The following is a 112,436-nucleotide window of genomic DNA, read 5'->3' as shown; positions in this document are numbered from 1 at the left end:
TTCGCGAAGAGATGAACAATGCTGGTGCCGTCGAAGTCTCCATGCCGGTGGTTCAGCCTGCCGAGCTGTGGCAGGAGTCCGGCCGCTGGGATGACTACGGTCCCGAGCTGTGCCGCCTGACCGACCGTCACAACCGCCCCTTCGTGCTGGGCCCGACCCACGAAGAGGTGATCACTGCGCTGGTGCGTTACGAAGTGAACAGTTACAAGCAGCTGCCGCTCAACCTCTACCAGATCCAGACCAAGTTCCGCGACGAAGTGCGCCCCCGTTTCGGCGTGATGCGCGGCCGCGAATTCCTGATGAAGGATGCCTACTCCTTCCACATCGACAAGGAATCTCTGGTAGATACCTACGAGAAGATGCATGCCGCCTACTGCAAGGCGTTCACCCGCATGGGTCTGAACTTCCGTCCGGTGCAGGCCGATACCGGCTCCATCGGTGGTACCGGTTCCCACGAATTCCAGGTGCTGGCCGAGAGCGGTGAAGACTTGATCGCCTTCTCCGACAGCTCCGATTACGCCGCCAACATCGAGATGGCCGAAGCGCTGGCACCGGCTGGTGAGCGCGCTGCTGCAACCGCAGCCCTGACCAAGGTTGCCACCCCGAACGTCCACACCATCGACGAAGTGGCCGCTTTCCTGAGCGTGGCACCGACCGCCATCGCCAAGACCCTGCTGGTACTGGCAGAGGAAGATGAGCACGGCAAGCAGGCCGTCATCGCGCTAGTACTGCGTGGCGACCACGAGCTGAACGAAATCAAAGCCGAGAAACTGGCTGGCGTAGCCAACCCGCTGACCTTCGCCAACGACGAGCAGATCAAAGCTGCCGCCGGTTGCGACGCAGGCTCCATCGGCCCGGTCGGCTTTGCCGGTCGCATCATCGTCGATCGCAGCGCCGCCCATCTGGCGGACTTCGTCTGCGGCGCCAACGAAACCGGCTTCCACCTGACCGGTGCCAACTGGGATCGCGACATCGCTACCTACGAAGTTGCCGACCTGCGCAACGTGGTGGAAGGCGACCCGAGCCCGTGCGGCCAGGGCAAGCTGCTGCTCAAGCGCGGTATCGAAGTGGGCCACATCTTCCAGCTGGGTACCAAATACTCCGAAGCGATGAAGGCGAGCGTGCTGAACGAAGCTGGCAAGTCCGTCACCATGGAGATGGGTTGCTACGGTATCGGGGTTTCCCGTCTGGTGGCTGCCGCCATCGAGCAGAACAACGACCAGTACGGCATCATCTGGCCGGACGCCATCGCTCCGTTCGAAGTGGCCATCGTGCCGATGAACATGCACAAGTCCGAGCGCGTGGCCGAGCAGGCACAGCAGTTCTACGCCGAGCTGAAAGCCGCCGGTGTGGACGTGCTGTTCGACGACCGTAAAGAGCGCCCGGGCGTGATGTTCGCCGACATGGAGCTGCTGGGCATCCCGCACGCCATCGTCATCGGCGATCGCGGTCTGGACAACGGCGTGGTGGAGTACAAGTGCCGCCGCACCGGCGAGAAGCAGGAAGTGGCCATCAGCGACATCATCGCCATGCTCAAGGCCAAGCTGGGCCGTTAATTCCGCCCTCTTCCCGATATAAAAAAGCGCGCCGTTTGGCGCGCTTTTTGTTTCTGTATGTTCTGACGACGGCAACCGGATGGCGGGCTTCGCCTCAGGGATTGCGACCGATAAAGAGGTCGGTCACGTGGCAGCTGCTTCTGGCTTCCAGCGCGTCGAGCATATAGGCTGCCGCATCTTCCGGGGTCATGAAGCCACTCGGGTCCACGTGATCCGAGTTGTCCCAGAATTCGCTGCGGATCCCGCTCGGATAGAGATTGACCAGCCGCAGTGGCGAGCCTTTCAGCTCCGCGCGTAAGGATTCGAGAAAGCCGCGCATCCCCCATTTGGAGGCGCAGTAGAGGCTCTCGTTGGCCTTGCCCACCTGAGCGGCGGAGGAGAGCACATTGGCCAGCACTCCGCCTTTCTCCCCGATAAGCCGCACCGTCTGCTGGGCCACCAGAATGGTGGAGATGAGATTGCTCTCCACCACCCGGCGGATCTGCTCGGCGGTGTAGACACCAACCGGGCCAAACTCGCCCACCCCGGCGCAGTGGATCACCATGTCGGGCAGACCACCCCACTCCACCGCAGCGGCGAAGGCGACATCGACCTCTTCATGGTGCGCCAGATCGGCGGCGATGCCGATCACCGCGCTGCCGAGCAGTTGCTCCTGCTCCTGCAGTCGCTGATAACGGCGCCCCATCATGGAGACCTGATGGCCCCGCTCAACCAGACCTATGGTCAGCGCCCGGCCGAGACCAGAACCGGCACCTGTCACTATGATGTGGCCCATTATCGCTCCTCGTCGTCAGTCGACGGTCAGATTAGAAAGTGAATTCATCGCCCATGAACCATCCATCGACAGAATGCTCTGATAGATGTTGGCGAAGAATCTCACCCCCGTTGTCAGACAACGTCAGATTAGAAAGTGAATTCGCCGCCCATGAACCAGCCATCGACAGACTGATCGATATTGGCGAAGTCGACCTTGGCTTCACGCCAGCCGGCACGCAGCTTGATCGGCATGGAAGAGAACTTGTAGGAACCACCCAGACGGTAGTCATAGTTGTCCGCATCGTGGGTACGCAGATCGCCGAAGAAGGCGATGCCGGTGCCCGGGATCTTCACTTCACTGCCGGCATAGGCCATCAGGGTATCTTCGTCATAACCCTTGCGACCGGAGTAGACCTGCTCGCCATCGTAGTGACGACCGGTCATACCCAGATCGATCTTGAACAGATCGTTGTTGAACAGACGGTAGTAGAGGCTCAGATCGTAGGCGGTCAGATCGTTCTTGAAGTTGCCGCCGGAGGTGCTGAAATCGGAGACTTCAAACTTGGCGTTCGGCAGGAAGATGATGCCGTGTTCCAGTTGCAGATAGCCGTTCCAGTTGTAGCTGTCGTCATAGCTGCCATCAGCACTGGTGCCATAAGCCTGACCACTGCCCTTGGCGGCCCATACGTCGGCACCGGCGGCAAAACGCCAGTCGTCAGCGGCCATGGCACTCTGGCTGCACAGAGCCAGCACAAAACCGGCAATCAGCGTCTTTTTCATTACGTCACTTCCTCTTGCATACATGGAAAAGAGCACTATTTTACTCGGTGAAGCCAAAATACCCAGCGTCAATCCTGAACAAACGACGACAAATGTCAGTGCTTCATATGCTTCATCTCTGCCATCGGCTCAATCGGCTTCACCGGCAGTGACAGATCCAGCTTCTGACCATCGTCCATGGTGAGGGTGAGCGGGAAAGGGGTCTGCTCGGAGAGCGTGCCCACCTCGAACAGCATGATGTGCAGGCTGCCCGGTTTCAGCACCGCTTCGCCCTTGGCCGGGATCTCGATATTCTCGACCTGACGCATCTTCATCACGCCATTTTCGTGCAGGTGAGTGTGCAGCTCGGCACGCCCGGCCGCAGCAGAAGCCGCCGCCACCAGCTTGACCGGCTGGTCGGCGTCATTCTTGAGCACCATAAAGGCGGCAGTGTTGGGGGAGCCCGGCGGCAACAGGCGCACATAACCGTCGACAGCCTCGACCTTGGCCAGTGCAGGCGCCGTCATACCCAGAACCAGCAGAGAATAAAACGCACGTTTAAACATGGTTGAAATCCTTTTATGATGTTGTTAAACGGCGCCAAGGTTACTCCGGCAGTAACCTTTGTGCACCCTTCAATAACAAGGATTTAGACATGGCCCCCATTCTCGTCACCGAGCAGCAGGATGGCTTGCTCACCCTGACCCTCAACCGCCCCGACAAGCGCAACGCTCTCAATACCGAGCTCTATAAGCAACTGGTGGCAGCGCTGCGAGCGGCGGCGGCCGATGAGGAGGTGCATGTCCTGCTGTTGCAGGGGCAGCAAGATTGCTTTACCGCGGGCAATGATCTGGCCGACTTTATGGGCAAAAGCGCGCTGGAGCCCGACGACCCCATACTGCAGTTCCTCCACACCCTGGCCGATTTCCCCAAACCCGTGATCGCTGCCGTTGCAGGCCCGGCAGTGGGGATTGGCACCACCATTTTGCTGCACTGCGATCTGGTCTATCTGGCGGATAACGCCCGCTTGCAGCTCCCCTTTGTCGAGCTGGGGCTGGTGCCGGAGTTCGCCTCCAGCCTGCTGCTGCCGCGTCTGGTGGGGCACCTCAAGGCAGCCGAACTGTTGCTGCTGGCCGAGGCGATTGATGCCGAGGAGGCGCTGCGACTCGGGCTCGCCAACAAGGTGGTGGCGGCCGATGGAGTACTCTCCTTTGCCCGCGAGCAGGGACTGAAGCTGGCGGCCAAACCGCCCAGAGCGCTGCAAAAGAGCAAGGCACTGCTGAAACAGGAGCTTAAACAGGCGGTGCACTTTGTCATCGATCTGGAGGCGCGCGCCTTCGCCCAGGCACTGCAAGGGGAAGAGGCACAGCAGCGGATCGCCCAGAAACTCAAACGGCGGGGCTGAGCCGCGCCCACATCCGTTCAGTTGAGGCGAAAACGGCCGATCAGCTCGCAGCCCTGCACCTTGTCCTGCAGCTGGATCAGCCGGGCAATTTCCGGATTGGGGTGACGCTTGAGAAACGCGAGCAGGGCTCCACGGCAGCAACCCAGCTCGCTGATCAGTGCCTCGCACTCCCGATTGGGGCATTGTGGCACCAGCGCCGTGACCAGCTCGGAGGCGAGTTTCAGGTAGCGCAGCTCGTAAGTCGGCTCATCCATCGCCCGCCAGAAGTCGGCCAACCGGTGACAGGTGGCTACCCGCATGGTGGCCAGTTCGGTCAATTCGACCTGGGTCATCTCGTAAACATCCCCCAGCGCCTGCTGATAAAAGCAGATCGCCGCCCCCAGCGAACCGGCCTGCCAGGCACGCTCCGCCTCCAGCATGTATCGTTGCCAACTTTGCGGTGTCATCTCACTCTCCCGAGTCCGTCATGGTGGGAGTGTTATCATGGCTAATTGAGAATAAATATCAACCAGAGGGTTAGTGCAGGATCTCTGCGCAACCTTGGCAAACCCGGCGCCCGACCTTATGATCGTGCCCTTCCACCCTTCTTTGGAGCACACCACAATGCGACCACACCTCCCGCAGATGCTGGGCTGCTCCTTGCTCTGCGTGCCCCGCATGCTGGTCTGGATCTATTAGCTGCGCTCAAGCGAACGCAACCCATCCGATCCATTCAGCAAAGGAGTACCAACATGAACATCTGCCAACACTGGTCGCAGGTCGAATACCTGCACCTGACGGTGACCAACCCCAATATCTGCCTCAAAGGGCAGCACAGCTACTACTCGGGTGCCTGGGATGGCCCCTTCGAAGAGGTGGCGGTGCGCTACCTCCATGGCGATCCCTTCAGCCGCAGCCCGGAAACCGGCTGGGAGCCGCTCTGGCATATCGACCGTCTCCATATCGGCGACTATGTGCAGATTGCCGCTGGGGTAAAGATCATCATGGGCGGCAACCACACCCACAACACCGCCTTCATCAGCACCTATCCGTTCGCCGATCTGGAGGCGCTCAAGCGCAGCTACCACCCCGCAGGTGATACCCGCATCGGCAACGATGTCTGGATCGGCATGGAGGCGATGATCATGCCCGGTGTCACTATTGGCGATGGCGCCATCATCGCCGCCCGTTCGCTGGTCAATCAGGATGTGCCGCCCTATGCCATGGTCGCGGGCACCCCGGCCAGGGTGGTGCGGATGCGCTTTGGCGAGGAGGAGATTGCCCGGCTACAGGCCCTCGCCTGGTGGGATTGGCCGGATCAACAGGTCAACGATCTGCTACCGCTGATCCAGCAAGGTGACGTCGCCCAGCTTGAACAGGCGGCTGCCCGCTGGGCGGAGCGCCATGAGTGACCACCGCTAACCAGTAGCTGACAGCAGAAGGGCGACCCCGGGGTCGCCCTCTTTTATCTCCGGCATGATCAGGGTGCCGTCATCGCACATCCACTCACTGCGCGCTTTTGGACTGGTTGAGGCTGCACTGCTTGCCGGGATAACCGGGTAGCTCCTTGGCATCGCTGCCGCAGGCGAGCCGTTTGGCCTGTTGCAGGCGAGCCGCCAGATTGGCGCTGTCCACCGGCATCCACTGCATCTGCTTGCCGAGCCAGCTGGCCCAGGCAAACTCGACGAAATAGACCTGTTTGTCCTTGCGAAAGTAGCCCGCATTCTGCAGCAGTCCGGCGAGGGTGCGATAGGGATAATCAGGCAGCTTGTCGATACGGGTCGGCAACTGCTCCGGGGTCAGTGGTTGCCCCTTCTCATCCTTGAGCCAGGCCCAATGGTTGTTCTGCATCTGGCTCCAGAAGTTGGCTTTGTCCTGCAGGCGGCCAATCACCTTGACCCGGGCATCCTTGACGCCCTGCTGCCACAACGCCTTGGTGAGATGGTGGCGGTCCACCAGCCAGTAGCTGCCATCCGGCGCAATCACCACGGGGATCTCTTTCTTTTTCATCAACTTGTCGAGCTGCTTTGCGCTCATGCCCGCCAATGTGGCCTGGGTCTCATCGACCTGGATCTGGCCGACGCCCCCCTGAGTCGGGTGCAAGGCATCGATGCCGATCTCGCACCAGTTGCCCACCGCCGTGTCGCTCTGGCACGGGGCCAACGCCCAGGCACCCTGGCTCAACACACAGGCCAGCAATAACCATGCTTTCATCGTTTGACACTCCTCACCACATTGAACTGCACAGACGCCGGGAACGCTCTTCTACCCCGATTGGGAGTGAGAGTCGAATGCTGGCGGTCAGACCAGCAAACGGGATATCATGATTTCCCATCTGTCGGCGATATTTTCTCGCCGAGTTTTCTCCCCGCTTCACACTATTTGAAGGATCCGACCCATGAAAGGATGGACCCCCTTGCTGGCCCTGCTGGGCTGTGCTGCTGTCCAGGCTGCCGATATTCCCGCCGGAACACAACTCGCCGCCGAGCAGATTGTCGTTCGCCACCTCAAGGATGAACCTGCGAGCCTGAGCCCGCTCAAGCTGGTCGGCCTGCCGGAGTTGCAGGTACTGCGGGATCTGTTCGAGGGGCTGCTGACCCAGGGGCCGGATGGCAAACCGGTTGCCGGGGTGGCGGCCAGCTGGGAGAACAAGGGCAACCAGTTCTTTACCTTCCATCTGCGCCCGGATGCGCGCTGGTCCAACGGCGATCCGGTCAAGGCCGGCGACTTCGTCTACGGCTGGCGCAAGCTGGTCGACCCGAAAGAGGCGGCCACCTTCGCCTGGTTTGCCCAGTTGGCCCGTTTCGACAAGGTGGACGAGATAGTCGCTGGCAAATTGCCTGCCAGCGAGCTGGGGGTCAAGGCCCTCGATGACCACACCCTGCAGGTGACCCTCTCCCAGCCGGTGCCCTACTTCCTGAACCTGCTGAGCCATCCCAGCCTGTCGCCGCTCCATCAAGCCAGCATCGAGCAGTACGGCAACCTGTGGACCCAACCCGGCAAACTGGTGGGCAACGGTGCCTTTGTGCTGAATAACCGGGTGGTCAACGAGAAGCTGGAGCTGACCCCCAACCCTTATTACTGGGATCGGGCCCATACCGTATTGACCAAGGTGATCTTCATGCCTATCAATCAGGAGAGCGCGGCCACCAACCGCTACCTGGCGGGCGATCTGCATATCACCGAATCCTTCCCCAAGGAGCAGTACGACAAGCTGAAGCAGCAGATCCCGAATGAGGTCTACACCCCGGACCAGCTCGGCACCTACTACTACGCTTTCAATACCCGTCAGGCACCACTGAACGATGTGCGGGTGCGCAAGGCGCTCTCCTACACCATCGACCGCGCCCTGATCGCCGACAAAGTGCTCGGCACTGGCGAGAAACCGGCTTATCACTTCACTCCGGATGTGACCGCCAGCTTTACCCCGGCCGCCAACTTGCTCTCCACCAGCAGCCAGCCGGCGCTGGACAGCAAGGCCAAGGCCCTGCTCAAGGAGGCCGGTTACGGCCCGGACAAGCCGCTCAAGCTGACCCTGCTCTACAACACCGCGGAAATTCACAAGAAGATGGCACTGGCGATTGCCAGCATGTGGAAGCAGAAGCTGGGCGCCGAGGTCGAGCTGACCAATCAGGAGTGGAAAACCTATCTCGACAGTCGCCAGAGCGGTCAGTTCGAGGTGATCCGCTCATCCTGGGTCGCCGACTACAACGACCCGTCAGCGTTCCTCGGCCTGTGGGGCTCCCGTCACAACGGCAATATGGCAGGCTTTGCCAATGCCCGTTATGACCAGCTGCTGGCAGAGGCGGCCAGCACTCAGGATGTCGCCAGCCGCAGCAAGCTGTTTGGCGAGGCGGAGGCGATCCTGCTGGATCAAGCCCCCATCGCCCCCATCTACCAGTACACCAATGCCCGCCTCATCAAGCCATGGCTCAAGGGCTACCCCATCAACAACCCGGAAGATGTGGCCTACAGCCGCCAGCTGTACCTCGTCAAACACTGACACCGGCCACAACGATGCGAGGCCCCGCGGGGCCTCGCTATTGATACTGTTCACACCACGATTTCCAGCCTAAAATGCCGCCCCTTCTGTTCAATTAATCTCCAATACCCAGTCAGACATGCGTTATTTGATACTGCTCTCGTTGTTGTGGACCCTGCCTGCGCAGGCCAATAGCGAATCCCAATGCCAGCAAGAGTTTGTCGGCTGGATGCTGCATCAGCAGCAACAGTTCAGCGATCGCAAGTCTGACAAGATGGAGCGGCGCCGGGCCGAACGGGCCATCGAGTTGGCTCGTCAGGAGTACGACAAGCAGGCCAGCTTCTGCAAAACCATGCAGCTTGTACATGAGTACAAAGATGATGATCCTCGCCTCGCCCCAAGAAAGGGGGAAGTTCACGATTTCACACCGGCCAGCTGACCCTCACTTCATCAATTCATTGTGTTGATTAATTGACCCAAGCCAAGTTCGGGTCACTGAAGAGCCTTAGAATGATTAACTGAGAACGACAATAAAAAATATATTTATCAGTTATTTGGCTTTTCAGGAACGACACATGACCAAACTCCATCAGGAGGGGGAGATACACTTCCCCGACAACATCGCACTCATCTCGACCACGGATCCCGCCAGTCATATTACCTATGCCAACCAGCACTTCTGTGATGTGGCCGGGTATGGTGCGGCCGAAATGGAAGGGGTACCCCACAATCTGGTGCGACACCCCGACATGCCCAAGGCGGCCTTCGCCGACATGTGGCAGCGGCTGCGACAGGGCAAAAGCTGGATGGGGCTGGTCAAGAACCGCGCCAAAAGCGGTCAGTTCTATTGGGTAAACGCTTACGTCACCCCGATCCTCAATGCACAGAAGGAGATCGTCGAGTTCCAGTCGGTGCGCACCAAACCCGCCGCCAGCGATGTAGCCTGGGCCGAGCAGCTCTATGGCCTGTTGCGCAGCGGCAAGGCGCTTCCCTGGCTGAGCCGCTTTCACTTTGAGCCGGGTCAGCTGACCCTCTGGCTCTCCGCTTCTGCCTTGCTCACCACCCTTGCTAACTTTGCCACCGGCAACCTGTTATGGCTGCTGCCCACCGCCTTGTTGCTGTTGGCACAGGCAATCCACGGCTGGCGATTGCAGCAACGGCTGGCTCATCTGCTCACCCTTGCCGATCAAGACAAGGGAACCCGCCTCTGTCAGGTGCTCTACACCCGACGGCGCGACACCCTGGCGGCCGTCGAACTGGCCCTGCGGATGAAGCAGGCCGAGCTCAAGGCCGTGGTCGGGCGCAGCGCCGACACCAACCAGCAGATCCTGCAGGCAGCCGAAGATGACCGGGGCAATATCCAGACCATTGATACTCATCTGCAGCAGCAGCGCGCCCACAGCGAGCAGCTGGCGACCGCCATCACCGAGCTGAGCCACTCCATTCGGGATGTGGCCCACAGTGCCCATGAGGCGAGCAATCTGGTTATAGAGGTACAGCAGGTTTCCGACGAGGGGCTGCAAGCATTGGCGACCACCCGATCTGCCGTCAACCAACTCCATCAGGAGCTGGATGCCAACCACGCAGTGCTGGCCCAGCTCACCAGCGACAGCCAGAAGATCAGTGGTATTCTGGAGGTGATCAGTCAAATCGCCGACCAGACCAACCTGCTCGCACTCAATGCAGCCATCGAGGCAGCCCGTGCTGGCGAACAGGGGCGCGGTTTTGCCGTGGTGGCGGATGAAGTGAGGGCGCTGGCCCAGAAGACCCGTGCCTCGACCAGCGAGATCCACGAGATGATCCAGGCGCTGCAACAAACTACACGACAGCTGTCGGACGGGATGACACAAGGGGCGCAGACCTCGGTGCGCTGCCAGCAGCACGCGGGCACCACCGCCGACGTGCTCACCCAGATAAACCAAATGTTGGGGCAGGTGACCCGCACCAGTGACGAGATCGCCCAGGCGGTGAGTCAGCAGGCCGATGTGACGGCGACCCTCGATGAAGGGGTGCACCAGATCCACCAACTTGCCAGCCACACCGCCGACAACAGCAGGCAGGCCCTCGATGGCATCACCCTGCTGGTAGAGCGGCTGCAGGATCTCTCGCGGCTGATCAACCAGTTCAGATATTGAAGCGACAGCGATCAAAAAAGCGCGTCACAAGACGCGCTTTTTTCGCTTTGCCTGACAGGAGAGTTATTCGCCCTGCTCGCTGGCGGCAAACTCCGGCACCTTGGCCATGGCATCCAGCACCACCTGAATATCCGCTCCCGGTTTGCAGGCGTTCTCGCTCAGGTGACGACGCCAGGCGCGGGCCCCCTGCATATTCTGGAACAACCCCAGCATGTGGCGGGTCATGTGAGAGAGATAGTTGCCCTTGGCCAGCTCCTGCTCGATATAGGGCAGCATCATCCGCACCACTTCATGGCGGCTAGGCACGGCGTTATTCTGGCCGAACACCAGATTATCCACCTGCGCCAGAATGTAGGGGTTCTGATAGGCTTCACGCCCCATCATGACGCCATCGACGTGTTGCAGGTGCTCCAGAGTCTGCTCCAGGGAGGTGACGCCGCCGTTGAGGGCGATGGTGAGATCCGGGTAATCCTGCTTGACCCGATAGACGCGGGGATAATCGAGGGGCGGGATCTCGCGGTTCTCCTTGGGGCTCAGGCCACTCAGCCACGCCTTGCGGGCATGGACGATGAAGGTGTCGCAACCGGCATCGCGCACCTGTTCGATAAAGGTCTGCAGAAATTCGTAGGAGTCCTGATCGTCGATACCGATACGGGTCTTCACCGTCACCGGAATATCGACCACATCGCGCATCGCCTTGACGCAGTCTGCCACCAGCGCCGGTTCACCCATCAGGCAGGCACCAAAGCGGCCGTTTTGCACCCGATCGGAGGGGCAGCCGACGTTGATGTTCACCTCGTCATAGCCGCGCTCCTCGGCCAGCTTGGCACAGCACGCCAGATCGGCCGGATTGCAGCCACCCAGCTGCAGGGAAATGGGATGCTCCTGCTCGCTGTAACCCAGATAATCACCCTTGCCGTGGATGATGGCACCGGTGGTCACCATTTCGGTATAGAGCAAGGTCTGGCGGCTCATCAGTCGATGAAAGTAACGGCAATGCCGATCAGTCCAGTCCAGCATGGGGGCGATGGAAAAACGCTGCGCCTGCATAAAAATCATCCGGGTTGGCTAAAGAAAGGGGCGGATTTTATCACAACGTGAAGCAGCCCCAGAAAATGAATTTTGTCGCCGCGCCATGCGAGGCCCTGTGATAGTATCCGGCTAATAGAAAGGGTATCTGCGCGATCATGAATCAAGACCAACTTTTACAACGAGCCGAGCGACTCTGTATACAGCGAGGGATCCGCTTCACCCCGACCCGACGTCAGGTATTTCGCCTGCTGGCGGCACACGGCAACGCCATCAGCGCCTATGATTTGTTGGCCCAGCTGCAACAAACCGAAGCCAATGCCAAGCCGCCAACCGTCTACCGGGCACTCGATTTTTTGCTCGAACAGGGCTTTGCTCACAAGGTGGAATCTCTCAACGCGTTTATCTTCTGCTGCCACTTCGATCACGCTCACCCGATGCAGTTGTTGATCTGCGACGAGTGCGGGGATGTGGTCGAGCTTCACGATACGGCGATCGATAGCGCGTTTTCCGAGCAGGCCCACTTGCATGGTTTTACTATTACCAATAAGACGATAGAGGCACATGGCCAATGTGCCCGTTGTACGCCCACTGTAGGAAGTCATCATGAAGGCTGATTTTGTAAATCCGTTCCTGCTATCCCTGCTCAATGTGCTCTCGACCATGGCACAGCTGGAACTCAAACCGGGCAAACCGAAACGCAAGATGGATGAGCTGGCGCGCGGCGACGTCTCCGGCCTTATTGGCATGGTCGGCCCGCAGACCCGTGGTTCCCTCTCCATCAGCTTCGAGAAGGGGCTGGCACTGGAGATCATGCGCCGCATGCTGGGGGAAGCTCCCGCCAACATCAACGAAGAGGTGACCGACATGGTCGGTGAAATCACCAACATGGTGACCGGCGGTGCCAAGCGGATGCTGGGCGAGAAGGGCTACGAGTTTGACATGGCGACCCCCATCATCGTCTCCGGTCCCAACCACACCATTACCCACCGTGCCGATGGCACCAAGATCATGATGCCGTTCGAATCGGATTTCGGTCGCGCCACTATCGAAATCTGCTTCGAGTAACCCTATGTGGAAAGCATTGAAATGGATTTTCATCTGCTGGGCCCTGCTGTTGATCCTGTCGGACATTCAGATCAGCACCTCCCTCTACAAGTACGAAGATAACCGGGTGCTCATCAACTTCCCGCGCTGGGAAGCCAAGCAGCCCTGGGGCACCTTCGAGTGGCATGCCGGACGGGTAGAAACCCACTGGTATGGTCTGGAGGGCAAACCCAAGCCGAAAGGCCCGCAAATCTGATCCGGTAACGGATCCGGCAGAAACAGAAGAGGCCAGCAGTTGCTGGCCTCTTTGCTATCTCGTTGTTTCTGAATCAAGCCGCCTCGGCAGCCAGCTTCTCGGGCGGGCGAACCACCATCCCTACCACGCAAGCCAGCAGGGTCGGCATCAGCCAGGCAAGGCCATTGTCGAACAGCGGCAGGAAAGCAAACGCATCCATCTTCATACCGGCAGCTCGCAGCCCATCCAGACAGCCAAACAGAAAGGCGACCGCCAGCACGCCGCGAAACACCCGCCGTGGATGGGCAAACCACCCCTTGAGGAAGGTGAGCAGCACCAGCGCGATGGCGACCGGATAAATGGCCACCAGCACCGGAATCGAGAGGCCAATCAGCTCGCTCAACCCCACATTGGCCACCACTGCACAGAGCGCCCCCAGCAGGATCACCCAGTTGCGATAGGCCCAACCTGTCAGGCCATGGAAGTAGTCTGCACCGGCACAAAGCAGGCCGACAGCACTGGTAAAACAGGCCAGGGTGATGATGGCAGCCAGAATAAACTGACCCGGTTGGCCAAACAGGCTCAGGACGTAGGCATTGACGATGGCGCCGCCATTACTGATATCGCTTGCGACCCCACCGGCGCTGTTGCCCAGCTGAAAGAGCGAGACATACACCGCCGACAGCCCGACCGCCGAGATCAAGCCTGCGATGGTCAGATATTTGAACTGGCTGCGATAATCCTCGATCCCCTTCTGGCGCAGCAACCCGATGATCAGGGCTCCAAACATCAGGGAGGCAAGGGTGTCCATGGTGTTGTACCCCTCCAGCATTCCTTTGGTCAGGGCTGCATCTATGTACTCACCGCTGGCATCAGGCATGATGCCCTGCGGCGTCATAAAGACCCCGACCGCCAGAATGAGCAGCATCGCCATCAGGGCTGGGGTCAGATACTTGCCGACCGCATCAAGGAGCTTGCCCCGATCGAGCGCCACCAGGATCACCAGCGTAAAGAAACTCAGGGTATAGATCCGCAGCCCCGCATGACCGGCATCGCCAAGCCAGGGCTTGAGCCCCATCTCGTAGGCGACCAGACCGGTGCGGGGAATGGCAAAGGCGGGCCCCATGATGATATAGATGGCGATGGCCAGCGCCGTCGCCGCCCCGGCGGGCAGATAGCGAGTCATTCCGGTCCAGCCACTCGCGCCGCCCCCCGAGCTCCCCTTGGCCACCGCAATCAGGGTGATCAGCGGCAAGCCCACTGCCGTTAGCAAAAAGCCGCACATGGCGGCCAGCAGATGCTCACCAGCCATAAAACCGGCCAGCGGCGGAAAAATGATATTGCCTGCCCCCAGATAGAAGGCAAACGTCATAAACCCCAATCCGAATACGTCGGACAACTTCAATGATTTCGTCAAACTCAACCTCATCTGCCTTATCAGCTTGTTATTGATTGCACCCACTGCCTGGCAGATAACCGGTAACAATACCTCTCGCCCCCACACGGCCCGCGGACCGGATGAGGCGCACCACCTTTAGCATAAAGAAGAGGAGTTCGATCTCAATCACCAATTAATATCTTGAAACAATTTACTGCTGAGGAATTAATCGCCGAACAACTCGGCGCTCCATAAACAGGTGTCACACCTGGCGTATGGGAGGCAAGAAGAGGGGAACGGGTTATAGCGGCAAGATACGGCTGCTCAGATGCTATCTGAGCACGGGGACAACTACGGCAGTGTAAAGCGAGGCGAGAAGCGAGGCTCACAGAAAACAAAAGAGCCTGCACGGGGCAGGCTCTTGGCAATATCAGATCGAGAGTGATCAGGCTGCTTCGGCAGCCATCTCGGTCGGACGCACCATCACGCCAACTACGCAGGCCAGCAGGGTCGGCATCAGCCAGGCGAGGCCCTTGTCGAACAGTGGCAGGAAGGCAAACGCATCCATCTTCATACCGGCAGCACCCAGACCATCCAGGCAACCGAACAGGAAGGCAACCATCAACACGCCACGGAACACCAGACGGGGACGGCCGAAGTAACCCTTCAGGAAGGTGACCAGTACCAGCGCCACGGCAACGGGATAGATGGCAACCAGCACCGGAATGGAGAGGCTGATCAGCTGGCTCAGGCCCACGTTGGCCACCACGGCACAGATAACGCCCAGCAACACCACCAGCTTCTTGTAAGCCATACCGGTCAGATTGTGGAAGAAATCGGAACAGGCGGAGATCAGACCGACTGCAGTGGTAAAGCACGCCAGAGTGATGATGGCCGCCAGAATGAACTGACCCGGCTGACCAAACAGGCTCAGTACGTAGGCGTTGACGATGGCGCCACCGTTGCTGACATCGGTCGCCACACCGGCGGCAGTGTTACCCAGCTGGAACAGGGAGACGTACACCACGCTCAGACCAACGGCAGAGATAAGGCCAGCAATGGCCAGATACTTGAACTGGCTCTTGTAATCGTTGATGCCTTTCTGGCGCAGCAGATCGACGATCAGGGCGCCAAACATCAGGGACGCCAGGGTGTCCATGGTGTTGTAGCCTTCCAGGATCCCTTTCACGAAGGGGCTGTTCTGATAGTCACCGGACGCATCAGGCATGGAGCCTTGCGGTGCTACGAATACACCGATCGCCAGAGTCAGCAGCAGCAGCATCAGTACCGGAGTCAGGTATTTGCCGATGGCGTCCATCAGCTTGCCCTGGTTCATGGAGACCAGAATGGCCACACCAAAGAAGATCACGGTATAGGCCGCCAGACCCGCCTGCCCCATGTCACCGATGAACGGCTTGAGGCCCATCTCGTAGGCAACCAGACCGGTACGGGGCGCGGCAAAGGCCGGGCCTATGATGATATAGATGGCAACGGCCAGCGCAGTCGCGACACCGGCAGGCAGCAGCTTGGTCATGCCAGCCCAGCCGTTACCGGCTTTCGCCACGGCCAGAATGGTCACCAGAGGCAGGCCCACGGCAGTGACCAGGAAGCCAAACATCGCCAGGGAGAGGTGCTCACCAGCCATGTAACCGGCCAACGGCGGGAAAATGATGTTACCGGCGCCCAGGTAGAAGGCGAAGGTCATAAACCCTAATCCGAGTACATCGGACAATGTGAGTGATTTCGTCAAGTTCAACCTCGTCTGTCTTGTAAATTATTGCTTGTTATAGTTTTTATCGGTCGCTGACCGGGTGTGTTCAGGGGGTATAAAAAAAGAGCCCCGCATGTTTTTTCATCGCAACCAGTGGTTTTAGCTGGTCTGGAGCGGGCGCTCGATCTGGAACCAGCATAATGGCGTGAAAAAATAGTTCAAGACGAAATTTACATCTTCAAATAGAAGGGATTGGTCAGTTGGATATATCTGTCGGAATAGGCCCCATCAGCAGAATGGATCACAATTTCACCCCTCTCACACCTGTTTAATCCTCTGCCAAGTAGCAATAAAACACGATTTGCCTCTTTACCCTCTCTGGTGATAACAGCTGTATAACAAATGCCATGCAGATCATAATTCGCCGAAATGCATAAAATTTCATCGGCCATCGCCGTTGGCAGCACCAGCGCTACCTGCCCGTTCGGGCTCAGCAAACGATTGCAGGCCGCCAGTAATGCGTGGCTGTCGAGGGCGCCGGTATGGCGGGCCAACGCCCGCGCCGGATCGCTAAATGACTGGCCTGCCACGAAATAGGGAGGGTTGGAGACGACAAGATCGTAAGGGGCGGCCTGATAATCCTGAATGGCACTCTCTATGACGGTCACCCGATCGGCCCAGGGAGAAGCAGCCGCATTCTCCCGCGCCTGACTGGCCGCATTAATATCCAGCTCGACCGCATCAAGACGGCAGTCAGATCTGCTGCGTTGGGCCAGCATCAGGGCGATCAGGCCGCTGCCGGTGCCGATATCGAGCACTCGACGCGCCTGTTCGACCGGCGCCCAGGCTCCGAGCAAAATGCCATCGGTGCCCACCTTCATGGCGCAGCGATCGTGATTGATATGGAACTGTTTGAAGGTAAATCCGCGACTACGTCCCATCTGGCCCCCGTCATCTGCAAAAATGGTGGGCGATTATAGCGGCTAAGACACACTCACCAATAGGAGCCGACGAGATAATCGCCTATAATCTGCCGTTTCCTTAATGACCGAGTATTGCCATGAGCCAGTCCTTTGATGATTTCGACCTGCACCCAGCCCTCAACCGGGCCTTGGCCGAGATGGGATTCACCCGCCCCACCACCATCCAGCAGATGGTGCTGGAGCCAGCCCTGGACGGCCGCGATATTCTGGCATCCGCTCCGACCGGTACCGGCAAGACTGCCTCCTTCCTGCTGCCGGCACTCCAGCACCTGCTGGACTTCCCGCGCCGCAAGCCGGGCCCCTGCCGCATGCTGATCCTGACCCCGACCCGCGAGCTGGCGCTGCAGGTTACCGCCCATGCCAAGGCGCTGGCGGCTCACACCAACCTCAGCATCGAGACCATCATCGGCGGCGTCAGCCATGAAGAGCAGCTGCCTGCCCTGACCAAAACCACCGACATAGTGGTGGCCACCCCGGGCCGTCTGCTCGAGTACATCGAGAAAGAGGAGTTCGAGAGCCACGACATCGAGGTGCTGGTGCTGGACGAAGCGGATCGCATGCTGGACATGGGCTTCATCAAGGATGTGAACCGCATCGTGGCAGAGGCGCGCTACCGCAAGCACACCATGCTCTTCTCCGCCACCCTGGAAGGGGCCGGCCTTGAGAAGTTCGCCAACGAGATCCTCAAGGATCCGGTGGAGCTGCACGCCGAGCCGCCCCGCAGCGAGCGTCGCCCCATCACCCAGTGGATCCATCTGGCTGATGACGCCGCCCACAAGCTGGCGCTGCTGACCCATATCCTGAAAGATCCGGAAACCCAGAAAGCCATCATCTTCGTCAAGACTCGTGAGCGTCTGGCGGAGCTCTCCGGCCAGCTGCAGGCTGCGGGTATCTCCTGCGCCTGGATCCGTGGCGAAATGGAGCAGAGCAAGCGTATCGAGTCGATCCGCAAGTTCCACGAAGGGGAAGTACCCTTCCTCATCGCCACCGACGTCGCCGCCCGCGGCATCGACCTGCCGAACGTCAGCCATGTCATCAACTACGACATGCCCTACGGCGCCGATGTCTACGTCCACCGGATCGGCCGTACCGGCCGCGCCGGCAACCGTGGCTGTGCCATCAGCCTGGTGGAGGCCCACGACATGGCGATGGTCGCCAAGATCGAGCGCTACACCGAGGAGCGCCTCAAGCGCCGGGTGATCGACGAGCTGCGCCCTAAACACAAAGAAGCGCGGGTACCGGTGAAGAAGAAAAAGCCGGTCGACAAGAAGAAGTCCGCCAAGAAGAAAAAGAAGAAGTGATCGCCTGGCGATAAAGAGAAGGGCCATCCCGCGGGATGGCCCTTCTGCATTCTGAATCACTCTGACGAGTGGTTATGCCACCACTCTGCGCATCCCCATATGGGGGATATCATCTTCGAGATAGCCTTCCCCTTCCGCCACAAAACCGTGTTGGCCGTAGAAGCCTTGCAGATGGGCCTGTGCCCCCAGCCAGATGCTGTGGGTCGGCCAGTGTGCCTCGCACGCCTTGACCGCCTCGCTGATCAGCTGGTGACCGAGACCACCGCCACGCGCCTTGGGTGAGGTCACCACCCGGCCGATGGCGGCGCCGCTCTCATCGCCGATGCCGGGCGCCATGATCCGCGCATAGGCGGCCAGCAGCTCGCCCTGATACCCGAGCAGGTGCCAGACCCCATCGCGGCGATCCAGCCCGTCCAGATCCTGAAAGGGGCAGGTCTGCTCCACCACGAACACCTCGGCCCGCAGCGCCAGCAACTCATACAACTCGTCAGTGGTCAGTTCAGACCAGGGTTTCAGGATCCAGTTCATCGGCAACTCCTTATCAGTTCGGCCTGCCAGCATAATCGTGGCGCCAGTGCCCTGCATTAACCTTTGTTAAGTTCTTTCAGTCGCTTGCGAATGCGGCTCAGGCTGATGGGAGTAATGCCGAGATAGGCTGCGATCTGGTGGTCGGGCACTCTGGCATCGAGTGCGGGAAAGCTGTCGAGAAAGTGCTGATAACGCGCCTGCGGGCTACCGGTCAGCAGCAACTGCTCCTTCTCCTCCTTGATGCGCAGTTGCACCTCCAACAGATGCTGGTACCAGCGCGGCCAGCCGGGCAGCTGGCGCAGGTCGGCCAACTGGAACAGCTGCAGATGGCAGGGCTCCAGCGCCTCCACACTGTAGCGGGCCGGCTCGCCACTGAGCAGGTGGTGAAAGTCGAGAAACTCGTCCCCCTCCCAGTAGAACTCCTTGATGTACTCGCGGCCATCCTCCAGCACCAGCTTGGCCCGCAGCAGCCCCTGCTCCACCCTGACCAGCAGATCCGGGCTGTCGCCGGCGTGCCAGAGGCAGCTTTTCGGGCTGAGGGTCAGCGGGCGGGCAAAAGAGAGGAGGCGCGCGGCCTCCTCTTTATCTGCGACCTGCGCCCAATCGAAGGGGGGTCTGTCAGTCAGCATGATTAACCGCGACGCTGACGCACGGCTTCAAACAGGCAAACGCCGGTTGCCACCGAGACGTTGAGGCTGGATACCGCCCCCGCCATCGGGATGCTTACCAGCTCGTCGCAGTGCTCGCGGGTCAGACGACGCATGCCTTTGCCTTCGGCGCCCATCACCAGCGCCATCGGGCCGGTCAGCTTGGCCTGATAGAGGTCGTGATCGGCCTCGCCAGCGGTGCCGACAATCCAGACGCCGCGCTCCTGCAGCTCGCGCAGGGTGCGGGCCAGGTTGGTGACCTGAATGAGCGGCACCACTTCGGCCGCGCCACAGGCAACCTTGCGCACGATCGGGGTGAGACCCGTGGCCTTGTCGCGCGGCACGATCACCGCATGAGCCCCGGCAGCATCGGCACTGCGCAGGCAGGCGCCGAGGTTATGCGGGTCAGTAACGCCATCCAGCACCAGCAGGAAGGGCTGGCTCTGTTGTGCCGCTAGCTCGTCCAGCAGACTGGCCAGATCGTGCTCGGCCAACTTCGGTGCTTCGATCACCTTGGCCATGATGCCCTGGTGATTGTTGCCTTCCGCTTTGTCATCAAGGGTCTTGCGGTTCACGCTCTGCACCTTGAGGCCGAGGGATTCCAGCTCGGCCAGCAGGGGTTGCAGCCGGTCGTCATCCCGCCCCTTGAGGGCCCACACTTCGATGAAGCGCTCCGGGGTGCGCTCCAGCAGCGCGGTGACAGCGTGAATGCCGTAGATCAGTTCAGTACTCATTTAGTGCTCTTGGCCTTATCGCGAGCCTTTTTGCTCGGTCGTCTGTTGCTCGGTTTGGCGCGGCCACCCTTGTCGGATTTGCCGTGATCCTTGCCCTCTTTACGTTTTTCGTGGCGCTGGGCGCTCTTGGCCTTCTCTTTCTTGATCTCGGCCTGCTTGCGCGCCATCTCTTTGGCATTCTTGCCGGTGGCCTTGAGCGGCTCTTCCACCATCACGAAGTCGATCTTGCGATCGTCCAGGTTCACGCCCATCACCTTGACCCGCACCTTGTCACCCAGACGGTAGCGACGGCGGAAGTTCTCGCCGATCAGCTGCATGTGCAGGGGATCAAACTGGTAGTAGTCGTTGGTGAGGGTGCTGACGTGCACCAGACCATCGATGTGGACCTCCGCCAGACGCACGAAGAAGCCAAAGCCGGTGACGCTGGCGATGACGCCGTCGAACTCGTCACCCACGTGATCCAGCATGTACTCGCACTTGAGCCAGTCGGCCACATCGCGGGTCGCATCGTCGGCACGGCGCTCGGTCATGGAGCAGTGCTCGCCCATCGGGTCCACTTCTTCCAGCTGGTAGTGATAACCACCGCTCGGGGTCCACTTGTGGCGCAGGTTGCCCTGTTGCTCCTTGGCGGTCTGATACTTGATCGCCCGGTGCAGGATGAGGTCGGGATAGCGACGGATTGGCGAGGTGAAGTGCGCGTAGGACTTCAACGCCAGACCGAAGTGACCGATGTTGTCGGCCTGATAGATAGCCTGACGCATGGAGCGCAGCAGCATGGTGGAGAGCAGCTCCGCATCCGGGCGCCCCTCAAACTTGGCAGCCAGCTCGGCGAAATCTTTCGGCTCGGGCTCGAGGCCGCCTTTGAGCTCCAGACCCAGTTCGGCCAGGAAATCGCGGAAACCGGTCAGACGCTCTTCGCCCGGACGGTCGTGGACCCGGAATAGGGCGGCGGCTTCGTTCTTCTCGATATAACGAGCAGCAGCCACGTTCGCCTGGATCATGCACTCTTCGATGATCTTGTGGGCATCGTTGCGCACCAGCGGCACGATGCGGTCGATCTTACGCTGGGCGTTGAAGATGAAGCGGGTCTCCTCGCTCTCGAACTCCACCGCACCGCGCTGATGACGGGCATGCTTGAGCGCCTTGTAGAGGTTGTTGAGCTCCTCGATATGGCCCACCAGCGGATCATACTGCTGACGCAGCTTGGTATCGCCATCGAGGATCGCCGCCACCTTGGTGTAGGTCAGACGGGCGTGAGAGTTCATTACCGCTTCGTAGAACTTGTAACCGGACATGCGGCCAGCGGCGGAGATGGTCATCTCGCACACCATGCAGAGGCGGTCAACCTGCGGGTTCAGAGAACACAGACCGTTGGAGAGCACCTCCGGCAGCATGGGCACCACGAACTCGGGGAAGTAAACGGAGTTGCCACGCTGATACGCTTCGGTATCGAGAGCGGTGCCCGGCTTCACGTAGGCGGAAACGTCCGCAATGGCAACCCACAGACGCCAGCCGCCACCACGCTTGGCTTCACAGAAGACGGCGTCATCGAAGTCACGGGCGTCTTCTCCGTCGATGGTGACCAGCGGCAGGGCGCGCAGGTCTATGCGGCCCTCTTTGGCTTTCTCCGGCACCTGCTCGCCGAGACCGGCAACCTCTTTGGTCACCTCTTCCGGCCAGGTGTGCGGGATACCGTGGGTACGCAGGGCAATTTCGATCTCCATGCCCGGCGCCATGTTCTCGCCCAGCACTTCCAGTACGGTGCCGACGGCATTGATGCGGGAGGTGGCGCGCTGATTGATCCGCACAACCACGACCTGGCTCTGACGAGCCCCTTTGTTCTCCCCTTCCGGGATGATGATGTCCTGGCCGATACGGCTGTCATCCGGCACCACGAAACCAACACCATTCTCGACGAAGTAACGGCCGACAATGTCTGCCTCACGGGACTTGAGCAGGCGCACCAGACGCGCTTCCTGACGACCCTTGCGGTCAATCTCGGTCGGCTGCACCAGCACGTAATCGCCATGCATCAGGCGTTGCATCTCTCGGTTGTTCAGATACAGATCCGGACCACCACCTTCCGGACGCAGAAAACCGAAGCCATCCTTGTGGCCGATTACATAACCTTTGACCAGATTCAGGCGATCCGGCAGGGCATAACATTGGTTGCGAGTGAATACCAGTTGTCCATCACGCTCCATGGCGCGCAGACGACGACGCAAGGCTTCCAACGGCTCTTCATCTTTCAGCTTGAGGACCTTGGCCAACTCTTCACGGGACATGGGCTTTTCATGGCCCTTGATGAGTTCCAGGATCAACTCGCGACTGGCGATGGGGTTATCGTATTTTTCGGCCTCGCGTTCGAGGAAAGGATCTTTTTGAGACATAAGCAGGCCTTAGGGTAGGTGGTAACGGTGCCATTATATCGGAGGGGGGGGCGAATGGCATCCATCGGCTGCCTTTTGGCCAATCTCTCTGTCATACTATCTTCAGTTCGCTGGCATGATGAGACACAGAACTCATGAGTAAGGACACATTTGCCCAATCCGCCGCCTATCTCAAACAGGCGGTCCCTTTGATGATCAAGTACCAGATCCCCACGACGCCGGACAATTACCACCTGTGGTACAACTATGTCTCGGCCAGCATGCCCGAGCTCAACCAGGCGATTGATCAGGCAGTCAAAATGCAGGGAACCTGCTCGCTCACCACCTGCGAGCGGCTCTATCACCAGTATCTGGCCGCTCAGGACGAGAAGCAGATGGAGGCGATGAAACTGAGCCTCGCCGCCATGGCCAACGAGCTAGGCCACTCCATGCAGGACGCAATCTCCGATACCGGCATGTTTCAGGAGATGCTCGACAAGAGTTTTGACAAGCTCAGCCGCATTGATGACGAGGGCTTCAGCCTGGAAGATACCATGGGGATCCTGCGAGAGCTGGTGCGTGAATCGCGGGATGTGCGTATGTCCACCATGCACTTTCGCAACCAGCTCAGCAATGCGGAGAAAGAGATCAAGGAGCTGCGGGCGGCGCTCAACGAGACACGCAAGCTGGCCAACGAGGATGCCCTCACCAACCTGCTCAACCGCCGCGCCTTCGATCTGGAGCTGGAGGGGTTGATCCGCAGCCAGCACCCCTTCTCGCTGATCCTCGCCGATATCGATCGCTTCAAGAACTTCAACGACGAATATGGGCACCTGCTCGGCGATCAGGTGCTGCGCGCCTTCAGCAAACGGCTGCGCGATGCCTGCAAGGAGGGGGTCACCGCCTATCGGCTGGGTGGGGAGGAGTTCGCCATGCTGGTCCCCCATCGCTCGCTGGCGCTGGCCAGACAGATGGCGGAGAGCATGCGCCGCGCCATCGAGCGGATGTCCATTCTGGATCGCAAATCGGGCCGCCGCATCGACCACATCACAGCCTCGTTTGGCGTGGGCGAGTTCAACGGTCAGGAGAGCGCAGACTGTCTGGTCGAACGTACCGACAAGCTGCTCTACAAGGCCAAGGAGCTGGGGCGCAACCGGGTGATGCCACTCCCTTCCTGATGTAGTCCCTTGTCCGACCGCAATGCCAATGTAAAAAGCCAGTCAGATCAACTGACTGGCTTTTTGGTCTCTCTTGCTCCGACAGGGGATGTTCATTCCAGCCCCAGTGAAACTCTGCTCAGTGTGAAGGATTACTCCTGCACCTCGCTGACACCTTCGACTTTCACATCAACTCGGCGATCCGGAGCCAGGCAGACGATCAGCTCACGCTTGGACTTGCTGACGCAGCTGTCGCCGGTAACCGGTGAGGATTTACCACGCCCTTCCACATTGATCTTGGCGGCCGGGATCCCTTTACCAACCAGATAGTTGGCAACGGTCTGGGCACGCTGTTCGGAGAGCTTCTGGTTGTAGGCATTGGAACCGATACGGTCGGTGTGCCCAATTACGGTTGCTACGCCATCTTTGGGTCGTGCTTCTTCAATCTGGCTATAGAGGCTATCCAGAGCCTGACTGGCCTCTGGCTTGAGAGTCGCCTTGTTGAAGTCAAACAGCACATCGGAGCTCAGGGTGAACTGCTTCTCAACCATCACAGGTACAGGAGCAGGTTCCGGAGCTGGGGCGGGCGCCACAGGGGCAACCTGACCAAAGCGATAAACCGCAGCCAGCGAGAGCAGGCCGTTATCCATTCTCAGACCGGTATCATCGCGGCTGCCATACGGGGTGGTGTACTGGTACTCCAGGCGAGCGGCCCAGTCGAGGTTGAATGCATACTCGGCACCCAGTGCACCGACCATGACAAAGCGGCTGTCATCTTTGTAGACATCGCTCTTGGTATCAGCCCAACCATAACCGCCACCGACACGGCCATACAGATCCAGATTATCGGTAACCGGGAAGCCCAGTTTTAGGGTCAGTTGAGCCAGCTGCGCTTTTACTTCATCACTGAAAGCGCCTGCCGCCGTAGTGGCATCGTATTTGTAATTGCCCAGATAGTCGTAACCCAGCTCCAGTCCCAGATTCTTGTTGATCTGATAACCGCCAAACACGCCTGCACCCAAGGCATCGTTGGTCTCATTGCCAAGGGTCAGGGCATTGCTTTCATCAATGCCGTAGAAGTTGGACCAACCCAGTTTGGCACCGCCATACCAGGTGTTGTCCTGACCGGCAGCCTGGGCATTGGCTGCCAGCAAGCCGGTAACCAGCAAGGTAATCAATGATTTTTTCATGTTTGAGCCTCTGCAACTTTATGTAGGAGGAGGTTGATTGATATCACCTCGTCTTATAGGTGCAACCACCCAAAAGCGATCGCAGCATATCAACGTTAGCCTATTTTCAAGTCACTGATATCAATTAACAAAAAACACTCTAACGCAACCACGTTACAAAAACAGCAACAAACGTTTGTTATTTGAACTAGATGTGACGCAAAAAGACGCACAGATGAGGGCTGAAAGGGGAAAAAAGGCCAGCAACATGCTGGCCCGAAGCGATATCAGTGACGAACAAACTCGTAGTGCTGATCGATAAAGTCAGCAACACGCTGGCTCAGTACCTTGTGTACCGTCTTGGTCGGATGCACCTGATCCCAGAACATATGCTCATCGCAGTTGAGAGTCGCTGCTCGCCCTTTTGCCTGCCCGCTCACCACCGCCTGCGCCAGGATCGGGTTACCGGCAATAGCCACTCTTTCGGAGAAACTTAAAGCCGGGGTCGCAGCCACCTCGGCGGCGCTGCCGGAGAATGGCTTCCACGTATAGCCGCCACCGTAGCAAGCGTGTTCTGTGTCACTCAGCCCGAACAGCTGAGGATCGCGCATCATCTCATCAAACTGCTTGTCCACTTCGAACAGCTTCACGATGCCAAGGGGAGCCAGCTCTCGAATTAGGTTCTGCAACTTCTGGTTGTGGTAGCTGGCCACATGGCGCACCTTCTCCACCACCTTCATACTGCGGGCTGACGGGGTCTGCCCCAGATCAGGAATGTTGAATAGCAGGATCTGCTGCGCGCCGTTGAGCACCAACCGGTTGGATGCCAGCCGGATGGTATCGATCACCCGATCCGCATCCCGCTCGGTGTTCCAGCCATAGGCCAGATAGTCGTTGGCACCGACCCAGATCACCACCAGATCACCGGGGCGGAACTTGTCCTTTTTCAGGAACTGATCGATCTCGTAATCGAGGTTGTTGATCACCTGATATTTGGGATCCCAGGACCAGAAACCGAGCCAGCCGTTCAGGGCGCCCAGATGGTTATAGGCCACCGCGGTTGCACCGCCTTCCGCCTCGTTGGCCACGACCAGACCGGGGAAACGCTCGTCACCCAACTGCTCCAGCCACACCGGGCCGTTGCTGAAGCGCCCGTTGAAGTAAGGTGGGCTGGAGGGGAGATACCCCCGCATCTTTTTGTACATCTTGCCGGTGTCGGAGAGGCTGTCACCAAACATCACGACCCGGGAAAAAGGTTGGCGTCCCTCTGCCGCTTGCGCGGTCAATGCCATTAACCCCAATAAACAAACAAGCCATTTTTTCATATTGTTGTGCTCTTCGATTAAGCAGGTGAGACCTGCGGACTTCTCCTCGAGTGGCGACAGGCATGGGAAGAGTCTGCTGCCACTGACTTCTGGTGAAGGCGACAGATTACAGTTCCAGATGAAATCACACATGTTCCGCCACCGATGAAATCGCTTGCGCTCACAAAACAGACAATCACACCAGCCTATTTCTTTCACGCTTGTTTCACGCCCCCCCCGGCACAATGCACTCATACCAACGACAGGAGTATGAAATGAACAAGGCAAGCGCAAGCGTAATCGGACTGTTGACCCTGATGTCTGTCTCCTCTTTTGCCATGGCGGCCTATACCGGCCCGCAAGAGCAGAACAAGGTTTCCGTTGCTCAACTGAAAGATCTGGCAGATGACAGCTGGGCCACCCTGGAAGGGAAACTGGTCAAGTACCTGGGCGGCGAGAACTATCTGTTCCGTGATGCCAGCGGTGAAGTGGAGGTCGAAGTGGATCAGGATGTGTGGCGTGGCACCGAAGTGGGCCCGGATGATCAGATCCGTATCCGTGGTGAAGTGGACCACAGCTGGAACAAGACTGAAGTGGAAGTGAAAACCTTGGAGAAAGTAGGCGCGGCCCCGCAGACCAAGGGCGGCTTTATCGCCAAATAAGGCCACTTCAACGACGAACTGGCCAGACGTTAAAAGGGCGCTTGATATCAAGTGCCCTTTTGCATGGTTAACCCAGCGTCACCGCTTAACCGGCCCGACTGGCAAAGGCTCTCTTGAACCCCTTCTCGGCCTGATTGACCTTGTAGAGGTAACGGCGCGCCTCCTCTTTGGGATGCTGCTCGGTCAACACCTGATAGACCGCCTCGGGGGAGAGCCGGTTGATCCGGCCCGGCGCCGCCTTGCGATCGCTGGAGAAGGTATTGAGCACCCCGCCAGCGCCACCGTTATAGGCGGAGATCACCGCATAGCGACGGGAGCGCGGGTCCTGAATATCCGCCAGATAGACGGTCTGCAACAGGTGCAGATAGGCGGTACCAACATCGATGTTGTAGGCCGGGTTGAACAGCTCCTCCCGGGTCGGCTGGCCGTTCTTGCCCTTGACCCGAACATAGACGTCACGACCGGCGGTAGCCGGGATCACCTGCATCAGGCCATAAGCGTTGGCATGACTCACCGCATAGGGGTTGAAGCTGCTCTCGGTCTTGATCACCGCATAGATCAGGCTCTCCGGCACGCCGTATTTGCGCGACGCTTCCCGGATGATCCCCGCATACTTGTAGCCCCGTCGATCTTCATGGTTGGCCACCATGGGAATATCGACGAAGAAGATGGTGCGAATACCCAGAGTGCGCTTCTTCATCGCCGTGTTGAGCAGGTAATCGGCATAACGCTCGGCGCGCCAGGAGGCTCGGATTGGCTGGCGCTGATTGTCCAGCACCTGACCGTAGAGGAAGGGCTCGCCGCCGGTCAGAATTTCCCGGTCGGAGTAAAGATCCACTTCGGCCGGATCGTCCGGCGTCAGCAGGGTCTCGATGATGGCGCGACGCAGGTGAGCGCGGGGATCGATGCCCGAGACCGTCTCCACCATGATGTGACCGCTGGAGAAGTCGATGTGGGCCCGGCTCTTGTACTGATCCGTGTATTTTACGTAGTCAAACTTGCCCGCAAACAGCGCCTCCCGCCCCCATATCTCGTTCACGTTATGGGAGAGCGCGCTGATCATGTGTTCAAAACCGCGGATGTCCTTGCCGTTGACCAGATCGTCATCCTCACTCCCGCTGGGCTTGGGGGAGGATGAGCAGGCAGAGAGAAACAGCAGGGTGCACAGCAGCCAAAAAATTCGGCCCATAGGATCCTCAAACCGGGCAGCAGAGCTGCCCATCATTCATTTGCTGCGACTTCAGGAGCGGTCACGCCAGTGTGGCGCCATTCCCGCACCTGTTCACACGTACAACAGCCGGAGAGCTTACTGGGCAGGCGGGGTGTAACCTTCGATCTGCACTTCACCTGCATCAAACAGGTAGCTGACCATCTCTTTTTCCAGCAGTTGGCGATGCTCAAGATTCATCATGTTGAGCTTTTTCTCGTTGATCAGCATCACCTGCTTCTTCTGCCACTCGGCCCAGGCTTCCTTGCTGATGTTGTCAAAAATCCGCTTGCCGAGCTCACCGGGATAGAGTTGAAAATCCAGACCCGGGCCCTCTTTTTTCAGGCGTTGGCAAAATACAGTACGGCTCATGTTGACCTCTATGGTTGTAACTCTGGATAGGCGAGCAGACGGGCCGTGGCGGCCGCCAGCCCCACCTCGGCAGGATGGCGTAAGTTATACCAGAGTCGGTTATCTGCTTCCATGAGCCGCAGCGGCTGCGCCTCATCAATGTCAATCAGCAGCGGCTGAATATCGAGATGGAAGTGGCTGAAGGTATGGCGAAAACCGGCCAGTTCCCGATAACCGTGATGGCTCAGGCCGAGGGACGCCAGCAGACCATCCACCTCCGCCAGTGAGGCCACCTGCGGGAAGCAGTAGAGCCCGCCCCAGATCCCCTGTGGCGGCCGCTTCTCCAGCAATAACTCGTCACCATGGCGGATCAACAACATGACGCCATCGCGGGCCGGAATGCTCTTCTTGGGCTTGCTGTTGGGATAAGCGGTAGGCTTGCCTTGCGACAGCCCCTGGCAATCGGCCCGCACTGGACAGCGATCACAGGCAGGCTTGCTGCGGGTGCAGATCGTCGCCCCGATATCCATCATCGCCTGATTGTATTGCGCCACACCCAGCTTGGGAGTGAGCCGGATGGCGATCTCCCACAGCTCGTTCTCCACCTGTTTTTGACCGGGCCAGCCCGGCAGCGCCAGCCAGCGGGTGAGTACCCGCTTCACGTTGCCATCAAGGATGGCGTGGGGCTGACCCAGAGAGAGCGACAGCACGGCCCCGGCGGTAGAACGGCCAATGCCCGGCAGCGCCATCACCTCGTCAAAGCGCTCGGGAAAGAGGCCGTGGTGATGATCGCGGATCTGCTGGGCCGCCTTGTGCAGGTTGCGAGCCCGGGCGTAGTAGCCAAGCCCGGTCCAGTGGTGCAGCACCTCGTCGACAGGGGCATCGGCCAGCGCCACCACATCGGGGAAGCGCGCCATAAAACGCTGGTAATAGGGGATGACTGTAGCGACTTGGGTCTGCTGCAGCATGATCTCCGAGACCCAGACCCGGTAAGGGGTCTTCTCCTGCTGCCAGGGCAGGGTTTTGCGGCCATGAAGCTCATACCACTCCAGAACCCGGCTTGCGAAGGTTGATTGATTCACGTTGTTCTCATGTCGTTGATATATGGGGAACTCTGCGGTTCCTTCGGCTCATCTGGCCTGCACGGGTATAAAGTCATCCCGCAGCACAGCGCCAGCTGTCTGGTGCGGCAGCGTAAGGCCTCGTCACGCCCAAGTCAAAGCCGCGCTGACTGACGCTGCGGGCAGGTGGTGCTCAGGCAGCAAAGCGGTAACAAAGACGATATACTCGGCCCCACGATTGATGACGGGAGAGACGGTTTGCAGACTTATCTGGTTGGGGGCGCAGTGCGGGATCGCCTGCTGGGATTGCCGCAGGGCGACAGAGATTATCTGGTGGTCGGCGCCACCGTGGAACAGATGCTGGCGCTGGGTTTTACCCAGGTCGGCCGCGACTTTCCCGTGTTTCTTCACCCCAAAACCCAGCAGGAGTATGCCCTCGCCCGTACCGAACGCAAACAGGGTCAGGGCTACACCGGTTTTGTCTGCCACGCCGCCCCCGATGTGACGCTGGAACAGGATCTGCTGCGCCGGGATCTCACCATCAACGCCATCGCCGAGGATGATCAGGGCCAGCTCCACGATCCCTACGGCGGCATCAAGGATTTGGAAAAGCGGCTGCTGCGCCACGTCTCCCCCGCCTTTGCCGAAGACCCATTGCGCATCCTGCGGGTCGCCCGCTTCGCCGCCCGCTTCCACGCTCAGGGCTTTACCATAGCGCCGGAGACCCTCGCCCTGATGAGCGAGATGACGGCCGCTGGCGAGCTGGCCCACCTCACGCCGGAGCGAGTCTGGAAGGAGCTGGAGAAGGTGCTGCTGGGGCCGACCCCGCAGATCTTTATCGAGGTGCTGCGCCAGTGCGGCGCCCTGAAGGCGCTGTTCCCAGAGATTGATGCGCTGTTTGGCGTCCCCGCCCCGGCCAAGTGGCACCCGGAGATCGACACCGGCATCCACACCCTGATGGTGCTGGAGCAGGCGTGCCGGATCTCCCCCGAGCTGACGGTACGCTTTGCTGCCCTCTGCCACGACCTTGGCAAGGGAGTCACCCCCAAGGAGTTCTGGCCAAGCCATCACGGTCATGGCCAGAAGGGGCTGCCGCTTATTCGCGCCCTGTGCGAGCGGTTCCGGGTTCCCAACGAGTGCCGGGATCTGGCGCTGCTGGTGAGCGATCTGCATACCCACATCCACATCGCCTTTGAGCTCAAGCCAGCCACCCTGCTCAAGGTGTTCGACAAGGCCGATGCCTGGCGTCGCCCCGAGCGCTTTGCCCAGCTGCTGGATGCCTGCCGCGCCGACTTCCACGGCCGCACCGGTTTCGAGGAGCGGGTCTACGCCGAGCCGGACTATGTGGCCGAAGCGCTGGCTGCCGCCCAGGCGGTGCCGGTGAAAGAAATAGTGGCGGCCGGTTACAAGGGAGAAGAGATCAAGGAAGAGCTGGCAAGGAAACGGACTGATGCCATCAGCCGCATCAAGGATGAGTGGACCTTTATCGAAGAGTAACCTCGGCCCCATAACAGACGGCCGCCCTGATGATGAGCTCCGCAAGGAGAACATCGCCAGGGCGGCCGTTTTGCATTCAGATTGATATGTGAGGGAGCGCTAACCCCTGCTGGTGCCGTTATGCCGGACCAATTCGCTCCATCAGGCTCATATGGGATGAGCCATCGTGGCGCTTGAGGTTCTGACGATACTCGAACTGGCGCTGGCTCTCCTGCTTGAGCCCCAGCATCAGCGAATAGCACATCGCCAACATGATCACCGAGAAAGGCAGCGCCGCTATGATGCTGGCCGCCTGCAAGGCTGCCAGGCCGCCGGAAACCAGCAGGATAGCGGCAACTAGCCCCTGCCCCAGACCCCATACGGCGCGGTGCAGTACCGGCGGCTCCTGATCACCGATGGAGAGCAGGGTGGTGATGACCAGCGTGCCCGAGTCACTGGAGGTGATGAAGTAGGTGCAGATGAGCAGGGTCAACACGGCCTTGGCGATCCAGCCGAAGGTATCCCAATGCAGCAGTTCGACCGTCTTGTAAAGCGCCAGCGTCACATCCTGATTGACCGCAGCGACCACGCCACCACCGCCAAACAGCTCCAGATTCATCGCCGTGCCGCCAAAAACTGTGAGCCAGAACATGCCAAGCAGCGAGGGTACCAGCAACACACCGAGCACAAACTCGCGGATAGTACGCCCCTTGGAAATACGGGCGATAAACATGCCGACAAACGGCGCCCAGGCAATCCACCAGCCCCAGTAAAACGCCGTCCAGCTCGACTGCCAGGCCGAGGTACCGTTGGCTTCAGTGTTGGTCCAGAAGCTCAGTTTGACGATGTTCTGCAGGTAATCACCGATATTCTGCACATAGGCGTTGAGGATATAGGTGGTCGGCCCCAGCACCAGAAAGAGTGCGAGAACGAAGACGCTCAGCCAGATATTGAGCTCGGAGAGGATCTTCACTCCGCGCCCGACCCCGGAAACCGCCGACAGAGTGGCGATCAGGCTGATACCGCCAATCAGCCAGAGCTGGTTGGACTGCGACACCGCCATACCAAACATCTGGTTGAGGCCGGTATTCATCTGGGAGACCCCCAGTCCAAGGGAGGTCGCCACCCCGAACACTGTGCCGAACACCGCCAGCACATCGGCCGCATGGCCCCAAAAACCGTAAATCCGCTCGCCAAGGATGGGGTAAAGCACAGAGCGGATCGCCAGCGGCAACTTGCGCCGGTAGCTGAAAAAGGCCAGCGACAGGCCAACGATCACATAGATGGCCCAGGGGTGCAGGCCCCAGTGGAAAAAGGTGAGGCGCATGGCGATCTGGGCCGCTTCCGGGGTCATCCCTTCGGTAATGAACGGATTGCCCTGCAGATGGTTCATCGGCTCGGCGATGCTCCAGAACACCAGACCTATCCCCATGCCAGCGCTAAAGAGCATGGAGAACCAGGCGAAGTAGCCGAACTCCGGTACCTGGTCGTCGTCACCCAGCCGGATGCTGCCAAAACGGCTGAACATCAGGTAGACAGCGAAGAACAGGAACAGGGCGACCACAAGAATGTAGTACCACTTGAACCCGGCAATAATCTGATCCTTGGCACCGACAAACCAGGCGGCCGCGGTATCGGGAACAAATACGCCAAACAGCAAAAACAGGGTGATCACGGTGAGGGCCGTCATGGCCATAGTCGGGTTGAGGCCTTTCAATAGCCCTTTGCTTGCTCGCATCCAGCCTCCTTAGTCGTTGTTGAAAAAGTCTTCACCCACATGATCACCGGCACCGCCGATGGCGCGATAGACCAGTTTGCCGGCCGTCTGTTCGCGGTGATCCACCAGCGAAACCGAGGGCTGGCCATTCACGGCGTGACGCTTGCCAAGGAAGATGGCCATGGGGACGCCCAGATTGGAGATACCGCTGGTGATCCAGAGGCGGTTGAAGTCGTAAGAGCCACCGATGAACTCCAGCTGGGCCAGGCCGGTATCGAGGCCGGTCAGATAGAAGTTCATGGCACTTTCGTCAGGAAAGAGGTGCACCAGCACATAGGCGTAGCGCAATTCGTTCACCAACTCCTTTAGGTTGAAAGTACCTGTCTCACTGCAAGAGAGGGGTAACTCACCATCATAGTGGTGTACCTTGAGGTTGTTCGGGTCTTCATCATAAGCAGGCTGATAGCGCACAAAAGCCGAGGTATCCGGCAGTTCATAGCGCACTCTGACCACACGTAACTCGGCCACCAGAGACTTGATATCCAGCTCGTCATTCATCATTTAGCTCCTCAAATGTCAGGGTGAATTCCGTGAAATGTCCGTCAACCTAACACAAAATTGATTAGAGCAGAAATTATTACAACAAAAACCATATTGACCTTGTGCCGAATTAGGCGGAAAATTTTGCCCCTCTCCATAGCCCTCCAATGACGCACACCCCATGGAAAAACATGATGAAGTGCTGGTCGCCCTGCGCCAGATTATTCGTGCCATCGACATGCACTCCAGGCGCTTAATCAAAGAAGCCGGGCTCACCTCCCCACAACTCTTGCTGCTCAAAGGGATCGACGAGCTGGGACAGATCTCCATGCGTCAGCTGGCCGATCACACCAACATGAGCCAGGCCACCGCCACCACCATCATGGACCGATTGGAGAGCCGCCAACTGGTGCAGCGCGTTCGCAGCAATACCGACAAGCGCAAGGTTCACGCGACACTGACTGACGCAGGCCGCGCCCTGCTGGCCCAGGCCCCGACCCCGCTGCAAGAGCGCTTCATCCAGCGTTTTCAGGCACTGGAAGCGTGGGAGCAGACCCTGCTGCTCTCTTCCCTGCAACGCATCTCCTCCATGATGAATGCAGACGAAATCGACGCTGCCCCGGTGCTTAGCGTCAGACCCCTCACCGAAGAGCAGGCATAGCCCCCACGCTAAATAACCGGGATGTACCGGAAAGTGGACACTAGTTGTGGTGTAACCAATTGCTATAGCCAGTTCGCTCTGGCTAACTGAGTAGTCTCTATCAGACGGGTCTAATTGGCCTGACAGTATGTGGCACATATGGTCGGGGCATGCTGTCATGGCGGGCTTTCTGTTCAGGGCGTAGCTGGCGGGGTGGTCGCCGGTTCAGCCTTGGCGGTTGGGGAGGGTTGCCACTCCACATAGGGGCGGTGGATCTTCTCGTAGATCTCGGCCAGTTTGCCGGTGGCAGCCAGCTGATCGATGGCTTGCCGGAGAAATTCGTCCATCTCATCACCTGCTGCCCCTTTCTGGATGATGAAGACATCCTCGAAATCTCCGAAAAATTCTCGCCTGATATTGGTCAGCCCCAGCTGCTTGAGCATCAGGTCGGCCTCCTCTTGTGCCCAGACAAAGGCGTCGATACGGCCGCGTGAGAGCTTGCGCAGTGACTGCTCGATACTCATCGAGCGCTGCACCGGGAAGGGCATATAGTCGGGTATGGCCTCGATCAGCAGATCCCGTTTGGTGGGCACTATGCCATAGGCCATATCCGTGGTGACCGGATAGGCGGTATTGCTGTAAATCACATGGGCAACCTTGCCAAAACTGCGGGTGCTGAAGCGATAAGCCAGCATATCGATATCCTTGAGGTTGCGGATGGCGGGCAGCCCCAGATCAGCCTTGCCGGAGATCACCCCAGCCATGGCACGGGCGATGGGGTAGATGGTGATCTTGATGGTTACATCGGGGTAGAGGTCATCGATGGCGTGTACCAGATCGACAAAGGGGCCTGTCTTGTCGGCATTGATCAGCCCCGGCAGCTCGCCAAGGTGGGCATTGAGGATGCGCACCGGCTTCGGCGGCTCGGGGACGGCGTCGTTTTCCGGAGTCTGCGACAGGCCGAGGGTGGCGCTGCCGAGCAGGGTGACCACGAGCAGCAGAAGGGGGATGTGTCTGGTCATGGCGAGTCTCTCTTGGTGATGGGTCAGCTAAAGTGTAGTCAGCCCGTCGCCAGCCCCCTCGGCCAGGCCATCATGGATAGGGTTTTACTTCTCGGCCCCCGCTCACTAGACTTCGCCTCCCACTTCTTTGTTGACGTAGCGCCATGACCTTTAGCGAACTTGCCCTTCATCCTGCTCTGCTTGCCTCTTTGCCCGCCACCTTGCAGACGCCGACCCGCATCCAGCAGCTGGCCATTCCGGCGGCGCTGGCGGGGCAGGATCTGCTGGCGCTGGCCCAGACCGGCAGCGGCAAGACCCTGGCGTTTGGCTTGCCGCTGCTGCAACGGCTGGATCCTGCCTCCAGCCAGGTGCAGGGTCTGGTGCTGGTGCCAACTCGCGAGCTGGCGATTCAGGTCACTGCCGCGCTAAAAGAGGGTGCCGAGGCGCTGGGGCTGCGCATCGTGACGTTGTGTGGGGGCGTTGCGCAGGAGCGGCAACAGGCCGAACTGGCGCAGGGGCCACAGCTGCTGGTCGCCACGCCGGGGCGGTTGCGGGATCTGCTGACCCAACAGGTGCTGGGGCTGGATGGTTTGCAACTCTTGGTGCTGGATGAAGCGGATCGCCTGCTGGAGATGGGCTTTGCTCCCGACATTAAGGCGCTGCTCGGCTTTATTCCGGCGGATCGCCAGACCCTGCTCTTCTCCGCCACCTTGCCTGCCGAGCTGGAGGCGCTGGCCAACGGCCTGCTGCGCGAGCCTACCCGTATCGAGGCCAACCCCCTCAACAGCGTGGTAAACGAGATCGAAGAGCGGCTCTATCTGGTCAACAAGAGCAGCAAGGTACCGGCGCTCATCAGCCTGCTCAAGGAGCAGGCGTGGCCGCAGGTGCTGGTCTTTATCAGTGCGCGGGATGATGCCGACGGGGTTGCCAGAAAGCTGTCCAAGGCAGGTATCGCTGTGGCTGCCCTCCATGGCGAAAAAGAGCAGGCGGTGCGCGAGCAGGCGCTCGGCGATTTCAAAGAGGGCAAAATTCGGGTGCTGGTGGCCACCGACCTGATGGCGCGCGGCATCCATGTGGAGGCGCTGCCGGTAGTGATCAATCTGGACTTGCCCGCCAGCGCCCCCGTCTATGTACACCGCATCGGTCGTACCGCCCGGGCTGGCCGCGAGGGGCTGGCCATCTCGCTGGTTTGTCATGGCGAGAGTGACATGCTGCAAGCCATTCGTACCCTGACCGGCCGCGAGCTGCCGTTGGGCGATCTGGCGGGATTCCCGGTCACCGACCAGCCTGCCAGCGGGGAGGGCAAGCGCCCCCCTCGTGACAAGCAGGCCAATCGCCGTACTCAGGCCAAGCGCAGCGTCAAGCAGTTCAAGGGCAAGCGCTGACCTCAGGGTTTGCCTTGCTCCCGCGCGAAGAAGTCACGACGCCACTGGCTCAACACCTCTTCCTTGTGTTGTTGCCACAGCACAGGATCCATCTGCTGTTGGCTGGCCGCCAGTTGCTGCTCCAGCTCGGCCAGCTCTCGCTGGTAGCGGCTGCGTTGATCCAGCTGTTGCTGGCGCGCCCCGGCAAACGCCAGCGTGGCTTCAGCCTGCTCTGCGGGCAGGAAGTGGCGGGCCAGGGTGGCAAGCTCCTCATCTCCCCACAGCTGACGGGCTTGCTGCAGGCGGGCATCCGGGTTGAACAGCTCGCCTGCCAGATCCGGATGATCCGCCGCCCACCGGTCCTGCAAGCGGCTGAGGGCGTCCAGCCGCTCGGCCAGCGGTAACTGCTCGCTCTCTTGCGCCAACTGATCCAGCGCCAGGGCATAGCGCCCCTGTAGCCGGATCAGGCTCTCACCCTCGCTCAGCCACCCGGCCTCTGTTGCTTCCAGATTGCTCACACGCTGCGCCAGCGGCAACTCGCTGTCGCTGATCTCGCTGGCAAGCTGGTTGATCAGTTCATCCGGCATCGCCTGCCAGCTGCTGGGCACTTCTTTGCTTTTGCCATCCATCCCCTCAGCGTTTGGCATGCGGGGAGGCGGGCTCCCCGGTTCTGCTGGCAACTGCACATCGGCCGGAGAAGGCGTTGCCGACCGTTCTGGCGATATCGGGGACTGCTCTTCCTGCCAGCCCAGATTCACCAGCAAAAGGGTCAGGATAGCCAGCGCCAGTATCCCGTAACGGCGAGTCATCGGCTGATCTCTCCCTTGACCGGGAAGTGGTCTGAGAGGTTGCTGGCGGGCCAGAGGCTGCCATCGCTGCTGCGCGGGATCCAGACCGTGTTGAGGTTGTGGCTGGCGCTGCCGTACTCCCGGCTCACCACCAGATAGTCCAGATACTCGACGTTGGCGCCACCGGAGAGCGGGCCACCGGCATAGGGGTTGATCCTGGGATCGAAGGTGGCTTCGGTATAGCCGCCATAGGCGGGTTCATGAGCGTTCAGATTGGCCAGCATGTTGGCGTAGTCATCGGCAAACTTGCGTTTGTTGACGTTGAAGTCGCCGCCGTAGATGACGGTGTCCGTGGCAGGGATTTTGAGGCTGGCTGCCAGAGAGCGGATCTGACCGAACTGGATCTGGCGCAGCTTGCGGGCCTCGTCGGTGTCGAAGCTGGCGGTGTGGGTGGCGAACAGGTGCCACGCCTTGCCCCCCTTGATCACCTCGGCGTACATCACCCCCTTGTCGGCGAAGCAGTCGGTGCCGGTGCACTGGGGATAGACCAGCTGGGCCTCCCGCACTATGGGATAGTGGCTGACGATCACCACGCCGCCGTCATGAATATTGACCCCGGGCTTGTCGAGTACTTTGGTCTGGTAGGGGTACTCTTTCGCCAGCGCCTGTAAAAAGCCCTCGCGGCGGCCATCGAATACCTCTTGCAGCAGCAGGGCGTCATAACCCTTGAGATAATCAGGCAGCAAGGTCAACCGCTCGCCGATGCTGGAGGCGATCACCGGCAGCGCCCAGACGTTGTAGCTGGCCACCTTGAGCCTGTTTTCTGCCGGTTCCGGTTGCTCCCGTTTTTGGGGGGGCGTGATCATATAGTGCAGATCGTCGTAGCGGCCGGTGAACTTGGCGGCAAATGCCAGCTCTTGTGGCCCCGCAACACGGTGGATCGCCCGATCGTTTTGCCAGCCGGATGCGCCGGTCGGTGTCTCGCCACCGTGCTGCAAGGTGGTGTTCCACCAGGTTCCCTCCATCAGCTGGTTGAGCCGATAGACGTCGCCACCCGCTGTGGTCACGCGGGTTTCGAACAGATAGCTCTTGCCCGCTTTTACCCCCTCATAGCGATTGAAGCTGAGTACCATGGCGCTCTCCCACGGGCCCAGCTCGGTACGGTGCTGGCTCCACTGACTGCCGGGTTGCAGCTGGCCGCTGCCGCTTTGGCGGATGTCGATCTGGAGCGGTTCAGGACTGTTGTTGGTGAGATAGACATCGGTATCGGCCAGTGCCAGTTGCGGGAACTGGCTGACCAGCAGCAGGGCGGCATAACTGAGGGTTTTCTGCATCACAGGATCCTTTTGGTTGCAGGGCAATGGAAAGTGACTGTTATGGCGAATGCAGAGGTCAGTTTGTTTACATTTTGGTTACAAGTAAATGAATTGGTTTTGTTTGGAGCTTTTTGGAGGTGTAAAGCGAGCGAGGCAGCACGCTTAAAGAGAGAGGGGGGGGCGAGGGAAGGCGCCCGTGTCAGGCGCCTTCACTTCAGGAGTTAGCGGTGGGCCAGCGGGTAGGTGAAGAGCGCCAGATGGGCGAAGTTGAAGGCGAAGTGGATCAGGATGGCCACGGAGAGTCGCCCGCTGAGCTGGAATGCCAAGCCGTAGCAGCAGCCTGCCAGGGTCGCAAACAGCGCCAGCAGTGGGCCACCGGGCAGGTGGATGGCTCCGAACAGTAGTGCAGCCACGACGATGCCAATCCAGGGGCGGTAACGTTCGGTCAGCCCCTGCTGGATCGCGCCGCGAAACAGCGCCTCTTCTGCCACACAGGTGAACAGCAGATTGTTGAGTGCAAACAGCCACCACCAGTGGGGCAGACCCACTTCCGGTTTCAGTGCCCCCAACTGCCAGGCGATGACCAGCAGGGCTCCCAGCGGCAGCAGTAACAGGGCCAGCGGGCGCCAGCGGATGGTGCCCCCCTTGCCCAGCAGCATCGGGCAGGCCAGCAGCAAGCCAAAGAGCAGCAGCGGTTTGTCGAGGTTCAGATACATGTTGAACGGCACGCTGGCGGGGCCTGCCAGCGCCTGATCCAGCACCTTGAGATTGTTGAAGCCGGGGATCAGGTGCAGGGTCAGCGCAATCGCCCAGAGGATCAGCACCACTCTGGCCGCCATCGCCCAGCGGACGGGGAGGGTTGGCGTACGCCACGCCAACAGTAATCCTGCGATCGAGACCAGCAGGGCGGGTAGTGTCATTCGGTCAAGCCACAGGGCCAGCAGCAGGGAGAGTCCCAGCAGGGCAAAGGCAGGAAGACGTTGGCGGAAGAGGGCAAGCAGCACGGCCAGTGCCAGCGCGCCCCAGATAAATGAGTCGGGGAGGGGTAACATTGGATCTCCTTGATCGAGGCAGGCGGCAACCTTAACAAGTGGGCGTCAGCAGGACAACCGCGCAGGAGGTGGTCGGATCCCTTCTCTATACTCATCAGCAGGGTAAAAGGAGAGCAGCTGATGAAGCACTGTCTGTGGTTGTTGTGTTGTTGGTGTGTCTGGCTGCAGGCCGCACCCTTGCTGCTGGTGACCGGTGAGTTCACCCCTTATACCGGCAAGGCACTGCCTGAAGGCGGCGAGAGCACCCGGCTGGTGACGACCCTGCTGCAAGAGGCCGGGTATCGAGAGCTCCAGGTCGACTACCTGCCCTGGCCCCGCGGCTATCAGTTGACCCGCAATGGATTGGTCGCGGCCACCTTCCCCTACGCCTGGACTGCCGAGCGGGCCAAGCTCTTCCACTACAGCGCCCCCATTCATATAGATCGCCTCTCCTGGTTCACCTATCGGGGGAGTGAGGCCATTCAGGCTGGCCGTTGGCAAGGGCTGCGTGTCTGCATTCCGCTGGGATGGAGCACCAGCCATGCCGACGGGGTGATCAAGCGTTTCGGGCTGGATCTGCAGCGCCCCAAGACCCTGGCACAATGTCTGCAACTGCTGGATCGTAAACGGATCGATCTGCTGCCGATGAACGAGACGGTGACCCGGGATGCCAGCCGTCAGCTGTTTGGCGACCCCTGCCATCTGCAGGCATTGCCCCACTTTCGTCAGAGCGACACCTTTTACCTGATCATTTCACGGCAGTACCCGGAGGCCGCCAACCTGCTTGAGCGCTTCAATCATGCCCTGGCTGCCGCCCGTGCCGATGGTCGCTATGACCAACTGGTCTCCCGAGCCGGAAAGGGGATCGATTGCCGTTGAGAGTACCTAGGCGGAAAACAAAAAGCCGGAGCAGTGGCTCCGGCTTTCTTTATGCCTTCAGGGGCGATTAGCGGCCTGATTCTGCGATCACGCGGGCGATGATATCGGCGCGCTTGCCGGCTTCCAGTTCGCCCAGGGCGATCAGGCCAGCCTTGAAGATGACGTTCTTCGGCAAGCTGACGTCGTCCAGTGTGGCGATCGCTTCAACGTGCATGCCGTTCAGACGGCTGGCATCGCGCGGGCTCAGGTTGACCTGAGTGTTCATCACCTGCTTGCCTTTCTTCTTGGCTGGTGCAGCCGCTTTCTTGGTAGATTCCTGTTCTTCGTCTTCCGGCAGTTCGTCATCAAAATCGTAAATAGACATAGTCAATCCTGTTGAGTTAGGCAAAAGGGCACGTTTGCCCGACATAGTAATCCGACATTGGGTCAATCAGCCCATATCCTCGTTACGGATAAAGGCGCGCCAGGAGCCGAGCACCTGGGCAAAATCTTCCAGCCCGCACATGGCCAGCTGTTCATCATCGTAGTAGGCGAGATCGTCAAGATCCTCACCCAGCTCGATATTGAGGGCGTTGGCTTTCACCTCCGCCTCTTCATGGGTCAGCAGCAGGGAGTAGTCACCGCCGTTGAGCCGATATTCGACTCGGGTGCGGTTGGAGAGCTGATCAATGATGGAGAAGAGCTCGTCGAGCTTCTCCTCATCCTTGCCAACCTCGTCGATCAGCCACTGACCGATGGCTTCATGGCCCATGGAGAACCGGGCGCGATAGCCACCAAACGGGTCGCGGCGAAATTCATAATCCATAGCACAGTCCAGATCGGAGGGATGGGCCATCACGGGCAGGCGGGTGCAAGCACGCAATTCCTGCTCCATGGCGGGGCACACATCGGGTAAAGTGGCCTATTCTAGCGATCCCCCTCTCGCTTGTCTTGATGATGTGGCATCTTTGCGCCCATGTGCTCTGAATCGCCTCGTGGTGACGTAGCCAGATCAGCCCCTTGTCCGGAGATGTTATGCAGCTAAACGATAACCTTGCCCGCCAGATCGTCTCACGGGCGATGAAGATCCTGTCGTTCTCGGTCAACGTGATGGATGAACATGGCCTCATCATTGCGTCCGGCAATCCGGAGCGGATTCATCAGCGCCACGAAGGGGCCGTGCTGGCGCTGACCGAAAACAGGGTGGTGGAGATCAGCGAAGCGACAGCCCTGCAGCTCAAAGGGGTGCGACCCGGCATCAATTTGCCCATCTCCTATCAGGGGGAGCTGATCGGGGTGATCGGCATCTCCGGCGATCCGGAGGAAGTGCGTGCTTACGCTGAGCTGGTGCGAATGACGGCAGAACTGATCCTGGAGCAGGCGGCGCTCACCGAGCAGCTGCAGTGGGACAAGCGCCACAAGGAGGAGCTGGTGTTGCAGCTCATTCGTGGTGAGGGGCGAGTCGACCAATTGCAGCAGGCGGCCCGTTTTCTCGGACTGGAGTTGGCCCAGCCTCGGGTGGTGGCCGTGCTGGCGCTGGAGGAGGCGGATCCGGCTCGTCTGCGAGAGCTGGTCCATCAGCTGGAAAATCCGGAGCGGGACAATCTGGTCGCCATCAACGGGCTCGACGAGATAGTGGTGCTCAAACCGGCGCAGTTGAGTGAGGGCGTCTGGCAATCGGCGCAGGAGCGCAGCCGGATCAAGCAGTTGCTGGCCCGCATTCCCCACTTCAAGGTGCATATCGCGGTGGGCGATTACTTCGCCGGGATCGACGGGCTGGCGCGCTCTTACCAGACGGCGCGGGATACCCTGCGCCGTGGCATGCGGCAGGCGCCGCGCAAACAGGTCTACTTCTTTGAGGACTACCGTTTGCCGGTGCTGCTGGGGAGTCTGGCGGACTCCTGGCAGGCGGATCAGCTGCGCGCACCGCTGCAGAAACTGGCCCGGGAAGATGGCAAGGGGGCGCTGCAGAAGACCCTGCGCCACTATTTCTTGCAGGATTGTGATCTGCATCGCTGTGCCGAAGCGCTGTTCATTCACCCCAATACCCTGCGCTATCGGCTGGGGCGGATAGAGCAGATAACCGGGTTGAATTTCAACAAGTTAGACGACAAATTTTTGCTCTATCTCGGCCTTAATCTCGACTTGTGATTGTGAATTTAGACAAAAAAATACATTTATATGATGTGATTTTTGGTTAATCAGCCAAAGCATTCTGATTGCAGATCTCCATAATGGCGGCCATTCACTCCCATTGAAGGTGTCCGTCATGATCCCGGTTACAGCCCTTGGCGCCATCGCGGCGCTCTCCATCGCCATCATCCTCATTTTGAAGAAGGTGCCGCCCGCTTACGGCATGATCGTGGGTGCCCTGGCCGGTGGCCTGATTGGCGGTGCCGATCTGACCCAGACCGTCGCCCTGATGATCGGCGGCGCCCAGGGGATCACCACTGCGGTGATGCGGATCCTGGCGGCCGGTGTGCTGGCGGGTGTACTGATCGAATCGGGCGCTGCCACCACTATCGCCGAGACCATCGTCAAGAAACTTGGTGAAACCCGCGCCCTGCTGGCGCTGGCGCTGGCAACCCTGATCCTGACTGCGGTCGGCGTATTCGTGGATGTGGCCGTTATCACGGTCGCCCCCATCGCGCTGGCCATCGCCCGCCGTGCCGACCTCTCCAAGGCGGCCATCCTGCTGGCGATGATCGGCGGCGGCAAGGCGGGTAACGTCATGTCCCCCAACCCTAACGCTATTGCCGCGGCTGATGCCTTCCATCTGCCCCTCACCTCTGTGATGGCGGCGGGCATCATTCCGGGTCTGTTCGGTCTGGTGATGGCCTACTGGCTGGCCAAGCGTCTGAACAACAAGGGCAGCAAGGTTGCTGCTGATGAGGTGGTGAGCTTTGCCGGTGCCAAGTTGCCAGGCTTTGCCGCCGCCATCAGTGCACCGCTGGTCGCCATCCTGCTGCTGGCTCTGCGTCCTGTTGCCGGTATCGTGGTGGATCCGCTGATTGCGCTGCCCCTCGGTGGTCTGGTCGGCGCCCTGATGATGGGTAAATTCAGCAAGGTGAACCAGTTTGCGGTCTCCGGCCTCGCTCGTATGGCGCCGGTCGCCATCATGCTGCTGGGTACCGGTACCCTGGCGGGCATCATCGCCAACTCCGGCCTGAAAGATGTGCTGATCAGCGGCCTGACCGCCTCCGGTCTGCCTTCTTACCTGCTGGCGCCCATCTCCGGTGCCCTGATGTCGCTGGCGACTGCCTCGACCACCGCCGGTACCGTGGTGGCCTCCAACGTATTCAGCTCCACCCTGATTGAACTGGGGATCAGCGGTCTGGCCGGGGCGGCCATGATCCATGCCGGTGCCACCGTGTTTGACCACATGCCCCACGGCTCTTTTTTCCATGCCACCGGTGGCAGCGTCCACATGGGGGTAGGTGAGCGCCTGAAACTTATCCCTTACGAAACTGCAGTCGGTCTGACCATTGCCACTGTCTCCACCCTGATGTTTGGCGTGTTTGGCCTCGCCTAAGGAATTGATATGAAAATTGTTATTGCCCCCGATTCATTCAAGGAGAGTCTGAGCGCCATGGCGGTGGCTGATGCCATCGAGGCCGGTTTCAAGCAGGTACTGCCGAACGCCACCTACGTCAAATTGCCGATGGCCGATGGCGGTGAAGGCACGGTGCAATCGCTGGTGGATGCCACCGGTGGCCGCATCTTGCCGGTCGAAGTGACCGCGCCCCTAGGTAACAAGGTGCAGGGCTTCGTCGGCCTGCTGGGTGATGGCCAGCGCGCAGTCATCGAGATGGCTGCCGCCTCCGGTATCCATCTGGTGGCGCCCGAGCAGCGCAATCCGCTGCTCACCTCCAGCTTCGGCACCGGCGAGCTGATCCTGGCTGCGCTGGAGATGGGAGTGAAGCACCTCATCCTCGGTATCGGCGGTAGTGCTACCAATGACGGCGGTGCCGGTATGATCCTGGCGCTCGGCGGCAAGTTGCTCAAAGCGGATGGTGCGCCTATTGCTCTGGGTGGCGCAGGTCTCAGTGAGCTCGCGACCATCGATCTGAGCAGTCTGGATCCGCGTCTGAGCGATCTGGTTATCGAGGTAGCGTGCGATGTGAACAACCCGCTCTGCGGCCCGAAAGGCGCCTCTGCGGTGTTTGGCCCGCAAAAGGGGGCGACCCCCGAGATGGTGGCGCAGCTCGATGCCAACCTCTCCCGTTATGCCGACTGCATTGAGCAGGCCCTTGGCAAGCAGGTGAAGGATATTCCGGGGGCGGGTGCTGCCGGTGGCATGGGGGCCGCGCTGGTCGGTCTGCTCGGTGCCGAGCTCAAGCCCGGTATCCAGATCGTCATCGAAGCCCTGAAACTGGCCGATGAAGTGGCCGATGCGGATCTGGTCATCACCGGCGAAGGGCGCATCGACAGCCAGACCATCCATGGCAAGACGCCAATCGGTGTCGCACGCTGCGCCAAGCAGTTCGGCAAGCCGGTGATCGGTATCTCCGGTTGCCTGACCGACGATTGCGGTGTGGTGCACGATCACGGGCTGGACGCGGTATTCGCCGTGGTCAACCGCGCCATGTCTCTGCCGGAGGCGCTGGAGAGCGCCAGCACCAACATTCAACTCACTGCGCGCAACGTAGCGGCGCTCTATCAACTCAAGGGTTGATCCGGTTCGGCCGATGGGCGCCATCGGCCACCCAATCTTCCCGTATGGGGCATCTCTCATCCCGCGAGATGTCTGGCTGCCCTGGCACTTATTTGCCGATCCATCGTGATCGGCTCTTTTCTTTCCGTTCCTTTGTCTTGCCACACTTTTGACTCTATGGGTCAGCGCGGTTTTGATAGGCGCAAATCTCCCTTTACGGCATAGTGGTCGTACCAAGTACAAGGAGAGACTCATGTTCCTGCTGACCCTGGGGGTTGCGCTGTTTACCCTGATCCATCTTTACCCCTGTTTTGCGGTGGCCCATCGGGCGCGACTGAGAGAACGGCTGGGTGAGAATCGCTACAAGGGGCTCTTCTCCCTGCTGGTGTTTGTCGCCATCGCCTGCATCATCGCCGGTTGGCGCTCGGCCAGCTCGCTGCCGCTCTACTTCCTGCCGGAGTGGGGGCCGATGACCATGACGGTGATGATGCCCTTTGCGCTGATCCTCTTTTTCTCCGGCCAGGGGCCCAACCATCTGCGCCGCTGGCTGGTGCATCCCCAACTGCTCGGTACCCAGCTCTGGGCGGTGGCCCATCTGCTGGTCAACAGCGAGGCGCGATCTCTGGTGCTGTTTGGCGGCATCGGGCTGTGGGCGCTGGTGAGCATGGTCTGGATTTCGGTGCGGGACTGGCAGCGATATCCCCGCCCGGCGGCTAACTGGACGGGCACTGGCATCAGCGTCGGGGCAGGCCTGGCTGCCACTGCGCTGCTGGTATTCTGGGGCCACGGCTGGCTGACCGGCATTCCATTGCATTGAGAGTGAACTGCGGCTCTGGTAACCGCGTATGATGGACAAAACAAAAGGAGTCTTGGCGATGAAATGGTTCACTCTGTTGCTGTTATTGGGGGCTGGCGCGGCCTCTGCGGCGTGCCCCGATTATTTCAATGTAGAGATGCGGGAGCTCAACAATGCCCAGCGCCACAACCTCTGTCAGCTGACCGAGGGCAAGGTGGTGCTGGTGGTTAATACCGCCTCCTACTGCGGCTACAGCGGCCAGTTTCGCGATCTGGAGAAGCTCTACCAAAGCTACAAGGATAAGGGGCTGATTATTCTGGGTTTCCCCTCCAACGATTTCTGGCAGGAGGCGGGCAACGAGACCAAGACCGCCGAGGTGTGTCGCCGCGACTATGGCGTCACCTTCCCGATGTTCAATCGGGTAGCGGTGCGGGGCTCCGATGCTGTGCCACTGTTCAAGGGGCTGGCGGCGGCCGCTGATGGGGATGAGCCGAACTGGAACTTCCACAAGTATCTGGTGGGGCGCGATGGCAAGCTGATCGCCAGCTACGGCGCCAACCAGAATCCGGCTGACGACCCCCTCAAACTGCAGATCACCCGGGCGCTGGGGCTCTGACCCTATTCCTTGGCGGGCGGCTCTGGAATAATGGGCTCCCGCCACTCAATCCGGTTATCTTGTGCTGCAACGTCTTCCTCAAATGGTGATCTTCGATGCGCTGGTGCGCGAGCAGGGGATCTCTGCTGCCGCCCGTCGTCTCGGGGTCTCCAAATCCCATATCAGCAAGCAGTTGGCGCTGCTGGAGACCACTCTTGGCGCCCAGCTGGTACAGCGCACCACCCGCCGCTTCGTCCTGACCGAGCTGGGTCAGGAGTATGCCCGCCACTGCCATGCGCTGGTGGCGGTGGCGCAGGAGGCGGACTCCATGATCGCCGAGCGGCGCGGCAAGGTGAGCGGTGTGCTCCATCTCGGGGTAGGCCAATCCTTCGGCCGTCTGCACGTCATTCCCCATCTCAAGGCGTTTCAGGATCGCTATCCCGAGCTGGAGCTGGAAGTCTCGCTGTTCGACCATAGAACCAATCTGGTGGATGAGGGGCTGGATCTCTGGCTCACCACCTATGAGGACAAGCCGGAAGGGCTGGTGGGACAGCGGCTGGCCGACATTGGCTTCGTGGTGGCGGCTTCGCCGGATTACCTGCTGAGCCACGGCACGCCGCTTCATCCCAAGGATCTGGCCCAGCACAACTGCATCACTTACCAGAGTAGGGAGCGGCGCTATCACCAGTGGTCGTTTCGCCAGGGCAAGGAGCGCCAGACGGTGCAGGTCGCGGGCAACTATCGGGTGGATATGGCGGAGGCGGTGCGGGATGCGGCACTGGCTGGGCTTGGCATCGCCTATATCGCCAACTACTTGCTGGACAAGGAGTTACAGAGCGGCAAGCTAATCCCGGTGTTGCCAGGGTGGCGACCGAACCAGCAGATGGCGGTACACGCCGTTTATGCCCGGCGCGAACATCTGGATCCCAAGATCCGTCTCTTCATCGATTTCCTCAAGGCCCGCTTTGGCCCCGAACCCTATTGGGAACAGCGACTGGCCCCCTGGCTCGGGGGTAAATTGTCCGGTGGTGAGGAATGATTGTTTCCATTTAAGAATTCTCGATTTCTCCTGATACTAAAACCGAACCAAATCAGCCAGTTGGCGCAACCGATATCGTGCAAACGTTTTTTCTAACAGGGTTGTAACCAAGCGGACTTGCAGTGACGGGGGGAGAGGCGCAGAATCCGCGCCCATCTTTTGCCCCACCTGATGGAGTCCCTATGATTGCCCTGCTCGGCATCCTGAGTATCCTGGCGCTTGCCGTCATCTGCTCTGATAATCGTCGTCGTATCCCGTTGCGAACAGTTGGCCTTGCCCTCTGTCTGCAAATCATGTTTGCCGGTCTGGTGCTCTGGTTGCCTGCCGGTCAGCACGTGCTGAACGGGGTCAGCGAGAGCGTAAGCAGCGTGATCGGTTATGGTCAGGAGGGGATCGCCTTCCTGTTCGGTGATCTGGCCAAGTTCAAGCTGGGCTTCATCTTTGCCTTCAACGTGTTGCCGGTCATCATCTTCTTCTCAGCGGTGATCGCCATCCTCTACCACATCGGCATCATGCCGCGGGTGATCGCCCTGCTGGGTGGTGGCTTGCAGAAGCTGCTGGGTACCGGCCGTGCCGAGAGCCTCTCCGCGACCGCCAACATCTTCGTCGGCATGGTGGAAGCTCCACTGGTGGTCAAGCCCTACCTCTCCAAGATGTCCGATTCCCAGTTCTTCGCTGTGATGAGTTGTGGTCTCGCCTCCGTCGCCGGTGGCACCCTGGTGGGTTATGCCAGCCTCGGGGTTGAGTTGAAATACCTGATCGCTGCCGCCTTCATGTCGGCCCCTGCCGGTCTGGCGATGGCCAAGATCCTGGTGCCGCCGGGAGCTGAAGAGGTCGATCACCATCAGGATGTAGAGATCCCCCGTGCTACCAACGTGATCGAAGCGGCGGCCGATGGCGCCATGTCCGGCCTCAATATCGCGGTGGCGGTCGGTGCCACCCTGCTGGCTTTCGTTGGCGTGATCGCCATGCTGAATGGCCTGCTCGGCTGGGCTGGCGGTCTGGTAGGGCTGGACCTGAGCTTCCAGATCATTCTGGGTTGGCTGTTTGCCCCCGTCTCCTGGCTGATCGGTGTGCCCTGGGATCAGGCGCAAGCCGCTGGCGCCCTGATCGGCACCAAGATCGTGGTCAACGAGTTCGTCGCCTTTATCGGTCTGGTGCAGGATCAGACCCTGAGCGAGTCGAGCAAGGCCATCGTGACCTTTGCCCTGTGTGGCTTTGCCAACATCTCCTCCATGGCGATCCTGATCGGTGGTCTGGGCTCCATGGTGCCGGAGCGCAAATCCTTCATCGCCCGTTACGGCATGCGCGCCATTCTCTCCGGCGTGCTGGCGAACCTGATGAGCGCCTGTCTGGCCGGTCTGTTCCTCGCCATGTAACAGTCGCGGTACGGAATAGATGTAACAAGGGCGCCCTCATGGCGCCCTTGTCATATGGATAAAATGAAGCCCCGGCCTTGGTCGGGGCTTCTTGTTGCTGCTCAGTCGACGTAGAAGGTTTGCTGGAAGCTGAGGTTCTGTTGCTGCCCACCGCCCATGATCTTCAGGGTGAACTGATAGGTATCTTCGTTGCGGTAGGGGAGGGTCGCCAGATAGTAGATGGCATCCCCCTCTTTTACCTCCTGAAAGTTCAGGGTGCGGATGGTGCCGGTCAGGTTCTTGGCCTCACCGGTGATCCCCACGGCTTGCGCCACTTTCTGCTTGTCCTGTACCGCGATATTGATGATGGCGTTGTAGCGGCTGCGCTCCAGTCCATACGCCTTGGCGACCTCCGGTGTGAGGAAGCTGGAGTTGAAGGCGTTGTAGTGCACCAACCAGGGCCCCAGCTCCTTCATCTGTTCTGCCTTGAGCGGCAGGGTCATCAGCAGTGCCAGCAGGCCACTCATCCAGGCTGTTTTCATCTGTCATCCCTCTCATATCTACGGTTGGCGCAGGCCGATTCATTCAGCCTTGCGTGTCATTCAGCAGCGCACTCACTTCTTGCGGCAACTGTTTGGGGCTGTCGATGGCGACGGTTTTGTGTCGCCCCAGCTCGCCCCGCACTATGGTGATCTGTCCCTTGGCCACCTTGAACTGCTTGGCCAGAAACTTGATCAGATGGCTGTTGGCCTGGCCATCAACCGGCGGCGCCGTGATGGCCACTTTCAGCTCTTCGCCATGCAATCCGATGATCTGATCCCGACTCGCCTTGGGCTGGATCACCAGATGCAGTACCAGTTCATCCCCTTGTTGCAGGACGGCTGGCATCAAATCATCCACCACAGCTGGCCAAACAGGTCACCCAGCAGGTAGTTGATGGCTTGCAGGCCGATAAAGGCGACTAACACCGAGAGATCCAGTCCGCCCAGTGCCGGCAGTACGCGGCGGATAGGGGCGAGGAACGGCTCGGTCAGCTGATGCATCACGTATTCGATGGGGTTGCGGCCCTGGCTGACCCAGCTCAGGATGGCGCGGATCAGCAGTACCCAGAAGATCATTGAGCCCGCTTTCTTCAGCACAGTCAGCGCGGCAAACAGGCTGATGCTGAGCCAGTCCGCCAGCAGCACGTTCATGCTCTTGAGCAGGGCCAGCTTGAGGAAGGCGACAGCCAGCGCCAGCACCACGGAGGCGAGATCGATGCCGCCAAAGCCAGGGATAACTCGGCGCAGCGGGATCACCAGCGGATTGGTCAGCTTGACCACCATCTGGCTCATCGGGTTGTAGAAGTCGGCGCGGGCCCACTGCAGCCAGACGCGCAGCAGGATCACCATCAGGTAGAGATCGAAAACGGTGTTAATCAGAAAGTAAGCAGTGTTCATCTGGGCTCCTGTTAGAAGAGGGTTTCCATTTCGGTGGCACGAGCAACGGCCGCCTGCATGGCTTGCGCAGTCAGCGGCATCAGCCCCTGCTGCTGGAATGTCTTGATGGCTTCAGCTGTGGTGCCGCCCTTGCTGGTGACCTGCTCACGCAGGGTCTGCAGCGCCAGCTCAGGGTTCTGCTCCACCATGGCGGCTGCGCCCAGCGCGGTCTGCTGCACCAGCAGGCGTGCCTGATCGGGCGAGAAACCCATCGCTTCGGCCTCTTCGGCGATCGCCTGCATAAAGAGGAAGAAGTAGGCCGGGGCACTGCCCGCTGCGGCGATGATGCCGTTGATGCCGGACTCCTGCTCCACCCAGAGGGTCTTGCCGACCGCCTGCATCATCTGCTCGGCAAAGTCGCGATCCGCGGCGGCAATATGTTCGGGTGCATAGAGACCGGTCATGCCCAGACCCAGCAGGGCAGGGGTATTGGGCATAGTGCGGATGATGCGGTCATGGCCACCGGCCATCTCGCCAAGGCGCGCCACCTTGATACCGGCCGCGATGGAGATGAGCAGCTTGCCCTCAAGGGAGCCCAACTCGGCAACCAGGGCTGCCAGCATGCCGGCCATCAGCTGCGGTTTGACCGCCAGCACGATCACCTCGGCGTCGCGGGCCGCCTCGGCATTACTCTGGGTGATGCGAATGCCATGTTCCTTGGCCAGCGCCTCCAGCTTGGGCAGACTGGGGTTGGCAGCAGTGATCTGCCCGGCGGGATAACCCGCCTTGACCAGTCCGGCGATGATGCTTCGGCTCATGTTGCCCGCGCCGATAAAGGCCAGCGTTCTATGCTGCATCAGATGCTCCTGTTGCACATGGGGTCGCGGCGGGGTGGGTGCTGCCTGCACCAACTGACGCCAGAATTCGGTGTTCCATCAAACGCTCCTGTTGATGAAGTCGCGGCAAGAGGCGGACGTATGGGTTATCCGCTGGCCTTGCCTATGAGTAGTCACGGGCGCCGAAGATGGCGGTGCCGACCCGCACCATGGTGCTGCCATGGGCGATCGCCAGTTCGAGGTCTTCGGTCATGCCCATCGAGAGGGTATCCACCGTGGGGTATTGTCGCGCAAGCTCGGTGAACAGAGTCTGCATACGGGTCATTTGGGCGGCCAGTACGCTCTCGTCACTGGTGTGTTCGGGAATGGCCATCAGCCCCCGCAGCACCAGTCGCTCACTGTGGGAGACCAGCTCGGCAAGGCGGAAAATCTCTTGTTCCGACGTTCCGGATTTGCTGCTCTCTCCGCTAATATTGATTTGCAGACAAACATTTAGCGGTGCCATTGTAGTTGGGCGCTGGTTGTTGAGGCGGTCGATCAGCTTGTCCCGATCCACGCTCTGCACCCAGTCAAACCGTTCGGCGATCAGTTTGGATTTGTTCGATTGCAAAGGGCCGATAAAGTGCCACTCTATGTCGCTATATTCCGGCTGCTGGCGCAAGGTATCGATCTTGGCCGCTGCTTCCTGAGCGTATGATTCGCCAAAGCAGCGCTGACCTGCAGCATGGGCAGCCATGATGGCCTCGACCGGCTTGGTCTTGCTCACGGCCAGCAGGCGGATCTGCTGCAGGTTGCGGCTAGCCCGTTCGGCGGCCTGGGCAATACGTTCCTTTACCTGAAACAGGTGCTGGGCAATCTGGTTCATATTTCGTTAGTGATCTTGTGATGGGAGAATGACAAGTCTATGGATATCACAGAGTTATTGGCTTTCAGTGTAAAGCATAAAGCCTCGGATCTACACCTCTCGGCCGGGGTTCCCCCGATGATCAGGGTTGATGGTGAGGTTCGCAAGATCAATTTGCCCGCCCTGGAACACAGGGAAGTGCATGCCCTCATTTACGACATCATGAACGACCATCAGCGCAAGGAGCTGGAGGAGAACTTCGAGGTCGACTTCTCGTTCGAGGTACCCAATCTGGCCCGTTTCCGGGTCAACGCCTTCCAGCAGGCGCGCGGCTCTGGTGCGGTATTTCGTACCATCCCCAGCACGGTGCTGAGCCTCGAGGATCTCGATGCGCCGGAGATCTTCCGCAAGATCGCCGAGTTCCCGCGGGGTCTGGTGTTGGTGACCGGCCCGACCGGTTCCGGTAAGTCGACCACCCTGGCGGCCATGGTCAATTACATCAACGAGAACTTCCATCACCACATCCTCACCATCGAAGACCCCATCGAATTCGTCCACGAGAACAAGCGCTGTCTGGTGAACCAGCGGGAAGTTCACCGGGATACCAAGAGCTTCAGCAACGCCCTGCGCTCGGCACTGCGGGAAGACCCGGACATCATTCTGGTGGGCGAGATGCGCGACCTTGAGACCATTCGTTTGGCCATGACGGCCGCCGAAACCGGCCATCTGGTGTTTGGCACTCTGCACACTTCGTCGGCGGCCAAGACCATCGACCGTATCATCGACGTCTTCCCGGGCGCGGAGAAGGACATGGTGCGCTCCATGCTCTCAGAATCCCTGCGGGCGGTCATCTCCCAGACCCTGCTCAAGCGTATTGGCGGTGGCCGGGTGGCGGCTCACGAGATCATGATGGGCATTCCGGCGGTGCGTAACCTGATCCGGGAGGACAAGATTGCCCAGCTCTACTCGGTGATCCAGACCGGGATGACCCACGGCATGCAGACCATGGATCAGAGCCTCAAGCAGCTGGTGAGTCGTGGCGTGGTGGCATCCCTCGATGCCAAGGCCAAGGCTGTTGATCCCAACAGCATTTAAGCGACTCGCACCCAGGGAGGGATAGATGATGAATCTGGATGATCTGCTGAGCGAGCTGGTCGAGCGAAAGGGATCAGATCTGTTTGTGACGGTGGGCTCGCCGCCCACCCTCAAGGTGAATGGCCATCTGGTGTCGCTGGGGGGGGAAGCGCTCGACAAGAAGGGGGCGCTGACGCTGGTCAGGGATACCCTCAGCAGCGATCACTTCGAGCGCTATATCCGCACCAAGGAGGCCAACTACGCGATTTACCGCGAGGCGCTGGGTCGCTTTCGGGTCAGCGCCTTCTGGCAGCAGGAGCTGCCCGGTATGGTGATTCGTCGTATCGAGACCCGCATTCCCACCTTTGAAGATCTGCAGCTCCCCAGGATCCTGCAGGAGGTGGCGATGGCCAAGCGCGGGCTGGTGCTGTTTGTCGGTGCCACCGGGGCGGGTAAATCGACCACTCAGGCGGCGATGATCGGCTATCGCAACCAGCATGCCGATGGTCATATCCTGACGGTGGAAGACCCGGTGGAGTTCGTCCATCAGCATGGCCGTAGCCTGGTGACCCAGCGGGAGGTGGGGATCGACACCGAGTCGTTCGATGTAGCACTGAAAAGCTCGCTGCGTCAGGCACCGGACGTGATCCTGATCGGCGAGATCCGAAGTCAGGAGACCATGGAGTTTGCCCTTCAGTTCGCCGAGACTGGCCATCTCTGTCTCGCCACTTTGCATGCCAACAACGCCAACCAGGCGCTGGATCGCATCCTCCATCTGGTGCCGCAGGAGAAACATCGCCAGTTTCTGTTCGATCTCTCCTTCAACCTCAGAGCCATTGTCGCCCAGCAACTGGTGCCGAGTGTCGATGGTTTGCGGCGCAGTGCGGCATTCGAGATCCTGCTCAATACCCCGCTCATCACCGACATCATCCGCAAGGGAGAGATGCACCGTCTCAAGGAGGTGATGACCAAATCTGCCGAACTGGGCATGCAGACCTTCGATCAGGCGCTTTTCAGCCTGTTCTGCGCCGGCCAGATTGGCTACAGTGAGGCCCTCGCCCATGCCGACTCGGCCAACGACCTGCGGCTGCTGATCAAGCTCTCCGGTCGCGAGCAGCTGGGGTCCGGCACACTGGAAAATGTGACGCTGGATGAATGAAACATGGGGCCGATCCGCTGTTCGGCCCCTCGCCAGAAAGGAACGTTATGCTGATTGTGGTTTCCCCGGCCAAGACGCTGGATTACGAGTCACCGCTGGTGACCCCCCGTTTCACCCAACCCGAGCTGCTGGATCACTCCGCCGAACTGATTCGCCGGGCCCGCCAACTGAGCCCTGACCAGATCGCCACTCTGATGAAGATCAGCGACAAGCTGGCCGGTCTCAATGCCGCCCGTTTTGCCGAGTGGCAGCCAGATTTCACCCCCGCCAATGCCCGTCAGGCGCTGCTGGCTTTCAAGGGGGATGTCTACACCGGTTTGGCGGTGGAGGATTTTAGCGAGGCCGATTTTGACTTCGCTCAGGCACACCTGCGGATGCTCTCCGGCCTCTACGGCGTGCTTCGCCCCCTCGACCTGATGATGCCCTATCGACTGGAGATGGGGACCAGGCTCAACAATAGTCGCGGCAAGGATCTCTACCAGTTCTGGGGGGAGGTGATCACTCACCATCTCAATGACGCGCTGGCTGCGCAGGGGGATGAAGTGCTGATCAATCTGGCCTCCGACGAGTATTTCAAGTCGGTACGACCCAAGAGCCTGAAAGGGCGGATTGTCACACCGGTGTTCAAGGATGAGAAGAACGGCCAGTTCAAGATCATCAGCTTCTACGCCAAGAAGGCGCGCGGCATGATGGCTCGCCACATCATCAAGCACCGTCTGACCGAGGTGGAGCAGCTGACCGGTTTCAACGCCGAGGGCTACTACTTTGTGCCGGAAGAGTCGGACGCCAATACCCTGATGTTTAAACGCGCCGAAAATTAATTACAAAAAGAGGGAACCAATCTTTCGACCCGCGGGTCTGAATATTTGAATCCTCTGTTGTAAGCACTTTTTATTCGCCGACGTTTGATACGTCGGCTTTTTTATTGCCGTTTTTATTGTCCATCGATTGCCTTCGCCGGGACTATGTGGTTCAGATAGACTCAAGACAGGGAGCGAGTTGTCGTGAGGTGAATATGGAACAGAAAAATGCCATTCGGCAGGTTGCCGTCCCTTGGGCTCCGTCCCGCCAGCTCCCGCCCGGTCTGGTTGTGGCCGAGTTGCATCAGGAGCTCTGGAGCGACTCCCTGACCATCATGCTGGGGCGGGCGCGCAGCATCGATCTACCCCCGCAAATCCTCTGCAGGGTCTATTTTCGCCATATTTATGCCCTGCGGGTCATCGAGGATTGCGATCTGGCTGAGGGGAAGGATAGCCACGCCATCGAAGAGCAGATCCAGCTCATCACTCCATCCCGTTTTGCCAGCTGGTTCCATCAGGAGTCGGACGGCCTGCATCTGGATGAAGATCTGCAGCACTATCGCATCTCCACTTGGGATTACTGCGCCGATGTGCTGACCTCTTCTGCGCCAGAGCTGCAGTTCCTGCCCCAGAGCGAGTAGCCAGCGATAACGCCAGAGGCCAAGGGGGATCCTTCGCCTCTTGTCTTTGTGGAGGTGCAGAGCGTGCGATGCTCAGGTCACTCAGTCAGAGGGTGGCCTGTTGTGTTGCCACAAAAAAAGCGCCTCAGAGGAGGCGCGGGGAAAAAGACAGATTGGAAGCGTCACATGGGTGCTACTTGAATCAGCGAATGAGCCGTGCCATTCAAGTATGGAGCCATCATGCCAAGCTCAATCTGAAGTAGTTCTGAGGCGATTCTTCATCTTCTGTTCATCTTGTCAGCAAGGCGTGGCCACTGATTGAAAGCCTTTTCATTCTGGTCGCGATATTGTCCCGTTCCTCTCCGGGGACGCTCATTGTCTCATGGGGCCAGCTCGAATGTTGTGCCTGCCTGTTCCAGTGCCAGCAACCAGCGCTTGATGGGAATGCCGCCAGCATAGCCGGTTAGATCGCCGCTGCGTCCGATCACCCGATGGCAGGGTACTATGATGCTCAGCGGATTGCGGCCATTGGCAGCGCCTACTGCTCGCACTGCCTTGGGATTGCCGATAGCCTGGGCAATCTCGAGATAGCTCACGGTCTCGCCATAGGGGATATCACACAAAGCGTTCCACACCGTTTGCTGGAACGGGGTGCCCTTCGGTGCCATGGGCAGATCGAACTGCTGCAATTTTCCGGCAAAATAGGCGGTGAACTGCTCGACGAAAGGAGCAAGAGCCAGGTCATCACGCTGCCACTCATTGGTCGGAGTTACCGGCTGCTCCCCCCGCACGAACTCCACATAGCGCAGACCATCCTGATCGATGGCGACCAGCAGGGGGCCGCGGGCGCTGTCGCAAAAACTGTATCTCATCGGCTGACATCCTTTGGGGGCTGGCTCAGTCCAGAACCGGTTTGCCGCGGGCGGATTTGATATCCCCCTTGCGCTTTTTGGCATCGACCCGTTTGCGCTGGGAGCTGCGGGTCGGCTTGGTGGCATGGCGAGCCTTGGGGCGCCAGGCTGCTTTCTTCAGCAACTCCACCAGACGGTTCATCGCCTCCTTGCGGTTCATGTCCTGGCTGCGATGGCTCTCGACCCGGATCAGGATAAAGCCATCGTGTACCCGGCTGTCGCTCAGCTTGTCGAGACCCTCCTTGTAGAGGGGCGTCAGGCTGGGAGAGTTGCGGTAATCGAAGCGCAGCCAGACGGCGGAGTCGGTCTTGTTGACGTGCTGTCCACCGTTGCCCTGTGCCCGCATGGTCTGAAATTGCAGCTCATGCCAGGGAATCGTGACGCTGTTGGAGATAACTAACATGCTGTTTTGCTCTTGTTTGGTGCATACCCGCTGACCGCTGCAGCATGGTGCCTCATTATGGGGCGTGCTGGCCGGTTATGGGGATGTGCCTGACGAATGGCGCAGGCATTAAACTCTATCTATATGAAATAAAACAATAAAAATACTTGGCATAAGAATTGAAACCCGATTCATGACACACCATGGATTGGGAGCAACCAGATGAAGCTGATTAGTGCGATTATCAAACCGTTCAAGTTGGACGATGTCCGCGAGGCTATTGCCAACCTGGGGGTGGAAGGGCTGACCGTGTCCGAGGTCAAGGGATTTGGCCGCCAGAAGGGACACACCGAATTATACCGGGGAGCCGAGTATCAGGTCGACTTCCTGCCCAAGGTGAAGCTGGAGATTGCTACCGCCGATGATAACGTGGAAGGGGTGATCGAGGCGATCTGCAAGGCGGCCTATACCGGCAAGATCGGCGACGGCAAGATTTTTGTCTACGACTTGCTGCAAGCGGTGCGCATCCGCACCGGCGAGAGTGACGACGAGGCGCTGTGATGAACCGCATCAGTGACGTACAGATCTGTTGACCTCCCGATCTCGGGGAATCCCGATGGCGTGAGCGCTTATTGAAGTCTGATCAACATAACGTTTTGCTCAGAAGAGGCCGAATGGGATTCCATCCGGTCTTTCTTTGTTGCTTTTAGCTATGTATTTGCTCACGCAAGCGGCAATACCTCATGATGTGACTATCTTAGTTTGGTAACAGGGCTGGATGAATCTGCCTATCTGAGAACGTAGTATGCACAAGTGTTTTACACCCGTCTGATTCAGTGCGGCTGTCCGGTGATCTCATCCTGGGGCTTGTGTTGCCACACAGCACCGAGCAGCAGCTTGAGCAGTAGCCCGGGCGGGTTGTCCAGCAGCTTGCCGGACTCCAGCAGCTTGCCGGACTCCAGCAGCAACTGGCCATCGGCGCGAAACCCGAGGCTGGCATCTATGGTGCCATCCTCCGAGACCACCTGGATCAGGCCATTGAGGGCGGAGCGCTCGCCGGGCTGACAGCGTAGCCGCAGTTCGCGGGGTTCCCCCAGCAGGGTGAAGGCGCGGCTCAGCGGGGGGGAGTCTTCATAGTCGGGCCAGTTGAAGAAGTGATACTGCTCGGCCAGGGTGCCTGCCTGCTGGCAGAACTGGTCGAATAGCTGCCCGATCGCCTGATACTCCTGATCGAGTCGTCTTGCCTGCTCTTCAATCCGTTTCATTGTTTACTCCTTGTCTATCCACTTGATCAGACATTGCTTTTCTGACCCCGTGACTGCCGTTTTCCAGATATGAGGCCAAATGGCCACGAGGTCTGTGAGCCGGATCGAAGTTTCAGTCTGAAAACGTTATCTTGTTAAAACTGGATGGTTTTTTTGCCCTTCCGCTCACATTTGAATCGATTGCCGCTGATTAATATGGCACCGCCTGGCAATGACCGGGTGCTCGACTATCGAGACTAACTACAGCGGGAATTATAAAAATATGGATATGAAAAAGACCAAAGTGGCGCTGGTAACAGCCTCACTGCTCGCGCTTTTGTCTGGTTGTAATGACAACGGCTCCTCCCCCACACCTGAACCCACGGACGGCCCCGTTGCCCGTCTACCCAAGATGGATCCCCCTAAAGAGTTGCTGGAAGCCGATAAAAACCAGGTTGTTATCGCATTGGTGGATACCCAGTCGGCAGCCAAAGGGGCCAAGGCACCGTTTGACAGCCACAGCCTGCATCTGTGGAACAACGATGCCTGTAACGCTACCGCTGATAGTGGCCTGAATACCGGGTGGGATGACAAGAGCAAGACACCAGCTACCGCCGACAGCTTTGGTCCGGCCTGGGTCGTGCCGCTCAAAAATGTGGAAGGGTGCATCAACTTTATCGCTCGCAACGGCGATCTGGCCAACCTGACCGGCAGCGATATGAAGGTGATCTTCAGTGAGCACCCGGATCGCACCGTAGCTATCGTCGCGGGCAAGAAGGAGCTGTTTGGCAGCCGTGCCGAAGCCTTTACCGCGGCCTTTGGTGTGGCGGGGGCCAGCGCTCATCTTATCGATGGCAATACCCTGATTTGGCAAGGGGGCAAAGACAAGCCCCACGTTCGCCTCTATTACACCGACTCGGGCACCATCAAGGCCAATGCCGATGGGGTGTTCGATTTCCCCTATATCAGCCTGACCGCGACCAGCCTCACTGCCGAGCAGCAGGCCAAATATCCGCATCTCAAGGATGCCGCCGCCTTTGCCCTGCCTGCCGGTAAAGATCTCAAGCCCCTGCTCAAGGGGGAACTGGTGGCTATCGGCACCGATGCCGACGGTATCCTGCAAGGAGCGACCCTGGTGCAGAGCGCCGGCGCCCTCGATGCGCTCTATGCTCCCGAGGCGACCAAGCTGAGCTATGGCGCCGTGGTAGAGGGCAACCGGGTGACCTTCCGCCTCTGGGCGCCGACCGCCAAGTCGGTCAAGCTGGCCCTCTACAACGCCAGCCACCAGAAGAGTGGTGAAGTGGCCATGACTTTCGACAGCGCCAGCGGCAGCTGGAGTTACGAAGGGGGCAGCGAGCTGATCGGCCAGTTCTACCGCTACGACATGGAGGTTTACCACCCGCTGAGCCGCAAGGTCGAGCACTACGAGGTGACCGATCCCTACTCCTTGAGCCTGGCGATGAACTCCGAGTTCAGTCAGGTAGTGGATCTCGACGATCCGGCCCTGAAACCGGAAGGATGGGACAGCCTCAAGGCGCCACACAGCCAGCAGAACCCCGCCGATATCACCATCTATGAGGCCCATGTTCGCGACCTGACCGGCAACGATGCCTCCACCGATGAAGAGAAGCGCGGCAAATTTGTCGGCCTGACCCAGCCCGACTCTGTACCGGTCAACCATCTGAAATCCCTGGCAAAGAGCGGCGTCAGCCACCTGCACCTGCTGCCGGTGTTCGATATCGCCACCGTCAACGAGGATCCGGCCAAGGTGGCCAATCTCGGCGATGACTTCAGCAAGCTCTGTCAGGTCAATCCGGATGTGAAAACATCCAGATTTGGCGGCTATTGCGGTGGCGGTCAGACTGTGGGAGATGTGCTGGCCGACCTGCAAGGGGGCGACAGCAAGGATAATCCGCAGGTGCAGGAGCTCTCCGGCTATCTGCGCGGCGTCGACTCCTTCAACTGGGGTTATGATCCCTACCACTACACCACGCCGGAAGGCTCCTACGCCACCAACGCCGAGGGCACCAAACGTATTCTGGAGTTCCGCGAGATGGTCAAGGCCATCAAGCAGAACATCGGCATGAACGTGGTGATGGACGTGGTCTACAACCACACCAACGAATCCGGGCTCGGCCCCAAGTCGGTGCTCGACAAGATAGTGCCCTGGTACTATCAGCGCCTCAATCCGGAGACTGGCTCGGTGGAGAACTCCACCTGCTGTTCCAACACGGCGCCGGAACACGCCATGTTCGCCAAGCTGATGGATGACTCTCTGGTCACCTGGGCGCGCGACTACAAGATCGACGCCTTCCGCTTCGACCTGATGGGCCACCATCCGAAAGATCAGATGGTGCAGGCGCTGGCCGCGGTGAAGAAGGTCAATCCCGAGATGTACTTCTACGGTGAGGGGTGGAACTTCGGCGAAGTGCAGGATGACAAGCGCTTCGTGCAGGCGACCCAGAAGCATCTGGGCGGTACCGGTATCGGCTCTTTCTCGGACCGCTTGCGCGATGCGGTGCGCGGCGGCAGTCCGTTCGACGGCGGCGATACCATTCGCAAGACCCAGGGCTTTGGCAACGGTGCTTTCGTCGATCCTAACGAAATGAGCAAGGTGGATCTGGCTACGGCCTTGCACCAGTCCGATCTGGTGAGGCTCGGCATGGCGGGCAACCTCAAGGAGTTCGTGCTGACCGACAAGGATGGCATGCCGAAGAAAGGCGCCGAGATCGACTACAACGGTCAGAGCGCCGGTTATGCCCAGGATCCGGTGGAGGTGCAGAACTATGTCGACAAGCACGACAACCAGACCCTGTTCGACAACCTGATCTACAAGGCGCCTGCCGGAGCCGATCTGGTGCGGATGCAGGGGGTCTCGCTGGCGACTGCCATGCTGGGGCAGGGCATTCCCTTCACCCACGCCGGTGTCGAGCTGCTGCGATCCAAATCCATGGAGCGGGACAGCTATGACTCGGGCGACTGGTACAACAAGGTCGACTACACCCTGGGTGACAACAACTTCGACAAGGGGTTGCCGCGCAAGGATAAGGATGGCGACAACTATCCGCTGATCGAGCAGGTGCTCGGCAAGCATGCCAAGCCGGGCTCGGCCGAGATGGCGCAGATGGTGAGCTTCTATCGGGAGCTGGCGGAGCTGCGCAACTCCTCCCGCCTGCTGCGTCTGGGCAGTGGCGCCGAGGTGATCAAGCGGGTCGACTTCCGCAATACCGGCCCGGATCAGGTGCCCGGCCTTATCGTCATGACGGTGGATGATGGCGTCAGTGCCGGGGCGGATCTGGATCCGGCCATCGACGGCCTGGTGGTGATGATCAACGCCAGCAACCAGAGCCAGAGCATCGGTGACTTCCGTGACGGTAACGATCAGCCGATCGATCTGAGCGGTATGGTGCTAAGCAGCAAGCATCGCGCAGTCGACAGCATCGCCAGCGGCGCCGCCTATGATAACGGCCAGCTGACGCTGGGGGCCTGGTCTGCCGCTGTGTTCGTCAAGCCGCAGAATGGCGCTCAGGGCGCGGGCCTGCCGGTCAGCAAGAAGACCGACCTGAGCACCCTGCCACCGTTTGGCAACACCGATGTTTATCTGAAGGGGTTCCTCGATGAGTGGGGCAACACCAACCAGATGACCTTCAGCGGCAACTTCATGTACGAGTTCACTACCGAGGTGAGCACCGACAAGCTGGGTCCCACCAACGTCAAGATCGCTGACGCCAGCTGGGGGCCGGTCAACTACGGCAGTTGCAACGCTGGTGACAAGCTGGTGGTCGGCACCCCGCTGACCCTTTGCAAGGGGGGAGAAACCGGCAATATCGGTGTCGATCTGGCCAAGGCAGGCAGCTACAAGTTTGTCTTTACCGCCATGAACAAGGACAAGCCGACCCTGAGCGTCAGCTTCACCGAGCCGGTGCAGAGTTGCAAGGTGCTGGATACGGTGGCGGGCAATCCGCTCGGCTACAACCTGTTCGTCAAGGGTGAGCTCTCCGGCTGGGGAGCCCAGCCCCAGTACCAGCTGAGCTACAAGGGGATGGACGGCGATCTCGCCATCTATCAGGCGGCGTTCAACTACGCCGGTAGCACCGAGTTCAAGGTCGCCAACGAGGACTGGAGCAAGGAGTACCTGCTCAACGGTGGCGGCGCGGTGAACGCTGAAACCGGCTATTCGTTCGCCTTCTCCAAGGGTGGCAGTGCCAATAACAGCATCACCCTGCCGCAGGGGCTGTGGAGTGTGCTGGTGAAGGTTGACCAGGCTGGCGTCAAGGCGGGCACAGCCGTCATTCAGGAGTGCAGCGTCAAGTAAGCAAGCCATTGAGTCCGGGGGATGGCTCGGTGCCCCCGGGTTGAATTCCACCTTGCCAAGGTTGGGATAACTCCGAGAGAGTAAGCAAAGCGCGACTGCCGACCGGCAGGCGCGCTTTTTCTTTTACGGGGTGCCGTGAGAGAAATGAGAGGAAAAAGAAAAGCCGTCCCGGTTAGGGGACGGCTTTTGGCTGGGATGCCATTGGCTGGCTTAGCGCTTGCGCAGCAGCCGCAGGGCGTTGGCGGTCACCAGCGCGGTGGCGCCGGTATCGGCCAGCACCGCAATCCACAGGCCGGTGATGCCGAGCAGACTGGTGACCAGGAAGATGGCCTTCAGCCCCAGTGCCAGCGCGATATTCTGGTGAATATTGGCCAGTGCCGCCCGCGACAGCCGGATCATCGCGGCGATGCCACCGAGCTGGTTGTGGGTCAGCGCCGCATCGGCGGTCTCCAGCGCCACATCGGTGCCGCCCCCCATGGCGATGCCGATACTGGCCCGCTTCATGGCGGGGGCATCGTTGATACCATCGCCGATCATGGCAACCTTCCGGGTGCTGGCCAGCTTGGCGATCTCTTCTACCTTGTTCTCCGGCAGCAGACCGGCGCGCCAGCCCATGCCCAGCTCGGTGGCGATCGCCTCGGCAGCGTTGGGGTTATCCCCGGTCAGCATGATGCTGTTGAGCCCGAGCCGGTTGAGCTCTTGCAGCGCGGTGGCGGCTTCCGGCCGGATCTGATCCCGCAGCGCCAGCAGGGCGACCGGCAGCGCTTGGTCGCCGCTGCTCTGGCAGAGCACCACAACGGTCTTGCCCTGCCGCTCCAGCGACTCAATCCGGGTCTGCTGCTCCGCATTCAGGGTCGCCACCCGGCTCGGTGCCAGCAGTTGCCACAGTTCACCGTTGATGCGTCCCTCAACGCCCATGCCCGGCAGGGCACGCAGGTCGCGGGCCTCCGCCAGAGTCAGCCCCTGTTCGGTCGCGTTGGCGACCACGGCGCGGGCCAGCGGGTGGTGAGAGCCCTGCTCGATGGCAGCCGCCAGCGCCAGCAACTCGGTCTCCGGCTGGCCATTGAGGCTCACCAGTTCGGTCAGCTGCGGCTTGCCCAGCGTCAGGGTGCCGGTCTTGTCAAAGGCGACGGTATCGATATGGGCCAGTCGCTCCAGTGCGGCACCCCCTTTGATCAGCGCTCCCTGACGGGTGGCGGCGGCCAGCGCCGAGGTGACCGCTGCCGGGGTGGAGATGACCAGCGCGCAAGGGCAGCCAATGAGCAGCAGCGCCAGCCCGCGATAGATCCACTCGTCCCAGCTCTGGCCGAAGGCAAGGGGCGGCACCAGCACCACCAGCAGGGCGGCCAGCATCATGGCCGGGGTATACCAGCGGCTGAAGCGATCGATAAAGCGCTCGATGGGGGCGCGCTGGCTTTCGGCCTCCTCGATGAGGTGCAGAATGCGGTCGATGGCGTTGTTGCCAGGCTCGGAGACGACTTCAAGGCTCAGCACTCGATCGGCAGCCAGACTGCCGGCCGGCACCTTGTCACCCTGACGGCGTTCCACCGGAATGGATTCACCGGTCAGGGCGCTCTCGTCAAACGCACCGAGCTCATCGAGCAGGCGGGCGTCGGCAGGTAGACGGGCACCCGGGGCGATTTCGATGATATCGCCGGGACGCAGCTCATCGGCGCCGACCTCTTCGCGCACCTCGCCCTCGGCAGTGGTACGGATCCGCAGCGCCTTGTCAGGCACCAGCGCCATCAGGGCGGTCACTCCGGCCCGGGCGCGACCGGCGGCGTAGGCCTCCAGATGCTCACCCAGCATAAAGAGCAGCAGCACCATGGCCGCTTCGGCGGTTTCACCGAGGAACAGGGCGCCCAGGGCGGCCACCGTCATCAGGGTCTCGATGGCGAAGGGGGAGCCGCTTTTGGTCAGTGCCCACGCCTTGCGCGAGATGGGCCACAGACCCCAGAGGGTCGCCAGGGTAAAGAGCGGCTGACCGAACTCTTTCGGCAGCAGGGCGGCAACCAGCATCAGACCGGCCAGTGACAGGGGCTGCCAATATTTGCCCAAAAAGTTATCGAATAGATTGCCCTGCAGGGGCTGTTGTGAAGCTTGCTTGCGGCCAGCTGCCTGCTTGTCAGCGCTTTCCCCTTTGAGCTGGAAACCGGCGGCCAGCACAGCGGCGGTGACGGGATCGGGAGATAGGCCGGGGGCCAGATCCACCACCAGCTTCTCGGTGGCAAACAGCACGCGCGCCTGTTGCACGCCGCTCACCCGGCTGACGGCGGTCTCGATCTTGCGGGCGCAGCTGGGACAATCCATCCCCAACACCTGCCAGCTGTGGCGACTGTTACCTTGCTCCGGCGCAACTAGCGGGTCGGCAGGGGGCATATCGTGCTTATGCTTATGCTCATGCTTATGATCGTGAGCTGGCGATAAGGGGGCGCTGCAGCACGCTTGATCGTGACAGCTTCCTCGGGGAGGCTCTTCATCCCCAGGGGATTCATTGCCGTCACGGGATGCGTGCTCATGAGGCGTCTGGGTTGAACAGCAACTGACGGGCGTGGTGTTGTCGCAGCAGTGGCTATCGTGGTGATGTTCACTCTGGCCGGAGGCCGCCTTGCTGACGGCCTTGATGGGGGCGGCGTGCTGATGATTGCAGCAGGATTTGCTCATGATGAGTCCCTCTTGATGGATCCCGCCCCTGCGAGATCCCTGATTACTGAGAAGGAGTCTAAACCTTGGTGTTAAGTCCAAGGTCAACCCCTTTATATCCCTTGTCTTCGCGGGTGTTTGTCTGGTCCCGCCGCCCCTATACTGATCACCCGGATTTTTACTACACCAATAAAGGACATAACACATGAGCAACTCAGTCACTCTGCAAGGCAACCCGGTTTCTGTCGCTGGTCACTTCCCGGTCTCCGGTGAGCAAGCCAAGCCATTCTCTCTGGTGGCCAAGGATCTCTCCGACGTGACCCTGGCAAGCTTTGCCGGTCAGCGCAAAATCCTGAACATCTTCCCGAGCGTCGATACCCCGACCTGCGCGACCTCTGTGCGCAAGTTCAACGAGCAGGCCAGCGCGCTGGATAACACAGTTGTGCTGTGCATCTCCGCCGATCTGCCGTTCGCCCAGTCCCGCTTCTGCGGCGCCGAAGGTCTGGACAAGGTTGTGACCCTCTCCACCCTGCGCGGTGCGGCCTTCATGGAAGATTACGGCGTTGCCTTCTCTTCCGGTCCGCTGGTCGGTCTGACCGCTCGCGCCATCGTGGTGCTGGATGGTGACAACAAGGTGCTGCACAGCGAGCTGGTCGCCGAAGTTGCCGACGAGCCGAACTACGCTGCAGCGCTGGCCGTGCTGTAAGGCTGCAAGCCATGAAAAATCCCGCTTCGGCGGGATTTTTTATGGCTATGATTTGTGCCATCGAGCAACCGCGGGGCTATGTTTGTTTTGCATGTCATACAGAACAGGCCACCTAGATATGAGTTTTAATGCGTTACGTAATAAAGTCTCGTGACCTTATGGCCATTATCTAACGTTGTATTTTTATGCAGATAAATAATTGAAAATTCATTTTGTTGATTAATAAGACGGTAGCCAGAGACGAGGAAAAACCTGCTTCTTATAGCAGGTATGTTCTATTTTGCCTTCGGTTTTTTCGTTGTATTGAGCAGCAAGAAACGATTTTCCATTGGTTGTTGCAGGAGATAGACTCAAACCAAAGCAATACGGTGGAAAATTTAACCATGAGTGACGTAATCAAAAAGTTCCTGAAGCTGGAGGCCGCCTCCGGAATTATTCTGATCATGGCTGCCATGCTGGCAATGATTTTAGCCAATACCGCGCTGGCTGGCGGGTATCAGGCGTTTCTCGACACGCCGGTTCAGGTGCGCATCGCAGCTCTCGACATCAACAAGCCACTGCTGCTCTGGATCAACGATGGCTTTATGGCGATCTTCTTCCTGCTGGTTGGCCTGGAAGTGAAGCGAGAGATGCTGGAAGGGGCGCTCTCGACCCGGGTTCAGGCGACCTTCCCGGCTATCGCTGCGGTGGGCGGCATGCTGGCCCCAGCCTTGATCTACGCCTTTTTCAACTATTCGGATGAAGTGGCGCGCGCTGGCTGGGCGATCCCGGCTGCGACCGACATCGCCTTTGCCCTCGGGGTGATGGCGCTGCTCGGCAAGCGGGTGCCGGTGAGCCTCAAGGTATTTCTGTTGGCGCTGGCCATCATGGATGACCTCGGCGTCATCATCATCATCGCGCTCTTCTATACCCAGCAGCTGTCGCTGGAGGCGCTGGCCATCGGTATTCTGGCAACCCTCACCCTGCTTTGGATGAATCGTCGTGGTGAGGACAGGATCAGCCTCTACATGCTGGTTGGCCTAGTGCTCTGGGTTGCGGTGCTCAAGTCTGGCGTCCATGCGACCCTGGCCGGTGTGGTGGTCGGTTTTATGGTCCCGCTTAACGGCAAGCGTTACGCCTCGCCGCTCAAGTATCTGGAGCACAAGTTGCACCCCTGGAGTGCCTATCTGATCCTGCCGCTGTTTGCCTTTGCCAACGCCGGGGTATCGCTGGAGGGGATTGGTCTCTCCTCCCTGCTGAGTCCGGTACCTATGGGGATCATGCTGGGGCTGTTTATCGGCAAGCCGCTCGGGGTGTTCACCATCAGCTGGCTGTCGGTCAAGCTGGGCATCGCCCAGTTGCCGCCCGGGGTCAACTTCAAGCAAATTTTTGCGGTCAGCATCCTCTGTGGCATCGGGTTCACCATGTCGATGTTTATCGCGTCTCTCGCCTTCGAGCACGGTGGGCTGGATTACGGCAGCTACTCTCGCCTCGGGATCCTGGTGGGCTCCACCATGGCGGCGGTAGTCGGCTATCTGGCCTTGCGCATGGCCCTTCCCAAGGGTGAAGGGGAACAGAGTACGGAGGGACTATGAAGCTGCATACAGGGTTGTTGATGCTGTTGTTGAGCCCCGCGGCCTGGGCCGGCGGGCTGGAGGATTGCAAGCAGGACGCCACTTCGGCGAACTGCTCTGCCTATCTCAACGGGGTGGTAGACAGCGCCCTGCTGCTGGGGGACAAGCAGGCCAAGGCGCGCTTTGGCGAGACCTTCTCCGAGCGGGCGCTGAGCAGCCGGGCTGGCGAGATGGTAAAGCGTTCCAACAAGCGTTATTGCGCTGACCGGATGCCTGACAAGGCACGCCTCAAGGCCAGTCTGATGGAGCAGTTTGGCGCGAACAAGGTTGACTCGGTTAGCGACATGTATGACATTCTGGCGGTTGAACTCAGCTGCTACCGGAGTCCGCGTCAAGCGGGAACCCCATCGGATGTCACACCTTAACTACAACCATCTCTACTATTTCTGGATGACTCAGAAGAAGGGCTCCGTTACCCAGGCAGCGGAAGCCCTTTTTTTGACCCCGCAAACCGTCACCGGCCAGATCAAGCTGCTGGAGCAGCGCCTCGGTGGCAAGCTGCTCAAACGCAAGGGGCGCTCCCTTGAGGCGACCGAGCTGGGCCAGCTGGTATTTCGTTATGCCGACAAGATGTTCAGCCTCTCCTACGAGATGCTCGATATCGTCAACTACCGCAAGGAGAGCCAGATCCTGTTCGACGTCGGCATCGCAGATGCCCTCTCCAAGCGCCTTGCCAGCCGCGTGCTTCTCTCTGTCATCCCCAATGATGGTTCCATCCATCTGCGCTGTTTCGAATCGACCCACGAACTGCTGCTGGAGCAGCTGAGCGAACACAAGCTCGATATGATCCTCTCCGACTGTCCGGTGGACTCCAGCCAGCATGCGGGGCTGCTCTCCAAGCGGTTGGGCGGCTGTGGCGTCAGCTTCTTCTGCAAGGCGCCATTGCCCGAAAAGCCATTTCCCGCCTGTCTGGAGGAGCGCAAGCTGTTGATCCCCGGTCGCCGTACTGCCATGGGCCGTCAGCTGACCCAGTGGTTCGAGCAGCAGGGGGTTTCTCCCAGCATTCTTGGCGAGTTTGATGATGCCGCCTTGATGAAGGCGTTTGGCTTCTTCAATCAGGGCATCTTTATGGCTCCCACCATCTATCAGGAGGAGATCCTCGAGGGGGAGGGGGTGATGCTGATCGGGGAAACCCAGGATCTGATGGAGGAGTATTACGTCATCTTCGCCGAGCGGATGATCCAGCATCCGGCGGTGAAGCGGGTCTGCGAGAGCGATTTTACCTTTCTCTTTTCCGGCCAGGAGAATTTTTCCGCCATTCAGCCGGCCACCCTGTCGTTTTAAAACGACCCGTCACCACGTATCATCGGCGATCAGTGGCAGAGGAGAGATGTGATGCAACTTGAAGAGATGGAAGCCAATGCGAGTAAAGCGGTGGCCTTGCTCAAGGCGCTGGCCAACGAACGGCGGCTGTTTATTCTGTGCCAGTTGCTGGAGCGAGAGCTGTCGGTGGGGGAGCTCAACGAGCGATTGGGATTGAGTCAGTCGGCCTTGTCACAGCATCTGGCGCTATTGCGGCGGGATGAACTGGTGACGACGCGCAAAGAGGCCCAGACGGTCTACTATTCGCTGCGCAGCCATGAGGTGCGTGAAATGATCAGTTTGCTGCATCGACTTTATTGCAGCGCAGATAAATAAAAAACCGGCACTAAGGCCGGTTTTTTCAGCTTTGATCAGCAGACGCTGATTAAGCCATAGCTTTGATCTGGGCAGACAGGCGGCTCTTGTGACGAGCAGCTTTGTTCTTGTGGATCAGGCCTTTGGTCGCCATACGATCCATGATCGGCTGAGCAACAGCGAAAGCGGCAGTCGCAGCAGCTTTGTCGCCAGAGGCGATAGCAGCAATGACTTTCTTCAGGTAGGTACGGGTCATGGAACGACGGCTGGCGTTGTGCTGACGGCGTTTTTCTGACTGAAGAGCGCGCTTCTTAGCAGATTTGATGTTAGCCAAGGTAAAACTCCTAAAACTGTCTTAGCGAGTGTATTGAAAAGGCCCGGAAATATGCCCTTCCAACCACATATTGTCAAATGATTTGTGCAAATAAACACCGCCTCCCGGTGGTGTGTCAGTAGGGAGACGGTTAAACTGTCGGCCGATTCTAGCAGCATTCTTTTCATTCTGACAGTTCCAGAGGCCTCGTCTTGAGTAAGAAATTGATCAAATCCGGCATGATAGTGTCCGGAATGACGCTGGCATCCCGCGTAATGGGCTTGGTTCGCGATGTGGTCATCGCAAATCTGCTCGGTGCCGGGGTGGCCGCCGACGTCTTCTTTTTTGCCAATCGCATTCCCAACTTTCTGCGTCGTCTGTTCGCCGAAGGTGCCTTCAACCAGGCTTTTGTTCCCGTGATGACGGAGTACAAGAAAAATGGCGACGAGGGGGAAGTGCGTGAATTGCTGGCGGCGGTAGCGGGCACGCTGGGGGGGATAGTGACTGTGGTCACCCTGCTCGGGGTGCTGGGGTCGGGTGTGCTGACCGCGCTGTTTGGCTGGGGCTGGTTCTGGGATTGGCTGCACGGTGGCCCCGCGGCCGAGAAGTTCGAGCTCGCCAGTCTGATGCTCAAAATCACCTTCCCTTACCTCTGGTTCATCACCTTTACCGCCATGGCGGGGGCTATCCTCAACACCTTCGGCCGCTTTGCGGTCTCGTCGTTTACGCCGGTGTTTCTCAACATCACCATGATTGCGGCGGCCTGGTGGATTGCGCCACTGATGGACAAACCGGAGATCTCGCTGGCGATTGGTGTCTTTTTGGGCGGTTTGGTGCAGTTTTTGTTCCAGTACCCCTTTTTGCGCCAAATCAACATGCTGGTATGGCCCAAATGGGGATGGAATCACCCGGGGGTGGTGAAGATCCGCACCCTGATGATCCCGGCCCTGTTCGGGGTCTCGGTCAGCCAGATTAACCTGCTGGTCAACACCATGCTGGCTTCGTTCCTGGCGACCGGTGCCATCAGTTATCTCTACTACTCTGATCGCCTGCTGGAGTTCCCCCTCGGCCTGTTTGCGGTGGCCATCAGTACCGTGATTCTGCCGGCATTGGCCAAGAAGCATGTGGATGCCGATCCGGCGGACTTCTCCCGCACCATGGATTGGGGGGTGCGGATGGTGATGCTGCTCGGCCTGCCCGCCATGATAGGCATTGCGGTGATGCGCGAGCCTATTTTGCGGGTGCTGTTCATGCGCGGCGAATTTGGCCTGCATGAGGTGAGCATGTCGAGCGCCAGCCTGCTGGCCTCCACTACCGGTCTGCTCTCCCTGATGCTGATCAAGGTTCTGGCACCTGGTTACTATGCCCGTCAAGACACCAAAACACCGGTGCGGATCGGGGTGATGTCGATGATTGCCAACATGGTCTGCAACCTCATCTTCATCTACCCGCTCGGTTACGTGGGGTTGGCGCTCTCGACCGCCTGCTCGGGCACTCTGAATGCGGCCTTGCTGTTCAAGGGGTTGTACCAGCAGAGCGTCTATCGTCCCTCCCGCCATACTGGCGTGTTCTGCCTCAAGCTGCTGGTCGCCAGCGTGCTGATGGGGGGCGTGCTCGCCTATCTGTCGCCAGATTTGGCCCAGTGGGGCGCATGGAGCATGGGCAAGGCCAGTTTGCAGCTGACCATACTGCTGTCGCTGGGGGCTGCGGTCTATGCCGTGGTGTTGCTGCTGCTGGGCATTCGGCCGCGTCACCTTAAATCGGGGCAGCAGTAGCCGTGATCCTGCTGCGCCATGGGGATAGTGCCTCATGGCGCAGCAGGGGGCGTGATTGGGCCCGGATAGTTGAAATCAGGCTATGAGGGCTGACCCTGCCTGCTGCCTGATATATAATCCGCCGATTTCCATGGCAGCAACGCACAAGGCACTGATGGAGCTTATTCGCGGCATTCACAATCTCAAGCCCCGTCACCGGGGATGTGTATTAACCATTGGCAACTTTGATGGGGTTCATCAGGGTCACCATGCGGTATTGGCACGTCTCAAGGAGAAATCGGCCCAGCTGGGATTGCCCGCCTGCGTCATGCTGTTTGAGCCGCAGCCGCTGGAGCTGTTTGCCGGCACGGCAGCGCCCGCCCGGCTGAGCCGGTTGCGGGAGAAGTACGAAGCGCTGCAGGGGCTGCATATCGATCGCATGCTCTGCGTGCGCTTCAGCCACCGCTTTGCTGAACAAGCTGCTTCGACCTTCATCGAGCAGTTACTGGTGGAGAAGCTCGGAGTGCGCTATCTGGTGGTCGGCGATGATTTTCGCTTCGGCAAGGGGCGGGAAGGGGATTTCCACCTGCTGGAGGAGGCGGGCCATCGCTTCGGCTTCGAGGTGATCAGTACCCAGAGCTTCCAGCTCGAACGGCAGCGGGTCAGCAGCACCCTGGTGCGTGAAGCCCTCAAAGCGGGTCGGATGGCGGAAGTGGAGCTGATGCTTGGCCGTCCCTACACCATCAGCGGCCGGGTGGCCCACGGCGACAAGCTGGGGCGCACCATAGGTTTTCCCACTGCCAATCTGGCCCTCAAGCGTCAGGTGATCCCGGTCGGTGGCGTGTTTGCGGTGGAAGTGATATGTTCCGGCAAGACCTTCCCCGGTGTAGCCAATGTGGGTGTACGGCCGACCTTGAGCGGTACACAAGCCAGATTGGAAGTACATCTATTTGATTTTTCTGGTGACCTATATGGTCAGCAGGTCAAGGTGCTGCTTCGCCACAAGCTGCGCGAAGAGCAGAAGTTTGCCTCTTTCACTGCCTTGAAAGAGCAGATCGAACGAGATGCCCTGGCGGCCCGAGCCTGGTTCGGGCTGCCACAATTCAATTTACCCAGCACTCTTTTAGAAAAGAAGGGAACCCAGGACTGATGAGCGACTATAAACACACCCTGAATCTTCCGGAAACCGAGTTTCCGATGCGTGGCGATCTGGCCAAGCGCGAACCCAACATGCTGAAACGTTGGTACGATCAGGATCTCTACGGCGCTATTCGCCGCGCCAAAGCGGGCAAGCCTTCTTTCATTCTGCATGATGGCCCCCCCTATGCGAACGGCAACATTCACATCGGTCACTCGGTCAACAAGATCCTCAAAGACATCATCATCAAGTCCAAGGGCCTCTCCGGTTTCGATTCCCCCTATGTGCCGGGTTGGGATTGCCACGGTCTGCCTATCGAGCTGAAAGTGGAAGGCATGGTTGGCAAACCGGGCGAGAAGGTTTCTGCCGCTGAATTCCGCGCCGAGTGCCGCAAATATGCCAAGACCCAGATCGAAGCGCAGAAGACCGACTTCATCCGTCTGGGTGTGCTGGGCGACTGGGAACACCCCTATCTGACCATGGATTTTGGCACCGAAGCCAACATCATCCGCTCCATGGCCAAGATCGTTGAAAACGGCCACCTGCACAAAGGCTCCAAGCCGGTGCACTGGTGTACCGATTGTGGCTCTGCGCTGGCTGAGGCTGAAGTGGAGTACTACGACAAGAACTCTCCCTCCATCGATGTGCGCTTCAAGGCCGTTGACGAGGCGGGCGTTGCCGCCAAGTTTGACTGTGCCGAAGGCCACACAGGCAAGGGCCCGATCTCTGCGGTGATCTGGACCACCACTCCGTGGACCCTGCCAGCCAACCGCGCTATCGCCATGCACGCCGATCTGGATTACGCACTGGTGCAGGTTGAAGGTGAGCACCCCGAGCGTCTGATCCTGGCCGCCGAGCTGGTCAAGGACGTCATGGATCGCGCCGGTATCGAGAAGTTCCACAATCTGGGTTACGCCAAGGGCGCCGCGCTCGAGCTGCTGCGCTTCAACCACCCCTTCTACAGCTTCGATGTGCCTGTGGTACTGGGTGATCACGTTACCTTGGATGCAGGTACCGGTGCCGTTCACACCGCACCTGGCCACGGTCAGGAAGACTTCGTGGTCGGTCAGAAGTACGGTCTGGAAGTGGCCAACCCGGTTGGCAGCAACGGTGTTTACCTGCCGGATACCGAACTGTTTGCCGGCCAGCATGTGTTCAAGGCCAATGCCTCCGTGATCGAAGTGCTGACCGAACGCGGCGCCCTGCTGCATCACAAGGTGTTCAACCACTCCTATCCGCACTGCTGGCGTCACAAGACCCCGATCATCTTCCGTGCCACCCCGCAGTGGTTCATCAGCATGGAGCAGAAGGGTCTGCGCAAGCGCGCGCTGGAAGAGATCGAGCGCATCGAGAAGGACGGTATTGCCCAGCAAGGCCAGAGCGGCTGGGTACCGGCTTGGGGTAAAAACCGCATTCAGGCGATGGTCGAGAACCGTCCTGACTGGTGTATCTCCCGTCAGCGTACCTGGGGTGTGCCCATCTCCCTGTTCGTCCACAAAGAGACCCAGGAACTGCATCCGGAATCCGTGCGCCTGATGCACGAAGTAGCCAAGCGGGTCGAGCAGTCCGGCATCCAGGCCTGGTGGGATCTCGACAAGGCGGAGCTGCTGGGTGCCGATGCCGACATGTACGACAAGGTGCCTGACACTCTGGACGTCTGGTTTGACTCCGGTTCTACCCACGCCTCCGTGGTCGATGCCCGTCCCGAGTTCAACGGCAAGCCAGCCGACATGTATCTGGAAGGTTCTGACCAGCACCGTGGTTGGTTCATGTCCTCCCTGATGATCGGTGTGGCCATGAAAGACAAGGCTCCCTACAACCAGGTGCTGACTCACGGCTTCACCGTGGATGGTCAGGGTCGCAAGATGTCCAAGTCCATCGGCAACGTGGTGAGCCCGCAGGACGTGATGAACAAGCTGGGTGCCGACATCCTGCGTCTGTGGGTAGCGAGCACTGACTACACCGGCGAGATGACTGTCTCCGACGAGATCCTCAAGCGCTCTGCCGATGCTTATCGTCGTATTCGCAATACTGCCCGCTTCCTGCTGGCCAACCTGAACGGCTTCAATCCAGCGACCGACATGGTGGCGCCCGCCGACATGGTAGTGGTGGATCGTTGGGCTGTCGGTCGTGCCAAAGCGGTACAGGCCGAGATCATGGCGGCATTCGACGAGTACAACTTCCACGGCGTGACCCAGAAGCTGATGCAGTTCTGCTCCATCGAGATGGGCTCCTTCTATCTGGATGTCATCAAGGATCGCCAGTACACCGCCAAGGCTGACAGCCTGGCCCGTCGCTCCTGCCAGACCGCCCTCTATCACATTGCCGAGGCCATGGTGCGCTGGATGGCGCCGATCATGAGCTTCACCGCTGATGAAATCTGGGCCCTGCTGCCGGGTGAGCGCGGCGAGTTCGTCTTCACCGAAGAGTGGTACGACGGCCTGTTCGGTCTGGAAGTGGGTGAATCCCTCAATGACGAGTTCTGGGCCGAGATCCTCACCGTGCGTGGTGAAGTGAACAAGGCGCTGGAAGTGGCCCGTGGCGAGAAGCGCATCGGCGGTTCCCTGCAGGCCGAACTGACCCTGTTCGCCAAGCCGGAGCTGGCTGCACGCCTGAATGCCCTGGCTGATGAGCTGCGCTTCGTGCTGCTCACCTCCAAAGCCAAGGTTGTGGAGGCTGACACTGCGCCGGAAGGCTCTGTGGCGACCGAGCGTGATGACCTGTGGCTGAGCGTGGCCCAGTCTGCCGCCGCCAAGTGCGACCGCTGCTGGCACCATGTAGAAGATGTGGGCACTATCGCGGGTCACGAAGAGATCTGTGGTCGCTGTGTGACCAACGTTGAGGGTGACGGCGAAACTCGTCAATTTGCCTGATGAACATGACTCAACATAAAAGCGGCCTGCGTTGGCTGTGGTTGGCAGTGCTGGCCTTTGTACTGGACCAGGCGAGCAAGCTCGCCGTGGTCAAGTTGCTGCCATTTGGTTACCCGGGGGTGGAGATCACCCCCTTCTTCAATCTGGTTCACGTCTACAACAAGGGCGCCGCATTTAGCTTTCTGGCTGATCAGGGGGGCTGGCAGCGCTGGTTCTTCGCGGTGCTGGCTTTTGCCATCTGTGGATTGCTGATCCACTGGCTGCGCAAGCAGTCGGTGACCCAGCGTTGGAGCGGTATCGCCTATTCACTCATCATCGGCGGCGCCCTTGGCAACGTCTTTGATCGACTGGTGTTGGGCCATGTGGTCGATTTCCTCGACTTCTACTGGCAGCGTGCGCATTGGCCGGCATTCAACCTGGCCGACAGCTTTATCTTTATCGGGGCCGCCATGATCGTGCTGGACGGTTTCCGTGGTGAGAAAAAGGAGCAGGCATGAGCCAGCAGATCACCGCTAACAGCAGCGTGCTGTTCCACTTCTCCATCAAGCTGGAAGATGGCTCGGTTGCCGACAGTACTGCGCTGCACGGCAAACCTGCCCGCCTGCGGATGGGCGATGGCAGCCTGACTCCCACCTTCGAGCAGTGTCTGCTGGGGCTGAGCGAAGGGGAGAGCAAGAGCTTCACGCTGGCGCCGGAAGAGGCCTTTGGCCTCTCCAACCCCGACAACATCTACCATCTCGACCGTGCCAAGTTTGGCGCCGATGTGGAGCCAAAAGTCGGCACCATCATCCTGTTCGATCAGCCCAACGGCAGCGAGCTGCCGGGCATCATCCGGGCGGTAGCCGGGATGTCGGTCACGGTCGATTTCAACCACCCGCTGGCCGGTCATACCGTCACCTTCGAGGTGGAGATCCTGGGCGTTGATGATGAGGAGAAGGTGCATTAATGGATATTCTGCTCGCTAACCCTCGCGGTTTTTGCGCCGGTGTCGATCGCGCCATCAGCATTGTCGAGAGCGCGCTGGAGAAGTTCGGTGCCCCCATCTATGTCCGCCACGAAGTGGTGCATAACCGTTATGTGGTGAACAAGCTGAAAGAGGCTGGCGCAGTCTTCGTCGAGGAGCTGGACGAGGTGCCGGACGACAGCATCGTCATCTTTTCTGCTCACGGCGTGGCCAAAACAGTGCGCGAGATGGCCAAGTCCCGCGCCCTCAAGGTATTCGATGCCACCTGTCCGCTGGTGACCAAGGTTCATATGGAGGTGCATCGAGCCAGCCGCAAGGGCTCCGAGGCGGTGCTCATCGGCCACGCCGGTCACCCCGAGGTGATCGGGACCATGGGGCAGTACGAGAATCGCGAAGGCGGCATGTATCTGGTGGAGACGCCGGAAGATGTGGCCAAGCTCAGGGTGAAAAATCCGGATGACCTCTGCTTCGTCACCCAGACTACCCTGAGCGTGGATGAGACCTCTGACGTCATCGATGCGTTGCGTAAGTACTTCCCCAAGATCCAGGGGCCGCGCAAGGACGATATCTGCTACGCCACCCAAAACCGTCAGGATGCGGTGCGGGAGATGGCGGGGCTGGTGGACGCCATGCTGGTGGTGGGGTCTCGCAACTCCTCCAACTCCAACCGTCTGCGCGAGCTGGCCGAGAAGGTGGGCGCCAGAGCCTATCTTATCGACGATGCGTCGATGATCGAGGCGAGCTGGCTAGAGGGCGTGAAGGCGATCGGCGTCACTGCCGGTGCGTCCGCTCCCGAGGTGCTGGTGCAGTCCGTGATTGCACGCCTGCGGGAGTTGGGTGGCAATGTCGTCGCCGAGCATCCTGGCCGTGAAGAGAACGTGGTGTTTGAGGTACCACCCGAGCTGCGGATCCTCTGATCCCTGTCATCTCGCTAGATGTCGGTTTATTGCCAAAGCCACCTCGTTGAGGTGGCTTTTTTGGTCCCAACGAGTCCCTTGTGCATGTTCGCAACCAGATCGCAGCAAAAATTGATGATGTAGCTCGAACTTTTGCATTGCCGGGATTGAAACCCCAAGTGCCCGGCATAGACTGCCAGCAAGCCCTTATTCTGGCTTAGCACACATGGAGTGTGTCTGTCCTCCTGGAACAAATCAGAGCGAAACAGGATGTTTTTGCGTTCAGGTTTTAGCCTTATCGAGCTTATGGTCACCATAGCGCTCGTCTCTTTGTTACTCACGTTGGGGGTTCCTTCCTTCAACGCTTTGCTGCGCAATATTTCTCTCAATACTCAGGCTAACAACTTTGTTGCGGCCATCAACCTTGCCCGCTCAGAAGCCATTCGCCGCAACACGGTAGTGACCCTCTCCGCCTCTGCCGATAACCTGACCCAGCATCACTGGGAGGCTGGCTGGCAGATCTGGGTCGATGGCAACGGTAACGGCATACTGGATAATGGTGAGTTGTTGCGAGGCTTTCCCGACATGGGGGGCGGGGTATTGAGCAGCAATACCTCCCTGCTGCGTTTTAATAGCGAGGGTTTTCTTGATGGCCGCACTCCGTTGGCACGGGTATTTTCCCTGCGTCCTGATGAGTGTCGGAATGAGCCCTCCCGTGATATCAACATCACAGTGGCTGGTCGCCCTTCCATTACCGAGGCTAGCTGCCCATGATGCGAGAACGGGGTTTGTCACTGCTTGAAATCATGATCTCGGTACTGGTGCTCTCCATCGGTATTCTGGGCATGGCGACTCTGCAACTGCAGGCTCTCAAGAGTAACCAGTCGGCGCTGACGCGTACCGAGGCGACCCAGTATGCATACATGATCAACGACATGATGCGGGCTAATCGCAGCGCGGCTCTGAACGGGCAATACAATATCGACTTGGGCGAAACTGTCTCGGGTAGCTCTATGGCGGTTCAGGATCTGCAACACTGGAAGCGGGTCGTAGCCGAGCTACCAGGTGGCGATGGCGCCGTATCGGTCAGTGCCGGAAGGGCCACCATCACTATTCAGTGGGATAGCAGTCGGCTGTCGACTGATCCTGCGTCGCGCAGCATGATCCTGAGGACGGACCTATGAGTAGGAGCGGTTTGCCGCTACACCAGCACGGGATCGGCTTGGTCGAGGTGATGATCGCCTTGGTGCTCTCGCTGATAACGGTGGGGGTCATGATTCAGGTGTTTCTCGGCAATCACAAAACCTATCTCACTGGCGAGGCCATTGCCCGGGTGCGGGAAGATAGCGGATTTGCCACCAATCTGCTGCAAAAAGAGCTGCGTATGGTGGGCTATCAGGGGTGTCTCAGCAAACAGGGGGTTAATATCACCAATACCCTCAACAACAGCACAGCACTGCCCTACAACTTCACCACTTTTTTGCGTGGTTACGACAATGTAACGGCAACTTTACCAACTGCGCTGTCTGCTCTGTTCAGCGGCTCCGAGCCCAGACCCATGCCGGGTAGCGATATCCTGTTGGTTCAGGGGCCGGTTGGGGTTGGGGTTCCGCTCAGTCGTGATAATCATAACAGTGCCGCCCAGCTGTTTGTGCAGCAGCTATCCAGCAAGGCCGACTATTGTGGTTTCGGCGCACAGGGTTATAGCGATCTGTGCGAGGGAGATATCGTCATGGTCTCCGACTGTCAGAAGGCCAGAATATTTCAGGTCACCAAAGTACAGAGCGTGGCAGGGGGGCGTGAGGTCAATATCGTCCACTCCAATGACAACAAATATACGCCAGGCAATGCCAGCAGTTCCTGGGGGGGGGCCAGCAGCCCACCCGAGGAGCGATTCGGTCTTGGCTCGGTCGTGAACAGGGTGGAAACCCGTCTCTACTATATCGCCCGCCCCTCTGCCAGCAGCCCCTACGCGCTTTATCGCAAGAACGGGGGGGCTGCAGGTATGCCCCTTATCGAAGGGGTGGCCAATATGCAACTTACATTCGGCGAGGATCAGAACCGGGATCGGGCGGCAGATCGCTATGTGAGCGCCGCCAGCAATCCAAACTGGAACAATGTACTGGGGATTGGAGTACAGCTTCTTATGCGCAGTAACCAAGGCAATGTGGTGTCGTCTCCGCAGGCCCTTAGCTTTGCCGGAGCCACCTTCCGGGCGAACGATCGCAACTGGTACTGGGTCGCCGAAACCACAGTTGCGCTGCGCAACCGGCTACCTTGAGGAGCCCAGTCATGATGGATCGACAGCAGGGGATGGCGCTGGTGATCAGCCTGATTTTTCTGGTCATGGTGAGCCTGCTGGGGATGGCCAGTATGCGTGGGGCGCAGTTGCAAGAGAAGATGGCGGGTAACCAGAAAGAGGCGCTGCAGGCATTGCAGGCGGCAGAAGCGGGCCTGCGCGCTGCCGAGCGCTATATCGAGGCTGGCAACTCGGGTCCCTATGACAACAGCGCGGGCCTGTATGAATTTATCGACACCGCGGTGGATCCTGCCTCCCCTTCGACCGCCTGGCGTACCTATACCAACAGTGGTCTGGCGGGGCGCGCTCCCGAATACTTTATCGAACGGTTGCCCTATACCCAGGGGGGGAGCGAGGATCTGGCAGTCGATGAGCCCATCAGTGAGCGTCGTCTATATCGTATTACTGCAAGGGGATTTGGTCTCTCTGACGAGAGCCGGGTGCTGTTGCAATCGACCTATAGTCGCTAGGAGGCGGTGTATGGGCAAACTTGGTTTTGGCCTTTCGGTGATGCTCTGCTGTGCTTCGGCACAGGCGGCGCTCGATATTGCCCAGGTTCCCCTCTATCTCGGCACCCGGGCCGATCCCAATATCATGTTTACCCTGGATGATTCAGGCTCGATGCATTTCGAGATCATGCCCGAGTCCTTGATCGAGAACGAAGCACGCTATGTCTACCCACGAGCCAACAATGTTTATGGGAATGACGATTACGCCAACTATACGATCACCTTTGCTAGCGACAATGCCCGCAATGCCTACGTGCGCTCCAGCCATAACAACAAGCTCTATTACAACCCGCAGCTGACCTATCGTCCCTGGGCCAATGCGGATGGCTCCTTGATGGCAAATGCCAAAGTGACCTGTGCCCCTCACAACCCTATGAAGACGGCGGCCGGTTGTCGCAACCTGACTGAAACCAATCGAGCATGGTGGGCCATCTATTACACTGAGTTTTCTCCTTATTATTACAACCAAGACGAGAGTTTCTGGCCGGCTGTCTATTTTGACTACAAGGGAAGTGGCAATGTATTCAACGCCAAGAACTATACCCGGGTGGTGATAAACAAAGCGGTGGCCACCGTCTATGACGGTCGCCCCAATCGCAGTGACTGCAAAAACGCTCCCCTTTGTAGCTATGACGAAGAGATCCAGAACTTTGCCAACTGGTATACCTATTACCGCTCGCGGATTTTGGCTGCTCGTGCAGGCGTGGGACGAGCTTTTGCCAGTCAGGGGGAGGGAATTCGGGTCGGCTTTGCCACCATCAACGCCAAGGATAGTGTTATTCGTGGTGTCACCCCTTTTTCGGGTACCGACCGAAGCGCATTTTTCAATGAACTGTATGGCCGCGATATTTTGGCGAAGGGGACACCGCTGCGTACCGGCCTGAAAGAGGTAGGGGAGTATTTTTCCCGCAGTGACAATAATGGCCCCTGGTCTGCCCGTGCCGGCAGCACGCTTCCTCATCTGACTTGCCGCCAGAGCTACAACATCCTGATGACGGATGGATACTGGAACGGTGATTCCCCCTCGGTCGGCGATCAGGACCAGGATGGCATCAATAACACCCTGGCGGACGTGGCCTACAAATACTGGAAGACGGATCTGCGTAGCGACTTGGCCAACAAGGTGCCGACGAGCACGGCAGACCCTGCCAACTGGCAGCATCTGGTCAACTTTACCGTCGGGCTCGGGGTCAACGGTTCGCTCAATCCGGCCAACGGTATCCCGAGCCGCTGGCCGAATCCTTATGATTCCGATGAGTTCAAGATCGACGATCTGTGGCATGCTGCCGTCAACAGCAAGGGGAGTTTCTTCAGCGCGGCGGATCCGGATACTTTCGCCGAGGCCCTGAGCAGCACGCTGGCTCAGATTGCCGCCCGCAACAGCTCCGCCAGTTCGGTGACGGCCAACGCCACCCGCCTCGACAGCAACACCCACATTTACCAGGCTCGTTACAACAGTGGTGACTGGTCGGGGCAACTGGTCTCGATCCCGCTTAACAGTGATGGCTCTCTGGGGAATATCGCCTGGGATGCCGCTACCTTGATCCCCGAGCCTTCGGCACGCAATATCTTCACCCGGCAAGATGGTGTCGGCATCCCCTTTCGTTGGGATACGCTGAATGTGACCAACCGGGCTCTATTCAATGTCGCTGGTGACAACCAGGGAGAAAGCCGTGTCGCCTATCTGCGCGGTGATCGCAGTGGTGAGCAGCGTAATGGTGGTGCGTTTCGTAATCGTAGTGATCTGCTCGGCGACATCATCAATTCTGATCCCGTCTACGTGGGCAAGCGTGATTACGGTTACAGCAGTGCAGCCGGTCTGACCCAGACCGAGCGGGAGGGTTACCAAGCTTTTCTAAGCTCGACGGCGATTACCCGGCGCCCACCCATGCTCTATGTCGGTGCCAATGACGGTATGCTGCACGGATTTCGAGTCGCCGACGGTGTCGAGCGACTGGCCTATATCCCGTCCAGCCTGCTGGGCGAGCTGAATCAGTTGACCAGACCGAATTACAGCCATCGCTACTATGTGGATGGGACGCCCAGGGTAGGCGATGCCTATCTGGGCAGTCGCTGGAAGAGCATCTTGCTGGGATCCACCGGTGCCGGTGGCAAGGCGGTATTTGCCATCGATGTGACGGCCCCGGATAACTTCACCGCCGACAAGATGCTGTGGGAGTTCACCGATAGCGAAATGGGGGTTGCAGTGGCGGCACCCACTCTGGTGCGGGTCAAAGCCGACAACAAATGGGTTGCTCTGGTTGCGAATGGTTACAACAGCACCAGTCAGACTGCGAGGCTGTTTGTACTGGATCTGGCGACTGGCGCCATCATCAAAGAGATTGATACCGAGGTAGGGTCTTCCAGCGAGCCCAATGGTCTATCTTCCCCCTTGCCGGTAGATCAAGACGGGGACAGGGTTGTCGACTATGTCTATGCCGGTGACCTGCACGGCAATCTGTGGAAATTCGATCTGACTGACAAAAACAGTGCCCAGTGGGGAAGTGCTTTGAAAACGGGCAACAAGCCCAAGCCGCTGTTCCAGGCCTGTAATGGCAGCTGCAGTGCCGGTACGCGTCAGCCGATCACCATGCGTCCTTTAGCTATTCGGCACCCTAAAGGGGGGGTTATGGTGATGATGGGGACTGGCAGTTATTTTACCAATGATGACAAACTGGTTCCCGCTACGCCGAGGCTGGAAGCGGTGTACGGTATCTGGGATACGGGGGCTACCGTGCTCAGTAGCCAGCTGTTGCAGCAGAGCATCACCCATGAGTTTGTGGCCAACGGCACCACTATCAAGTTCAACGTGAGGGTTGTCTCCAACCGGAATGTCAATTACACCAGCCAAAAGGGTTGGTATCTGCTATTGAAATCGCCAGGCTTGAGCAAGGGGGTCGGTGAGCGTGCCGTCTCCGAGATGCTCTATCGGCATAAGCGACTGATCTTCAATACCTTGATCCCGTCGGCGGATGCCTGTGACTTTGGTGGCCGCTCCTGGCTGATGGAGCTGGATCCCATCTCGGGGGCCAGACTCACCTACTCGGTGTTTGACGTTAACGGCGACGGGGCCGTCAACGATGATGATTACGTCGCGATCGAGGATGAAGCCGGCAATGACATCAAGGTGCCGGTCAGCGGCAAGCAATTTGATGAGCTCACCACGACGCCAAGCGTAGTGGAAGATGCCGAGATGGAGCGCAAATATATCAGCGGCTCCAGCGGAAATATCTCGGTCACACTGGAAGAGGGGGCAGGCGATCTGGGTGGCCGCCAGTCCTGGTTGCAACTGGAGTAGAGGTTGGCATGGAACGTGGTTTTACCCTGATTGAGTTGATGATAGTGGTCGCAGTGGTCGCCATTCTGGCCGCGATCGCGTACCCCAGTTACAACAACTACATGGCGGCAGCCAAGCGGGCCGAAGCCAAGGCTGTGTTGCTGGAAGCGGCGCAATATCTGGAGCGGGAGTTTACTGCCAATGGCAATTACGACGCCGGTAACCTGGCTTCTGCCGGTTTGGCGACCCTGCCGAGGGATGGTGGTGCTGCTTATTACAATATGGCGCTCAATGTCAGCGGGGCCCGTTATACCCTGACGGCTATTCCGACCGGTGTGATGAATGGCGACCCCTGCGGCCTGCTAACTCTGGATCAGGGGGGGCTGCAGGGAGTGTCGATGGCCACTATGACGGCTGCCGAGTGCTGGTAGTCAGTTACCAGCAGGCGGCAGGAGTCTTGGTGTCGGCCTTGTTGATAGTCAGGGTATCACAGGCCGTATTGCCGGCCTTGTCGCCGACCTGGGCCCCCTTGCTGGTGGCTACCAGTGTGTAGGCGGTGGCGGTGGCGCCAGAAATGCTAAAGGTGTAGTGGTCGCTGGTTGGGTTGCCCACACTGGCTATCGCACTGCTGTAACTGGCATTGGAGATGCGAAATTCTTCCTGTTTGAGCTGCATGGTCAACAAGCCCTTGATGGCATCGGCTCGACGAGATTTACGCAGACCGTCGGTAAAGCTCGGGTAGGCGACAGCAGCAATAATGGCAACAATGGCAACGACCACCATCAATTCCAGCAGGGTGATTCCAGATTGTTTGATTCTCATGGGCGCGGCAGGGTTCGTTAAACAGGTAGATACTATAGGATAGCACTGACCTCATACTCTACTGGCATGTGCGAAAAGAAAGGAGTCTTTAGCCAATGGAATGCGCAGAAGGCCGCTCAGCCGGTTTTACCGTGATTGAATTGATGATCGCTGTCGCGTTGGTCGCGTTGCTGCTGACCGTGGCGATCCCCAGTTATCAGTCATTGCGCCAGGAGCAGATGGTCAAGGCGGCTACTCAGGCCGTATACACGGATATCATGCTGCTCAAGTCAGAGGCGATCAAACGTAATCGCACCTTGCAGTTTATTATCTTCAACAGCGGTACCAGTAACTGGTGCTATCGCATCAGTATTGATGGTGACAGCAGCTGTGCAAGCTGCAGCGATACTTGCTCCAGCTTGGAAGGGCGCAAAGGAGCTGACGCTAGTGAATTCCCCGGGATTATCCTGACGGGCTCATATGCCGAGAGTGCCAGCAACACTCGGCCCATCACCTTCTCACCCCGTCGCGGTACTTTGCCAAGCGGCAATATTACGGTCACCTCGTCTAATGCAAGCATGAAAGTGATCACCAGCAATCTGGGTCGAGTGAGAACCTGTGCAGTCAGCAGTGTGATCGGGGAGGTTGCATGCAATTGAAGATGCGGGGCTTTAGTCTGGTCGAGCTGATGGTGGCTATGGTGGCTGGTTTGCTGCTGGTTGCCGCAGTGACATCATTGTTTGCCACCATCCTCAAGGCTAACTATACCGCCATGCAGACCAGCCGTTTGAATCAGGAAGTACAGGCTCTGACCGACATGATCGCTCGGGACATTCAACGGGCCGGTTATGACGCCAACGCAACCCAGTTTCTTGCAGCCCCCTCTGGCAGCCGATCCAGTTTCTACTTTGATACCGTTACAGACTTGATGAATGAAACAGCTACCGGTTCCGGTTTGTATACCTGTGTCAGAGTGCGTTATGACAACGATGGGAACGGTGTGTTGGGCACAGATGACACCTTGGTATACAGCTATCTGAGTGCTGATAAAGGAATCAAACAGGGAACTGGTTCCACAACATGCGGTAATGGCACTTTTATTTCGACCGATGACACCATTGAGATCACCGGGATGACGCTGAAACTGTTGCCGAGCAGTCAGGGCAGCGGGGCACGAGCGCTGCAACTGATGGTGAGCGGTCGTTTCAAAGCGTCGCCTGCGCTGACCTTGACTCTGCAGCGCGATATCAAATTGCGTAACGACGGGTACTGAGATGAAGCGACAGTCCGGTTTTACAACCTTTACCATCACTCTATTGCTGGTGTTGATCCTGCTCGGTATCTCGCTGCTGGTTGGCAAGATGCTGGTTGCAGATCGGCGGGTAACGCTCAATGAGGTGCTCTATCGACAAGCGATGGCGATGGCTGAGGTGGGCCTGGCTGATGGACTTGGGCGGCTGGCTCTTGATCCCACTTGGCGTACCAGCGGGGCAACAACCACTTTAACGACTGGGAGCTACACATTGTCATCTGTTGACGATGCCGCTATTACGGTGGGATCTGTGGCGGTGACCCCCGTCATAGTGCGTTCCCAGGCGACGTTAAGCAATGATCAGGCCCAAGCGGTAGTAGAAACCAAAGTCGTTCGGTTCAGTGTGTTGGCCGGCACTCCTGCGGCTCCCTTGACTGTTGCTGGTGGTATGGCAGTGGGGGGTAATTTTACCATTGTGGCCAACCCAAATGGTGGCGGTCTTGGCGTTCCTCTGTCGGTCTGGACCAATGGTAATGTCGACCTCATAACTGGTACGGGGCAAACCTGTCATCAGGGGGATTATAACGGGGGGTGCTCTGCCAATATCAGCCAGAAAGGGGATAAACAGTCAGATATCAAGGACAACGATACGGCTTTCCCGACCGATTTGGTCTGGTATCTATTTAATGAAAAGGATGATGCGACAGGTTGGTCAAATCTGGAGGCTAGAGCGACCCAAAAGTTGACCGATTGCAGCAGCCTTGGCCCGACGTCAACGGGTCTTGTCATAGTGGATGGTGATTGCAAGCCTTCTGCGAATGTTGGCTCTGTGACCGCACCAGTCATTCTGATCGTGCGTAATGGCAATCTGGCAGTGAACGGTAATACCGTTCTGTATGGCCTCGTGTTCGCTTACTCATCAAATCCAGCTTCTGCAGCAACGGATGTGAAGTTGACGGGTGGCGCCATCGTAAACGGCGCTATGGTTGCCAACTATCAACTGGGTAATGCCAATGGTACCTATGATGCCAAGTACGATGCCGGTGTTTTGAGCAATATATCGAATGGCGCCTCTTTTCAGGTCGTTAATCAGGTGCCTGGTAGCTGGCGGGATTGGTAGAGGGAGATGGCGATGAATAGGCAAAAAGGATTTGGCCTGCTTGAGATCCTCATTACTCTGGTTGTGCTGGGGGTGGGGATAGTTGGACTGGTTGCAATGTCTAAGTCAGGGTTGATCATGTCGCAAGATGGTCGCCGTTATGAGACTGCTATGCGTCTGGCAGAGTCCAAGCTTGATGAGTTTCGCAATTTTAATAGTGTGGTTACCGCAACAGCACCACTGACGGCTTACAACCAAATCTCATCGGCAAGTGCTGCAGTGACCATGTCGGGGGATCCTTACTCCCTGACCTGGACGGTGACCAACCAGTATTTGAATGGCTCTAACTGGCAAAATACAGCGCCAGTTGGTTATCGTCTCAGCTATCCGGGACGCAAGGCAATTATCGTCAGCGTTGGCTGGACCGATAGCGAAGGACAGGCCCAAACATTACAACTGGCAGGCAATGTTTCACCAATAGAGTCTCTAAGCTCGGCGCAGCTTGATGGTGGATTGGATACAACCCGACAGGGGCCAAAAGTTAATTACACCCCTGGCGTGGCGCCAGATGTTATCTCTGTCGAATTGGGAGATGGCAACAAGCAGGAGACCAGCAAGCCCTTACCTACCGTCACCTCCAAAGATGGTCAGGTTGGAAAATTGGTGCAATTTGAAACCGTTACATACAAACCTGAAGCCGGTGGCAGTACCCAGCAAGTCTTGCAAGATATGGCATCCGTCTCTTGTTCCTGTAGCTTCGATGACAACCTGAGCTCTTATCTGCCTGGCCAGGTCTACAACTCGGCGAGCAACCAACTCTATTGGAAGGCAGGTGCGATGCAGAGTAAACCCACGGGGTCTCTGGATAACAGTATCAATGGCCAGCCGGCCCTATGCTCTAGCTGCTGTAAGGACCATTTCGATGGCAGCGGGTCGAGTTTTAGTAATTTCTATGCACCATTGAATACATCAAGAGTTCGTTACAACAGCTCTCTGAATGCGGTGACCAATGGTAAATATGTGGATGCGTGCCGCTTTGTCCGGTTGGATGGTTATTACCGTCCATTGCCGGACTGGAATCTGGTCAAAGTAGTCGTAACTACCGCTGATTTTTTGGCCAAGCCAGCAAATCAGGCCAGTTATCAGAAATACATCAAATATGTGGTCAAGACCTATATTGATTGGCAAAAATCGACGCTGAGGTGGGTGAAAGGGGCCTCTGCCACCTTGCCGACCATCACCGATTTTTCAACCTGGCTGGCTACCAATGCAGAAGCTGGAGGGAATACTACGACCGGGATCACAGTGAGTACCGGGACGGCGCAGCTTATTGCTCGAGGCATCTATGTGGATGTGCTTGACCCCGTCTATTTAGCCAATATTGATACCAGTTCAGTCGATTACCTAACCAAAGTACCCTTTCAGGATATCAACCTGACCATGCTGGCGGAGTGGTCAATGGGACCGTTGACTCAACTCACAGGTAATGCCACGGATTATGTTGCTGTGACCAATGAAGCGGTCAAAACCGTGGTTGATCTCAATAACTACTACTTCGGTAGTTATAGCCGAGGCTATATGACGGCGAAGAAGTCGACCAAAGATAGCAATCAGGTTCTGCGCGACGTGACCGTGCGAGTCACTGCATATCAGGGGAATTCGGGGATCACCGCATCCTTGATCTCCGCCAGAGACCAGTCACTGGCATTGACGGCAGATATGCTGGTCAAGGTCGATGCGGCGCAGCAGACCGTGCCAACCATCAAGGTGAGTGGGCGAATTCAATGTTTGGAACGTGGCAAGGGGAACAATAATCCTCCCCCCGAGGCATGTGGCAAAAATTCTTTCAGCAATTTGAGCATCAGCACACCAAACTCTGGTGCGACTTGCCGTATTGATTACCCACAGGCGAATAATCAACCGGCAGCATATCTGTGTGAAGCGTCTGAGAATTCAACGTTGGTTATCAATCTCTCATACACCAACCAGGGCAGCACCACCTTTATGTTGCAGCCATCTTCTTTCAGCGTACAGATGACCCCTCAGTCCAACAACCAAGTGCTGAGTGGCCCTTGCTCGCTGCTGGTGGACAACGGGGTGACCAATGCAACCAGTCTGACTTGCACCCGTTAAGCCTTGGGCGCTGGCACAGCCAGCGCCTTTTCTTTATCATTCCCCATCATTTTCGAATTCAAGATGCATCGCCATGGCAAAAGCCCTCTCTCTGATGCTTGCCCAGTTGAATCTGACGGTAGGCGCCATCGAAGATAACACTGACAAAGTGCTCGCTGCGGCAGCTCAAGCCGAACAGCAAGGTGCCGATCTGCTGGTCTGCTCCGAGCTGGCCCTCACCGGTTATCCACCGGAAGATCTGTTGCTGCGTGCCGACCTGATGATGCGGGTCGAAGCCGCGTTGGCTCGTGTTGCCGAATGGCAGGGCAACTGTGCCATTTTGGTGGGGCATCCCTGGCGTGAAGGGGAGGCACTCTATAACGCCGCCTCCCTCTATGAGCAGGGCAGGCTGATTGCTCGTTACTTCAAGCAGGACTTGCCCAACTACGGCGTGTTTGATGAGAAGCGCTACTTCACTGCGGCGACCGAGACCTGCGTGGTGCCGTTTCGTGGTCACCAGCTGGGCCTGCTCATCTGCGAAGATTTGTGGCAGCCGGGTCCGGCGCTGGCCGCCAAGGCGGCGGGGGCCGAGCTGCTGCTCACCATCAATGCGTCGCCATACGATCAGGATAAACCCTGGATCCGCCGCGAACTGATGGCCGAGCGCTGCGATCAAACCGGTCTGCCGCTGGTCTACCTCAATCAGGTCTGCGGTCAGGACGAGCTGATTTTCGACGGCTGCTCCAAGGTGTTCAGCAGCCAGGGTGAGTTGACCCACAAGCTGGCCCCGTTTGCCGAAGAGCTGGCGCTGGTACGTTTTGCTGATGGCCAGCCGGTGAAGGAGCGGGAACCCGCTGCGCCGCTGGAGCCGTTGGCCGAGACCTATCAGGCGCTGGTGCTGGCAGTGCGCGACTATGTTACCAAGAACGGTTTCCACGGTGCTGTGCTGGGTCTATCCGGCGGCATCGACTCGGCGCTGACGCTGGCCATTGCGGCCGATGCCATCGGTGCCGACAAGGTGCAGGCTGTGATGATGCCGTTCCGCTACACCGCCCAGATGAGCGTGGAGGATGCCAAGGAGCAGGCCGAGCGGATGGGGGTTGAGTTCAACATCATCTCCATCGAGCCGATGTTCGAAGGGTTTATGGCCCAGCTAGCGCCGCTGTTTGAAGGCACTGCCCGTGATACTACCGAAGAGAACCTGCAGGCCCGCTGCCGCGGTGTGTTGCTGATGGCGCTCTCCAACAAACGTCGTCGTATCGTGCTGACTACCGGCAACAAGAGCGAAATGGCGGTCGGTTATGCCACGCTGTACGGTGACATGGCGGGCGGCTTCGACGTGCTGAAAGATGTGCCCAAAACGCTGGTCTTCAAGCTGTGCGAATATCGCAACTCAGTTGACTACGTGATCCCGCAGCGGGTTATCGACCGCCCCCCTTCGGCAGAATTGGCGCCGGATCAGGTGGATCAGGACAGCCTGCCCCCTTACGACATCCTCGATGCGATCCTCAAGCGTTACGTGGAAGAGGATGCGTCCGTGGCCGACATGGTGGCCGAAGGCTTCGAGGAAGCGGTGGTGCGCAAGGTGATCCGGCTGGTGGATCTCAACGAATACAAGCGCCGTCAGGCGGCGGTCGGGCCCCGTATTACGGCTCGCAACTTTGGTAAGGATCGCCGTTACCCCATTACATCCGGGTTCGGCAAACAGAACTGGTAAGGAGTCACCATGAAGAAGATTGAAGCCATCATCAAACCGTTCAAGCTGGACGATGTGCGCGAGGCCCTGGCCGAGATCGGCATCAACGGCATGACCGTATCCGAAGTCAAAGGCTTCGGCCGCCAGAAGGGCCATACCGAGCTCTATCGCGGCGCCGAATATATGGTCGACTTCCTGCCGAAAGTGAAGGTGGAGCTGGTGGTGCAGGACGAGGATCTCGATGCCTGCCTGGAAGCGATCCAGAACACCGCCCGTACCGGCAAGATTGGTGATGGCAAGATCTTCGTCTGCGAGGTGGAGCGTGTCATTCGTATCCGTACCGGCGAAGAGAACGAAGACGCGATCTGACCTTGGCTATCTCTTTACCTGACCAGCGGCGTGAAGTGCGGCCTCATTTGATGGGGTGGATGCGTTTTGCTGTGGTCGCCAGCCTGTTGGCGGGCCTGACTGCCTGTAGTACCCGTCCACCGGCTCAGCCGGAGAGTCTGTGCCAGATCTTTCGCGAGAAGCCGGACTGGCACAAGGCCGCGCTCAAGATGAACGAGAAGTGGGGGACGCCGATCCATGTGGTGATGGCCATGATGTATCAGGAGTCCTCTTACGTACATGATGCCCAGCCGCCGATGCAGTATTTCCTCTTCATCCCGACCGGGCGGGCCAGTTCGGCTTATGGTTATGCTCAGGTCAAAGATGAAACCTGGGCGGATTACCAGCGGGAAACCGGCAACAGCTGGAGTGACCGCGATGACTTTGCCGACGCCATCGATTTTATGGGTTGGTACACTAACAAGGCCCAGCGGCTAAATGGCACCTCCAAGTGGGATGCCTATGGCCAGTACCTCAACTATCACGAAGGGTGGGGTGGCTACCGGCGTGGCAGCTATCGCAGCAAGGGGTGGTTGATGAAGACCTCTCGCAAAGTGGAAGCTCGCGCCCAGCGCTACGGCGCCCAGTACCGTCAATGCAAGGATCAGCTCTCCCGTGGGGGCTGGTTCTGGTAACCAAATCAGGAGTCAGAAATGCCGTTATTGGACAGTTTTACCGTTGACCACACCCGTATGGAAGCGCCAGCGGTGCGTGTGGCCAAGACCATGCAGACCCCGAACAAGGACACCATTACCGTGTTCGACCTGCGTTTCTGCGTACCGAATCAGGAGATCCTCTCCGAGCGCGGTATCCATACGCTGGAGCACCTGTTCGCCGGTTTTATGCGTGATCACCTGAACGGCAATGGCGTGGAGATCATCGATATCTCCCCCATGGGTTGTCGTACCGGTTTCTACATGAGCCTGATCGGCGCGCCGGACGAAGCCCGTGTTGGCGCAGCCTGGCAGGCGGCCATGAGCGACGTGCTGACCGTGCAGGATCAGGCCAAGATCCCCGAGCTGAACGAGTATCAGTGCGGCACCTACAGCATGCACTCGCTGGAAGAGGCGCACGCCATCGCCCGTCATGTGCTGGAGCGCGGTATCGGCGTCAACCATAACGACGAGCTGGCCCTGCCGGAAGAGAAGCTGAAGAGTCTGTGAGGCTGATGAGCTGTCGCTCATTAGGTAACCTCTTCAGGTAATGTTAAAAGAGCCGGTCAGCCATGCTGACCGGCTCTTTTTTATTCCGCCCGATCGCGGTTATGGGGATCACTTGCTCCCCTTGCCGACTCTGATTAGGATGGTTTTTAACCTGAACCTGTTGGCGGAGGTGTGACGATGAAGGGGGTATTGCTGCGTTGGCTGGCCCGTTATGACGCGTGGTGCGAGGAGTGGGGGCTCACTCAGGAGAACCGGCGCTGCTGCACGCCGGTTCGTTATGATGATGATTCAAGCAAAGAGCGAGCTTGCGCAGAAGAGGCTGAGCTCAATCAAAATTGCGGGTCACGGCACCGGTAACGCTGTTGTACTCGAAGCCGAGGCCATTTCGATAATCCGAGCTGGTCTGGAAGCGACCAATTGAGTCGCGCAGGATATAGCGGCAGTTGTTGTGATTTATATTGGGCTCATCTTCGTCTGCATAGCCTGTCGTAATTATGGTGGATAGGTAATCAACACCGTCTGGAATAACAACGTCAGTAGGGTCTATGCGGGCAGCGGTTTGGCCGCCATCAAGCAGATCGGTCAAGAGCAGTTTACAGTCTGACGGGTTGCTAACCGATATATGGTTACCAGAGCCAGGTTGATAAGGGGTGTCTACCGGTTTGTTGTAATCTTCTTCGGAACCCACCGGCCAACCATAGCGATTGATATCCAATTTGCCTTTACCAAAGCTGCTCAGATTGTAGAGCGCGATTGCTTGTCCCTGCATTTTCACCGCCCACCCAGCATGAGCCAGCTGAACTGCGCTGGCAAAGCTGCCTGCGGTCGCCGAGACCGTGCTTTTCAGGGCATCATCCTTGATATTGATAAAGCGGGGCAGGGCGGTGACGGCCAGGATCCCCAGCACTATGATCACCAACACCAGTTCAATCAGGGTAAAGCCGTTGTTTTTGTTGTTCATCATGTTCAATGACCCATTAAATACCGCAAACAGGTGTGAGTGATATGCAGCTGATAGATACCCATTGCCATCTCGACTTTCCGGTGTTTGACCAGGACAGGGAGGCACTGCTGGCCCGTTGTCGGGCATTGGGGGTGACGGAGTATATCATTCCTGCCATCGCAGAAGATAACTGGACTCGTGTGATGGCACTGGCAGAGCAACATGACGGCCTCTTTTATGGTCTGGGCGTTCATCCCTGGTATGCCGGTGAACAGCGTGAGGGGGTGATGGAGCGGCTGCGAACGCTGGTGATGAGCCAGCCTGTCGGGCTGGTGGCCATAGGCGAGTGTGGGCTGGACCTCCGTTCTCACGTGCCTCAGGAGGGGCAGCTTGCGCTGTTTGAGGCTCAGATCCGGCTGGCTGCCGATGTCGGGCTTCCCCTGATGATCCACTCGGTGCGTGCCAATGACACTGTGGCCAAGCTGTTGCGCCGTTTCAAGCCGCCTCGTGGCGGGGTGATCCATGCTTTCAGCGGTTCGTTGCAGCAGGCGGAGGCTTTCTGGCAACTAGGCTTTCGACTCGGGGTGGGCGGGGTAATCAGTTTTGAGCGGGCGAACAAGACGCGAGAGGTATTTCGGGCCATGCCGCTCGAGGCCCTGGTGCTGGAAACTGATTCGCCCGATATGCCCTTACAAGGTGAGCACGGCACCCGGAATACCCCGGAAGCGCTGCCGAAAATAGCGGAAATATTGATGACCTTGCGGGAGGAATTATCGGCAGATGTTGCCAAGGTGTTATTTGAAACTGCCCGGCATATTTTCCATCACGACCAATAGCTATGAAACAAATTCGCAACACCTGATTTAGTTGTCAGGAAAAAAAATGAGCGTAAAAATCGTTTGCTGTCTAATTTTGTGACACTTGGACATTTTGATAACGATAAAATGTGACCAGCATTCTATTTTATCGGACTTTAATTAGTATAATGCGCTCCCCTTGATTAGTTGGGTTTAATAACAACTCGCTAACAAGCCAGGTGCTACTAGAGGAAGATAATAATGAATTTGTTCATGGGTCTGGTAGGGATGGCGACGCTCGTCCTTATCGCGGTGCTGTTCTCCAGCAATCGCAAGGCAATCAACGTGCGTACCGTTGTCGGTGCGTTCGCAATTCAAGCCGGTCTGGGGGCGTTTGTACTCTATGTTCCGGTTGGTCGCGATATCCTGGTCGGCGTGTCCGACGCGGTATCCAGCGTGATCAGCTATGGCCAGAACGGGATCGACTTCCTGTTTGGCGGTCTGGTCAGCAACAAGATGTTTGAAGTGTTCGGTGGCGGCGGCTTTGTCTTTGCCTTCCGTGTTCTGCCGGTCATCATCTTCTTCTCTTCCCTGATAGCAGTGCTCTACTACCTGGGCATCATGCAGATGGTCATCAAGTTGCTGGGCGGCGGTCTGCAGAAAGTATTGGGTACTTCCCGCACCGAATCCCTCTCTGCAACCGCCAACATCTTCGTCGGTCAGACCGAAGCGCCGCTGGTGGTTCGTCCTTACATCGCCAAGATGACTGACTCCGAGCTGTTCGCCGTCATGTGTGGTGGTCTGGCTTCCGTTGCCGGTTCCGTACTGGCCGGTTACGCCTCCATGGGCGTGAAGATGGAGTACCTGATTGCTGCCTCCTTCATGGCTGCACCGGGTGGTCTGCTGTTCGCCAAGCTGCTGGTTCCCGAGACAGAGACCCCGAACTACGACGAAAGCTCTGCCGATGCCGAGCTGGATGACAAGCCTGCCAACGTCATTGACGCTGCTGCTGCTGGCGCTTCTGCCGGTATGCAACTGGCCCTGAACGTTGGCGCCATGCTGCTGGCCTTCATCGGTCTGATCGCCATGATCAACGGCATCTTCTCCGGTGTGGGTGGCTGGTTCGGTTATCCGCAACTCTCTCTGGAACTGCTGCTGGGCTGGATCTTCTCCCCGCTGGCCTTCCTGATCGGTGTGCCCTGGAATGAAGCAGTGGTTGCCGGTTCCTTCATCGGTCAGAAGCTGGTAGTGAACGAGTTCGTGGCTTACCTGAACTTCGCTCCGTACCTGAAAGACGAAGTGCTGATCAACGGTGTGGCCATGTCCGATCACACCAAGGCGATCATCTCCTTCGCGCTGTGTGGTTTTGCCAACCTCTCCTCTGTTGCCATCCTGCTGGGTGGTCTGGGGTCCATGGCGCCGAACCGCCGCGGCACCATTGCACGCTTTGGTCTGAAAGCCGTACTGGCTGGCTCTCTGTCCAACCTGATGTCTGCCACTATCGCAGGCTTCTTCCTGGCACTGTCCGGCATGTAATCGCCGCCTGACTGACAGGGTATAAACACGAACGCCACGGCATCTGCCGTGGCGTTCGCGTATGGAGCGGTGACAACCGTTTTCCTATCTAAACTAATAATAAAATGAGTCAAATCGGAGGTTATATGAATGAAGTGCTACTGGCGATGGTGGCCGGCTTTATAGTTGGTTTGTTGTTTTCTTTCCTCAAATTGCCGATCCCGGCGCCTCCCGTTTTGTCCGGGGTAATGGGGATCGTCGGGGTCTATCTGGGGGGATTGGCCTACTCCTGGATCCTGACCCGTTTCTTTTCGTAAGGCTTTTTTAGACCTGGATTTGCCAGATGTGAGGTACCTCTGAAATTGGCAAATCCGGCTTGCAAACAGGGGGTATCTCGGCTGAAATAGGCGTTGCCAGCAGGGTGCTGGCAATGACTAATACTCGATGAAATCGGGTGTTGGCGGTCAAATGGAATTGATTGGGAAGTCGGGTCAGATGTTGTCGGCCTTTCTCAAGTCTTCATGGAACCAAGTCCGCACTTTTGTAAGAAAGTGACAGGGCTCTTGCCTTATTTACAGTCGCAGTGCCTGCAGGGTGTTTTGAATAGCATCCCGATAGTGCCGGTGCCTTCGCACTGTAATTCCATTCCCGTATAGCTGGGGGATTACTGCCTGTGCATCCATCGCTGGATGGTATGGTGGTGCCCGGTTATCTGGATTAAATCGAGACTTTGGAGAACAGAATGACTGATCTGAAAGTGGCCGCTCAGCGCGCCCTGAACCTGATGGACCTGACCACCCTGAACGATGACGACACCGATCAGAAGGTGATCGACCTGTGCCACAAGGCCAAGTCACCGGCTGGCCTGACCGCCGCCGTCTGCATCTACCCCCGTTTTATCCCTATCGCTCGCAAGACCCTGCGTGAGATCGGCGCTGCCGACGTACGCATTGCGACCGTGACCAACTTCCCGCACGGCAACGACGACATCGAGATCGCCGTGGCCGAAACCCGTGCCGCAGTCGCCTACGGTGCTGACGAAGTGGACGTGGTGTTCCCGTATCGCGCCTTCATGGCTGGTAATGAACAGATCGGTTTTGATCTGGTCAAAGCCTGTAAAGAGGCCTGCGGTGCCAACGTGCTGCTGAAAGTGATCATCGAAACCGGCGAGCTGAAAGAAGAGGGGCTGATCCGTCGCGCTTCCGAAATCTGTATCGATGCCGGTGCCGACTTCATCAAGACCTCCACCGGCAAGGTGCCGGTCAATGCGACCCCAGAAGCGGCACGCATCATGATGGAAGTGATCAAGGCCAAGAATCCGAAAGTCGGCTTCAAGCCTGCTGGTGGCGTGAAAGATGCCGCCGTTGCCGGTCAGTACCTGGCCATGGCCGAAGAGATCCTCGGCAACGACTGGGTATCTGCCCGTACCTTCCGCTTTGGTGCATCCAGCCTGCTGGCCAGTCTGCTGGCCACTCTGGGGCATGGCGACAAGCCAGCCAACACCAGCGGTTACTAATAGGTTGATGAGAGGGCGGACTGCTGTCCGCCCTGTTAGCCCCCACCATGCGGTGTGCGGGCAAGGATTCAGGCTTGTGTAACGCCAGCAATGGCGGAGGGAATGAAAGATGTTTTTGCCTCAAGAAATTATTCGCAAGAAGCGCAACGGTGAAGCGCTCAGTACCCAAGAAATTCAATTCTTCGTTCAGGGCATTACCAACAACACCATCGGTGAGGGGCAGATTGCCGCCCTGGCGATGGCGGTCTACTTCAAAGACATGACCATGGATGAGCGGGTTGCCCTGACCTGCGCCATGCGCGACTCCGGCATGGTGCTGACCTGGGATCACCTCAATCTGGGTGGCCCGATTGTCGACAAGCACTCCACCGGCGGTGTGGGTGACGTTGTCTCCCTGATGCTTGGCCCGATGGTCGCCGCCTGCGGCGGTTTCGTGCCGATGATCTCCGGCCGTGGCTTGGGCCACACCGGCGGTACCCTCGATAAACTGGATGCTATTCCCGGCTACCAGACCTCGGTCGACAACGACCGTTTCCTGAAAGTGGTGAAAGAGGCGGGTGTCGCCATCATCGGCCAGACCGGCGATCTTGCCCCCGCTGACAAGCGTATCTATGCAGTACGTGACATTACTGCAACCGTCGAATCCATCGCCATGATCACCGGCTCCATCCTCTCCAAGAAGCTCGCCTCCGGGCTCGAAGCGCTGGTGATGGATGTGAAAGTGGGCTCCGGCGCCTTTATGCCGACCTTCGAAGCGTCCGAAGAGCTGGCCAAGAGCATAGTCGCCGTGGCCAACGGTGCCGGTTGCCGCACCTCTGCGCTCTTGACCGACATGAACCAGGTGCTGGCCTCCAGCGCCGGTAACGCGGTGGAAGTGCGTGAAGCGGTGCGTTACCTGACCGGCGAATACCGTAACCCGCGGATCCACGAAGTGACCATGGCGCTGTGCGCCGAGATGCTGATCTCCGCCGGTCTTGCCAGCGACGAGCGCGATGCCCGCACCAAGCTGCAGGCGGTGCTGGATAATGGCAAGGCGGCCGAGATCTTCGGTCGCATGGTGACAGGTCTCGGTGGCCCGGCCGATTTTATGGAGCGTTACGACGCTTACCTGCCCAAAGCCGCCATCGTGCGCCCGGTCTTTGCGGCCAACAGCGGCTTCGTGACCGCCATGGATACCCGCGAGCTGGGTCTGGCCGTGGTCGCTATGGGCGGTGGTCGCCGTGCTGCCGGTGACAAACTTGATTATGCGGTCGGTCTGACCGACTTTATCCGCCTGGGTCAAAGCGTCGATGCTGACAAGCCGATCGCGATGATCCACGCTCAGACTGAAGAGCAATATGCTCAGGCTGCCAGCATGGTGCAGGCGGCTGTCCGGATTGGTGGCGAGCGGCCGGAGGCACTGCCTGAAGTGTACCGCCGTATCACCCTGGCCGATTTGTAACAAGGGGAAGACCCATGAAACGTACCTTTATTCTGATGATGGACTCTTTCGGTATTGGCGCTGCTGCCGACGCCGACAAGTTCGGAGATGTGGGCGCCAACACCCTTGGCCATATCGCCAAGGCGTGTGCGGCAGGTGAAATTGAAGGCCGTGGCGCCCTCAATCTGCCGAACCTCAACAAGCTGGGTCTGGGCCACGCTTGCGAGCAGGCCTCCGGCTACTTCCCGGAAGGGCTGAAAAAAGATATCGAGGTGGTCGGTGCCTACGGCTTTGCTCAGGAGCTCTCCTCCGGCAAGGATACCCCGTCCGGTCACTGGGAGATCGCCGGCGTGCCCGTGCTGTTCGAGTGGGGCTACTTCAAGGATCACCACAACAGCTTCCCGCAGGAGCTGCTGGACGCCATCGTCGAGAAGGCTGGTCTGCCGGGCTATCTCGGTAACTGCCACGCTTCCGGTACCCAGGTGCTGGACGATCTGGGCGAAGAGCACATGAAGACCGGCAAGCCGATCCTCTACACCTCTGCCGACTCCGTGTTCCAGATTGCCTGCCACGAAGAGACCTACGGCCTCGAGAAGCTCTATGAGCTGTGCCACATCGTGCGCGAGTTGCTGGAGCCCTACAACATCGGCCGCGTGATTGCGCGTCCGTTCGTAGGTACTGGCAAGGGCAACTTCAAGCGCACCGGCAACCGTCACGACTACTCAGTGCTGCCGCCGGCGCCGACTGTGCTGGATTACATGAAAGAAGCGGGTGGCCAGGTGGTCTCCATCGGCAAGATCGCCGACATCTATGCCCAGCAGGGCATCACCAAGCAGGTGAAAGGGACCGGTCTGACCGAGCTGTGGGATCGCACGCTGGAAGAGGTGAAAGCGGCCGGTGACAACACCATCGTCTTCACCAACTTTGTGGACTTCGACTCCTCCTACGGCCACCGCCGTGATGTTGCCGGTTATGCCGGTGCGCTGGAGTATTTCGATTCCCGCCTGCCGGAGCTGTTTGAGCTGCTGCAGGATGGCGACGTGGTGGTGCTGACTGCCGACCACGGCTGCGACCCGACCTGGGGTGGTACCGACCACACCCGCGAATACATTCCGGTGCTGTTCTTCGGCAAGCCGGTCAAGGCCGGCTCCGTTGGTCGTCGCGAGACCTTTGCCGATATCGGCCAGAGCATCGCGGCTTACCACGGCCTGCCGAAACTGGCGTACGGTACCAGCTTCCTGTAATTTACCCGCCCGCCACTTCGGCGGCGGGCAATTTATAAAACAATAAAACTCAACCTAGTGTGAAGGAATCAAGAGAATGGCAACTCCTCATATCAATGCGAAAGATGGCGCCTTTGCTGATACCGTGCTGATGCCGGGCGACCCCCTGCGCGCCAAGTACATCGCTGAAACTTTCCTGGAGAACGTCGAGCAGATCTGCGACGTGCGCAACATGTTCGGTTTCACCGGTACCTACAAGGGCCGTCGTATCTCCGTCATGGGTCACGGCATGGGTATCCCGTCCTGCTCCATCTACGCAAAAGAGCTGATCACCGATTACGGTGTGAAGACCCTGATCCGCGTGGGCTCCTGTGGCGCTGTGCGTGAAGACGTGAAACTGCGTGACGTGGTGATCGGTATGGGTGCCTGCACCGATTCCAAAGTAAACCGTCTGCGCTTCAAAGATCACGACTTCGCAGCCATCGCCGACTTCGACCTGGTTGCCAATGCCGTGCAGGCCGCCAAGAACAAGGGCGTTGCCGTGCGCGTCGGTAACATCTTCTCCGCCGACCTGTTCTACACCCCGGACCCCTCCATGTTCGACGTCATGGAAAAATACGGCATCCTGGGTGTCGAGATGGAAGCCGCCGGTATCTACGGCGTGGCCGCAGAGTACGGTGCCAAGGCGCTGACCATCTGCACCGTCTCCGACCATATCCGTACCGGTGAGCAGACCACCTCTGAAGAGCGTCAGCTGACCTTCAACGACATGATCGAAATCGCACTTGATTCCGTCCTGCTGGGCGATAAGTAATTCTCTTGCGAATAAGAAACGGCGGCCTTCTGGCCGCCGTTTTTGTATCAGCTCATTGGTTGCGCCATCAGTTTTCCGGAGGTGGCGCGGGGGGCGTACTCTTTTTCTTGTGCTTGCGCACCCGCATGTAGTTACGGCGCACGCCGTAGGAGATGAGCACCCCGGCCAGCAGGGCGACCAGCAGCATCAGCCGCTGTTTCTCCTGCACCACCTTGAGCCGGGTGTCCTTGTCTGCCAGCATCTGCTGCTCTTCCAGGGTGATTCGCAGGAAGCCGATGGTCTGCTCGCCATCCCGGATCTCCTGTACGAACTGGATCCGCCCCTTGCCCTGCTCCGGCAGTGACTTGTTATCGCTGCCGATGGGCAGCAGGCTCTCCAGCGGCACCGCCTGCTCAGACTGGGCGAGGGGAATGCCGCGTCCGTCGTAGAGGGTGGCATCGAGGATCTCCGGCTCCGCCGCCAGATCCCGCGCCAGCCGCTCCAGCTCGCTGCTCTTCTCCTCCTTGATCCAGCGTTTCATGTCGCGGGCGGCATAGGCGACCAGCGCCTGTGCCCGGTTGCGCGCTTCGCTGTGCAGCGAGGCCTGGCTTTCACCCTGCATATGAATAAGCACACCGAGCACCCAGCATCCGAGCAGGATACCGGCACCCAGGCTGAGAACACGTTTGATGGGAAGATGACGCTGCAAGCGTGAGACCTCTGGTAACAAGGAGTGGCGGGATCTTGACGCTTGCCTGTACAAAAAGCAATACGCTACTCTGGGCCAGCACTGTTAACCCCCTGATCACCAAGGAAGGCGTATCCCTTATGTTGTTGTCCCGGCTCCCCCCTCTGTTATCCGATTGGCCCGCGTTGTTGTCCGGCTCACCCTGTTGGCAGCTCAACGCAGATGCGTTGCAACCGACAGAGGCTCCGCAGGCTGGCGGCTGGTTGGTGCTGTTTGGCAAGGGGCTGGGCGCCTCCCATCTGGCGCGTCTGTCGCCACTGTTGGCTGCACAGAAGTTGGCGGCCACCCTCTATCCTCCCACCGAGGTGGCAGGCGTGCCGTTGCTGCTGCTTGGCTGCGATCGCTTCTCTGCCGAGTTGGTGGCCGAGCTCAAGAGCGGTGAGTGGGAGATCGATCTCTGCCATCTGCCCGCGCTACCGACCCTGAAGGAGCCCGGCCTGCTGGTGATGGACATGGACTCCACCGCGATCCGCATCGAGTGTATAGACGAGATTGCCCGCCTTGCCGGGGTTGGCGAGCAGGTGGCGGCAGTGACGGCCGCGGCGATGCAGGGCAAGCTGGAGTTTTCCGACAGCCTGCGCAATCGGGTAGCCCTTCTGGCAGGCGCGCCGGTCACCATTCTCGACGAGGTGGCGGCATGGATGCCCTGGATGCCGGGCTTGCAGCTGATGGTCGATACCCTCAAACAGGCGGGGTGGCGTGTTGCTATCGCCTCCGGCGGTTTTACCCGTTTTGCTGGCCAGTTGCAGCGCGATCTGGGGCTCGACGCCATCTTCGCCAACGAGCTGGCGGTGGAAGGGGAGCAACTGAGCGGCAAGGTGAGCGGGCGCATTGTTGATGCCAGCGTCAAGGCCGAGGTGTTGCAGCAGCTGGCTGCCGAATATGCCATTGCACCCGCCCAGACCGTGGCCATCGGCGATGGTGCCAACGATCTCAAGATGATGGGGGTAGCTGGCCTTGGCATCGCCATTCACGCCAAGCCGCTGGTGCGGGCGCAGGCGGCGGCCACCCTCAATCATCACGATCTGGAGGGGGTGATCTGCCTGCTGGCGGCGCGGGCTTGCAGCGAGCAACGCTGGGACAAGCGCTGACAGTGTTTCAAGGAGGAAACCCATTAAAATGGAATTGTTGCAGCAGTCTCTGTTTATCCCCTGTGGTGGCCATCAATTGCATGTGCGCCACATCAAACCCCGGGTCGCCGTGCATGGAGAGCCGATCCTGATGGTGCACGGTGCCATCGAGAACGGGCGGATCTTCTATACCGAATCGGGCAAGGGGCTGGCCTGCTTTCTGGCCCGTCATGGCTATCAGGTCTATGTGGCTGATTTGCGGGGGCGGGGGCTCAGCACTCCTGCCATCGCCGAGCAGGCGGAGCACGGTCAGCATGAGCTGATCACCGAGGATCTGCCCGCCCTGCAGCGCTGGATTGCCGAGCGCCATCATGGCTTCAAGGTGCACTGGGTGGCCCACTCCTGGGGCGGTGTCATCATGGCCTCGACCCTGGTGCGCTTCCCTGAGCTGGCGGATCAGGTGGCCAGCCTGCTGTTTTTTGGCACCAAGCGCGGAGTGTCGGTGCACAATCCCGAGCGCTGGCTGAAGGTAGATCTGATCTGGAATCGGCTGGCCCCCTGGCTGGCTCGCCGCCGTGGTTTTCTGGCGGCTCGCAATCTGAAGATCGGTGCTGACGACGAGCCGCTGCGCTATCTGCAGGAGACCATCCCCTGGGTCAAGTGCGGCCCCTGGCAGGATCCTCACGACGGTTTTGCCTATGACGAGGCGGCGGCACGGGTCAACTGGCCACCGCTCTGGATGATTTCGGCCAAAGCGGACAAGGTGCTGGGTCACCCGACCGATGTGCGCCGTTTCAGCGACGAGATGGGGTCGGCCACTCGTCACACCCGATTGGGGCGGGACAATGGCAACCGCCTCGATTATGACCACATCAACATGCTGACCGCCCCGCAGGCCCAGGAGGATCACTTCCCCCAGATCCTCGACTGGCTGCTCAACCCGCAGGCGGCATGACAAAAAACAGGGCGCCTCGAGCGCACTGTTTCATTTTTGTCTGTTTCCGGATCATCAGTTCAGCGGCGGCGTGATGCCAAAGCGGAACAGGGTGGCCTGGGTGGTATCGGTCAGTTCGCCCACCCCCACCACGCTCCACAGCTCCTCTTCCAGCTTGCGCGCCTTGTGGATGGCGAACTTGGCAATGTAGTCCAGCTCGTTGGCGATGAAGTTGGTGTCGGGCCGTCCGGTACGGGAGATACCGACCAGCACCGAGTAGAACTCCCCCTGTTGCTGCGCCAGCTCGATGAACTGACGCTTCTCTTTGTGGTTGGCAAAGCTGCTGGCCAGCCGGCTGCTGAAAATGGGCAGACCAGCCTTGGTCTGGATGCTGGCGATATAGACCTCGTCTTCTCTCGGTTTGTCCTCCCGCTCGATGGCGCGCAGCGGGTTCATCAGTAGCTCCTTGAGCAACTCCCCCTGAAACAGCGGGTAGAGGTTCTCCTGCTCCGGCAGCTCGGCACAGGCTTGCAGCAGCCGCTGCAGACTGCGTGGTTGCAGAGACTTGCCGATGGAGGCCGGTTTGGGCGCGCCCTTCAGCTTGTTGACGTAGACCGGCGAGTTGAACAGGTGGTGGGTGTAGATGTTGCGCAGTGCCCGCGCCAGCCCACGATAGCGGCGCTGCTCCTGCGCCGCCTTGAGCTTGTTCTGGTTGCTCTCGATCAGCAGGCTGAAGAATTGGCGGCCGGTATGGCGATCCGAATCCCCTTCGATGCAGAGGTGCAGCACGGTGCGGGTCATGTTGAGGCTGACCAGTCGGTAGGAGAGGCGCTGCAGATCCATGCTCTTGGAGAGCTCCTGCAAGCGGGGCAGGGCTATGGTCACCACATCGTTCTTCTCGCCGATAAAAGCATCTTCCAGCTCGATTTGCAGGCCGTGTGTCGAGATATCGCGGGTCCAGCCGATCCAGGATTTGCCGTTGTGATGGATGGCGACCGCGGTCTTGTGGATGTAGCGCGACTCCTTGCGCAGCTGAACATAGTGCAGGGTCTCGATCTCGAACGGGGCAACCCCCTGTTCGTGACCAAAGCGTTGCAGCTCGTTGGCGTTGTTGCTGACCCCTTCCTGATGGAACTCTTCCCGCTGGGACTCCAGGCCGATCTCCTGCAGCAGGCCGCAATAGCCGATCTGCTTGAGCCGCTCGAGCAGCAGGATGTCTTGCAACTGCGGGTTGTCCTGCCCCTGCAGTTGCCCCACATCCGCCTCGACGAGATCGCATGCCTCCAGCGTGAACTTGTAGACACGCCAGCTGGGGCGGCGCGAGCCTACCTGGAAGAAGAGGGCGGTGAGGCCACTCTGGCGCAGCTCCTCGGCGGTGGCGGAGAAGAAGTAGATGTGGCTGCGCACCGTGTGGGTAAAGCAGTAGATGATGGTCTCGGTGGTGGTGCCGGGGGCCGGGCAGAGCCGTTTCATCCGCTCTGCGCTGAAAAGCCCCGCGAGGGCATCGCGGTTTTTCTCATCGCGCCAATACTCCAGCAGGTGTTGGTTGTTCTCGGTACGCAGGGCAATCTCGAGATTGGGGCTGTCGCCAGTGCCGAAGAAGAGCGGCATACCGGTCATCCGTGGCAGATAGAACTGCTCATACCCCTTGATGATGGCGGCGGAGAGCAGATAGTCGACACTGACCCGATAGCGGATCTTGTTGGCATCGATAAAGTCGCTGAGGAAGGCATCGAAGGCGGGCTGTTCGCCGGAGCGCACCAGCCGCAGCCAGTATTTCCCCTCTTTGCTCTCTTCGCCGAGGATCTGATAGCCGACTGGCTGGTGCAGCACCGGATTAGGGGTGTCCCGCTCCAGTCCGGTAAAGAAGACCTCCACCTGGGCGCCGGTGTGATAGTTCGGCAGATAGGGAACCGAGACCCGCATGCCACCCAGCGAGAGATCGGAACTCTTGGCGAACAGCTTCTCACCATCCTGGAACTTGATCAGCACCGGCGAGCTGAAGTGCATCCGCTCCTGACGGCGGCCGTAGTAGCTGGCAAAGGCAATGGTGTTGACATCATATTGCCGGAAGGGGCTGGCCGGCGGCGACAGCTGACCATCCACGCGGGCGTTGTGGTGCTGTTTTTGCCACTGTTGCAGCGCCTCGTAGACGCCGAGGGTATAGATATCGCGGTAGAGATAGCACTGGGACTGGAACAGGGCAATCGCATCGGCGGGCATGAAGTGAGTGATGCCGTCGAACTCATGCACCAGGCACTCATCCTCCAGCTCATCGCGCATGTCGATGACCCTGCGGCAGGGGGAGCACTTGCGCTTGAGCTCCATCTTGATCAGAAAACGGCTGTTGCTGTTTTCCTCCTGAGTCATGCGGTTGAAGATCTCCTCGAAATCTTTCTCCCGCAGCAAGGGGACGAGTTGTTCAATCAGATGTTGCTGGTGTTCTGAATCCATTTGTTCCTGCCACGGAAAGTCACTTTTCCGATTCTGGGTTTGATCTGTCGGTCGCAAACAAGTATATCAAGCAGGAATTCATCCTGTCCCCGAGTTATCAATGGCCAAAAATAAAACTGCTTATGTTTGTTCCGAATGTGGTGCCGACTTCACACGCTGGCAAGGTCAATGCAGCGAGTGCAAGGAGTGGAATACCATCACCGAGGTGCGCCTCGGCTCGGTGAGCCCCGCTGGCAAGAGTGCCCGTTACACCGGTTATGCCGGCGCGGTCGGCAGTCAGGTACAGACACTGGCAGAGATTGCCACCACCGAAATTCCCCGTTTTACCTCAGGTTTCAAGGAGCTGGATCGGGTGCTTGGTGGCGGTGTGGTGCCAGGTTCGGCCATTTTGATCGGCGGCAACCCGGGGGCGGGCAAGTCGACCCTGCTGCTGCAGACCATGTGTGGTCTCGCTGAGCGGATGAAAACCCTCTATGTCACCGGCGAGGAGTCGCTCCAGCAAGTCGCGATGCGGGCCAACCGCCTTGGGCTGCCCACCGACAAGCTGCGGATGCTTTCCGAGACCAGCGTCGAGCAGATCTGCCTGATTGCCCAGCAGGAGCAGCCGCAGATCATGGTGATTGACTCCATTCAGGTGATGCATGTGGCGGATGTGCAATCGTCCCCCGGTTCTGTCTCACAGGTGCGCGAAGCGGCAGCGCTGCTGACCCGCTATGCCAAACAGAACCATGTGGCCATCTTTATGGTGGGCCATGTGACCAAGGATGGCAGTCTGGCGGGCCCCAAGGTGCTGGAGCACTGCATCGACTGCTCTGTGCTGCTCGATGGCGGTCATGACTCCCGTTTTCGGACTCTGCGCTCCCACAAGAACCGCTTCGGTGCGGTCAACGAGCTGGGGGTCTTTGCCATGACCGAGCAGGGGATGCGCGAGGTGAGCAACCCCTCCGCCATCTTCCTCAGCCGGGGGCAGGAGCAGGCGCCCGGTTCCATCGTCATGGTGATCTGGGAGGGCACCCGGCCGCTGCTGGTGGAGTTGCAGGCGCTGGTGGATTACTCCCAGCTCTCCAACCCGCGCAGGGTGGCGGTGGGGATGGATCACAACCGGCTCGCCATGTTGCTGGCGGTGCTGCACCGTCACGGCGGGTTGCAGATGGCGGATCAGGATGTCTTCATCAACGTGGTTGGCGGGGTCAAGGTCGAGGAGACCAGTGCGGACTTGGCGCTGCTGCTGGCGATGGTCTCCAGCTTCCGGGACCAGGCGCTGCCCAAGGATCTGGTGGTGTTCGGCGAAGTGGGTCTTTCCGGTGAAATTCGCCCGGTGCCGTCTGGCCAGGAGCGGTTGCAGGAGGCGGCCAAGCACGGCTTCCGTCGCGCCATCGTGCCGAACGCCAATGCCCCCAAGCACCCCATCGAAGGGATGGAAGTGGTGCCGGTCAAGAAGCTGTCCGAGGCACTCGAGGCGCTGTAATCTCTCAGCATTGCAATCGAGACAACAGCACAACGGAAAAAGAGCGCCTCGGCGCTCTTTTTTATGGGCTGGAACCTGCCATCAGGGCTGGCTATGTTCCAGATGTTCGCTCAGCAGTTGTTCCAGCTCGCGGTGGAGCAGCTCTTCGTCGCCGACGTTGAGCTCGATCATTCGCTTGAGGTGGGTGGCGCTGTCGATATCGATGTGGTGGCAGTAGAACCCCAGTTTTTTGCTGGCTTCGTGGGTCAGCTCGACCTGCATTTTGATCTCGATATCGCTACCGCTCAGGATAAAGCTGAGCTGGTACTCCTTGTTGTCACGGCTCTCCCAGTCGTCGGGGCGGATCAGCAGGGCCCCCTGCAAGGAGACGTCGACAAGCTGGGTCTGCCACTTCTGTTCCCCTTGGGTGAGTTCTGCCATGGTCAAGTAGAGGATCCGTGCAAAACGGCGGCGCTCAGACATGCTCATCTCCTGTATACAATAAGTGTGGACGCTAGGGTCATTGCTCTGAGTGTAATCCACCTTGGTTGCCAGTATCTTGAACTTGCTCCGAAAATGGCATTCAGGCTTGCTGGGTACTCAAGGATTCCACCACATGAAGCGCCTTGACCAGGCGGTCTTCCTGTTTGAACCGCTCTTCCAGAACTGGGCCCAACTCGTTGAGATCATCATCCAGTAGCAGCAATTGGGCCTCGTCGGCATCACTGTATTTGTCGTTGAACTCGAGGGCGAATTCAGTGCTGTTACGAATATGGGGATAGATGCGCTTGGCCAGCTCCAGTGTTTCGCCGCTGGCTTGCTCGAAGGCGGTGACGACGTGGTGGTAGATCTCGAAATGGCCTGCACTGACATAGTCGACCAGGCGGTCGCAAAACTGATGCAGCTCTTCTGTTTTGGGCAGGCTGCGTTGCTTGGTCCGCGCCGGAGTGAGGCCTGCCAGCTGCATGTATCCAACCAGCAACGCTTGCCTTGCATCCAGCCAGTCGTCGATAGCCTTATGCTTGCCTGCCAGCGCCTGCTTGGTCTGTTCCAGTTTCGTCAACATAATCCCTATCCCTCCGTGGGGCAAAGGCTGGCCGATTGTTCGGTATTCCGAGCCGTTTGAGCAGTGACACAACCTATAACTAGGGAAAATCTGGGCAAGCGTCAATAGCCATGGGGGGATAATGTTAAGCGGCGAAGAAATAGTCAGTGGATTGTGTCTGCGTGCTAGCAGGTTTCAGGCCTGCTCACGGTTTTTCGCGTGTGGAATGTGACTATTTCCGCAGATCTTGATGAAAACCCCAGCGTTTGACGCGTTCGGCTCGATAAAGGCTTTGCCTGTGAGTTTTTTTTTGCATAGAGTGACCCAGCGCTAAATGCCCGATCATAAAGGAAATGTTATGAACAAAGCTCAACTTGTCGATGCGATTGCCGCCAAAGCAGATCTGAGCAAAGCTCAGGCCAAAGTGGCTCTGGAAGAGATCATCAATGGTATTACCCAGAGCTTGAAAGAAGGCGATGCTGTGCAACTGGTCGGTTTTGGCACCTTCAAGGTCACCCACCGCGCAGGCCGCACCGGTCGTAACCCGCAAACTGGTAAAGAGATCCAGATTGCTGCTGCCAACGTGCCTTCATTCGTGGCTGGCAAGGCTCTGAAAGACGCCGTCAAGTAAGTCCGAAAGTCTGTTTTGTCCAATGCCAGTCAGCTCGCTGACTGGCATTGTTTTTATGGGATTCTCCCATCCTTCCTATTAGTCCTTCCTGACTTTTCCTTCTGTCGGCCTCGTTGCGGCTGAGGCCTTATGCCGTCTGCGGGTTGGATGGCAGCGGCCAAATCCGCTCATAGGCCCAGGTAAAGACCATGATGTAGGCGAGGTAGAAGGCAACGAAGCCGAGATCCAGCATCAGGGCGTCCCACACTCCCAGATCGAGCCAGAACATGACGCAGGGGAGGGAGAGCATCATGAAGCTCGCCTCATAGCCAAATGCGTGCAGGAAGCGGTCCAGTGGTCGCTTGTTGGTACGCCCGCACAGTTTGAGCAACCCCTTGTCGAACAACAGATTCCAGCCGTAGGTCCAGGCAGTGGCGACGATGGAGAAGAAGATGGCCAGCGAACCGACCTCGGCGACGCCCTGACCGAACAGCTGGCTGATCAGCGGTGCTACCAGTGCCAGCCCGATGCCTTCGTAGAGAACCAGATAACGAAGTCGATCCGGGGTGGTGCGTAGTTGGGTACTACTCATGGGTGATGTGCCTCCTGTGGGAGGCGCATTCTAATCAGGGTATGGTTAAAAGAGAAGCATCGGCCCGTCATGACTGACGTTGAGGGGCATGATGATGCCCCCTCATTTGCGATACTTCTCTATTGCCAACTTAGGCGTTAGCCCTGAGTGGTCAAGTCTGCGACTCAGGCGCCGGTTGGCGTGACCCGGGTCAGCATGGCAAAGCCCTCTTCCACTTGGGTGAGCTCTACCTTGACCTCTCTCAACTCGGCGAGCGAGGCAACATGGGTGCCGCCACAGGGAATGGTCACCTCCTGGCCTTCCAGCATGCAGTGCCAGTAACGGGAATCGATGATCGCCTCGCCAGCGCGGCTGCGGCGGATTTCGCTCCCTGCTGCGATCCAGTCGGCCAGCTGCTGGTTGACCTTCTCTTCAATCAGCGCCAGATCTGCCAGCAGCGCCTCGCTGTTGACCCCTTTCTTGCGCAGGCTCTTGCCGATGCGGTACTGCTCCCGCGAACCGCAAGGCTCGACCCGCGAGCTTTGAATAGCAAGACGATCGAAGTCGGGCTGGCCCAGTGCATCGCGCTCGCTTACCTCCTTGCGCCAGTAGGGGATGAGTACCCTGTTGAGGGCTAGTGCCGCCAGATGGCAGCCACTATGGCCCAGACTCAACGCGTGGCGGGCAGCGCTATCTACTTGCAATTCGACCTGGCTGCCAACGGCTAGCGCGTGGTCACCGGTCAGCGGATGGACCACCACGAAACGCCACCCCTCAGCGCCCCGTTTGACCGGAATGGCAGTATCGACAAACAGCTCGCCATCCGGGCTGATGGCCCCCATCCGGCAAGGGCCAATGGCGGCTTCTCCCCCTTCCCAGCGAGCATGTCCCACATCCCCCGGCTGATCGGGCCAGAGGTGGCTCTGGGGATGAAAGGGGGTGAGGTCGGTGACCAGCAGTGTTGTGTCGCCACGCTGGCAGCAGACCACGCTGGCCTGCTCCTGATGATGGCCCAGCACGAAGCTGACTCGGGTATGTTCCATGGCAAGGCTCCCGCAACGATAAATGAGAAAAGAAAGCGGCAGCATACGCCAAAGTGCGAAGAGGCTCATTAACCAGAGTTAATGAGCCCCTCTTCTCGGTTTTACGGTTCGCTAGATCATGGCGACCAGCAGATAGGCGTTGAGCCCGATCACCAGCGCAACGATAAGGCGTCCTACCGCCTGGGTGACGGGGTGGTTGCGATGTTGCCCCATCAGTGCCCGATCGCCGGTCAGCATCAACAGCGGGATCAGGGCCAGCGCGATGCCAAAGCTCAGGATCACCTGACTCAACACCAGAATTTCGGTGGTGTTGAGCCCCATGGCGATCACCACGAAGGCGGGAGCCATGGTGATGGCGCGACGCAGCCAGAGCGGGATGGTAAAGCGGACAAAGCCCTGCATCACCACTTGCCCGGCCAGGGTGCCCACCACGGTAGAGCTGATACCGGAGGCAACCAGCGAGAGGCCAAACAGAGTGGCTGCCGCCTGACCCAGCAGTGGAGTGAGGGTCTGGTAGGCGGATTCCAGCTCCGCCACCTGCTGGTGGCCCGAGCTGTGGAACGCTGCAGCCGCCATCGCCATCATCGCCAGATTGACGAAGCCGGCGATGGTCATGGCAATCGCTACATCGACCCGGGTGGTGTGCAGCCGCTGGCTGACTGACCCCTGATCCTGAGTGTGCTGGGTCAGTGCCGAGTGCAGGTAGATAACGTGGGGCATCACGGTAGCACCGAGCACACCGGCGGCCAGATAGACGGCATCGCTGTTGGGCAAACCGGGGAAGAGGGCGCCCTCCAGCAGGCTGGGCAGATGGGGGCGGGAGAAGATCAGCTCGACGATGTAGGCCGCCGCGACAAACAGCAGCAGGCCACCGACCACGAACTCCAGCGGTTTCTGGCCGCGGGATTGCAGCATCAGGATCCCCCAGGTCACCACGGCGGTGATGCAGGCCCCTTCAAGCAAGGTCACGCCAAGCAGCAGCTTGAAGCCGACTGCGGCGCCGATAAATTCGGCGAGATCGGTGGCCATGGCGATGATCTCTGCCTGTACCCAGTAGGCCCAGACCGCCGGTTTTGGCAGTCGGTCGCGGATGTGTTCCGCCAGATTCTTGCCGGTGACGATGCCAAGTTTGGCCGAGAGGGTCTGCACCAGCATGGCCATCAGGTTGGCCCATACCACCACCCAGAGCAACTGGTAGCCAAAGGTAGAGCCCGCCTGAATATTGGTGGCGAAATTGCCCGGGTCGATATAGCCGATGGCAGCGATAAAGGCTGGCCCGAGCAGGGTCAGTTTGAATTTGCGGGCTGGAATCGTAGTCGTCAGTGCGGGTTGCATGGCATCACCCTCCATAAGGATATGGAGAGAGAATAGATCTAAGTGATAATCATTATCAATTGTTGTTTCTGATGATTTCCATCGGGAAAAACATTTAAAACGGTCAGTTGCAGTGAGGGATGTGATTTCGTACAATACGCCGCCCTAGAAAAGCAGCGACTAAACACCTTTATGTTCCTTGCCTCCGAGGTCTGGCTGCACCTGGGCGGAGGCTGAATTAATCCGTAAGGAGCTAAAATGCGTCATTACGAAATCGTCTTCATGGTTCATCCGGACCAGAGCGAGCAAGTTCCCGGCATGATCGAGCGTTACACCGGCGCCATCACCACCTCCGGTGGTACCATTCATCGCCTGGAAGATTGGGGCCGCCGTCAGCTGGCTTACCCGATCGACAAACTGCACAAAGCCCACTACGTTCTGATGAACGTAGAAGCAGAGCAAGCCGTTATCGATGAGCTGGAAACCAACTTCCGCTTCAACGATGCCGTTATCCGCAACATGATCATGCGCACCAAGCACGCCGTGACTGAAGTTTCTCCGATGGCCAAGGCCAAAGAAGAGCGCTTCACCCGTCGTGACGACGAGCGCCGCGAAGAAGCTACTGAAGCTGCTTCCGAAGAGTAATTCTGGATCACTGACTAGAGGATAAAGGCCATGGCACGTTATTTCCGTCGTCGTAAGTTCTGCCGCTTCACCGCCGAGAACGTTACCGAGATCGACTACAAAGATATCGTTACTCTGAAAAACTACATCACTGAATCTGGCAAGATCGTACCGAGCCGTATCACCGGTACCCGCGCCAAGTATCAGCGTCAGCTGGCACGCGCCATCAAGCGTGCTCGTTACCTGGCTCTGCTGCCGTACACCGATCTGCACAACAAGTAAGAATCGGCCCGGCACTTAAGCCTAACTCAACGAAATTTATAGAGGAAAGGTAATGCAAGTTATCCTGCTCGACAAAATCGCCAAACTGGGCGGTCTGGGTGACCAAGTTTCCGTGAAATCTGGTTATGCCCGTAACTACCTGATCCCGCAAGGCAAAGCTGTTATGGCCACCAAGGCCAACATCGAAGCTTTCGGTGCTCGTCGCGCTGAGCTGGAAGCCAAACTGGCTGCCAACAAAGCTGCTGCTGAAGAGCGTGCTGCCAAGCTGGCCGAACTGGCTACCGTGGTTATCGCTTCCAAGTCTGGCGACGAAGGCAAGCTGTTCGGTTCCATTGGTACCCGTGACGTGGCTGAAGCCATCACTGCTGCCGGCGTAGCCGTTGCCAAGAGCGAAGTCCGCATGGGCAACGTTCTGCGTAACACCGGTGACTACGAAGTTGCTGTTCAGCTGCACGCTGACGTTAAAGCAACCGTACAGATCCAGGTTGTTGCCCTGTAATAGCGATTCGCTTTTGCAGAGAAAACCCGCGCTCTTGCGCGGGTTTTTTATTTTCCGGCCCGGGGGTAGAGTGAAGGTCTGTTCCACTGGAGGAGATCCCTATGGCTTGGGTAGAAGGTCGCGTCATCGAACGCATCGAATGGACACCCACCTTGTTCTCCTTGCGGGTAGCGGCCGAGCTGGCCCCCTACAAGGCAGGCCAATTCACCAAGCTGGCCCTTGAGCAGGGCGAGCGGCGCATTCAGCGCGCCTACT

At 58.8% G+C, this 112,436-nt stretch carries 114 protein-coding genes (2 of these 114 cut by a window edge); 69 read left to right on the top strand and 45 right to left on the bottom strand.

What is annotated here, in order from left to right; all coding sequences use genetic code 11:
• On the top strand, positions 1–1,556 hold the 3' portion of the coding sequence (locus ACB042_RS12015; RefSeq protein ID WP_216952073.1) for a proline--tRNA ligase. 169 nt of this gene lie to the left of the window's left edge; 1,556 of the gene's 1,725 nt are visible here — the last part of the coding sequence; its start codon lies beyond the left edge, outside the window; the stop codon is at positions 1,554–1,556.
• 94 nt (positions 1,557–1,650) lie between these two features.
• Here ACB042_RS12015 and ACB042_RS12010 read toward each other — a convergent pair whose 3' ends face one another.
• The 3 genes from ACB042_RS12010 to ACB042_RS12000 form a co-directional block, all read right to left on the bottom strand.
• Positions 1,651–2,331, bottom strand: coding sequence for an SDR family oxidoreductase (locus ACB042_RS12010; RefSeq protein WP_005363016.1), 681 nt, complete (start codon positions 2,329–2,331; stop codon positions 1,651–1,653).
• A 128-nt stretch (positions 2,332–2,459) separates the two neighbouring features.
• Complete coding sequence (locus ACB042_RS12005) at positions 2,460–3,092, bottom strand: TIGR04219 family outer membrane beta-barrel protein (RefSeq protein WP_005335781.1); 633 nt, start codon at positions 3,090–3,092, stop codon at positions 2,460–2,462.
• 95 nt (positions 3,093–3,187) lie between these two features.
• A complete protein-coding gene (locus tag ACB042_RS12000; protein WP_005335782.1) occupies positions 3,188–3,637 on the bottom strand; it encodes a copper chaperone PCu(A)C in 450 nt (149 codons plus the stop codon).
• 89 nt (positions 3,638–3,726) lie between these two features.
• Between ACB042_RS12000 and ACB042_RS11995 the strand changes: the two genes are divergently transcribed.
• Positions 3,727–4,476: an enoyl-CoA hydratase-related protein gene (locus tag ACB042_RS11995; protein WP_371178476.1), complete on the top strand. Its 750-nt coding sequence runs from the start codon at positions 3,727–3,729 to the stop codon at positions 4,474–4,476.
• Between the two features lie 17 nt (positions 4,477–4,493).
• On the opposite strand, the gene ACB042_RS11990 is transcribed toward ACB042_RS11995, so the two are convergent.
• Positions 4,494–4,922 carry a DUF2753 family protein gene (locus ACB042_RS11990; protein WP_005335785.1) on the bottom strand — a complete coding sequence of 143 codons (429 nt, stop codon included), beginning with the start codon at positions 4,920–4,922 and terminating at the stop codon, positions 4,494–4,496.
• A 285-nt stretch (positions 4,923–5,207) separates the two neighbouring features.
• Here ACB042_RS11990 and ACB042_RS11985 point away from each other — a divergent pair, with 285 nt between their 5' ends.
• Entirely contained in the window at positions 5,208–5,867 is a 660-nt protein-coding gene (locus ACB042_RS11985; RefSeq protein WP_236381171.1) for a CatB-related O-acetyltransferase, read from the top strand.
• 94 nt (positions 5,868–5,961) lie between these two features.
• On the opposite strand, the gene ACB042_RS11980 is transcribed toward ACB042_RS11985, so the two are convergent.
• Positions 5,962–6,669 carry a ParB-like protein gene (locus tag ACB042_RS11980; RefSeq protein WP_371178475.1) on the bottom strand — a complete coding sequence of 236 codons (708 nt, stop codon included), beginning with the start codon at positions 6,667–6,669 and terminating at the stop codon, positions 5,962–5,964.
• Positions 6,670–6,853: 184 nt separating this feature from the next.
• Here ACB042_RS11980 and ACB042_RS11975 point away from each other — a divergent pair, with 184 nt between their 5' ends.
• The 3 genes from ACB042_RS11975 to ACB042_RS11965 all read left to right on the top strand — a co-directional run bounded on the left by ACB042_RS11975 (position 6,854) and on the right by ACB042_RS11965 (position 10,572).
• Positions 6,854–8,458: an ABC transporter substrate-binding protein gene (locus ACB042_RS11975; RefSeq protein WP_371178474.1), complete on the top strand. Its 1,605-nt coding sequence runs from the start codon at positions 6,854–6,856 to the stop codon at positions 8,456–8,458.
• A gap of 118 nt (positions 8,459–8,576) precedes the next feature.
• Entirely contained in the window at positions 8,577–8,876 is a 300-nt protein-coding gene (locus ACB042_RS11970; protein ID WP_013723462.1) for a hypothetical protein, read from the top strand.
• Positions 8,877–9,012: 136 nt separating this feature from the next.
• The gene (locus ACB042_RS11965) at positions 9,013–10,572 is read left to right on the top strand and encodes a methyl-accepting chemotaxis protein (RefSeq protein WP_371178473.1); all 1,560 of its coding nucleotides are present in this window, start codon (positions 9,013–9,015) and stop codon (positions 10,570–10,572) included.
• 63 nt (positions 10,573–10,635) lie between these two features.
• Here ACB042_RS11965 and dusA read toward each other — a convergent pair whose 3' ends face one another.
• On the bottom strand, positions 10,636–11,622 hold the full coding sequence (gene dusA, locus ACB042_RS11960; protein WP_371178472.1) for a tRNA dihydrouridine(20/20a) synthase DusA: 987 nt from the start codon (positions 11,620–11,622) through the stop codon (positions 10,636–10,638).
• A gap of 137 nt (positions 11,623–11,759) precedes the next feature.
• Between dusA and zur the strand changes: the two genes are divergently transcribed.
• Genes zur through ACB042_RS11945 form a run of 3 tightly spaced genes read left to right on the top strand, consistent with a single transcriptional unit; the run spans position 11,760 to position 12,904 of the window.
• On the top strand, positions 11,760–12,218 hold the full coding sequence (gene zur / locus ACB042_RS11955) for a zinc uptake transcriptional repressor Zur (protein WP_005335805.1): 459 nt from the start codon (positions 11,760–11,762) through the stop codon (positions 12,216–12,218).
• Positions 12,208–12,669 (top strand): chemotaxis protein CheX, encoded by a 462-nt coding sequence (locus ACB042_RS11950; protein ID WP_005335807.1) that lies wholly within the window; start codon positions 12,208–12,210, stop codon positions 12,667–12,669. The genes zur and ACB042_RS11950 overlap by 11 nt, the downstream gene beginning before the upstream one ends.
• Before the next feature lie 4 nt (positions 12,670–12,673).
• Positions 12,674–12,904: a hypothetical protein gene (locus ACB042_RS11945; RefSeq protein WP_005335809.1), complete on the top strand. Its 231-nt coding sequence runs from the start codon at positions 12,674–12,676 to the stop codon at positions 12,902–12,904.
• Between the two features lie 73 nt (positions 12,905–12,977).
• Here ACB042_RS11945 and brnQ (ACB042_RS11940) read toward each other — a convergent pair whose 3' ends face one another.
• The 3 genes from brnQ (ACB042_RS11940) to ACB042_RS11930 form a co-directional block, all read right to left on the bottom strand.
• Positions 12,978–14,255, bottom strand: a complete 1,278-nt coding sequence (gene brnQ / locus ACB042_RS11940; protein ID WP_371178479.1) for a branched-chain amino acid transport system II carrier protein — start codon at positions 14,253–14,255, stop codon at positions 12,978–12,980.
• 451 nt (positions 14,256–14,706) lie between these two features.
• Entirely contained in the window at positions 14,707–16,011 is a 1,305-nt protein-coding gene (brnQ, locus tag ACB042_RS11935) for a branched-chain amino acid transport system II carrier protein (protein WP_005335813.1), read from the bottom strand.
• Positions 16,012–16,202: 191 nt separating this feature from the next.
• On the bottom strand, positions 16,203–16,913 hold the full coding sequence (locus ACB042_RS11930) for a tRNA1(Val) (adenine(37)-N6)-methyltransferase (protein ID WP_005363026.1): 711 nt from the start codon (positions 16,911–16,913) through the stop codon (positions 16,203–16,205).
• A 119-nt stretch (positions 16,914–17,032) separates the two neighbouring features.
• On the opposite strand from ACB042_RS11930, the gene srmB reads away from it, so the two are divergent.
• Positions 17,033–18,256: an ATP-dependent RNA helicase SrmB gene (srmB, locus tag ACB042_RS11925; RefSeq protein ID WP_005343175.1), complete on the top strand. Its 1,224-nt coding sequence runs from the start codon at positions 17,033–17,035 to the stop codon at positions 18,254–18,256.
• A 72-nt stretch (positions 18,257–18,328) separates the two neighbouring features.
• Here srmB and ACB042_RS11920 read toward each other — a convergent pair whose 3' ends face one another.
• Genes ACB042_RS11920 through rnr form a run of 4 tightly spaced genes read right to left on the bottom strand, consistent with a single transcriptional unit; the run spans position 18,329 to position 22,555 of the window.
• Positions 18,329–18,784 (bottom strand): GNAT family N-acetyltransferase, encoded by a 456-nt coding sequence (locus ACB042_RS11920; RefSeq protein WP_371178471.1) that lies wholly within the window; start codon positions 18,782–18,784, stop codon positions 18,329–18,331.
• 56 nt (positions 18,785–18,840) lie between these two features.
• The gene (locus tag ACB042_RS11915) at positions 18,841–19,413 is read right to left on the bottom strand and encodes a Crp/Fnr family transcriptional regulator (protein ID WP_371178470.1); all 573 of its coding nucleotides are present in this window, start codon (positions 19,411–19,413) and stop codon (positions 18,841–18,843) included.
• 2 nt (positions 19,414–19,415) lie between these two features.
• Positions 19,416–20,165 carry a 23S rRNA (guanosine(2251)-2'-O)-methyltransferase RlmB gene (gene rlmB, locus ACB042_RS11910; RefSeq protein ID WP_216950144.1) on the bottom strand — a complete coding sequence of 250 codons (750 nt, stop codon included), beginning with the start codon at positions 20,163–20,165 and terminating at the stop codon, positions 19,416–19,418.
• Positions 20,162–22,555: a ribonuclease R gene (gene rnr / locus ACB042_RS11905; RefSeq protein WP_371178469.1), complete on the bottom strand. Its 2,394-nt coding sequence runs from the start codon at positions 22,553–22,555 to the stop codon at positions 20,162–20,164. Before rnr ends, rlmB begins: the two co-directional genes overlap by 4 nt.
• A gap of 134 nt (positions 22,556–22,689) precedes the next feature.
• Between rnr and ACB042_RS11900 the strand changes: the two genes are divergently transcribed.
• Positions 22,690–23,712 (top strand): GGDEF domain-containing protein, encoded by a 1,023-nt coding sequence (locus ACB042_RS11900; protein WP_019445736.1) that lies wholly within the window; start codon positions 22,690–22,692, stop codon positions 23,710–23,712.
• A gap of 131 nt (positions 23,713–23,843) precedes the next feature.
• Here ACB042_RS11900 and ompA read toward each other — a convergent pair whose 3' ends face one another.
• Together ompA and ACB042_RS11890 are read right to left on the bottom strand one after the other, a co-directional pair.
• Positions 23,844–24,881: a porin OmpA gene (gene ompA / locus ACB042_RS11895; protein ID WP_371178468.1), complete on the bottom strand. Its 1,038-nt coding sequence runs from the start codon at positions 24,879–24,881 to the stop codon at positions 23,844–23,846.
• Between the two features lie 266 nt (positions 24,882–25,147).
• Complete coding sequence (locus ACB042_RS11890) at positions 25,148–26,185, bottom strand: SGNH/GDSL hydrolase family protein (RefSeq protein ID WP_371178467.1); 1,038 nt, start codon at positions 26,183–26,185, stop codon at positions 25,148–25,150.
• A 254-nt stretch (positions 26,186–26,439) separates the two neighbouring features.
• Here ACB042_RS11890 and ACB042_RS11885 point away from each other — a divergent pair, with 254 nt between their 5' ends.
• On the top strand, positions 26,440–26,826 hold the full coding sequence (locus ACB042_RS11885) for a YgiW/YdeI family stress tolerance OB fold protein (RefSeq protein WP_371178466.1): 387 nt from the start codon (positions 26,440–26,442) through the stop codon (positions 26,824–26,826).
• Positions 26,827–26,911: 85 nt separating this feature from the next.
• On the opposite strand, the gene mltC is transcribed toward ACB042_RS11885, so the two are convergent.
• From mltC to mutY, 3 genes are all read right to left on the bottom strand, one after another.
• Positions 26,912–28,015 carry a membrane-bound lytic murein transglycosylase MltC gene (gene mltC / locus ACB042_RS11880; RefSeq protein ID WP_005354839.1) on the bottom strand — a complete coding sequence of 368 codons (1,104 nt, stop codon included), beginning with the start codon at positions 28,013–28,015 and terminating at the stop codon, positions 26,912–26,914.
• 117 nt (positions 28,016–28,132) lie between these two features.
• Positions 28,133–28,405, bottom strand: coding sequence for an oxidative damage protection protein (locus ACB042_RS11875; RefSeq protein ID WP_005335828.1), 273 nt, complete (start codon positions 28,403–28,405; stop codon positions 28,133–28,135).
• A gap of 8 nt (positions 28,406–28,413) precedes the next feature.
• Positions 28,414–29,466, bottom strand: a complete 1,053-nt coding sequence (mutY, locus tag ACB042_RS11870) for an A/G-specific adenine glycosylase (RefSeq protein ID WP_100652745.1) — start codon at positions 29,464–29,466, stop codon at positions 28,414–28,416.
• A gap of 237 nt (positions 29,467–29,703) precedes the next feature.
• On the opposite strand from mutY, the gene ACB042_RS11865 reads away from it, so the two are divergent.
• Positions 29,704–30,942, top strand: a complete 1,239-nt coding sequence (locus ACB042_RS11865; RefSeq protein WP_371178465.1) for a multifunctional CCA addition/repair protein — start codon at positions 29,704–29,706, stop codon at positions 30,940–30,942.
• 118 nt (positions 30,943–31,060) lie between these two features.
• Here ACB042_RS11865 and ACB042_RS11860 read toward each other — a convergent pair whose 3' ends face one another.
• Together ACB042_RS11860 and ACB042_RS11855 are read right to left on the bottom strand one after the other, a co-directional pair.
• Positions 31,061–32,659 (bottom strand): BCCT family transporter, encoded by a 1,599-nt coding sequence (locus tag ACB042_RS11860; RefSeq protein ID WP_005335834.1) that lies wholly within the window; start codon positions 32,657–32,659, stop codon positions 31,061–31,063.
• Positions 32,660–32,668: 9 nt separating this feature from the next.
• A complete protein-coding gene (locus tag ACB042_RS11855; RefSeq protein WP_123172329.1) occupies positions 32,669–33,196 on the bottom strand; it encodes a hypothetical protein in 528 nt (175 codons plus the stop codon).
• Between the two features lie 163 nt (positions 33,197–33,359).
• On the opposite strand from ACB042_RS11855, the gene ACB042_RS11850 reads away from it, so the two are divergent.
• Positions 33,360–33,839, top strand: a complete 480-nt coding sequence (locus ACB042_RS11850; RefSeq protein WP_013723454.1) for a MarR family winged helix-turn-helix transcriptional regulator — start codon at positions 33,360–33,362, stop codon at positions 33,837–33,839.
• A gap of 173 nt (positions 33,840–34,012) precedes the next feature.
• Here the strand turns inward: ACB042_RS11850 and ACB042_RS11845 are convergent, their stop codons facing one another.
• Positions 34,013–34,840: an ABC transporter substrate-binding protein gene (locus ACB042_RS11845; protein ID WP_371178464.1), complete on the bottom strand. Its 828-nt coding sequence runs from the start codon at positions 34,838–34,840 to the stop codon at positions 34,013–34,015.
• A 143-nt stretch (positions 34,841–34,983) separates the two neighbouring features.
• Between ACB042_RS11845 and ACB042_RS11840 the strand changes: the two genes are divergently transcribed.
• Positions 34,984–36,204 (top strand): DEAD/DEAH box helicase, encoded by a 1,221-nt coding sequence (locus ACB042_RS11840; RefSeq protein WP_371178463.1) that lies wholly within the window; start codon positions 34,984–34,986, stop codon positions 36,202–36,204.
• 2 nt (positions 36,205–36,206) lie between these two features.
• Here ACB042_RS11840 and ACB042_RS11835 read toward each other — a convergent pair whose 3' ends face one another.
• From ACB042_RS11835 to ACB042_RS11825, 3 genes are all read right to left on the bottom strand, one after another.
• Entirely contained in the window at positions 36,207–36,992 is a 786-nt protein-coding gene (locus ACB042_RS11835) for a hypothetical protein (RefSeq protein ID WP_371178462.1), read from the bottom strand.
• Positions 36,989–38,305, bottom strand: a complete 1,317-nt coding sequence (locus ACB042_RS11830; protein WP_371178461.1) for a sphingomyelin phosphodiesterase — start codon at positions 38,303–38,305, stop codon at positions 36,989–36,991. Before ACB042_RS11830 ends, ACB042_RS11835 begins: the two co-directional genes overlap by 4 nt.
• A 203-nt stretch (positions 38,306–38,508) precedes the next feature.
• A complete protein-coding gene (locus tag ACB042_RS11825) occupies positions 38,509–39,339 on the bottom strand; it encodes a lysostaphin resistance A-like protein (protein WP_371178460.1) in 831 nt (276 codons plus the stop codon).
• Positions 39,340–39,459: 120 nt separating this feature from the next.
• Between ACB042_RS11825 and ACB042_RS11820 the strand changes: the two genes are divergently transcribed.
• Positions 39,460–40,197, top strand: a complete 738-nt coding sequence (locus ACB042_RS11820; protein WP_005357922.1) for an ABC transporter substrate-binding protein — start codon at positions 39,460–39,462, stop codon at positions 40,195–40,197.
• 67 nt (positions 40,198–40,264) lie between these two features.
• On the opposite strand, the gene ACB042_RS11815 is transcribed toward ACB042_RS11820, so the two are convergent.
• Complete coding sequence (locus tag ACB042_RS11815; protein ID WP_005348860.1) at positions 40,265–40,561, bottom strand: hypothetical protein; 297 nt, start codon at positions 40,559–40,561, stop codon at positions 40,265–40,267.
• 66 nt (positions 40,562–40,627) lie between these two features.
• The gene (locus ACB042_RS11810) at positions 40,628–41,002 is read right to left on the bottom strand and encodes a YacL family protein (RefSeq protein WP_031227767.1); all 375 of its coding nucleotides are present in this window, start codon (positions 41,000–41,002) and stop codon (positions 40,628–40,630) included.
• Positions 41,003–41,211: 209 nt separating this feature from the next.
• On the opposite strand from ACB042_RS11810, the gene ACB042_RS11805 reads away from it, so the two are divergent.
• The 7 genes from ACB042_RS11805 to ACB042_RS11775 all read left to right on the top strand — a co-directional run bounded on the left by ACB042_RS11805 (position 41,212) and on the right by ACB042_RS11775 (position 48,639).
• A complete protein-coding gene (locus ACB042_RS11805; protein ID WP_371178459.1) occupies positions 41,212–42,327 on the top strand; it encodes a sugar diacid recognition domain-containing protein in 1,116 nt (371 codons plus the stop codon).
• Positions 42,328–42,445: 118 nt separating this feature from the next.
• The gene (locus ACB042_RS11800; RefSeq protein ID WP_139707427.1) at positions 42,446–43,708 is read left to right on the top strand and encodes a GntP family permease; all 1,263 of its coding nucleotides are present in this window, start codon (positions 42,446–42,448) and stop codon (positions 43,706–43,708) included.
• A gap of 9 nt (positions 43,709–43,717) precedes the next feature.
• Positions 43,718–44,851: a glycerate kinase gene (locus tag ACB042_RS11795; RefSeq protein WP_371178458.1), complete on the top strand. Its 1,134-nt coding sequence runs from the start codon at positions 43,718–43,720 to the stop codon at positions 44,849–44,851.
• Positions 44,852–45,083: 232 nt separating this feature from the next.
• A complete protein-coding gene (locus tag ACB042_RS11790) occupies positions 45,084–45,647 on the top strand; it encodes an NnrU family protein (protein WP_371178457.1) in 564 nt (187 codons plus the stop codon).
• A 58-nt stretch (positions 45,648–45,705) separates the two neighbouring features.
• Positions 45,706–46,242: a glutathione peroxidase gene (locus ACB042_RS11785; RefSeq protein WP_005341435.1), complete on the top strand. Its 537-nt coding sequence runs from the start codon at positions 45,706–45,708 to the stop codon at positions 46,240–46,242.
• Positions 46,243–46,324: 82 nt separating this feature from the next.
• Positions 46,325–47,260, top strand: a complete 936-nt coding sequence (locus ACB042_RS11780; RefSeq protein WP_005340335.1) for a LysR family transcriptional regulator — start codon at positions 46,325–46,327, stop codon at positions 47,258–47,260.
• 182 nt (positions 47,261–47,442) lie between these two features.
• Positions 47,443–48,639 (top strand): NupC/NupG family nucleoside CNT transporter, encoded by a 1,197-nt coding sequence (locus ACB042_RS11775; RefSeq protein ID WP_005341421.1) that lies wholly within the window; start codon positions 47,443–47,445, stop codon positions 48,637–48,639.
• A 101-nt stretch (positions 48,640–48,740) separates the two neighbouring features.
• On the opposite strand, the gene ACB042_RS11770 is transcribed toward ACB042_RS11775, so the two are convergent.
• The 5 genes from ACB042_RS11770 to ACB042_RS11750 form a co-directional block, all read right to left on the bottom strand.
• On the bottom strand, positions 48,741–49,160 hold the full coding sequence (locus ACB042_RS11770; protein ID WP_005340339.1) for a DUF4426 domain-containing protein: 420 nt from the start codon (positions 49,158–49,160) through the stop codon (positions 48,741–48,743).
• Between the two features lie 43 nt (positions 49,161–49,203).
• Entirely contained in the window at positions 49,204–49,506 is a 303-nt protein-coding gene (yggU, locus tag ACB042_RS11765; protein WP_005340341.1) for a DUF167 family protein YggU, read from the bottom strand.
• On the bottom strand, positions 49,506–50,057 hold the full coding sequence (locus ACB042_RS11760) for a YggT family protein (protein ID WP_005340343.1): 552 nt from the start codon (positions 50,055–50,057) through the stop codon (positions 49,506–49,508). The genes yggU and ACB042_RS11760 overlap by 1 nt, the downstream gene beginning before the upstream one ends.
• A gap of 11 nt (positions 50,058–50,068) precedes the next feature.
• Positions 50,069–50,893 carry a pyrroline-5-carboxylate reductase gene (proC, locus tag ACB042_RS11755; protein WP_371178456.1) on the bottom strand — a complete coding sequence of 275 codons (825 nt, stop codon included), beginning with the start codon at positions 50,891–50,893 and terminating at the stop codon, positions 50,069–50,071.
• A 142-nt stretch (positions 50,894–51,035) separates the two neighbouring features.
• Positions 51,036–51,737, bottom strand: coding sequence for a YggS family pyridoxal phosphate-dependent enzyme (locus ACB042_RS11750; RefSeq protein ID WP_323930107.1), 702 nt, complete (start codon positions 51,735–51,737; stop codon positions 51,036–51,038).
• A 39-nt stretch (positions 51,738–51,776) separates the two neighbouring features.
• On the opposite strand from ACB042_RS11750, the gene tapT reads away from it, so the two are divergent.
• From tapT to ACB042_RS11730, 4 genes are all read left to right on the top strand, one after another.
• Positions 51,777–52,811, top strand: coding sequence for a type IVa pilus ATPase TapT (tapT, locus tag ACB042_RS11745; RefSeq protein WP_005340354.1), 1,035 nt, complete (start codon positions 51,777–51,779; stop codon positions 52,809–52,811).
• A 28-nt stretch (positions 52,812–52,839) separates the two neighbouring features.
• Positions 52,840–53,949, top strand: a complete 1,110-nt coding sequence (gene tapU / locus ACB042_RS11740; RefSeq protein ID WP_371178478.1) for a type IVa pilus ATPase TapU — start codon at positions 52,840–52,842, stop codon at positions 53,947–53,949.
• 47 nt (positions 53,950–53,996) lie between these two features.
• Entirely contained in the window at positions 53,997–54,770 is a 774-nt protein-coding gene (gene yaaA / locus ACB042_RS11735; RefSeq protein WP_201937767.1) for a peroxide stress protein YaaA, read from the top strand.
• 194 nt (positions 54,771–54,964) lie between these two features.
• On the top strand, positions 54,965–55,390 hold the full coding sequence (locus ACB042_RS11730; RefSeq protein ID WP_371178455.1) for a hypothetical protein: 426 nt from the start codon (positions 54,965–54,967) through the stop codon (positions 55,388–55,390).
• Between the two features lie 359 nt (positions 55,391–55,749).
• Here ACB042_RS11730 and ACB042_RS11725 read toward each other — a convergent pair whose 3' ends face one another.
• Both ACB042_RS11725 and arfB read right to left on the bottom strand, forming a co-directional pair.
• Positions 55,750–56,241: a methylated-DNA--[protein]-cysteine S-methyltransferase gene (locus ACB042_RS11725; RefSeq protein ID WP_227341897.1), complete on the bottom strand. Its 492-nt coding sequence runs from the start codon at positions 56,239–56,241 to the stop codon at positions 55,750–55,752.
• A gap of 25 nt (positions 56,242–56,266) precedes the next feature.
• On the bottom strand, positions 56,267–56,683 hold the full coding sequence (gene arfB / locus ACB042_RS11720; RefSeq protein WP_139430011.1) for an alternative ribosome rescue aminoacyl-tRNA hydrolase ArfB: 417 nt from the start codon (positions 56,681–56,683) through the stop codon (positions 56,267–56,269).
• A gap of 201 nt (positions 56,684–56,884) precedes the next feature.
• Here arfB and glnK point away from each other — a divergent pair, with 201 nt between their 5' ends.
• Positions 56,885–57,223, top strand: a complete 339-nt coding sequence (gene glnK, locus ACB042_RS11715; protein WP_005341406.1) for a P-II family nitrogen regulator — start codon at positions 56,885–56,887, stop codon at positions 57,221–57,223.
• A 272-nt stretch (positions 57,224–57,495) separates the two neighbouring features.
• On the opposite strand, the gene ACB042_RS11710 is transcribed toward glnK, so the two are convergent.
• Complete coding sequence (locus tag ACB042_RS11710; protein ID WP_371178454.1) at positions 57,496–57,927, bottom strand: hypothetical protein; 432 nt, start codon at positions 57,925–57,927, stop codon at positions 57,496–57,498.
• Between the two features lie 262 nt (positions 57,928–58,189).
• Here ACB042_RS11710 and pulA point away from each other — a divergent pair, with 262 nt between their 5' ends.
• Positions 58,190–62,221 (top strand): pullulanase-type alpha-1,6-glucosidase, encoded by a 4,032-nt coding sequence (gene pulA, locus ACB042_RS11705; protein ID WP_371178453.1) that lies wholly within the window; start codon positions 58,190–58,192, stop codon positions 62,219–62,221.
• A gap of 210 nt (positions 62,222–62,431) precedes the next feature.
• On the opposite strand, the gene ACB042_RS11700 is transcribed toward pulA, so the two are convergent.
• Complete coding sequence (locus ACB042_RS11700) at positions 62,432–64,885, bottom strand: zinc/cadmium/mercury/lead-transporting ATPase (protein ID WP_371178452.1); 2,454 nt, start codon at positions 64,883–64,885, stop codon at positions 62,432–62,434.
• A gap of 184 nt (positions 64,886–65,069) precedes the next feature.
• On the opposite strand from ACB042_RS11700, the gene tpx reads away from it, so the two are divergent.
• The 5 genes from tpx (at position 65,070) to ACB042_RS11675 (ending at position 68,821) form a co-directional block, all read left to right on the top strand.
• Positions 65,070–65,570 carry a thiol peroxidase gene (gene tpx, locus ACB042_RS11695; protein WP_159142982.1) on the top strand — a complete coding sequence of 167 codons (501 nt, stop codon included), beginning with the start codon at positions 65,070–65,072 and terminating at the stop codon, positions 65,568–65,570.
• Positions 65,571–65,953: 383 nt separating this feature from the next.
• Positions 65,954–67,144 carry a Na+/H+ antiporter NhaA gene (gene nhaA / locus ACB042_RS11690; protein WP_151286214.1) on the top strand — a complete coding sequence of 397 codons (1,191 nt, stop codon included), beginning with the start codon at positions 65,954–65,956 and terminating at the stop codon, positions 67,142–67,144.
• The gene (locus ACB042_RS11685) at positions 67,141–67,548 is read left to right on the top strand and encodes a hypothetical protein (RefSeq protein WP_005348920.1); all 408 of its coding nucleotides are present in this window, start codon (positions 67,141–67,143) and stop codon (positions 67,546–67,548) included. Before nhaA ends, ACB042_RS11685 begins: the two co-directional genes overlap by 4 nt.
• Positions 67,535–68,467, top strand: coding sequence for a transcriptional activator NhaR (gene nhaR / locus ACB042_RS11680; protein ID WP_371178451.1), 933 nt, complete (start codon positions 67,535–67,537; stop codon positions 68,465–68,467). The genes ACB042_RS11685 and nhaR overlap by 14 nt, the downstream gene beginning before the upstream one ends.
• 51 nt (positions 68,468–68,518) lie before the next feature.
• On the top strand, positions 68,519–68,821 hold the full coding sequence (locus ACB042_RS11675; RefSeq protein ID WP_013724128.1) for a metalloregulator ArsR/SmtB family transcription factor: 303 nt from the start codon (positions 68,519–68,521) through the stop codon (positions 68,819–68,821).
• Between the two features lie 49 nt (positions 68,822–68,870).
• Here ACB042_RS11675 and rpsT read toward each other — a convergent pair whose 3' ends face one another.
• On the bottom strand, positions 68,871–69,134 hold the full coding sequence (gene rpsT, locus ACB042_RS11670; RefSeq protein WP_005308808.1) for a 30S ribosomal protein S20: 264 nt from the start codon (positions 69,132–69,134) through the stop codon (positions 68,871–68,873).
• A 191-nt stretch (positions 69,135–69,325) separates the two neighbouring features.
• On the opposite strand from rpsT, the gene murJ reads away from it, so the two are divergent.
• The 12 genes from murJ to tppA all read left to right on the top strand — a co-directional run bounded on the left by murJ (position 69,326) and on the right by tppA (position 83,254).
• Positions 69,326–70,888: a murein biosynthesis integral membrane protein MurJ gene (gene murJ / locus ACB042_RS11665; protein ID WP_371178450.1), complete on the top strand. Its 1,563-nt coding sequence runs from the start codon at positions 69,326–69,328 to the stop codon at positions 70,886–70,888.
• A 154-nt stretch (positions 70,889–71,042) separates the two neighbouring features.
• Positions 71,043–72,017 (top strand): bifunctional riboflavin kinase/FAD synthetase, encoded by a 975-nt coding sequence (gene ribF, locus ACB042_RS11660; RefSeq protein WP_157162399.1) that lies wholly within the window; start codon positions 71,043–71,045, stop codon positions 72,015–72,017.
• On the top strand, positions 72,017–74,878 hold the full coding sequence (ileS, locus tag ACB042_RS11655; RefSeq protein WP_371178449.1) for an isoleucine--tRNA ligase: 2,862 nt from the start codon (positions 72,017–72,019) through the stop codon (positions 74,876–74,878). Before ribF ends, ileS begins: the two co-directional genes overlap by 1 nt.
• The gene (gene lspA, locus ACB042_RS11650) at positions 74,878–75,375 is read left to right on the top strand and encodes a signal peptidase II (protein WP_005340447.1); all 498 of its coding nucleotides are present in this window, start codon (positions 74,878–74,880) and stop codon (positions 75,373–75,375) included. The genes ileS and lspA overlap by 1 nt, the downstream gene beginning before the upstream one ends.
• Positions 75,372–75,824 carry an FKBP-type peptidyl-prolyl cis-trans isomerase gene (gene fkpB / locus ACB042_RS11645; RefSeq protein WP_005341354.1) on the top strand — a complete coding sequence of 151 codons (453 nt, stop codon included), beginning with the start codon at positions 75,372–75,374 and terminating at the stop codon, positions 75,822–75,824. The genes lspA and fkpB overlap by 4 nt, the downstream gene beginning before the upstream one ends.
• A complete protein-coding gene (ispH, locus tag ACB042_RS11640; protein ID WP_371178448.1) occupies positions 75,824–76,759 on the top strand; it encodes a 4-hydroxy-3-methylbut-2-enyl diphosphate reductase in 936 nt (311 codons plus the stop codon). Before fkpB ends, ispH begins: the two co-directional genes overlap by 1 nt.
• Positions 76,760–77,008: 249 nt before the next feature.
• Positions 77,009–77,512 (top strand): type IVa pilus pseudopilin TppE, encoded by a 504-nt coding sequence (gene tppE, locus ACB042_RS11635; protein ID WP_144715014.1) that lies wholly within the window; start codon positions 77,009–77,011, stop codon positions 77,510–77,512.
• Between the two features lie 14 nt (positions 77,513–77,526).
• Positions 77,527–77,922 (top strand): type IV pilus modification protein PilV, encoded by a 396-nt coding sequence (pilV, locus tag ACB042_RS11630; protein WP_272950156.1) that lies wholly within the window; start codon positions 77,527–77,529, stop codon positions 77,920–77,922.
• Positions 77,919–79,019 carry a PilW family protein gene (locus tag ACB042_RS11625; protein ID WP_371178447.1) on the top strand — a complete coding sequence of 367 codons (1,101 nt, stop codon included), beginning with the start codon at positions 77,919–77,921 and terminating at the stop codon, positions 79,017–79,019. The genes pilV and ACB042_RS11625 overlap by 4 nt, the downstream gene beginning before the upstream one ends.
• An 11-nt stretch (positions 79,020–79,030) precedes the next feature.
• Positions 79,031–79,507: a PilX N-terminal domain-containing pilus assembly protein gene (locus ACB042_RS11620; RefSeq protein WP_123173790.1), complete on the top strand. Its 477-nt coding sequence runs from the start codon at positions 79,031–79,033 to the stop codon at positions 79,505–79,507.
• A 10-nt stretch (positions 79,508–79,517) separates the two neighbouring features.
• A complete protein-coding gene (locus tag ACB042_RS11615) occupies positions 79,518–82,844 on the top strand; it encodes a pilus assembly protein (protein WP_371178446.1) in 3,327 nt (1,108 codons plus the stop codon).
• Between the two features lie 8 nt (positions 82,845–82,852).
• Positions 82,853–83,254: a type IVa pilus pseudopilin TppA gene (gene tppA / locus ACB042_RS11610; protein ID WP_100646789.1), complete on the top strand. Its 402-nt coding sequence runs from the start codon at positions 82,853–82,855 to the stop codon at positions 83,252–83,254.
• A gap of 4 nt (positions 83,255–83,258) precedes the next feature.
• On the opposite strand, the gene ACB042_RS11605 is transcribed toward tppA, so the two are convergent.
• Positions 83,259–83,645 carry a type IV pilin protein gene (locus tag ACB042_RS11605; protein ID WP_100646788.1) on the bottom strand — a complete coding sequence of 129 codons (387 nt, stop codon included), beginning with the start codon at positions 83,643–83,645 and terminating at the stop codon, positions 83,259–83,261.
• A gap of 95 nt (positions 83,646–83,740) precedes the next feature.
• Here ACB042_RS11605 and ACB042_RS11600 point away from each other — a divergent pair, with 95 nt between their 5' ends.
• From ACB042_RS11600 to luxS, 8 genes are all read left to right on the top strand, one after another.
• Complete coding sequence (locus tag ACB042_RS11600) at positions 83,741–84,283, top strand: GspH/FimT family pseudopilin (RefSeq protein WP_100646787.1); 543 nt, start codon at positions 83,741–83,743, stop codon at positions 84,281–84,283.
• Complete coding sequence (locus tag ACB042_RS11595) at positions 84,274–84,897, top strand: PilW family protein (protein ID WP_123173786.1); 624 nt, start codon at positions 84,274–84,276, stop codon at positions 84,895–84,897. The genes ACB042_RS11600 and ACB042_RS11595 overlap by 10 nt, the downstream gene beginning before the upstream one ends.
• A gap of 1 nt (position 84,898) precedes the next feature.
• The gene (locus tag ACB042_RS11590; RefSeq protein WP_100654563.1) at positions 84,899–85,996 is read left to right on the top strand and encodes a PilX N-terminal domain-containing pilus assembly protein; all 1,098 of its coding nucleotides are present in this window, start codon (positions 84,899–84,901) and stop codon (positions 85,994–85,996) included.
• A gap of 12 nt (positions 85,997–86,008) precedes the next feature.
• Positions 86,009–88,108 (top strand): prepilin-type N-terminal cleavage/methylation domain-containing protein, encoded by a 2,100-nt coding sequence (locus ACB042_RS11585; RefSeq protein WP_371178445.1) that lies wholly within the window; start codon positions 86,009–86,011, stop codon positions 88,106–88,108.
• 73 nt (positions 88,109–88,181) lie between these two features.
• Positions 88,182–89,804, top strand: a complete 1,623-nt coding sequence (locus ACB042_RS11580) for an NAD+ synthase (RefSeq protein ID WP_371178444.1) — start codon at positions 88,182–88,184, stop codon at positions 89,802–89,804.
• A gap of 9 nt (positions 89,805–89,813) precedes the next feature.
• Positions 89,814–90,152, top strand: a complete 339-nt coding sequence (gene glnB, locus ACB042_RS11575; protein ID WP_005308848.1) for a nitrogen regulatory protein P-II — start codon at positions 89,814–89,816, stop codon at positions 90,150–90,152.
• A gap of 59 nt (positions 90,153–90,211) precedes the next feature.
• Positions 90,212–90,805, top strand: coding sequence for a hypothetical protein (locus tag ACB042_RS11570; RefSeq protein WP_371178443.1), 594 nt, complete (start codon positions 90,212–90,214; stop codon positions 90,803–90,805).
• A gap of 18 nt (positions 90,806–90,823) precedes the next feature.
• A complete protein-coding gene (luxS, locus tag ACB042_RS11565) occupies positions 90,824–91,333 on the top strand; it encodes an S-ribosylhomocysteine lyase (RefSeq protein WP_005340462.1) in 510 nt (169 codons plus the stop codon).
• Between the two features lie 325 nt (positions 91,334–91,658).
• Here luxS and ACB042_RS11560 read toward each other — a convergent pair whose 3' ends face one another.
• Entirely contained in the window at positions 91,659–92,297 is a 639-nt protein-coding gene (locus tag ACB042_RS11560) for a type II secretion system protein (RefSeq protein WP_255911988.1), read from the bottom strand.
• A gap of 41 nt (positions 92,298–92,338) precedes the next feature.
• Between ACB042_RS11560 and ACB042_RS11555 the strand changes: the two genes are divergently transcribed.
• The 7 genes from ACB042_RS11555 to deoD all read left to right on the top strand — a co-directional run bounded on the left by ACB042_RS11555 (position 92,339) and on the right by deoD (position 99,561).
• A complete protein-coding gene (locus ACB042_RS11555) occupies positions 92,339–93,112 on the top strand; it encodes a TatD family hydrolase (RefSeq protein ID WP_368167556.1) in 774 nt (257 codons plus the stop codon).
• Between the two features lie 222 nt (positions 93,113–93,334).
• Entirely contained in the window at positions 93,335–94,609 is a 1,275-nt protein-coding gene (locus tag ACB042_RS11550) for a NupC/NupG family nucleoside CNT transporter (protein WP_005340466.1), read from the top strand.
• Between the two features lie 125 nt (positions 94,610–94,734).
• On the top strand, positions 94,735–94,905 hold the full coding sequence (locus ACB042_RS11545; protein ID WP_005340467.1) for a XapX domain-containing protein: 171 nt from the start codon (positions 94,735–94,737) through the stop codon (positions 94,903–94,905).
• Between the two features lie 425 nt (positions 94,906–95,330).
• The gene (gene deoC / locus ACB042_RS11540) at positions 95,331–96,104 is read left to right on the top strand and encodes a deoxyribose-phosphate aldolase (RefSeq protein ID WP_368167554.1); all 774 of its coding nucleotides are present in this window, start codon (positions 95,331–95,333) and stop codon (positions 96,102–96,104) included.
• A gap of 109 nt (positions 96,105–96,213) precedes the next feature.
• A complete protein-coding gene (gene deoA, locus ACB042_RS11535; protein WP_005358033.1) occupies positions 96,214–97,545 on the top strand; it encodes a thymidine phosphorylase in 1,332 nt (443 codons plus the stop codon).
• Positions 97,546–97,559: 14 nt separating this feature from the next.
• Positions 97,560–98,768, top strand: coding sequence for a phosphopentomutase (locus tag ACB042_RS11530; RefSeq protein WP_005348962.1), 1,209 nt, complete (start codon positions 97,560–97,562; stop codon positions 98,766–98,768).
• Between the two features lie 76 nt (positions 98,769–98,844).
• Positions 98,845–99,561, top strand: a complete 717-nt coding sequence (deoD, locus tag ACB042_RS11525; RefSeq protein ID WP_005340471.1) for a purine-nucleoside phosphorylase — start codon at positions 98,845–98,847, stop codon at positions 99,559–99,561.
• A gap of 67 nt (positions 99,562–99,628) precedes the next feature.
• On the opposite strand, the gene ACB042_RS11520 is transcribed toward deoD, so the two are convergent.
• On the bottom strand, positions 99,629–100,249 hold the full coding sequence (locus ACB042_RS11520; RefSeq protein WP_005348965.1) for a YtjB family periplasmic protein: 621 nt from the start codon (positions 100,247–100,249) through the stop codon (positions 99,629–99,631).
• 119 nt (positions 100,250–100,368) lie between these two features.
• Between ACB042_RS11520 and serB the strand changes: the two genes are divergently transcribed.
• Complete coding sequence (serB, locus tag ACB042_RS11515; protein ID WP_100654557.1) at positions 100,369–101,379, top strand: phosphoserine phosphatase SerB; 1,011 nt, start codon at positions 100,369–100,371, stop codon at positions 101,377–101,379.
• 28 nt (positions 101,380–101,407) lie between these two features.
• A complete protein-coding gene (locus ACB042_RS11510) occupies positions 101,408–102,313 on the top strand; it encodes an alpha/beta fold hydrolase (RefSeq protein WP_100646777.1) in 906 nt (301 codons plus the stop codon).
• Positions 102,314–102,367: 54 nt separating this feature from the next.
• On the opposite strand, the gene ACB042_RS11505 is transcribed toward ACB042_RS11510, so the two are convergent.
• On the bottom strand, positions 102,368–104,746 hold the full coding sequence (locus ACB042_RS11505; RefSeq protein ID WP_100654556.1) for a PilZ domain-containing protein: 2,379 nt from the start codon (positions 104,744–104,746) through the stop codon (positions 102,368–102,370).
• Positions 104,747–104,846: 100 nt separating this feature from the next.
• Between ACB042_RS11505 and radA the strand changes: the two genes are divergently transcribed.
• Entirely contained in the window at positions 104,847–106,214 is a 1,368-nt protein-coding gene (radA, locus tag ACB042_RS11500; protein ID WP_371178442.1) for a DNA repair protein RadA, read from the top strand.
• Between the two features lie 81 nt (positions 106,215–106,295).
• Here radA and ACB042_RS11495 read toward each other — a convergent pair whose 3' ends face one another.
• Positions 106,296–106,676, bottom strand: a complete 381-nt coding sequence (locus ACB042_RS11495) for a PilZ domain-containing protein (protein WP_005340482.1) — start codon at positions 106,674–106,676, stop codon at positions 106,296–106,298.
• A 100-nt stretch (positions 106,677–106,776) separates the two neighbouring features.
• Positions 106,777–107,259, bottom strand: a complete 483-nt coding sequence (locus tag ACB042_RS11490) for an Rsd/AlgQ family anti-sigma factor (protein WP_005348975.1) — start codon at positions 107,257–107,259, stop codon at positions 106,777–106,779.
• A gap of 337 nt (positions 107,260–107,596) precedes the next feature.
• Here ACB042_RS11490 and hupA point away from each other — a divergent pair, with 337 nt between their 5' ends.
• The gene (gene hupA, locus ACB042_RS11485) at positions 107,597–107,869 is read left to right on the top strand and encodes a nucleoid-associated protein HU-alpha (RefSeq protein WP_005340484.1); all 273 of its coding nucleotides are present in this window, start codon (positions 107,597–107,599) and stop codon (positions 107,867–107,869) included.
• A 127-nt stretch (positions 107,870–107,996) separates the two neighbouring features.
• On the opposite strand, the gene ACB042_RS11480 is transcribed toward hupA, so the two are convergent.
• The 3 genes from ACB042_RS11480 to ACB042_RS11470 form a co-directional block, all read right to left on the bottom strand.
• Positions 107,997–108,440 (bottom strand): PACE efflux transporter, encoded by a 444-nt coding sequence (locus ACB042_RS11480; RefSeq protein WP_107683775.1) that lies wholly within the window; start codon positions 108,438–108,440, stop codon positions 107,997–107,999.
• Positions 108,441–108,604: 164 nt separating this feature from the next.
• On the bottom strand, positions 108,605–109,462 hold the full coding sequence (locus ACB042_RS11475; RefSeq protein ID WP_144715025.1) for a hypothetical protein: 858 nt from the start codon (positions 109,460–109,462) through the stop codon (positions 108,605–108,607).
• 111 nt (positions 109,463–109,573) lie between these two features.
• Positions 109,574–110,797, bottom strand: a complete 1,224-nt coding sequence (locus ACB042_RS11470) for an Nramp family divalent metal transporter (RefSeq protein WP_005340487.1) — start codon at positions 110,795–110,797, stop codon at positions 109,574–109,576.
• Positions 110,798–111,034: 237 nt separating this feature from the next.
• On the opposite strand from ACB042_RS11470, the gene rpsF reads away from it, so the two are divergent.
• The 4 genes from rpsF to ACB042_RS11450 form a co-directional block, all read left to right on the top strand.
• Positions 111,035–111,421 (top strand): 30S ribosomal protein S6, encoded by a 387-nt coding sequence (rpsF, locus tag ACB042_RS11465; RefSeq protein WP_005308887.1) that lies wholly within the window; start codon positions 111,035–111,037, stop codon positions 111,419–111,421.
• 30 nt (positions 111,422–111,451) lie between these two features.
• Entirely contained in the window at positions 111,452–111,682 is a 231-nt protein-coding gene (rpsR, locus tag ACB042_RS11460; RefSeq protein ID WP_005308890.1) for a 30S ribosomal protein S18, read from the top strand.
• Between the two features lie 52 nt (positions 111,683–111,734).
• Positions 111,735–112,181: a 50S ribosomal protein L9 gene (gene rplI / locus ACB042_RS11455; RefSeq protein ID WP_005340490.1), complete on the top strand. Its 447-nt coding sequence runs from the start codon at positions 111,735–111,737 to the stop codon at positions 112,179–112,181.
• Between the two features lie 101 nt (positions 112,182–112,282).
• Positions 112,283–112,436, top strand: partial view of a ferredoxin--NADP reductase gene (locus ACB042_RS11450; RefSeq protein ID WP_160880913.1) — the start only. It continues 587 nt past the right edge of the window; 154 of the gene's 741 nt are visible here — the first part of the coding sequence; its start codon is at positions 112,283–112,285; its stop codon lies beyond the right edge, outside the window.

The sequence above is a fragment of the Aeromonas sp. S13(2024) genome (genome assembly GCF_041402405.1).
Taxonomy (GTDB): domain Bacteria; phylum Pseudomonadota; class Gammaproteobacteria; order Enterobacterales; family Aeromonadaceae; genus Aeromonas; species Aeromonas veronii.
Note: the sequence above shows the minus strand (reverse complement) of the source record. Positions and strands in the feature narration are given on the sequence as shown.

Coding starts and splice junctions, on each gene's coding strand:
- ACB042_RS11505 (WP_100654556.1), bottom strand. CDS start 104,746: ATGGATTCAGAACACCAGCAACATCTGATTGAACAACTCGTCCCCTTG.
- lspA (WP_005340447.1), top strand. CDS start 74,878: ATGAACATGACTCAACATAAAAGCGGCCTGCGTTGGCTGTGGTTGGCA.
- nhaR (WP_371178451.1), top strand. CDS start 67,535: ATGTCACACCTTAACTACAACCATCTCTACTATTTCTGGATGACTCAG.
- radA (WP_371178442.1), top strand. CDS start 104,847: ATGGCCAAAAATAAAACTGCTTATGTTTGTTCCGAATGTGGTGCCGAC.
- rpsF (WP_005308887.1), top strand. CDS start 111,035: ATGCGTCATTACGAAATCGTCTTCATGGTTCATCCGGACCAGAGCGAG.
- ACB042_RS11595 (WP_123173786.1), top strand. CDS start 84,274: ATGCAATTGAAGATGCGGGGCTTTAGTCTGGTCGAGCTGATGGTGGCT.
- yaaA (WP_201937767.1), top strand. CDS start 53,997: ATGCTGATTGTGGTTTCCCCGGCCAAGACGCTGGATTACGAGTCACCG.
- ACB042_RS11830 (WP_371178461.1), bottom strand. CDS start 38,305: ATGCAGAAAACCCTCAGTTATGCCGCCCTGCTGCTGGTCAGCCAGTTC.
- ACB042_RS11510 (WP_100646777.1), top strand. CDS start 101,408: ATGGAATTGTTGCAGCAGTCTCTGTTTATCCCCTGTGGTGGCCATCAA.
- ACB042_RS11855 (WP_123172329.1), bottom strand. CDS start 33,196: ATGAATGACGAGCTGGATATCAAGTCTCTGGTGGCCGAGTTACGTGTG.
- ACB042_RS11585 (WP_371178445.1), top strand. CDS start 86,009: ATGAATAGGCAAAAAGGATTTGGCCTGCTTGAGATCCTCATTACTCTG.
- ACB042_RS11805 (WP_371178459.1), top strand. CDS start 41,212: ATGCAGCTAAACGATAACCTTGCCCGCCAGATCGTCTCACGGGCGATG.
- ACB042_RS11985 (WP_236381171.1), top strand. CDS start 5,208: ATGAACATCTGCCAACACTGGTCGCAGGTCGAATACCTGCACCTGACG.
- ACB042_RS11580 (WP_371178444.1), top strand. CDS start 88,182: ATGGCAAAAGCCCTCTCTCTGATGCTTGCCCAGTTGAATCTGACGGTA.
- ACB042_RS11930 (WP_005363026.1), bottom strand. CDS start 16,913: ATGGGACGTAGTCGCGGATTTACCTTCAAACAGTTCCATATCAATCAC.
- ACB042_RS11475 (WP_144715025.1), bottom strand. CDS start 109,462: ATGGAACATACCCGAGTCAGCTTCGTGCTGGGCCATCATCAGGAGCAG.
- rpsR (WP_005308890.1), top strand. CDS start 111,452: ATGGCACGTTATTTCCGTCGTCGTAAGTTCTGCCGCTTCACCGCCGAG.
- ACB042_RS11480 (WP_107683775.1), bottom strand. CDS start 108,440: ATGAGTAGTACCCAACTACGCACCACCCCGGATCGACTTCGTTATCTG.
- tapU (WP_371178478.1), top strand. CDS start 52,840: ATGAATCTGGATGATCTGCTGAGCGAGCTGGTCGAGCGAAAGGGATCA.
- rplI (WP_005340490.1), top strand. CDS start 111,735: ATGCAAGTTATCCTGCTCGACAAAATCGCCAAACTGGGCGGTCTGGGT.
- ACB042_RS11860 (WP_005335834.1), bottom strand. CDS start 32,659: ATGCGAGCAAGCAAAGGGCTATTGAAAGGCCTCAACCCGACTATGGCC.
- ACB042_RS11750 (WP_323930107.1), bottom strand. CDS start 51,737: ATGAACCAGATTGCCCAGCACCTGTTTCAGGTAAAGGAACGTATTGCC.
- fkpB (WP_005341354.1), top strand. CDS start 75,372: ATGAGCCAGCAGATCACCGCTAACAGCAGCGTGCTGTTCCACTTCTCC.
- deoA (WP_005358033.1), top strand. CDS start 96,214: ATGTTTTTGCCTCAAGAAATTATTCGCAAGAAGCGCAACGGTGAAGCG.
- ACB042_RS11710 (WP_371178454.1), bottom strand. CDS start 57,927: ATGAAACGGATTGAAGAGCAGGCAAGACGACTCGATCAGGAGTATCAG.
- ACB042_RS11770 (WP_005340339.1), bottom strand. CDS start 49,160: ATGAAAACAGCCTGGATGAGTGGCCTGCTGGCACTGCTGATGACCCTG.
- ileS (WP_371178449.1), top strand. CDS start 72,017: ATGAGCGACTATAAACACACCCTGAATCTTCCGGAAACCGAGTTTCCG.
- tppE (WP_144715014.1), top strand. CDS start 77,009: ATGTTTTTGCGTTCAGGTTTTAGCCTTATCGAGCTTATGGTCACCATA.
- ACB042_RS11620 (WP_123173790.1), top strand. CDS start 79,031: ATGATGGATCGACAGCAGGGGATGGCGCTGGTGATCAGCCTGATTTTT.
- rnr (WP_371178469.1), bottom strand. CDS start 22,555: ATGTCTCAAAAAGATCCTTTCCTCGAACGCGAGGCCGAAAAATACGAT.
- ACB042_RS11530 (WP_005348962.1), top strand. CDS start 97,560: ATGAAACGTACCTTTATTCTGATGATGGACTCTTTCGGTATTGGCGCT.
- ACB042_RS12005 (WP_005335781.1), bottom strand. CDS start 3,092: ATGAAAAAGACGCTGATTGCCGGTTTTGTGCTGGCTCTGTGCAGCCAG.
- ACB042_RS11775 (WP_005341421.1), top strand. CDS start 47,443: ATGATTGCCCTGCTCGGCATCCTGAGTATCCTGGCGCTTGCCGTCATC.
- yggU (WP_005340341.1), bottom strand. CDS start 49,506: ATGCCAGCCGTCCTGCAACAAGGGGATGAACTGGTACTGCATCTGGTG.
- ACB042_RS11760 (WP_005340343.1), bottom strand. CDS start 50,057: ATGAACACTGCTTACTTTCTGATTAACACCGTTTTCGATCTCTACCTG.
- zur (WP_005335805.1), top strand. CDS start 11,760: ATGAATCAAGACCAACTTTTACAACGAGCCGAGCGACTCTGTATACAG.
- ACB042_RS11790 (WP_371178457.1), top strand. CDS start 45,084: ATGTTCCTGCTGACCCTGGGGGTTGCGCTGTTTACCCTGATCCATCTT.
- ACB042_RS11600 (WP_100646787.1), top strand. CDS start 83,741: ATGGAATGCGCAGAAGGCCGCTCAGCCGGTTTTACCGTGATTGAATTG.
- proC (WP_371178456.1), bottom strand. CDS start 50,893: ATGCAGCATAGAACGCTGGCCTTTATCGGCGCGGGCAACATGAGCCGA.
- luxS (WP_005340462.1), top strand. CDS start 90,824: ATGCCGTTATTGGACAGTTTTACCGTTGACCACACCCGTATGGAAGCG.
- hupA (WP_005340484.1), top strand. CDS start 107,597: ATGAACAAAGCTCAACTTGTCGATGCGATTGCCGCCAAAGCAGATCTG.
- ACB042_RS11850 (WP_013723454.1), top strand. CDS start 33,360: ATGGAAAAACATGATGAAGTGCTGGTCGCCCTGCGCCAGATTATTCGT.
- ACB042_RS11950 (WP_005335807.1), top strand. CDS start 12,208: ATGAAGGCTGATTTTGTAAATCCGTTCCTGCTATCCCTGCTCAATGTG.
- nhaA (WP_151286214.1), top strand. CDS start 65,954: ATGAGTGACGTAATCAAAAAGTTCCTGAAGCTGGAGGCCGCCTCCGGA.
- ACB042_RS11820 (WP_005357922.1), top strand. CDS start 39,460: ATGAAGCACTGTCTGTGGTTGTTGTGTTGTTGGTGTGTCTGGCTGCAG.
- ACB042_RS11555 (WP_368167556.1), top strand. CDS start 92,339: ATGCAGCTGATAGATACCCATTGCCATCTCGACTTTCCGGTGTTTGAC.
- ACB042_RS11825 (WP_371178460.1), bottom strand. CDS start 39,339: ATGTTACCCCTCCCCGACTCATTTATCTGGGGCGCGCTGGCACTGGCC.
- ACB042_RS11920 (WP_371178471.1), bottom strand. CDS start 18,784: ATGAACTGGATCCTGAAACCCTGGTCTGAACTGACCACTGACGAGTTG.
- brnQ (WP_371178479.1), bottom strand. CDS start 14,255: ATGACGTTTGCCTTCTATCTGGGGGCAGGCAATATCATTTTTCCGCCG.
- mltC (WP_005354839.1), bottom strand. CDS start 28,015: ATGGGCCGAATTTTTTGGCTGCTGTGCACCCTGCTGTTTCTCTCTGCC.
- ACB042_RS11890 (WP_371178467.1), bottom strand. CDS start 26,185: ATGAAAAAATGGCTTGTTTGTTTATTGGGGTTAATGGCATTGACCGCG.
- deoD (WP_005340471.1), top strand. CDS start 98,845: ATGGCAACTCCTCATATCAATGCGAAAGATGGCGCCTTTGCTGATACC.
- ACB042_RS11915 (WP_371178470.1), bottom strand. CDS start 19,413: ATGCTGACTGACAGACCCCCCTTCGATTGGGCGCAGGTCGCAGATAAA.
- serB (WP_100654557.1), top strand. CDS start 100,369: ATGTTGTTGTCCCGGCTCCCCCCTCTGTTATCCGATTGGCCCGCGTTG.
- ribF (WP_157162399.1), top strand. CDS start 71,043: ATGGAGCTTATTCGCGGCATTCACAATCTCAAGCCCCGTCACCGGGGA.
- ACB042_RS11725 (WP_227341897.1), bottom strand. CDS start 56,241: ATGAGATACAGTTTTTGCGACAGCGCCCGCGGCCCCCTGCTGGTCGCC.
- ACB042_RS11980 (WP_371178475.1), bottom strand. CDS start 6,669: ATGAAAGCATGGTTATTGCTGGCCTGTGTGTTGAGCCAGGGTGCCTGG.
- ACB042_RS11615 (WP_371178446.1), top strand. CDS start 79,518: ATGGGCAAACTTGGTTTTGGCCTTTCGGTGATGCTCTGCTGTGCTTCG.
- ACB042_RS11785 (WP_005341435.1), top strand. CDS start 45,706: ATGAAATGGTTCACTCTGTTGCTGTTATTGGGGGCTGGCGCGGCCTCT.
- ACB042_RS11975 (WP_371178474.1), top strand. CDS start 6,854: ATGAAAGGATGGACCCCCTTGCTGGCCCTGCTGGGCTGTGCTGCTGTC.
- tppA (WP_100646789.1), top strand. CDS start 82,853: ATGGAACGTGGTTTTACCCTGATTGAGTTGATGATAGTGGTCGCAGTG.
- ACB042_RS12010 (WP_005363016.1), bottom strand. CDS start 2,331: ATGGGCCACATCATAGTGACAGGTGCCGGTTCTGGTCTCGGCCGGGCG.
- ACB042_RS11675 (WP_013724128.1), top strand. CDS start 68,519: ATGCAACTTGAAGAGATGGAAGCCAATGCGAGTAAAGCGGTGGCCTTG.
- ACB042_RS11900 (WP_019445736.1), top strand. CDS start 22,690: ATGAGTAAGGACACATTTGCCCAATCCGCCGCCTATCTCAAACAGGCG.
- ACB042_RS11800 (WP_139707427.1), top strand. CDS start 42,446: ATGATCCCGGTTACAGCCCTTGGCGCCATCGCGGCGCTCTCCATCGCC.
- ACB042_RS11470 (WP_005340487.1), bottom strand. CDS start 110,797: ATGCAACCCGCACTGACGACTACGATTCCAGCCCGCAAATTCAAACTG.
- ACB042_RS11550 (WP_005340466.1), top strand. CDS start 93,335: ATGAATTTGTTCATGGGTCTGGTAGGGATGGCGACGCTCGTCCTTATC.
- ACB042_RS11605 (WP_100646788.1), bottom strand. CDS start 83,645: ATGAGAATCAAACAATCTGGAATCACCCTGCTGGAATTGATGGTGGTC.
- ACB042_RS11970 (WP_013723462.1), top strand. CDS start 8,577: ATGCGTTATTTGATACTGCTCTCGTTGTTGTGGACCCTGCCTGCGCAG.
- ACB042_RS11685 (WP_005348920.1), top strand. CDS start 67,141: ATGAAGCTGCATACAGGGTTGTTGATGCTGTTGTTGAGCCCCGCGGCC.
- srmB (WP_005343175.1), top strand. CDS start 17,033: ATGAGCCAGTCCTTTGATGATTTCGACCTGCACCCAGCCCTCAACCGG.
- ACB042_RS11495 (WP_005340482.1), bottom strand. CDS start 106,676: ATGTCTGAGCGCCGCCGTTTTGCACGGATCCTCTACTTGACCATGGCA.
- ACB042_RS12000 (WP_005335782.1), bottom strand. CDS start 3,637: ATGTTTAAACGTGCGTTTTATTCTCTGCTGGTTCTGGGTATGACGGCG.
- ACB042_RS11545 (WP_005340467.1), top strand. CDS start 94,735: ATGAATGAAGTGCTACTGGCGATGGTGGCCGGCTTTATAGTTGGTTTG.
- glnB (WP_005308848.1), top strand. CDS start 89,814: ATGAAGAAGATTGAAGCCATCATCAAACCGTTCAAGCTGGACGATGTG.
- arfB (WP_139430011.1), bottom strand. CDS start 56,683: ATGTTAGTTATCTCCAACAGCGTCACGATTCCCTGGCATGAGCTGCAA.
- ACB042_RS11995 (WP_371178476.1), top strand. CDS start 3,727: ATGGCCCCCATTCTCGTCACCGAGCAGCAGGATGGCTTGCTCACCCTG.
- ACB042_RS11795 (WP_371178458.1), top strand. CDS start 43,718: ATGAAAATTGTTATTGCCCCCGATTCATTCAAGGAGAGTCTGAGCGCC.
- ACB042_RS11490 (WP_005348975.1), bottom strand. CDS start 107,259: ATGTTGACGAAACTGGAACAGACCAAGCAGGCGCTGGCAGGCAAGCAT.
- ACB042_RS11625 (WP_371178447.1), top strand. CDS start 77,919: ATGAGTAGGAGCGGTTTGCCGCTACACCAGCACGGGATCGGCTTGGTC.
- ACB042_RS11780 (WP_005340335.1), top strand. CDS start 46,325: ATGGTGATCTTCGATGCGCTGGTGCGCGAGCAGGGGATCTCTGCTGCC.
- ACB042_RS11840 (WP_371178463.1), top strand. CDS start 34,984: ATGACCTTTAGCGAACTTGCCCTTCATCCTGCTCTGCTTGCCTCTTTG.
- ACB042_RS11835 (WP_371178462.1), bottom strand. CDS start 36,992: ATGACTCGCCGTTACGGGATACTGGCGCTGGCTATCCTGACCCTTTTG.
- ACB042_RS11965 (WP_371178473.1), top strand. CDS start 9,013: ATGACCAAACTCCATCAGGAGGGGGAGATACACTTCCCCGACAACATC.
- ACB042_RS11875 (WP_005335828.1), bottom strand. CDS start 28,405: ATGAGCCGTACTGTATTTTGCCAACGCCTGAAAAAAGAGGGCCCGGGT.
- ACB042_RS11945 (WP_005335809.1), top strand. CDS start 12,674: ATGTGGAAAGCATTGAAATGGATTTTCATCTGCTGGGCCCTGCTGTTG.
- ACB042_RS11590 (WP_100654563.1), top strand. CDS start 84,899: ATGAAGCGACAGTCCGGTTTTACAACCTTTACCATCACTCTATTGCTG.
- ACB042_RS11885 (WP_371178466.1), top strand. CDS start 26,440: ATGAACAAGGCAAGCGCAAGCGTAATCGGACTGTTGACCCTGATGTCT.
- ACB042_RS11810 (WP_031227767.1), bottom strand. CDS start 41,002: ATGGATTATGAATTTCGCCGCGACCCGTTTGGTGGCTATCGCGCCCGG.
- ACB042_RS11700 (WP_371178452.1), bottom strand. CDS start 64,885: ATGAGCAAATCCTGCTGCAATCATCAGCACGCCGCCCCCATCAAGGCC.
- dusA (WP_371178472.1), bottom strand. CDS start 11,622: ATGCAGGCGCAGCGTTTTTCCATCGCCCCCATGCTGGACTGGACTGAT.
- glnK (WP_005341406.1), top strand. CDS start 56,885: ATGAAGCTGATTAGTGCGATTATCAAACCGTTCAAGTTGGACGATGTC.
- rlmB (WP_216950144.1), bottom strand. CDS start 20,165: ATGAGTACTGAACTGATCTACGGCATTCACGCTGTCACCGCGCTGCTG.
- ispH (WP_371178448.1), top strand. CDS start 75,824: ATGGATATTCTGCTCGCTAACCCTCGCGGTTTTTGCGCCGGTGTCGAT.
- ACB042_RS11845 (WP_371178464.1), bottom strand. CDS start 34,840: ATGACCAGACACATCCCCCTTCTGCTGCTCGTGGTCACCCTGCTCGGC.
- ACB042_RS11560 (WP_255911988.1), bottom strand. CDS start 92,297: ATGATGAACAACAAAAACAACGGCTTTACCCTGATTGAACTGGTGTTG.
- ompA (WP_371178468.1), bottom strand. CDS start 24,881: ATGAAAAAATCATTGATTACCTTGCTGGTTACCGGCTTGCTGGCAGCC.
- ACB042_RS11990 (WP_005335785.1), bottom strand. CDS start 4,922: ATGACACCGCAAAGTTGGCAACGATACATGCTGGAGGCGGAGCGTGCC.
- deoC (WP_368167554.1), top strand. CDS start 95,331: ATGACTGATCTGAAAGTGGCCGCTCAGCGCGCCCTGAACCTGATGGAC.
- ACB042_RS11815 (WP_005348860.1), bottom strand. CDS start 40,561: ATGTCTATTTACGATTTTGATGACGAACTGCCGGAAGACGAAGAACAG.
- pulA (WP_371178453.1), top strand. CDS start 58,190: ATGGATATGAAAAAGACCAAAGTGGCGCTGGTAACAGCCTCACTGCTC.
- ACB042_RS11570 (WP_371178443.1), top strand. CDS start 90,212: ATGCGTTTTGCTGTGGTCGCCAGCCTGTTGGCGGGCCTGACTGCCTGT.
- tapT (WP_005340354.1), top strand. CDS start 51,777: ATGGATATCACAGAGTTATTGGCTTTCAGTGTAAAGCATAAAGCCTCG.
- ACB042_RS11730 (WP_371178455.1), top strand. CDS start 54,965: ATGGAACAGAAAAATGCCATTCGGCAGGTTGCCGTCCCTTGGGCTCCG.
- tpx (WP_159142982.1), top strand. CDS start 65,070: ATGAGCAACTCAGTCACTCTGCAAGGCAACCCGGTTTCTGTCGCTGGT.